The sequence below is a fragment of the Sulfuricurvum kujiense DSM 16994 genome (assembly GCF_000183725.1).
In the GTDB taxonomy this organism is placed as follows: Bacteria; Campylobacterota; Campylobacteria; order Campylobacterales; family Sulfurimonadaceae; genus Sulfuricurvum; species Sulfuricurvum kujiense.
The window spans coordinates 1-115,343 of the sequence record NC_014762.1 but is presented as its reverse complement, the minus strand read 5'-3'; the positions used below and the strand labels follow the sequence as shown (position 1 = coordinate 115,343).

General features: G+C 45.4%; 119 protein-coding genes and 3 tRNA genes (1 of these 122 running past the window's edge). 66 read left to right on the top strand and 56 right to left on the bottom strand.

The window, feature by feature from the left end; all coding sequences use genetic code 11:
- Positions 1-707: the 3' portion of a peptidoglycan metallopeptidase Pgp3 gene (gene pgp3, locus SULKU_RS00600; RefSeq protein ID WP_013458984.1), read on the top strand. It extends 133 nt beyond the left edge of the window; only the last 707 of its 840 coding nucleotides appear in the window; the start codon falls outside the window, past its left edge; it ends in the stop codon at positions 705-707.
- Positions 685-1,380: an outer membrane protein OmpK gene (locus tag SULKU_RS00595; protein ID WP_013458983.1), complete on the top strand. Its 696-nt coding sequence runs from the start codon at positions 685-687 to the stop codon at positions 1,378-1,380. Before pgp3 ends, SULKU_RS00595 begins: the two co-directional genes overlap by 23 nt.
- A gap of 169 nt (positions 1,381-1,549) precedes the next feature.
- On the opposite strand, the gene rlmN is transcribed toward SULKU_RS00595, so the two are convergent.
- The 3 genes from rlmN to hisF are packed head-to-tail and all read right to left on the bottom strand — an operon-like array spanning position 1,550 to position 3,901.
- Complete coding sequence (rlmN, locus tag SULKU_RS00590; protein WP_013458982.1) at positions 1,550-2,614, bottom strand: dual-specificity RNA methyltransferase RlmN; 1,065 nt, start codon at positions 2,612-2,614, stop codon at positions 1,550-1,552.
- Positions 2,607-3,143: a phosphorylase family protein gene (locus SULKU_RS00585; protein WP_013458981.1), complete on the bottom strand. Its 537-nt coding sequence runs from the start codon at positions 3,141-3,143 to the stop codon at positions 2,607-2,609. The genes rlmN and SULKU_RS00585 overlap by 8 nt, the downstream gene beginning before the upstream one ends.
- The gene (gene hisF, locus SULKU_RS00580; protein ID WP_013458980.1) at positions 3,140-3,901 is read right to left on the bottom strand and encodes an imidazole glycerol phosphate synthase subunit HisF; all 762 of its coding nucleotides are present in this window, start codon (positions 3,899-3,901) and stop codon (positions 3,140-3,142) included. Before hisF ends, SULKU_RS00585 begins: the two co-directional genes overlap by 4 nt.
- Positions 3,902-4,057: 156 nt before the next feature.
- Between hisF and rsmA the strand changes: the two genes are divergently transcribed.
- From rsmA to SULKU_RS00560, 4 genes are all read left to right on the top strand, one after another.
- A complete protein-coding gene (gene rsmA / locus SULKU_RS00575; RefSeq protein WP_013458979.1) occupies positions 4,058-4,837 on the top strand; it encodes a 16S rRNA (adenine(1518)-N(6)/adenine(1519)-N(6))-dimethyltransferase RsmA in 780 nt (259 codons plus the stop codon).
- 74 nt (positions 4,838-4,911) lie between these two features.
- Entirely contained in the window at positions 4,912-6,996 is a 2,085-nt protein-coding gene (locus tag SULKU_RS00570; protein WP_013458978.1) for a ribonuclease J, read from the top strand.
- A 177-nt stretch (positions 6,997-7,173) separates the two neighbouring features.
- Positions 7,174-7,800: an FAD-dependent thymidylate synthase gene (gene thyX, locus SULKU_RS00565; RefSeq protein WP_013458977.1), complete on the top strand. Its 627-nt coding sequence runs from the start codon at positions 7,174-7,176 to the stop codon at positions 7,798-7,800.
- On the top strand, positions 7,797-8,039 hold the full coding sequence (locus tag SULKU_RS00560) for a hypothetical protein (RefSeq protein WP_013458976.1): 243 nt from the start codon (positions 7,797-7,799) through the stop codon (positions 8,037-8,039). Before thyX ends, SULKU_RS00560 begins: the two co-directional genes overlap by 4 nt.
- Positions 8,040-8,127: 88 nt before the next feature.
- Here the strand turns inward: SULKU_RS00560 and rplT are convergent, their stop codons facing one another.
- The 7 genes from rplT to glmM form a co-directional block, all read right to left on the bottom strand.
- A complete protein-coding gene (rplT, locus tag SULKU_RS00555) occupies positions 8,128-8,481 on the bottom strand; it encodes a 50S ribosomal protein L20 (RefSeq protein ID WP_013458975.1) in 354 nt (117 codons plus the stop codon).
- A 93-nt stretch (positions 8,482-8,574) separates the two neighbouring features.
- Positions 8,575-8,769, bottom strand: a complete 195-nt coding sequence (gene rpmI, locus SULKU_RS00550; RefSeq protein ID WP_013458974.1) for a 50S ribosomal protein L35 — start codon at positions 8,767-8,769, stop codon at positions 8,575-8,577.
- Positions 8,770-8,962: 193 nt separating this feature from the next.
- Positions 8,963-9,493, bottom strand: a complete 531-nt coding sequence (gene infC, locus SULKU_RS00545; RefSeq protein ID WP_013458973.1) for a translation initiation factor IF-3 — start codon at positions 9,491-9,493, stop codon at positions 8,963-8,965.
- On the bottom strand, positions 9,490-11,298 hold the full coding sequence (thrS, locus tag SULKU_RS00540) for a threonine--tRNA ligase (protein WP_013458972.1): 1,809 nt from the start codon (positions 11,296-11,298) through the stop codon (positions 9,490-9,492). Before thrS ends, infC begins: the two co-directional genes overlap by 4 nt.
- A gap of 96 nt (positions 11,299-11,394) precedes the next feature.
- Positions 11,395-11,470, bottom strand: a tRNA-Val gene (locus SULKU_RS00535).
- A 52-nt stretch (positions 11,471-11,522) separates the two neighbouring features.
- On the bottom strand, positions 11,523-11,966 hold the full coding sequence (gene lspA, locus SULKU_RS00530; RefSeq protein ID WP_013458971.1) for a signal peptidase II: 444 nt from the start codon (positions 11,964-11,966) through the stop codon (positions 11,523-11,525).
- The gene (gene glmM, locus SULKU_RS00525; RefSeq protein ID WP_013458970.1) at positions 11,959-13,299 is read right to left on the bottom strand and encodes a phosphoglucosamine mutase; all 1,341 of its coding nucleotides are present in this window, start codon (positions 13,297-13,299) and stop codon (positions 11,959-11,961) included. The genes lspA and glmM overlap by 8 nt, the downstream gene beginning before the upstream one ends.
- Positions 13,300-13,425: 126 nt before the next feature.
- On the opposite strand from glmM, the gene rpsT reads away from it, so the two are divergent.
- Complete coding sequence (gene rpsT / locus SULKU_RS00520; protein WP_013458969.1) at positions 13,426-13,692, top strand: 30S ribosomal protein S20; 267 nt, start codon at positions 13,426-13,428, stop codon at positions 13,690-13,692.
- 67 nt (positions 13,693-13,759) lie between these two features.
- On the top strand, positions 13,760-14,827 hold the full coding sequence (gene prfA, locus SULKU_RS00515; protein ID WP_013458968.1) for a peptide chain release factor 1: 1,068 nt from the start codon (positions 13,760-13,762) through the stop codon (positions 14,825-14,827).
- Positions 14,828-15,092: 265 nt separating this feature from the next.
- On the opposite strand, the gene dapF is transcribed toward prfA, so the two are convergent.
- From dapF to SULKU_RS00500, 3 genes are read right to left on the bottom strand one after another with little or no spacing between them, the layout of a single operon-like run.
- Positions 15,093-15,842, bottom strand: a complete 750-nt coding sequence (dapF, locus tag SULKU_RS00510; protein WP_013458967.1) for a diaminopimelate epimerase — start codon at positions 15,840-15,842, stop codon at positions 15,093-15,095.
- 30 nt (positions 15,843-15,872) lie between these two features.
- A complete protein-coding gene (gene coaE, locus SULKU_RS00505) occupies positions 15,873-16,478 on the bottom strand; it encodes a dephospho-CoA kinase (RefSeq protein WP_013458966.1) in 606 nt (201 codons plus the stop codon).
- Complete coding sequence (locus tag SULKU_RS00500; RefSeq protein ID WP_013458965.1) at positions 16,478-17,032, bottom strand: class I SAM-dependent methyltransferase; 555 nt, start codon at positions 17,030-17,032, stop codon at positions 16,478-16,480. Before SULKU_RS00500 ends, coaE begins: the two co-directional genes overlap by 1 nt.
- A gap of 161 nt (positions 17,033-17,193) precedes the next feature.
- On the opposite strand from SULKU_RS00500, the gene SULKU_RS00495 reads away from it, so the two are divergent.
- From SULKU_RS00495 to SULKU_RS00485, 3 genes are all read left to right on the top strand, one after another.
- Positions 17,194-17,397, top strand: a complete 204-nt coding sequence (locus SULKU_RS00495) for a hypothetical protein (protein WP_013458964.1) — start codon at positions 17,194-17,196, stop codon at positions 17,395-17,397.
- A gap of 144 nt (positions 17,398-17,541) precedes the next feature.
- A complete protein-coding gene (gene purM, locus SULKU_RS00490; RefSeq protein WP_013458963.1) occupies positions 17,542-18,537 on the top strand; it encodes a phosphoribosylformylglycinamidine cyclo-ligase in 996 nt (331 codons plus the stop codon).
- Between the two features lie 81 nt (positions 18,538-18,618).
- On the top strand, positions 18,619-19,062 hold the full coding sequence (locus SULKU_RS00485) for a heme-binding domain-containing protein (protein ID WP_013458962.1): 444 nt from the start codon (positions 18,619-18,621) through the stop codon (positions 19,060-19,062).
- Positions 19,063-19,088: 26 nt separating this feature from the next.
- Here the strand turns inward: SULKU_RS00485 and SULKU_RS00480 are convergent, their stop codons facing one another.
- A complete protein-coding gene (locus SULKU_RS00480) occupies positions 19,089-20,189 on the bottom strand; it encodes a deoxyguanosinetriphosphate triphosphohydrolase (RefSeq protein WP_013458961.1) in 1,101 nt (366 codons plus the stop codon).
- A gap of 230 nt (positions 20,190-20,419) precedes the next feature.
- On the opposite strand from SULKU_RS00480, the gene SULKU_RS00475 reads away from it, so the two are divergent.
- Positions 20,420-20,507 (top strand) — tRNA-Ser (locus SULKU_RS00475).
- Positions 20,508-20,558: 51 nt separating this feature from the next.
- Here the strand turns inward: SULKU_RS00475 and SULKU_RS00470 are convergent.
- The 4 genes from SULKU_RS00470 to SULKU_RS00455 form a co-directional block, all read right to left on the bottom strand.
- Positions 20,559-21,494: a tyrosine-type recombinase/integrase gene (locus SULKU_RS00470; protein WP_041666700.1), complete on the bottom strand. Its 936-nt coding sequence runs from the start codon at positions 21,492-21,494 to the stop codon at positions 20,559-20,561.
- Positions 21,457-21,894, bottom strand: a complete 438-nt coding sequence (locus tag SULKU_RS00465) for a helix-turn-helix domain-containing protein (RefSeq protein ID WP_013458959.1) — start codon at positions 21,892-21,894, stop codon at positions 21,457-21,459. The genes SULKU_RS00470 and SULKU_RS00465 overlap by 38 nt, the downstream gene beginning before the upstream one ends.
- Positions 21,882-23,294: a hypothetical protein gene (locus tag SULKU_RS00460; RefSeq protein WP_013458958.1), complete on the bottom strand. Its 1,413-nt coding sequence runs from the start codon at positions 23,292-23,294 to the stop codon at positions 21,882-21,884. The genes SULKU_RS00465 and SULKU_RS00460 overlap by 13 nt, the downstream gene beginning before the upstream one ends.
- Before the next feature lie 593 nt (positions 23,295-23,887).
- Entirely contained in the window at positions 23,888-25,417 is a 1,530-nt protein-coding gene (locus SULKU_RS00455) for a diguanylate cyclase domain-containing protein (protein ID WP_013458957.1), read from the bottom strand.
- A gap of 351 nt (positions 25,418-25,768) precedes the next feature.
- Between SULKU_RS00455 and SULKU_RS00450 the strand changes: the two genes are divergently transcribed.
- On the top strand, positions 25,769-26,389 hold the full coding sequence (locus tag SULKU_RS00450; RefSeq protein ID WP_013458956.1) for a phosphatase PAP2 family protein: 621 nt from the start codon (positions 25,769-25,771) through the stop codon (positions 26,387-26,389).
- A 29-nt stretch (positions 26,390-26,418) separates the two neighbouring features.
- Here SULKU_RS00450 and SULKU_RS00445 read toward each other — a convergent pair whose 3' ends face one another.
- Positions 26,419-27,348 (bottom strand): hypothetical protein, encoded by a 930-nt coding sequence (locus SULKU_RS00445; protein WP_013458955.1) that lies wholly within the window; start codon positions 27,346-27,348, stop codon positions 26,419-26,421.
- Positions 27,349-27,456: 108 nt separating this feature from the next.
- A complete protein-coding gene (locus SULKU_RS00440; protein ID WP_013458954.1) occupies positions 27,457-28,707 on the bottom strand; it encodes an MgtC/SapB family protein in 1,251 nt (416 codons plus the stop codon).
- A gap of 172 nt (positions 28,708-28,879) precedes the next feature.
- On the opposite strand from SULKU_RS00440, the gene SULKU_RS00435 reads away from it, so the two are divergent.
- The gene (locus tag SULKU_RS00435) at positions 28,880-29,248 is read left to right on the top strand and encodes a hypothetical protein (RefSeq protein ID WP_151174208.1); all 369 of its coding nucleotides are present in this window, start codon (positions 28,880-28,882) and stop codon (positions 29,246-29,248) included.
- A 3-nt stretch (positions 29,249-29,251) separates the two neighbouring features.
- On the opposite strand, the gene SULKU_RS00430 is transcribed toward SULKU_RS00435, so the two are convergent.
- The 3 genes from SULKU_RS00430 to SULKU_RS00420 form a co-directional block, all read right to left on the bottom strand.
- A complete protein-coding gene (locus SULKU_RS00430; RefSeq protein ID WP_013458952.1) occupies positions 29,252-29,941 on the bottom strand; it encodes an energy transducer TonB in 690 nt (229 codons plus the stop codon).
- Between the two features lie 15 nt (positions 29,942-29,956).
- The gene (locus SULKU_RS00425; protein ID WP_013458951.1) at positions 29,957-30,481 is read right to left on the bottom strand and encodes a hypothetical protein; all 525 of its coding nucleotides are present in this window, start codon (positions 30,479-30,481) and stop codon (positions 29,957-29,959) included.
- An 81-nt stretch (positions 30,482-30,562) separates the two neighbouring features.
- Positions 30,563-30,638, bottom strand: a tRNA-Ala gene (locus SULKU_RS00420).
- 107 nt (positions 30,639-30,745) lie between these two features.
- Between SULKU_RS00420 and SULKU_RS00415 the strand changes: the two genes are divergently transcribed.
- A complete protein-coding gene (locus SULKU_RS00415) occupies positions 30,746-31,369 on the top strand; it encodes a hypothetical protein (RefSeq protein ID WP_013458950.1) in 624 nt (207 codons plus the stop codon).
- Between the two features lie 4 nt (positions 31,370-31,373).
- Here the strand turns inward: SULKU_RS00415 and SULKU_RS00410 are convergent, their stop codons facing one another.
- Positions 31,374-31,799 carry a hypothetical protein gene (locus tag SULKU_RS00410; RefSeq protein ID WP_013458949.1) on the bottom strand — a complete coding sequence of 142 codons (426 nt, stop codon included), beginning with the start codon at positions 31,797-31,799 and terminating at the stop codon, positions 31,374-31,376.
- A gap of 138 nt (positions 31,800-31,937) precedes the next feature.
- Here SULKU_RS00410 and SULKU_RS00405 point away from each other — a divergent pair, with 138 nt between their 5' ends.
- Positions 31,938-32,729: an HDOD domain-containing protein gene (locus SULKU_RS00405; RefSeq protein ID WP_013458948.1), complete on the top strand. Its 792-nt coding sequence runs from the start codon at positions 31,938-31,940 to the stop codon at positions 32,727-32,729.
- A 13-nt stretch (positions 32,730-32,742) separates the two neighbouring features.
- On the opposite strand, the gene SULKU_RS00400 is transcribed toward SULKU_RS00405, so the two are convergent.
- The gene (locus SULKU_RS00400; RefSeq protein WP_013458947.1) at positions 32,743-33,432 is read right to left on the bottom strand and encodes a sulfite exporter TauE/SafE family protein; all 690 of its coding nucleotides are present in this window, start codon (positions 33,430-33,432) and stop codon (positions 32,743-32,745) included.
- A gap of 123 nt (positions 33,433-33,555) precedes the next feature.
- Between SULKU_RS00400 and SULKU_RS00395 the strand changes: the two genes are divergently transcribed.
- Positions 33,556-33,819, top strand: a complete 264-nt coding sequence (locus tag SULKU_RS00395; RefSeq protein WP_013458946.1) for a cation transporter — start codon at positions 33,556-33,558, stop codon at positions 33,817-33,819.
- Between the two features lie 118 nt (positions 33,820-33,937).
- On the opposite strand, the gene SULKU_RS00390 is transcribed toward SULKU_RS00395, so the two are convergent.
- The 3 genes from SULKU_RS00390 to SULKU_RS15245 form a co-directional block, all read right to left on the bottom strand.
- Positions 33,938-34,909, bottom strand: coding sequence for an argininosuccinate synthase domain-containing protein (locus SULKU_RS00390; protein ID WP_013458945.1), 972 nt, complete (start codon positions 34,907-34,909; stop codon positions 33,938-33,940).
- A gap of 148 nt (positions 34,910-35,057) precedes the next feature.
- The gene (gene dnaG / locus SULKU_RS00385) at positions 35,058-36,701 is read right to left on the bottom strand and encodes a DNA primase (protein ID WP_013458944.1); all 1,644 of its coding nucleotides are present in this window, start codon (positions 36,699-36,701) and stop codon (positions 35,058-35,060) included.
- Between the two features lie 28 nt (positions 36,702-36,729).
- Positions 36,730-38,394 (bottom strand): methyl-accepting chemotaxis protein, encoded by a 1,665-nt coding sequence (locus SULKU_RS15245; RefSeq protein ID WP_013458943.1) that lies wholly within the window; start codon positions 38,392-38,394, stop codon positions 36,730-36,732.
- A 119-nt stretch (positions 38,395-38,513) separates the two neighbouring features.
- On the opposite strand from SULKU_RS15245, the gene rpsU reads away from it, so the two are divergent.
- The 3 genes from rpsU (at position 38,514) to SULKU_RS00365 (ending at position 41,065) form a co-directional block, all read left to right on the top strand.
- Positions 38,514-38,726, top strand: coding sequence for a 30S ribosomal protein S21 (rpsU, locus tag SULKU_RS00375; protein ID WP_013458942.1), 213 nt, complete (start codon positions 38,514-38,516; stop codon positions 38,724-38,726).
- A gap of 111 nt (positions 38,727-38,837) precedes the next feature.
- Positions 38,838-40,001 (top strand): formate-dependent phosphoribosylglycinamide formyltransferase, encoded by a 1,164-nt coding sequence (purT, locus tag SULKU_RS00370; protein ID WP_013458941.1) that lies wholly within the window; start codon positions 38,838-38,840, stop codon positions 39,999-40,001.
- Between the two features lie 134 nt (positions 40,002-40,135).
- Entirely contained in the window at positions 40,136-41,065 is a 930-nt protein-coding gene (locus SULKU_RS00365) for a D-2-hydroxyacid dehydrogenase (protein ID WP_013458940.1), read from the top strand.
- On the opposite strand, the gene SULKU_RS00360 is transcribed toward SULKU_RS00365, so the two are convergent.
- Positions 41,043-41,948 (bottom strand): AEC family transporter, encoded by a 906-nt coding sequence (locus SULKU_RS00360; RefSeq protein WP_013458939.1) that lies wholly within the window; start codon positions 41,946-41,948, stop codon positions 41,043-41,045. The two genes, SULKU_RS00365 and SULKU_RS00360, sit on opposite strands and share 23 nt — an antisense overlap.
- A gap of 128 nt (positions 41,949-42,076) precedes the next feature.
- Between SULKU_RS00360 and SULKU_RS00355 the strand changes: the two genes are divergently transcribed.
- The 8 genes from SULKU_RS00355 (at position 42,077) to SULKU_RS00325 (ending at position 48,082) form a co-directional block, all read left to right on the top strand.
- Complete coding sequence (locus SULKU_RS00355) at positions 42,077-42,334, top strand: hypothetical protein (RefSeq protein ID WP_013458938.1); 258 nt, start codon at positions 42,077-42,079, stop codon at positions 42,332-42,334.
- A 165-nt stretch (positions 42,335-42,499) separates the two neighbouring features.
- Entirely contained in the window at positions 42,500-44,101 is a 1,602-nt protein-coding gene (locus SULKU_RS00350; RefSeq protein WP_013458937.1) for an FAD-dependent oxidoreductase, read from the top strand.
- Positions 44,098-44,235 (top strand): hypothetical protein, encoded by a 138-nt coding sequence (locus SULKU_RS14955; RefSeq protein ID WP_172633592.1) that lies wholly within the window; start codon positions 44,098-44,100, stop codon positions 44,233-44,235. Before SULKU_RS00350 ends, SULKU_RS14955 begins: the two co-directional genes overlap by 4 nt.
- Positions 44,235-44,936, top strand: coding sequence for a succinate dehydrogenase/fumarate reductase iron-sulfur subunit (locus SULKU_RS00345; RefSeq protein WP_013458935.1), 702 nt, complete (start codon positions 44,235-44,237; stop codon positions 44,934-44,936). Before SULKU_RS14955 ends, SULKU_RS00345 begins: the two co-directional genes overlap by 1 nt.
- A 54-nt stretch (positions 44,937-44,990) precedes the next feature.
- Positions 44,991-45,488 carry a YajQ family cyclic di-GMP-binding protein gene (locus SULKU_RS00340; RefSeq protein WP_013458934.1) on the top strand — a complete coding sequence of 166 codons (498 nt, stop codon included), beginning with the start codon at positions 44,991-44,993 and terminating at the stop codon, positions 45,486-45,488.
- Positions 45,489-45,497: 9 nt separating this feature from the next.
- Entirely contained in the window at positions 45,498-46,451 is a 954-nt protein-coding gene (locus SULKU_RS00335) for an HD-GYP domain-containing protein (RefSeq protein WP_013458933.1), read from the top strand.
- Positions 46,448-47,071: a hypothetical protein gene (locus SULKU_RS00330; protein ID WP_013458932.1), complete on the top strand. Its 624-nt coding sequence runs from the start codon at positions 46,448-46,450 to the stop codon at positions 47,069-47,071. Before SULKU_RS00335 ends, SULKU_RS00330 begins: the two co-directional genes overlap by 4 nt.
- 60 nt (positions 47,072-47,131) lie before the next feature.
- The gene (locus SULKU_RS00325) at positions 47,132-48,082 is read left to right on the top strand and encodes an HD-GYP domain-containing protein (protein ID WP_041666697.1); all 951 of its coding nucleotides are present in this window, start codon (positions 47,132-47,134) and stop codon (positions 48,080-48,082) included.
- Here the strand turns inward: SULKU_RS00325 and SULKU_RS00320 are convergent.
- Positions 48,068-50,890 (bottom strand): helicase-related protein, encoded by a 2,823-nt coding sequence (locus SULKU_RS00320; protein ID WP_013458930.1) that lies wholly within the window; start codon positions 50,888-50,890, stop codon positions 48,068-48,070. The genes SULKU_RS00325 and SULKU_RS00320 overlap by 15 nt on opposite strands.
- Before the next feature lie 82 nt (positions 50,891-50,972).
- On the opposite strand from SULKU_RS00320, the gene SULKU_RS00315 reads away from it, so the two are divergent.
- The 4 genes from SULKU_RS00315 (at position 50,973) to SULKU_RS00300 (ending at position 53,145) form a co-directional block, all read left to right on the top strand.
- Complete coding sequence (locus tag SULKU_RS00315) at positions 50,973-51,281, top strand: type 1 periplasmic-binding domain-containing protein (RefSeq protein ID WP_013458929.1); 309 nt, start codon at positions 50,973-50,975, stop codon at positions 51,279-51,281.
- Positions 51,257-51,619 (top strand): DUF309 domain-containing protein, encoded by a 363-nt coding sequence (locus tag SULKU_RS00310; protein WP_013458928.1) that lies wholly within the window; start codon positions 51,257-51,259, stop codon positions 51,617-51,619. The genes SULKU_RS00315 and SULKU_RS00310 overlap by 25 nt, the downstream gene beginning before the upstream one ends.
- Before the next feature lie 71 nt (positions 51,620-51,690).
- On the top strand, positions 51,691-52,311 hold the full coding sequence (locus tag SULKU_RS00305; protein ID WP_013458927.1) for an NAD(P)H-dependent oxidoreductase: 621 nt from the start codon (positions 51,691-51,693) through the stop codon (positions 52,309-52,311).
- A gap of 12 nt (positions 52,312-52,323) precedes the next feature.
- Positions 52,324-53,145 (top strand): mechanosensitive ion channel family protein, encoded by an 822-nt coding sequence (locus tag SULKU_RS00300; protein ID WP_013458926.1) that lies wholly within the window; start codon positions 52,324-52,326, stop codon positions 53,143-53,145.
- A 6-nt stretch (positions 53,146-53,151) separates the two neighbouring features.
- On the opposite strand, the gene SULKU_RS00295 is transcribed toward SULKU_RS00300, so the two are convergent.
- The 6 genes from SULKU_RS00295 to SULKU_RS00270 all read right to left on the bottom strand — a co-directional run bounded on the left by SULKU_RS00295 (position 53,152) and on the right by SULKU_RS00270 (position 60,848).
- Positions 53,152-54,300 (bottom strand): MFS transporter, encoded by a 1,149-nt coding sequence (locus tag SULKU_RS00295; protein WP_013458925.1) that lies wholly within the window; start codon positions 54,298-54,300, stop codon positions 53,152-53,154.
- Positions 54,260-54,766, bottom strand: a complete 507-nt coding sequence (locus SULKU_RS14155) for an RDD family protein (protein WP_013458924.1) — start codon at positions 54,764-54,766, stop codon at positions 54,260-54,262. The genes SULKU_RS00295 and SULKU_RS14155 overlap by 41 nt, the downstream gene beginning before the upstream one ends.
- A 309-nt stretch (positions 54,767-55,075) precedes the next feature.
- Positions 55,076-57,352, bottom strand: coding sequence for a flagellar hook protein FlgE (gene flgE, locus SULKU_RS00285; RefSeq protein WP_013458923.1), 2,277 nt, complete (start codon positions 57,350-57,352; stop codon positions 55,076-55,078).
- Between the two features lie 53 nt (positions 57,353-57,405).
- Complete coding sequence (locus tag SULKU_RS00280; protein WP_041666695.1) at positions 57,406-58,746, bottom strand: flagellar hook protein FlgE; 1,341 nt, start codon at positions 58,744-58,746, stop codon at positions 57,406-57,408.
- Between the two features lie 5 nt (positions 58,747-58,751).
- The gene (locus tag SULKU_RS00275; RefSeq protein ID WP_013458921.1) at positions 58,752-59,426 is read right to left on the bottom strand and encodes a flagellar hook capping FlgD N-terminal domain-containing protein; all 675 of its coding nucleotides are present in this window, start codon (positions 59,424-59,426) and stop codon (positions 58,752-58,754) included.
- 15 nt (positions 59,427-59,441) lie between these two features.
- Positions 59,442-60,848, bottom strand: coding sequence for a flagellar hook-length control protein FliK (locus tag SULKU_RS00270; protein WP_013458920.1), 1,407 nt, complete (start codon positions 60,846-60,848; stop codon positions 59,442-59,444).
- A 177-nt stretch (positions 60,849-61,025) separates the two neighbouring features.
- Between SULKU_RS00270 and typA the strand changes: the two genes are divergently transcribed.
- On the top strand, positions 61,026-62,828 hold the full coding sequence (gene typA / locus SULKU_RS00265; RefSeq protein ID WP_013458919.1) for a translational GTPase TypA: 1,803 nt from the start codon (positions 61,026-61,028) through the stop codon (positions 62,826-62,828).
- A gap of 145 nt (positions 62,829-62,973) precedes the next feature.
- Here the strand turns inward: typA and SULKU_RS00260 are convergent, their stop codons facing one another.
- From SULKU_RS00260 to SULKU_RS00235, 6 genes are all read right to left on the bottom strand, one after another.
- Entirely contained in the window at positions 62,974-64,194 is a 1,221-nt protein-coding gene (locus SULKU_RS00260; protein ID WP_013458918.1) for a BaiN/RdsA family NAD(P)/FAD-dependent oxidoreductase, read from the bottom strand.
- 64 nt (positions 64,195-64,258) lie between these two features.
- Positions 64,259-65,707: a cytochrome c oxidase accessory protein CcoG gene (gene ccoG, locus SULKU_RS00255; RefSeq protein ID WP_013458917.1), complete on the bottom strand. Its 1,449-nt coding sequence runs from the start codon at positions 65,705-65,707 to the stop codon at positions 64,259-64,261.
- A complete protein-coding gene (locus SULKU_RS00250; protein WP_013458916.1) occupies positions 65,704-66,366 on the bottom strand; it encodes a hypothetical protein in 663 nt (220 codons plus the stop codon). The genes ccoG and SULKU_RS00250 overlap by 4 nt, the downstream gene beginning before the upstream one ends.
- 89 nt (positions 66,367-66,455) lie before the next feature.
- The gene (locus SULKU_RS00245) at positions 66,456-67,244 is read right to left on the bottom strand and encodes a UDP-N-acetylmuramate dehydrogenase (RefSeq protein ID WP_013458915.1); all 789 of its coding nucleotides are present in this window, start codon (positions 67,242-67,244) and stop codon (positions 66,456-66,458) included.
- A 111-nt stretch (positions 67,245-67,355) separates the two neighbouring features.
- The gene (gene fliQ, locus SULKU_RS00240) at positions 67,356-67,625 is read right to left on the bottom strand and encodes a flagellar biosynthesis protein FliQ (protein ID WP_013458914.1); all 270 of its coding nucleotides are present in this window, start codon (positions 67,623-67,625) and stop codon (positions 67,356-67,358) included.
- A 1-nt stretch (position 67,626) separates the two neighbouring features.
- Entirely contained in the window at positions 67,627-68,481 is an 855-nt protein-coding gene (locus SULKU_RS00235; RefSeq protein ID WP_041666823.1) for a menaquinone biosynthesis family protein, read from the bottom strand.
- 185 nt (positions 68,482-68,666) lie between these two features.
- Here SULKU_RS00235 and recA point away from each other — a divergent pair, with 185 nt between their 5' ends.
- From recA to SULKU_RS00215, 4 genes are read left to right on the top strand one after another with little or no spacing between them, the layout of a single operon-like run.
- Positions 68,667-69,704, top strand: a complete 1,038-nt coding sequence (gene recA / locus SULKU_RS00230) for a recombinase RecA (RefSeq protein WP_041666822.1) — start codon at positions 68,667-68,669, stop codon at positions 69,702-69,704.
- A complete protein-coding gene (gene eno / locus SULKU_RS00225; protein WP_013458911.1) occupies positions 69,701-70,969 on the top strand; it encodes a phosphopyruvate hydratase in 1,269 nt (422 codons plus the stop codon). The genes recA and eno overlap by 4 nt, the downstream gene beginning before the upstream one ends.
- Positions 70,969-71,256, top strand: a complete 288-nt coding sequence (locus SULKU_RS00220; RefSeq protein WP_013458910.1) for a hypothetical protein — start codon at positions 70,969-70,971, stop codon at positions 71,254-71,256. The genes eno and SULKU_RS00220 overlap by 1 nt, the downstream gene beginning before the upstream one ends.
- Before the next feature lie 13 nt (positions 71,257-71,269).
- On the top strand, positions 71,270-71,884 hold the full coding sequence (locus tag SULKU_RS00215; protein WP_013458909.1) for an AMIN domain-containing protein: 615 nt from the start codon (positions 71,270-71,272) through the stop codon (positions 71,882-71,884).
- A 58-nt stretch (positions 71,885-71,942) separates the two neighbouring features.
- Here the strand turns inward: SULKU_RS00215 and tpx are convergent, their stop codons facing one another.
- The 7 genes from tpx to SULKU_RS00180 form a co-directional block, all read right to left on the bottom strand.
- On the bottom strand, positions 71,943-72,446 hold the full coding sequence (tpx, locus tag SULKU_RS00210) for a thiol peroxidase (protein ID WP_013458908.1): 504 nt from the start codon (positions 72,444-72,446) through the stop codon (positions 71,943-71,945).
- 93 nt (positions 72,447-72,539) lie between these two features.
- Entirely contained in the window at positions 72,540-73,517 is a 978-nt protein-coding gene (gene tsaD, locus SULKU_RS00205) for a tRNA (adenosine(37)-N6)-threonylcarbamoyltransferase complex transferase subunit TsaD (RefSeq protein WP_013458907.1), read from the bottom strand.
- Positions 73,514-74,044, bottom strand: coding sequence for an RBBP9/YdeN family alpha/beta hydrolase (locus SULKU_RS00200; RefSeq protein ID WP_013458906.1), 531 nt, complete (start codon positions 74,042-74,044; stop codon positions 73,514-73,516). Before SULKU_RS00200 ends, tsaD begins: the two co-directional genes overlap by 4 nt.
- Complete coding sequence (gene dxr / locus SULKU_RS00195) at positions 74,038-75,114, bottom strand: 1-deoxy-D-xylulose-5-phosphate reductoisomerase (RefSeq protein ID WP_013458905.1); 1,077 nt, start codon at positions 75,112-75,114, stop codon at positions 74,038-74,040. Before dxr ends, SULKU_RS00200 begins: the two co-directional genes overlap by 7 nt.
- Positions 75,111-75,869: a phosphatidate cytidylyltransferase gene (locus SULKU_RS00190; protein WP_013458904.1), complete on the bottom strand. Its 759-nt coding sequence runs from the start codon at positions 75,867-75,869 to the stop codon at positions 75,111-75,113. The genes dxr and SULKU_RS00190 overlap by 4 nt, the downstream gene beginning before the upstream one ends.
- A gap of 93 nt (positions 75,870-75,962) precedes the next feature.
- Complete coding sequence (locus SULKU_RS00185; protein ID WP_013458903.1) at positions 75,963-76,271, bottom strand: hypothetical protein; 309 nt, start codon at positions 76,269-76,271, stop codon at positions 75,963-75,965.
- 11 nt (positions 76,272-76,282) lie between these two features.
- The gene (locus tag SULKU_RS00180; protein WP_013458902.1) at positions 76,283-77,611 is read right to left on the bottom strand and encodes an NFACT family protein; all 1,329 of its coding nucleotides are present in this window, start codon (positions 77,609-77,611) and stop codon (positions 76,283-76,285) included.
- Positions 77,612-77,679: 68 nt separating this feature from the next.
- Here SULKU_RS00180 and SULKU_RS00175 point away from each other — a divergent pair, with 68 nt between their 5' ends.
- The 22 genes from SULKU_RS00175 (at position 77,680) to SULKU_RS00075 (ending at position 98,469) form a co-directional block, all read left to right on the top strand.
- A complete protein-coding gene (locus SULKU_RS00175) occupies positions 77,680-79,257 on the top strand; it encodes a methyl-accepting chemotaxis protein (RefSeq protein ID WP_013458901.1) in 1,578 nt (525 codons plus the stop codon).
- Between the two features lie 55 nt (positions 79,258-79,312).
- A complete protein-coding gene (locus SULKU_RS14950) occupies positions 79,313-79,573 on the top strand; it encodes a hypothetical protein (RefSeq protein WP_013458900.1) in 261 nt (86 codons plus the stop codon).
- Positions 79,516-81,363: a TonB-dependent receptor plug domain-containing protein gene (locus tag SULKU_RS00170; RefSeq protein ID WP_013458899.1), complete on the top strand. Its 1,848-nt coding sequence runs from the start codon at positions 79,516-79,518 to the stop codon at positions 81,361-81,363. Before SULKU_RS14950 ends, SULKU_RS00170 begins: the two co-directional genes overlap by 58 nt.
- Complete coding sequence (locus SULKU_RS00165; RefSeq protein ID WP_013458898.1) at positions 81,363-81,707, top strand: DUF4430 domain-containing protein; 345 nt, start codon at positions 81,363-81,365, stop codon at positions 81,705-81,707. Before SULKU_RS00170 ends, SULKU_RS00165 begins: the two co-directional genes overlap by 1 nt.
- Entirely contained in the window at positions 81,698-82,525 is an 828-nt protein-coding gene (locus tag SULKU_RS00160; protein WP_013458897.1) for an ABC transporter substrate-binding protein, read from the top strand. Before SULKU_RS00165 ends, SULKU_RS00160 begins: the two co-directional genes overlap by 10 nt.
- A complete protein-coding gene (locus SULKU_RS00155; RefSeq protein ID WP_013458896.1) occupies positions 82,509-83,222 on the top strand; it encodes an ATP-binding cassette domain-containing protein in 714 nt (237 codons plus the stop codon). The genes SULKU_RS00160 and SULKU_RS00155 overlap by 17 nt, the downstream gene beginning before the upstream one ends.
- A complete protein-coding gene (locus SULKU_RS00150) occupies positions 83,206-84,165 on the top strand; it encodes a FecCD family ABC transporter permease (protein WP_013458895.1) in 960 nt (319 codons plus the stop codon). The genes SULKU_RS00155 and SULKU_RS00150 overlap by 17 nt, the downstream gene beginning before the upstream one ends.
- Positions 84,162-84,785, top strand: coding sequence for a 5,6-dimethylbenzimidazole synthase (gene bluB / locus SULKU_RS00145; RefSeq protein WP_013458894.1), 624 nt, complete (start codon positions 84,162-84,164; stop codon positions 84,783-84,785). The genes SULKU_RS00150 and bluB overlap by 4 nt, the downstream gene beginning before the upstream one ends.
- Entirely contained in the window at positions 84,782-85,540 is a 759-nt protein-coding gene (locus SULKU_RS00140; RefSeq protein WP_172633591.1) for a phosphotransferase, read from the top strand. The genes bluB and SULKU_RS00140 overlap by 4 nt, the downstream gene beginning before the upstream one ends.
- Positions 85,537-86,598, top strand: coding sequence for a nicotinate mononucleotide-dependent phosphoribosyltransferase CobT (gene cobT / locus SULKU_RS00135; protein WP_013458892.1), 1,062 nt, complete (start codon positions 85,537-85,539; stop codon positions 86,596-86,598). Before SULKU_RS00140 ends, cobT begins: the two co-directional genes overlap by 4 nt.
- Positions 86,595-87,086, top strand: coding sequence for a bifunctional adenosylcobinamide kinase/adenosylcobinamide-phosphate guanylyltransferase (locus tag SULKU_RS00130; RefSeq protein WP_013458891.1), 492 nt, complete (start codon positions 86,595-86,597; stop codon positions 87,084-87,086). Before cobT ends, SULKU_RS00130 begins: the two co-directional genes overlap by 4 nt.
- Positions 87,083-88,090: an aminotransferase class I/II-fold pyridoxal phosphate-dependent enzyme gene (locus tag SULKU_RS00125; RefSeq protein WP_013458890.1), complete on the top strand. Its 1,008-nt coding sequence runs from the start codon at positions 87,083-87,085 to the stop codon at positions 88,088-88,090. Before SULKU_RS00130 ends, SULKU_RS00125 begins: the two co-directional genes overlap by 4 nt.
- Entirely contained in the window at positions 88,075-88,938 is an 864-nt protein-coding gene (cbiB, locus tag SULKU_RS00120) for an adenosylcobinamide-phosphate synthase CbiB (protein ID WP_013458889.1), read from the top strand. The genes SULKU_RS00125 and cbiB overlap by 16 nt, the downstream gene beginning before the upstream one ends.
- Positions 88,935-90,275 carry a cobyric acid synthase gene (locus tag SULKU_RS00115; protein ID WP_013458888.1) on the top strand — a complete coding sequence of 447 codons (1,341 nt, stop codon included), beginning with the start codon at positions 88,935-88,937 and terminating at the stop codon, positions 90,273-90,275. Before cbiB ends, SULKU_RS00115 begins: the two co-directional genes overlap by 4 nt.
- Complete coding sequence (locus SULKU_RS00110; RefSeq protein ID WP_013458887.1) at positions 90,265-90,687, top strand: hypothetical protein; 423 nt, start codon at positions 90,265-90,267, stop codon at positions 90,685-90,687. Before SULKU_RS00115 ends, SULKU_RS00110 begins: the two co-directional genes overlap by 11 nt.
- Positions 90,680-91,426, top strand: coding sequence for an adenosylcobinamide-GDP ribazoletransferase (locus SULKU_RS00105; RefSeq protein ID WP_013458886.1), 747 nt, complete (start codon positions 90,680-90,682; stop codon positions 91,424-91,426). Before SULKU_RS00110 ends, SULKU_RS00105 begins: the two co-directional genes overlap by 8 nt.
- Entirely contained in the window at positions 91,417-91,920 is a 504-nt protein-coding gene (locus tag SULKU_RS00100) for a histidine phosphatase family protein (RefSeq protein WP_013458885.1), read from the top strand. The genes SULKU_RS00105 and SULKU_RS00100 overlap by 10 nt, the downstream gene beginning before the upstream one ends.
- A 24-nt stretch (positions 91,921-91,944) precedes the next feature.
- Positions 91,945-93,639 (top strand): autotransporter assembly complex protein TamA, encoded by a 1,695-nt coding sequence (locus SULKU_RS00095; protein WP_013458884.1) that lies wholly within the window; start codon positions 91,945-91,947, stop codon positions 93,637-93,639.
- On the top strand, positions 93,636-96,464 hold the full coding sequence (locus SULKU_RS00090; RefSeq protein ID WP_013458883.1) for a translocation/assembly module TamB domain-containing protein: 2,829 nt from the start codon (positions 93,636-93,638) through the stop codon (positions 96,462-96,464). The genes SULKU_RS00095 and SULKU_RS00090 overlap by 4 nt, the downstream gene beginning before the upstream one ends.
- 73 nt (positions 96,465-96,537) lie before the next feature.
- On the top strand, positions 96,538-96,972 hold the full coding sequence (locus SULKU_RS00085; RefSeq protein WP_013458882.1) for a hemerythrin domain-containing protein: 435 nt from the start codon (positions 96,538-96,540) through the stop codon (positions 96,970-96,972).
- Complete coding sequence (locus tag SULKU_RS00080) at positions 96,969-97,211, top strand: DUF2249 domain-containing protein (protein WP_013458881.1); 243 nt, start codon at positions 96,969-96,971, stop codon at positions 97,209-97,211. The genes SULKU_RS00085 and SULKU_RS00080 overlap by 4 nt, the downstream gene beginning before the upstream one ends.
- Complete coding sequence (locus SULKU_RS00075) at positions 97,204-98,469, top strand: hypothetical protein (RefSeq protein ID WP_013458880.1); 1,266 nt, start codon at positions 97,204-97,206, stop codon at positions 98,467-98,469. Before SULKU_RS00080 ends, SULKU_RS00075 begins: the two co-directional genes overlap by 8 nt.
- Positions 98,470-98,566: 97 nt before the next feature.
- Here SULKU_RS00075 and SULKU_RS00070 read toward each other — a convergent pair whose 3' ends face one another.
- Both SULKU_RS00070 and pstS read right to left on the bottom strand, forming a co-directional pair.
- Positions 98,567-99,934 carry a hypothetical protein gene (locus SULKU_RS00070; protein ID WP_013458879.1) on the bottom strand — a complete coding sequence of 456 codons (1,368 nt, stop codon included), beginning with the start codon at positions 99,932-99,934 and terminating at the stop codon, positions 98,567-98,569.
- Between the two features lie 340 nt (positions 99,935-100,274).
- Positions 100,275-101,276 carry a phosphate ABC transporter substrate-binding protein PstS gene (gene pstS / locus SULKU_RS00065; RefSeq protein ID WP_013458878.1) on the bottom strand — a complete coding sequence of 334 codons (1,002 nt, stop codon included), beginning with the start codon at positions 101,274-101,276 and terminating at the stop codon, positions 100,275-100,277.
- 145 nt (positions 101,277-101,421) lie between these two features.
- On the opposite strand from pstS, the gene SULKU_RS00060 reads away from it, so the two are divergent.
- The 7 genes from SULKU_RS00060 to pstB all read left to right on the top strand — a co-directional run bounded on the left by SULKU_RS00060 (position 101,422) and on the right by pstB (position 108,295).
- Positions 101,422-102,093: a phosphate signaling complex PhoU family protein gene (locus tag SULKU_RS00060; protein WP_013458877.1), complete on the top strand. Its 672-nt coding sequence runs from the start codon at positions 101,422-101,424 to the stop codon at positions 102,091-102,093.
- Between the two features lie 133 nt (positions 102,094-102,226).
- Positions 102,227-102,901: a response regulator transcription factor gene (locus SULKU_RS00055; protein ID WP_013458876.1), complete on the top strand. Its 675-nt coding sequence runs from the start codon at positions 102,227-102,229 to the stop codon at positions 102,899-102,901.
- The gene (locus SULKU_RS00050) at positions 102,895-104,307 is read left to right on the top strand and encodes a sensor histidine kinase (RefSeq protein WP_013458875.1); all 1,413 of its coding nucleotides are present in this window, start codon (positions 102,895-102,897) and stop codon (positions 104,305-104,307) included. The genes SULKU_RS00055 and SULKU_RS00050 overlap by 7 nt, the downstream gene beginning before the upstream one ends.
- Positions 104,304-105,692 carry a CCA tRNA nucleotidyltransferase gene (locus tag SULKU_RS00045; protein ID WP_013458874.1) on the top strand — a complete coding sequence of 463 codons (1,389 nt, stop codon included), beginning with the start codon at positions 104,304-104,306 and terminating at the stop codon, positions 105,690-105,692. Before SULKU_RS00050 ends, SULKU_RS00045 begins: the two co-directional genes overlap by 4 nt.
- 123 nt (positions 105,693-105,815) lie before the next feature.
- Positions 105,816-106,667, top strand: coding sequence for a phosphate ABC transporter permease subunit PstC (pstC, locus tag SULKU_RS00040; RefSeq protein WP_013458873.1), 852 nt, complete (start codon positions 105,816-105,818; stop codon positions 106,665-106,667).
- Positions 106,664-107,506 (top strand): phosphate ABC transporter permease PstA, encoded by an 843-nt coding sequence (pstA, locus tag SULKU_RS00035; RefSeq protein ID WP_013458872.1) that lies wholly within the window; start codon positions 106,664-106,666, stop codon positions 107,504-107,506. The genes pstC and pstA overlap by 4 nt, the downstream gene beginning before the upstream one ends.
- Positions 107,507-107,509: 3 nt before the next feature.
- The gene (gene pstB, locus SULKU_RS00030; RefSeq protein WP_013458871.1) at positions 107,510-108,295 is read left to right on the top strand and encodes a phosphate ABC transporter ATP-binding protein PstB; all 786 of its coding nucleotides are present in this window, start codon (positions 107,510-107,512) and stop codon (positions 108,293-108,295) included.
- A gap of 43 nt (positions 108,296-108,338) precedes the next feature.
- Here pstB and queF read toward each other — a convergent pair whose 3' ends face one another.
- The 5 genes from queF to dnaA form a co-directional block, all read right to left on the bottom strand.
- The gene (queF, locus tag SULKU_RS00025) at positions 108,339-108,728 is read right to left on the bottom strand and encodes a preQ(1) synthase (RefSeq protein ID WP_013458870.1); all 390 of its coding nucleotides are present in this window, start codon (positions 108,726-108,728) and stop codon (positions 108,339-108,341) included.
- Positions 108,725-110,128 carry an EAL domain-containing protein gene (locus SULKU_RS00020; RefSeq protein WP_013458869.1) on the bottom strand — a complete coding sequence of 468 codons (1,404 nt, stop codon included), beginning with the start codon at positions 110,126-110,128 and terminating at the stop codon, positions 108,725-108,727. The genes queF and SULKU_RS00020 overlap by 4 nt, the downstream gene beginning before the upstream one ends.
- A 6-nt stretch (positions 110,129-110,134) precedes the next feature.
- A complete protein-coding gene (gene gyrB, locus SULKU_RS00015) occupies positions 110,135-112,450 on the bottom strand; it encodes a DNA topoisomerase (ATP-hydrolyzing) subunit B (RefSeq protein WP_013458868.1) in 2,316 nt (771 codons plus the stop codon).
- A gap of 233 nt (positions 112,451-112,683) precedes the next feature.
- Positions 112,684-113,751: a DNA polymerase III subunit beta gene (dnaN, locus tag SULKU_RS00010; RefSeq protein WP_013458867.1), complete on the bottom strand. Its 1,068-nt coding sequence runs from the start codon at positions 113,749-113,751 to the stop codon at positions 112,684-112,686.
- Positions 113,752-113,945: 194 nt separating this feature from the next.
- Positions 113,946-115,274, bottom strand: coding sequence for a chromosomal replication initiator protein DnaA (gene dnaA, locus SULKU_RS00005; protein WP_013458866.1), 1,329 nt, complete (start codon positions 115,272-115,274; stop codon positions 113,946-113,948).
- Positions 115,275-115,343: the final 69 nt, after the last annotated feature.

The following is a 115,343-nucleotide window of genomic DNA, read 5'->3' as shown; positions in this document are numbered from 1 at the left end:
TCCTCCTTCATCCTGCCGATAAAACCAAAGGGATCGCCGTTATACCGATCGATTACTACACCCCTGCGGGAGACATCAACCTCACCTGGATTGCACCGGGAAACGAGAGCTTTTTCTCAATCCATATCCAAGAGGCCGACTATCCTACCGAAACACTCAGTGTCGATCCCGCTTTGGTGACTCCCCCTCCGGAAGCGATGGAGCAGATTGCGGCTGAAAAAGCGCAGGCAGAAGCGATCTACGGGCACTTTACACCGATCCGCTATTGGAACAAAGCGTTCGTTAAGCCCATAGACTCCAATATCACCAGCGAATACGGCTCCGCCCGCACCTACAACGGAAGTCTGAAAAGCTACCATGGAGGGGTCGATTTTCGTGCCCGAACGCCGATCCCCATTGTCGCGGCAAACGACGGGATCGTCGTCTTGGTACAGGAACGCTATTATTCCGGCGGAACAATCATTATCGATCACGGCGAAGGGATATATTCATGCTATTTTCACCTCAGCCGATTCGATGTCAATGTCGGTGATCGTATTGAGCGTGGACAACCGATCGCACTCAGCGGTGAGAGCGGACGGATTACGGGTCCGCATCTTCATTTCGGGATGATGGTTCACGGCATACAGTCTGATCCGCTTGACCTTATTTCCCAATTTAATGCCCTTATTTCAAAGGATACCGATGAAACGCTTACTCTTCGCTAGTCTTATCACCGCTGCCCAGCTCAGCGCATTTTCGGCTACCAATCTCCAATATCTCTACGGCAAATTTGAAGGGCCGACATTTCTCGATACCCAAAGCGGCAACAAACATACGATAACGGCGGAACATTATCGTACCTGGGAGTACGGTGATCTGTTTGCATTTGCCGATTATGTCTATGCCCCGAACGGACTCCGTTTCAGCGGAGATAAAAACGATCTCTACGGCGAGATTTCTCCCCGTATCAGCTTCAATAAAATTGCCGGAATTCCTGTATCGGACGGATTTATTAAAGAATGGTATGCGGCTTTTCAATATAACGGATCGGATACCTATCATGCATGGCTTTACGGATTCGGCACCGATATGAATGTACCGGGGTTCAGTGTTTTCGGACTCAATCTCTATCGAAAAGTCCAAAATATCGGAAATGAGACCTATCAGCTCTCCGCCAACTATTACGCGCCGCTCGGTGAAAAATGGCATTTTGAGGGGTTCACAGATTGGACGACATGTGATTTTTTGAGCCAAAACCAATTGTTGTTCAATCTCAATTCAGTCTTTGGAATTAAAGAGGGGAAGTTGGAAATAGGGACGGAATGGCATTACTACCATGAAAACAGCTATCGAAACGATAATGATGTCTTTCAGGCGATGCTCAAATACAGCTGGTGAAGAGAGCTATTCAGTCTTTCTTCATCGCCACCCAAAGAAAACCGCCGACGCTTCCACTCACAAATATCCCTAAAAATACAACTTGAAGCCAGTCCGATCCGCTCACACAATTTCCTTTCCTCGCTCAGCGTCATCCGAGCAAAATTAATTTGGCGTAAGAATACTCTACTTAAGTTAACGATTTCTCTTTTAACTGCCCGCAGGCCGCACTGATATCCAATCCCTTGGAGTCTCGGATCGTGCACAGCACACCGTGCTTTATCAAATACTCTTGAAATGCAACCATATCCTCACGAGACGGGCGTTGATAATCCGACCCGGGATAGGGATTAAAATAGATCAAATTGACCTTGGCTTTAATACCGTGAAGAAGCTTGACCAGTTTTTTCGCCGAGCCCAAATCATCATTTTTATTTTTAATGACAAGATATTCAAACATCACCCGTTTTCGGGTATCGATCGGAAAACGCTTGACCGCATCGATGATTGAAGCGATATTGTACGCTTTGTTCATCGGGATCAGTTCGGTACGAAGTTCATCATCAACGGCATGGAGGCTGATCGCGATATGAACCCCTAAATCCATCTCTCCGAGCTTATCGATCTTGGTACTCAGCCCGCTCGTCGAGACCGTCTGACGCTTGCCCGAAATAGAAAGCCCCTCTTCGTCTTTGAGTATCGTGATCGCTTTGGCTAAATTGTCCAAATTATCCAACGGCTCCCCCATCCCCATATAGACGATATTGAGACGGCGATGCGCTGCGAGATTGTTATCCATCTTAACGGCCAACACCTGAGCGACAATTTCGCCTGCCGTTAGATCACGGGTAAATCCCCCTTTTGCCGTCAGACAAAACGAACATCCCACTTTGCACCCCACTTGTGTCGAGACACAGACGGTGTATCGCGCTTCATGTTCGATATTTCCCTCTTCATCGATGCTTTCGTCTTTCATTTTGAGCCAAACCGTCTCAACCGTTTTACCGTCACTCAGCTCGAAAAGATATTTAATCGTTCCGTCGGTAGAGCATTCCTTTCGGGCAATTTTAAGCGGCATAATCTCATACGTTTGAGCCAGCTCTTCGCGCATCGTCTTGGGAAGATTTTGCATCGTCTCAAAACTGGTGGCGTATTGATGGTAAATCCATCCCCATATCTGTTTGGCGCGGAACGAGGGTTTCACCATACCGGCGAGTTCAGCTTTGGTATAATCTAGAATGCACAGCTTACCCACGAATCATCCCTTTGTTTACTAAATGTTCTCGCAGCAGCACCTTCGCAAATCCGTGATTGCTGATAAAATCGCGGTGGGCATTCGTATCACAATAGTTGGTTATACAAAAAACACCCCCCGCTGGGATTCCGAAAATCTGGGCTACCCGCATAACACTGAAAAACTCCATGTTTTCAATCCCCATTCCCAAACCTCTCATTTGCTCCATCGCTTTCTCAGATGTTGTAATGTAGTTAGAAGAATTGACTATAACATCTTTAATGGTTTCCGTTTGTGCCGAAACAACGTTATCGATCGGGGTATAGGCGCTTTTATCCAAAAAGCCTAACTCGATGTTAGCCGCCGTTTTGGACTCGATGATCTCATGGATTTTATGTTCTCCGTAGCTTCCGGCACTTCCGACAAAGAGGATGAATTCCGGTTTGTGTACTAGAGCGTGACGGGTCAGATTGATTGCACTGTCAATCAATCCAACCCCGATCGGGGTCGCAAAATCAAACGTCTCGTTATTGCCCGCACACAGTATCATAATCGTACCGGAATCCCGTTAGCCGACAGGTAGCGTTTGAGATCCATAATGTCGATCTCTTTGTAGTGGAAAATACTCGCCGCCAGTGCCGCATCGGCACCGTGTTCAAACGCCTCTTTAATATGTTCCATCGTCCCCGCACCGCCGCTGGCGATAACGGGTACATTGACGGCGCGGCTGATCTGTTCCGTGATCGATAGATCAAATCCCGCTTTGGTACCGTCAGCATCCATCGAGGTAAGCAATATCTCTCCCGCCCCTCGATCTACGACCTCTTTAGCCCATTCCAGTGCATTGATCCCAGTATCGACACGTCCGCCGTTTAGATAGACGTTATATTGATTGCCGGTACGCTTCACATCGATCGCCACGACAATACATTGTGAACCGAATCGCTTTGCCCCCTCATCGATCAGTTCCGGACGTTTTATCGCGGCAGAATTGACACTCACTTTGTCGCATCCGACGGCGAGAAGACGATAAATATCGTCGAGTTTGCGGATTCCTCCCCCTACGGTGAGAGGGATAAATACTTCCTTTGCTACCTGCTCTACGATATGGACGATCGTGTCACGCTCTTCGTGCGAAGCGGTAATATCTAAAAAAGTGAGCTCGTCCGCACCTTCTTCGTTATAGCGTTTTGCCACTTCAACAGGGTCTCCCGCATCTTTGAGGCCGACGAAATTGACCCCTTTTACAACGCGTCCGTCTTTAACATCGAGGCACGGAATGATCCGTTTTGCAAAAAAATTATCCATTCAAACCCTTTGGCGCAATCATAACGGAAGTATAACTTTCATTACCAAAAGTAACGATAAATTCTAAACAATGGTTTTCTTTGATTAAAGAAATACAGATTCACATTTTTTATGATTTAATAGGGGATTAACACTTTATTAGGTACAATAAGGGCAATGCAAAAAGACCGTGCCGCTATTGCCAAGAAAAAGTTTGGCCAAAATTTTTTAAAAGACGAAGCTGTTTTAGCCCAAATCATCCAATCGATGCCCGATACGCCTCACCGTATCGCAGAAATCGGGCCTGGATTAGGTGATTTAACTAAGTATTTAGTTGATGTCAAAAGTGTTACCGCTTTTGAGGTCGATACCGACTTGTGCAAGCATTTGACGCACCAATTTGCCGATGCTATCGCTACCAACGCTCTTACTCTCCGATGCGGAGATGTGCTAGAGCATTGGAAGAGTGAGCTTTTGGATGAACCGTACGATTTAGTGGCGAATTTGCCCTATTACATCGCTACGAATATCATCCTCAAAGCCCTCGCCGATCCGGCGTGCCGAAACTTGCTTGTCATGATACAGCGTGAAGTGGCGGAGAAATTCTCTGCCGCACCCGGAGAGAGAGCTTTTGGAGCGCTCAGTGTAATTGCGCAGAGTGTCGGAGAGGCGGAGATCGTTTTACACGTTCCCCCTACCGCATTCGAGCCTGCTCCCAAAGTCGATTCGTGCGTACTGCTCATTTCTAAACGTACGAACCGTAATGATGAAGGGTTTGAAGACTTTTTACGAACGGCCTTTACACAGCCCCGTAAAACCCTCCACAAAAATCTCTCCTCACGCTATGATGGAACCGTTCTGTCCCAAGCCTTTGAAACGCTTGAGTTGGAACGCTCTATCCGACCTCATCAGCTTGACACCTCTGACTTTCACCGGCTCTACACCCTTATAAAATAATCTTTTAGGGTTTTTTAGAGCATCTAAATATAGACAAAACCATTACGCTATGAAAGCGACAGAAGGAAATTATAATGTCCGAAGAACAACCAGGATCACAAACACAGCCGCAAGGCGAAAATCGTCAACGCCGAAATAACCGTCGACCGTTTCGCAGCCGAAACAACAACCGCCCCGAAGGTGCAGAGGGGAATACGACTGAGCGTCCAAACACAGAGCCGCGGGAAGACAGCCGCCCTCCTCGTCAGGATAACCGCCCTCCCCGCCAGGACAACCGCCCTCCTCGTCAGGACAACAGACCTCCTCGTACAGACCGTCCGGAAGGATCCGATGCAAACGCAACCGATGCCGAACCTGCGCGCTCAGGCCGTGATCGTGGACGCGGCGGCCGTCGCGGAAGTCCTAGCACACCGATTGATAACAATCTTCGCGATTTTGTTGTCAAAAACCAAGATGCCCATAAAAACCGTCTCAATCCCCACTATAAACTCGATCTTAATAATAATGACAAAGTTCGTATCACACCGCTGGGCGGTCTCGGTGAGATCGGCGGAAATATCACGGTCATCGAAACGGAAAACGAAGCGATTATCATTGATATCGGGATGAGCTTTCCGGACGAAGAGATGCACGGAGTCGATATTCTCGTCCCTGACTTCACCTACTTGCGCGAAATCCGCAAAAAAATCGTTGCCGTCATCATTACCCATGCCCATGAAGACCATATCGGAGGGGTACCGTATTTCTTCAAAGAGATGCAATTCCCGATTTACGGAACGCCGTTGCCTCTGGCAATGATCGGAAACAAATTCGACGAACATCATATGCGCGATTTCCGCCGCTACTTCAATCCGATTGTTAAACGGATACCGTACAAAATCGGAAACGATTTCGAAATCGAATGGATGCACATGACCCACTCGATCATTGACTCTTCCTCATTGGCGATCACGACTAAAGCGGGAACTATTATCCATACGGGCGATTTTAAAATCGACCATACTCCGGTAGACGGCTACACGGCTGACTTGCACCGATTGGCTCACTACGGTGAAAAAGGGGTTCTTTGTCTCCTCTCAGACTCCACTAACTCTTATAACAAAGAGTGGACTCCGAGCGAACTGACCGTAGCACCGGGATTTGACCGTATCTTCTCGAAAGCCGAAGGGCGTGTCATCATGTCAACGTTCAGTTCAAACATTCACCGTGTATATCAAGCGATTTTGACCGGTATAAAATACAACCGTAAAGTATGTGTTATCGGACGATCAATGGAGCGGAATCTCGAAGTATGTATGCAATACGATTACATTAAACTTCCTAAAAACATCTTCATCGATGCCGAAGAGGCAAACCGCATGAGCGACAAAGACGTCCTCATCGTCACAACCGGAAGTCAGGGGGAACCGAGTTCGGCCCTCTTCCGTATGGCGATCGGCGAGCACCGCCATATCAAGATCAAGCCGACCGATTTGATCGTCCTCTCCGCACGTGCGATTCCGGGGAATGAAGGATCGATTTCAGGGATGCTCAACTATCTCCAACGAGCAGGCGCTCGTGTAGCCAATGACAGAGATATCCACGTTTCGGGACACGCGAGTATGGAAGAACAAAAGTTGATGCTTCGTCTTACCAATCCTAAATTCTTCCTCCCTGTTCACGGTGAATACAATCACATTATGAAGCATAAAGAGACGGCGGTTACCTGTGGAGTTCCGGAACGTAATATTCTCCTAATGTCTGACGGTGACAGTATCGAAGTGAACACCAAAATGATGCGCAAAGCCAAAACCGTCAAAACAGGTAAAACGTACATCGATAACCAAAATAATCACCAAATCGAAGACGACATCATTATCGATCGTCAAAAAATGGCGAGCGAGGGGATGGTTATGCTGGTCGCTCAGGTCAGTGCCGCAGAATCGCGACTTCTGTCCAAACCTCTTGTTACCAGCTTTGGTATCGTAGCCGATCGCCATGACAAAGCGTTTGCACTAGAGATGGAAGATGTGTTAGAGCACTTCTTGATCAATCTCAAACCGGGGCTAATCGAGAATCCGAAAGCGTTGGAAAACGATCTTCGTCAGGTAGTACGCAAACATATCTACCGCAAAATGAAAAAATATCCGCTTATCGTTCCGCACGTTTTCGTGATGTAAGATAAAGTACAGTCTTTCAAGCATCCTTTAAAGCCACGCGGGATGGCAGAAGTGCCAAAAGTCGCGTGTGCGCTTTGCTTGAAAGATGAGCTTCTTTTGTTTCTTTTCTTTGTGGTAAAGAAAAGAAAATAATACTTTTTGCTATACTCTCCCAAAATTACTTCCAAAGACACACCCATGAAAGTAACCTTACAACACCATACTCCACTTGTAATCTGCTCCGATGCCATCCGTACCTGTTGGCAAAGTTTTGATAAAAGCGATAACGGCGGCGAAAAAGACCGTGAATTGATCGATCGTGTTGGAAATAAATTCAAACACGCTTCAACGCTGGAGCATATTGTCTACAATTTTTACGTTGAGGGGATCAGCCGTGCCTTGCTTCAAGAACTTGCCCGTCACAGAATGGCGAGTCTATCGGTCAAAAGTACCCGCTACACCCTCAAAGAGCTCAAAGACGAAGAACCCTTTAGCATTGATCACAAAGAACGTGCCGCAAAATATCTGGTCATGACCGATGTAGAGATGGTTGATGAGATGAGCATCCGTGCCCTTGAAAATCTTCGTGCCGTATTGGTAGCCGGAATCAGCAACGATCGTGCGAAATACTGCCTTCCTGAGAGCTATAAAACCGAGCTTGCATGGTCGATCAATGCACGAAGCTTGCAAAACTTCATTTCACTGCGCAGCGATAAAGCGGCACTGTGGGAAATCCGTGATTTAGCCCATGCGGTTTATAGTGCACTCCCCGAGGATCACCGCTATCTATTCGAAAATTCACTCAAAGAGGAACATACATCATGAAAAAAAACCTATTTTTCGGCCTAATCGCCGCTGCACTTCTCCTAAGCGGATGCGCTGATAAACAAATTTCGATCAACGGAATGATTTGTCCGGCAGGTAAAACGGAAGACCGGATTATGGCGGATTTTCAAGAATGCCGCTATTACGATTTAAAAGCCGCAGGTGAAGCATCAAAAGCTCCGATTACCGTAGAGTGTCAAAAATGTCTTGAGAGTAAAGGGTATAAAATCGAGCAATAAAATATTATTCCTTCGGGAATAGTAGTAATTTATATTGAGATTTATTGAAGAGAAAAAAGAGGATAAGACCCTTTCGGGTCCTATTTATTTAGAGTGCTGCTTTAGCTTGAGTAGTGAGGGCAGTAAATGCCGCTGCATCGTTCATAGCCATGTCAGCAAGGATTTTGCGATCAAGTTCGATGTTGGCACGTTTAAGGCCGTTCATGAATACTGAATAGCTCATTCCGTTTAGGCGGCATGCCGCATTGATACGGATAATCCACAATTTACGGAATTCACGTTTTTTCTGTTTACGGTCACGGAACGCGTATACGAGTGAGCGCTCGAGTTGCTCTTTCGCTTTACGGAAATGTTTGTGGCGTGCACTGTAGAAACCACGTGCGAGTTTCAATACTTTTTTATGACGTCTGCGTCTTACGACACCAGTTTTTACTCTTGGCATTGTTTTCCTTTCTTGACCCGGTTCATCTCAATTTTAATGACGGGGTGCCGCTTTGCGGACTTGCCCAGCGTTATGCTGGAGGGTTAATAGGTTTTAGCCTACGATCATCTTTTTGATAGCTTTAACGTCTACGTTAGCAACCACTTTTGGTGCATTTTGCTTACGTCGAGTCCCAGCATCTTGTTTTGTCAAAATATGGCTGCGGAATGCGCTACCACGTTTGATTGTGCCGTTTTTCTTCACTTTGAAGCGTTTTACCGCCCCTTTAACCGATTTCATTTTTGGCATCGACTTGATCCTTTCGCAAAAATTCTCTAAACGAGACGCGGATTATACCATAAAAAAGCTTTTGATTTTATATTAAACGTGAAAGGAGCAAAGCCCCTCTTCACGGCAAGGACATATCTGTCCTTTGCAATCCCCTAAAGCTTCCCGCATTCGCGGGAGAAAGGGAAATGAGGAGTTTACCAAGAGAGGAGTTTTATTTTTTATCGTCTTTTTTCGGATGGATCATCATATTGCAATAACGACCTTCCATTTGCGGGGCTTTATACATCGTACCGATATCTTCAACCATCGGCCAAACACGCTGTAAAACCGCAACAGCCGACTCAGGATGTGCCATTTCACGTCCGCGCAAAAATACGCGGAAATGGACGTGTTTTCCCTCTTCGAGGAATTCGCGTGCGTGTTTAACTTTATAGCCGACATCGTTATCCGCAATTTTTACCGAAAGTTTAATCTCTTTGACTTCTACTTTCGTTTGCTTTTTACGCGCCTCTTTTTTCTTTTTCTCTTCTTGGTAATGAAACTTACCGTAGTCCATGATTTTTGCGACAGGAGGTTTTGCATCCGGAGAGATGAGAACCAAATCAAGTCCCATTTCGTTTGCCTTATTCATAGCCTCATTGATAGAGATGATACCTAATGCTTCACCGCCATCAACCACACAGCGTACTTCAGGAACCCTGATGTCTTCGTTCATCAGGACTCGGTCTTGTTTCTTAATCAAAAATGTACCTCATTAATTTTTTGTTTAACCAGAGAGATGAAATCCTCTTCGCTCAGGTTGTATTGCTCGCGCGATCGTCGATCACGCACCGCAATGCTTTTATTAGCGACCTCTTCATCACCGAGAACGATGATCATAGGAACGCGCCCTTTTTCCGCTGTACGGATCCGTTTGTTAAGACTCTCATTTTTATCGAAAATCTCAAAATCGGCACCCATATCGATCAATTTATCGGCTAATTCACGTGCATATGCTTCGTGCGTAGGGGCAATCGGAACGATTGCAACCTGCGTCGGAGCGATGAACATCGGGAATTCCCCAGCGTAATGCTCCGTCAATATACCAACAAATCGCTCAAACGAACCTAAAATCGCTCTATGAATCATAACCGGTTGTATTTTAGCATTCTCTTCGCCGTTGTATTCAAGCTCGAAACGTGCCGGGAGATTGAAATCCAGCTGGATCGTCCCGCACTGCCATTCGCGCCCGATAGCATCGGTAATTTTGATATCGATTTTAGGGCCGTAGAACGCTCCGCCCCCCTCATCTATTTCATAAGAGAGGTTGTTTTTATCCATCGCCGTTTTCAATGCGTTAGTAGAAATCTCCCAAACCGCGTCATCTCCAACTGCTTTTTCAGGTTTCGTCGAAATCATCATTTTATAGTTAAACTCAAATGTTTTCATAATTTTATCAACGAAATCGACGACTTCGATGATCTGCTGCTCGATTTGATCGGCGGTACAGAAGATGTGCGCATCGTCTTGGGTAAATTCACGGACACGGAACAACCCGTGAAGTGCTCCTGTCATCTCATGACGGTGAACGACCCCGTATTCGAAATATTTGAGAGGAAGATCGCGATACGAATGCAGATCATGCTCGTATACTTTAATATGGCCGACACAGTTCATCGGTTTAACCCCGAACTCCAGCTCATCGATATGGGTGAAATACATGTTTTCGCCGTAGTTTTGATAGTGACCCGATACTTTCCATAAGTCTGAGCGAAGCATCTCAGGACCGCGAACCGGCTCATAACCCCGTTTGCGGTGCGCTTTGAAAAGGAGCTGTTCGAGGCGTGAACGCATGCGCGCACCCGCAGGAAGCCAGATCGGGAATCCCGCACCGACCTCTTCGCGGAAAGTGAACAGCTTCATCTCGGCACCGATTTTGCGGTGATCGCGTTTTTCCGCTTCCGCCATTTGATCAAGGTATGCTTTGAGTGACTCTTTATCGGCAAACGCGATACCGTAGATACGGGTCAACATTTCGTTTTTGCTGTCACCGCCGAGATAGGCCCCGGAAATCTTCGTCAGTTTAAAGTAACGCAGCAATCCGACACTCGGCAAATGCGGACCGCGGCAAAGGTCTTCAAATTCACCCTGCTTGTATATGGTTACCGTATCGCTTGGAATGCGATCCATAACCGCCTGCTTGAGGTGATCGTTGGCAAATTTTGCACGCGCTTCATTTTTGGTAATTTCGTAACGCTCGATTTTCTCTTTACCTTTGGCAATATCGAGCATCTTTTTTTCAATGGTTTTTAGATCATCTTCACCGATCGTTTCATTGACTTTAAAATCATAATAGAAACCCTCTTTAACAGTCGGTCCGACAAAAAATTTAGCATCAGTATAAAGAGCTTTGATCGCCTCGGCCATTAAGTGGGCACAGGAGTGGCGAATCACTTCCAGTGCATCGGGAGAGTTATCATAAGCGATCTCTTCACCCGTAATTCCAAGTGCCCCGGCGGTTTGTAAATCAACTATTTGATCGTTGTGCTTGATCGCAATAATATCCATTGGGTATGCCTCATTTGAGAAAATATCGCGGATTATACGGGATTATTGATTGGTTTACGATTAAATGAATAAATTTAGAGGAAAATTAAGGAGAAATGGTGGTCCCAACAGGACTCGAACCTGTGACCACTACCTTGTCGAGGTAGTGCTCTACCAACTGAGCTATAAGACCATCCTAAACTAATGCAAGGACGAAATTATAGCGCACAGAAGTTAAAAGTCACTTAACTTTTACACAACTTCGGACGAAAGTTTAATATCATCAGAGCGATCACGGCAATATCGATCATTACATCGGCGGCGTTAAAAACGGCAAAATTAAATCCGCAATGCCAATACACGTAATCAACCACCCCGCCGTGCATAAAACGATCGGCTACATTTGAAAGCCCTGCGCCCGCCATAATACCTACGGGAAGAAGGTAGCACGTTTTTTTGAGCCAAAGGGTATAGCCGATCACTCCGGCCAATAAAGCAAGCTGTATCCATTTCAATGCCCCTTCCAAAAATGCAAACATTGAAAAGGCAACCCCCTTATTAAAGACCAAAATCAGGTCAATACATGAGGTATAAAGTCTATATCCGTCCAAAAAAATTGATTTTATAGCTTGATCGATGAGAAAAACACTGCTCATCACCAACACTAAAACAATAATCGACCTAACCATTCAAGGCCTTCTCAAAAAAGCTCACAAGATGTTCCATCGATTTTTCCATTACCTTAGCATCTTTACCCTCTAACAAAATACGGAGTTTATTCTCCGTACCCGAATAGCGAATCAAATGACGCATATGTGCACTCTCTATTTTAGCAAGCTCTTCACTGAGCCCCTCAATCTGATCGAGCGGCTTTTTCGTTTTGACTTTGATATTGACCAATTTTTGCGGATAAAGTTTAAACGGACGGAGCACTTTACTTGCTTTTTGCCCCGATGTGAGAAGCAATGCCAAAATTTGAAGTGCGCTTACCAAACCGTCTCCCGTTTTGGCGTAATCATGTAAAATAATGTGACCGCTTTGCTCCCCGCCGAAGTTAATCCCGTTCTCACGCATCACTTCCAACACGTATTTATCCCCTACGTTTGAGCGGAAAAGTTTCAAGCCGTTCTCATTCATCGTATCTTCCAACGCCTGATTACTCATGACGGTTGCTACGATTCCGCCCCCTTTAAGCTGCCCGTTTTTGTTTAAAAAGAGCCCCAATGAGCCTAATATCTGATCGCCGTCAACCTCGTCACCATTTTCATCCACAACAATAAGACGATCTGCATCCCCATCGAGTGCCAAACCGATATCCGCGCGGTACTGTTTCACCGCTTCACGCAAATCTTTGGTGTGCATTGCTCCACACCCCTCATTAATATTAAACCCGTTGGGTTTGTCATGCAGCACGATCACTTCGGCACCTAACTCTTCGAGCACCGTCGGCCCCACTTTGTACCCTGCCCCGTTGGCTGTATCCAAAACAATACGGAGCCCCTGAAGCGTCAATTCACGGCTGAATGAATTTTTCAGTTGAACAATGTATCGGCCGATAACGTCATCGATCCGTTTAGCCGAACCGATGTTTTTTCCCGTCACCTGTCCCTCTTCAAGACGAGCTTTATCGTGGGCAATCGCTTCAATCTGCGCTTCAATCTCTTCGGAAAGCTTGTTCCCGTGTGCATCGAAAAATTTGATTCCGTTGTCTTCAAAAGGGTTATGGCTCGCTGAAATCATAATCCCCGCATCACAGCGCATATTCAACGTCAAAAATGCGATTGCCGGAGTCGGCATCGGACCGATCTGTACGACATCATACCCCACAGCCGTCAGACCGCTTACAATCGCATTTTCGATCATATAGCCGCTTTTACGGGTATCTTTGCCCAGCAAAATCTTTTTGGTTCGTGCATGCTCGCTAAAGTAAATTCCTGCCGCCATCGCGACACGCATCGCCAATTCTGCCGTTAAAAATGAGCCCGCTTCACCGCGAACCCCATCCGTTCCAAAGAGTTTCATTGTTATTTATTTCCTTTTTACCATCATTTTTACTCTTTCGAGAGATAGTCCATAAAATTTAACTTAAATTTAATTATCTTTAAGGTAGTATTCTACCCTAAAAAAAATTCGACAAGGATAAATGCCATGGCAAACCATAAGTCAGCATTGAAACGTATCCGTCAGACGGAAAAGCGTACAGAACGCAACCGATTCTATCGCACACGTATTAAAAACATTGTTAAAGCAGTCCGCGCTGCAGTAGATGCAGGAAATAAAGAAGAAGCACAAGCTGCTCTTGTTATTGCCAACGCTAACCTTCACAAATATGTCAGCAAAGGCATTTTGAAAAAAGAGACTGCTGCTCGTAAAGTTAGCCGTCTTCACCTCGCTGTTAACGCAATCGCAGCATAAGTTTTGCCCCTAGGGCAAAATTCCCTTCTGTATTTTTCCCAAAACGCCTCTCTTTAGGACTATCATCATGTTATCCGACAAACTCACCCCGTTTATCAACCGTTACAACGAACTAACCGAACTTCTCAGTTCTCCCGATATCGGCAATGACATCAAAAGAATGACCGAACTCTCAAAAGAGCAATCTTCCATCCAAGCCATTGTAAATAAAGCGACTGAGTACAAAAAACTCCTCGAAGATATCGAAGAGAACAAATCACTTGCTTTTGATGCGGAACTCGGCGAACTGGCCAAAGAGGAACTTAGAACACTAGAACCGATGGTAGAACCTCTGGAAGAGGAGATTAAAAAACTCCTCATTCCGGCCGATCCGAATGATAAACGAAACATTTATATCGAGCTTAGAGCCGGTACGGGCGGAGACGAAGCGGCCATTTTTGTCGGTGATTTGTTCAATGCCTATGTCCGTTATGCCGATGTCAAGGGATGGAAAATCGAACTGATGAGTTCCAGCCCATCCGATGCGGGAGGATACAAAGAGATCATTGCCCTCATCAAAGGGGAGCAGGTTTACTCACGGCTCAAGTACGAGGCGGGAACGCACCGCGTACAGCGTGTCCCTGCAACCGAGTCTCAGGGACGTGTTCATACTTCCGCGATCACCGTTGCCGTCATGCCTGAAGTCGATGACGTCGAGGTGACTATCAATGAAAATGATCTTAAAATCGATGTTATGCGTTCCTCCGGATCGGGAGGACAAAGCGTCAATACGACCGATTCGGCGGTACGAATCACCCACCTTCCTACCGGCATCGTCGTCACCAATCAGGACGAAAAATCGCAGCATAAAAACAAAGACAAAGCGATGAAAATCCTCAAAGCCCGTATCTACGAGATGCAGATGGAAGAGGCAAAAGTCAAAGAGATGAGTGAACGTAAAGAGCAGGTAGGAACCGGGGATCGATCAGGGCGTATCCGTACCTACAACTATCCGCAAAACCGTATCTCCGACCACCGTATCAACCTCACCCTTTACCGTCTCGATGAGATTATGCAGGGGGGATTGATGGATGATATTATCGAGCCGTTGATTGCTGATGCGCAGGCGCAGATAATGGAGAGAGCGGGCTTATAATTTTTTCTATGTACTTTTCTGTTTAGTCAGAAAAGTACCAAAAGAGCATACCGTAATCCAAGGACGCACGTTCCTCTCGGCACTACTGCCTTCGGAACGGCTCTTTGTATTGGATTACGGGAATTTTATAAAAACAATATTGCCCTCACACCATACCAAGAGCAAGGTCGCGTGCGTCTAACCGCAAACGCGTACCGCCAGCGTTTTGGTGTGAGGGTGATTTTCTTTTGTTTCTTTTCTTATGAAAAAGAAAAGAAAGTAAGTATTAATTTCTCCAAGTGGTTTCAAAAACCCCTTTTACTTCCCCTTTGAAAGTAATCACACCCTCTTCAAATCCCAAATAGAGTGTCTCTCCGCTTTTTGGAAATACTTTCGTATTTTCGTCTACGAGTCTCTCTTGTACCGCTCGATAAAAACTCGCCGCCATCCCCGTTCCGCAGGCCAATGTCTCATCCTCGACACCCCGCTCATACGTTCGCACCCGAAGCGTTCCGTCAAGATTGATGCTCGCGATATTGACATTGGCATTGTAGCGATGGCGAAGGGTTCGCGCCAAATCGATATTGAAATGTTCGATGTCAGCATCAAAGGTGATCAAATGAGGAACTCCCGTATCGATAAGCCACCATTTCATTCCGCTCTCGACAATCTCCTGATTGACGATTACGGGAGGGGTAAGGTCGCTTTGAACCATATCTCCCTCAACGTGCGCTTTAATGACCCCGGCCCCCGTCAAAAATGCCATGGATGACGGAGCCAATCCGAAACGGTGGGCATAGTGGGCACACGCACGGCTTCCGTTTCCGCACATCGAAGCGGTGGAACCGTCGGCATTGTAAAACTCCCACTCAAAATCATGGCTTTCATGCGGCACCAAAACAATCAATCCGTCCGCACCGATGCCGTTTTGGCGATCGCATAAAATACGGGCCAATTGGGAACGATCGGCTTTTTCAAAGGCATGAAAGATGACAAAGTCGTTGCCGCTTGCACAGTATTTAGCGATTTGAAGCATGGGTATCCTTTGGATAAATAATTAAAGTAATTATACCTTAGGAGCGGGGTAGAGTGCTTTAATCGACTCCACAAACTGTTCACACTCACACTGTAAATGTTTGAGATTGGAGGAGTTGTCAATCACCCACGTTGCGCGCTTTTTCTTCTCCTCGATATCCATCTGACTCTCGATTCGGCGAAGCGACTCTTCCTCGGAAAAACCGTTGCGCTTCATAAAACGCTCCAGCTGCAAAGCTTTGGGGGTATAAACGACCACAGAATTTTTGATCGGATACGATGCCGTCTCAAAGAAAAGGGGAATATCGATCAGGTAAGGGTATTTGAGGCGATCTTGTTTTTCGCTCTCCTCTTCGATGGCGGCGCGGATTTTCGGATGAAGAAAATTTTCCAGCTCTTTTTTCGCTTGCGCGTCGGCAAAAACTATTTTACCGAGAGAGGGACGGTCCACTTTGCCGTTTTTGACAAATTCGCTCCCGAACCGCTCACTGACCCATGCGCTGTTTTCATCCAATATCCGATGGGCAATCGTATCGGCATCGATAATACGAAGACCGTTTAGCCCTAATAACGAGGCAACGGTACTTTTCCCCGTCGCTATCCCTCCCGTCAATGCAATAGCATATTCAAACGCCATTAATTACGAATAATCCCGAGGTAATTTTTACGGATGTATTGCGGCATCGCGAATGCGGCAATGTGAATATCGCAGTTATAGTAGTGGTGCCCTTCCAGCAAGTCGCTTCGCTGCAAAATCAGGTCAGCTGTCGGATGGTACTCTTTGGAGCAGAGTAAAAGCGTTGAGCCGTCTTCCAAATGATAAGGCATTATAATTTTGAAATAGTTCCCCAAAATTTGCATCAACTTGGTATTAGCACTCACATCGTCCAAATCAGGGTGTTTTAATACCATCAGAGCGTCATCTTTTAAAATACGGTTTACATGGGCGAATACGGCGCTATCATCGCTCAGCGTATCCAAAAGTAACACATCGCTCTCTTTGTCGGCTCGGTCACGTAATGCGGTGAGAAGATTGTTTGCGTCCAAATACTCGGTGTCTACCTCGCGGTAACGCCCCATTTCTACTTTAATCAAATCGCTTTGATTGCTGATAATCATTACAGAACGGGGATTTTTATGGGTACACATGGCAACATGGGTCATCATTTCTGGATAAATAAATGTTTTCATTAAACGCTCTCTTCACATATATTCGGGAATTTTTCAGCGATTGTAACATGCAGAGATTAAAACGCATTGAATATTATGTTTCGTATGCAAAGATTAAAGAAACAAAGGAAAACATTTGTTATAATTTAGTCAAATTTATATCACAAATAAGGAATACTTCCATGTGTGCAGAAAAAATTCAACGTTTTTTGATGGCTATCGTATTAACGGTCGCACTGTTTCTTTTCGCAAGCAACCAAATCCTGTACGGAATGATCATTCAAACACTCGTTATTGTGATGGTTATCATTTGGGCTATCTTTGATTTCTGCCCTTCATTATGGGTATTCAAAAAAGTTTTTGGCAAATGCCCCCAAAAAGATTAATCCCCTAAATTTCCCCTAACCACTCTTTCGTTATAATTCTCATATTATTGAAAAACGCCCGGGGAAGTAATTCCTCAGGCTACGTTAACATTATGTTTCCTTCAGCAGGAAGCTCACGTTTTATATTTAAAGATGAGGAATTCCATGAGCCAAATCAGCTATAAAGATGCCGGTGTCGATATCGATGCGGGTAACAGTTTTGTCGAAAATATCAAACCACTCGTTAAATCGACGGCTATCCCCGGCGTATTAGGCGGTATCGGTTCGTTTGCGGGAGCGTTTGAACTCCCTAGCGGCTACCGTGAACCCGTAATGCTCGCTGCGACAGACGGTGTCGGAACAAAACTCAAACTCGCTATCGACTCAGGGATCCACAATACAGTCGGAATCGATTTGGTCGCAATGTGCGTCAACGATTTGATCTGTAATTTCGGGACCCCTTCATTTTTCCTCGATTACTATGCAACCGGGAAACTCGACGTCACTGCCGCAACGGCAGTCGTAAGCGGTATCGCGGAAGGGTGCCGCCAGGCGGAATGCGCACTCATCGGCGGAGAGACGGCAGAGATGCCGGGAATGTACCATAGCGATGATTACGATTTGGCAGGGTTTGCCGTCGGTATCGGTGAGAAAAGCGAACTCGACCGCTCTGACAAAGTGCAAGCGGGAGATATTTTGATCGCATTGCCGAGTTCCGGGCTCCATTCAAACGGATTCTCATTGGCGCGCAAAGTTTTGTTTGAGAAAATGGGGATGAAATTCGAGGATGAATTCGAAGGAAAACCCTTGATCGAAACCCTTTTGACCCCTACACGCATCTATGTCAAAACCTTCAAAGCGCTCAAAAACAAAATTCAAGCTCTTGCTCATATTACAGGCGGGGGAATCGTCGAAAATTTCCCTCGCGTCCTTCCGGAAGGACTGCGTGCGGTTATTACCGAATCATCGATCCGTGTCTTGCCGATTTTCGAACTAATCGGCCAACACGTCGAACGAGCTGAAATGTTCCGTGCATTCAATATGGGTGTCGGAATGATCCTCGTCGTGAAAGAAGCCGATGTTGCCGATGTGCTCGCTGCTACTGACGGCTATGTAATCGGTCATCTCGAAGAGGGCAAACGGGAAGCGGTTTTAGTCTAACCGCCCCATTCTCATTTCATTAACACAACTATCCGTATTTTATATTATCATTATCTATTAATTCCCTAATAAGGAGATCGAATGAATTTCAAAACTGTCTCCGTTGCCGTCATCGCAGCGGTTGTCGCCATTCAATTTATCCCTTATGGCAAAGATCATACCAATCCTCCGATTGTCAGCGAGCCACAGTGGGATTCTCCCCGAACCAAAGAGCTTTTTAATCGCGCCTGCGCCGACTGCCACTCCAATGAAACTGCGTATCCTTGGTACAGCAATATCGCACCTGTTTCATGGCTCATAGCACACGATATCGATGAGGGACGTGAACATTTTAATGTCTCGATGTGGGGTGCGCAAAAGAAAAATGAAGGTGAAGATGCCGCTAAAGAGGTACGCGAAGGGGAAATGCCGATATGGTTCTATACCATTCCACATCCTGAAGCTAAACTCAGCAGCAGTGAAAAACAAGAGCTGATCAGCGGTCTTGAAAAAACTTTCGGTAAAGAAGAAGAGGAAGAAAAATAAAGAGGGGATAAAACTCCTCCCTTCTGCTATCCTTCTCTTCCGTATAACTCATTATAGAGTTTCATTGCATAGCGGTCCGACATGCTCGCAATATAATCGCTGATAATACGATGCTTATTGCGTCGCTCGCACTGTTCAAGATAGTAATGCGGCAGCATCTTCGGTTCTTCCATCAAAGCATTAAAAAGTCCTATAATCGCCTGTTTTCCTGAAAACATTTTGCGCATAATCTGTTTGTGCTGGTAAAGCTCTTGAAATAGAATTTTTTTGAGTTTTTTAATTTGTGTTTCCAGCTCCGGTTCAAAACCGATAGGTATCTCTTCTGTGGCTGGAATAGCTGAAGCCAATACGCGGCTGTTATCGACCTTGTCATGTGAATATTCCAATAGTGAATACACAAGATGATTGATAAGATGGGAACTGAAGCGGTAACGGAACATTTCGTCCTCATCTTCATGTATCCCCTCCGCATAAACTTTTTGCAAAATCGTCTGAATCAATTCGCTCGATTTTAGGGTCTCAAAGGTAATAAGCCCCGAGGCGACGCCGTCATCAATATCATGACTGATATAGGCGATCTCATCGGCACGGTCAACAACCATCGCCTCGATACTGGGATGGGTATCAAGAGCAAATACCTCACGGATTGCGTTGGGTAAAAATGTTTTGTTATAGGGATAGGAGTGTTTTATAATCCCTTCCAAGGTTGCATACGTTAGATTCAATCCTAAAAATGCTTTATAACGCTGTTCCAGTTTGGTTACTACCCGGAAACTTTGAAAGTTATGTTCAAATCCGCTGACAAATCCCCGCTCTTTTAAACATTCATCAAGCGTATCCCCTCCGATGTGTCCGAAAGGGGTATGACCCAAATCGTGAGACAGGGCGATACTCTCGGCAAGCGATTCTTCCAGTCCTAGATGCGAAGCAATGGAACGGGCAATTTGGCTGACTTCGATACTGTGGGTGAGACGGGTTCGAAAAAAATCCCCTTGCGAGTTCAAAAAAACCTGTGTTTTGTATTCCAGACGACGAAAACTCCCCGAATGGATGATACGATCACGATCCCTCGCATAAGGGGAGCGGAAATCATCACTAATAGGATGGAAACGTTGATTTGGAAGCACGAGAACCCCTTAAAAATTATCTTTCACTATTATATCGCGACTCTTTACACAAAATTAACACTTCTTTTCTACAATGGTGTTTCGATTCTCCTTCGATAGTTTGACCGAACCCTTTCTCCTTCGTGGTTCGGGCGCTATATATCACCTCCTCTAAAACAACCCTAATGATCATTAAATGGTTTTACTGCCGATACTTAAGCTATCTTTGGTACAATTTCACTCTTTCTCATGGACATCTGGCCGAGTGGTCGAAGGCGCACGCCTGGAACGCGTGTATAGGGCAACCTATCTAGGGTTCAAATCCCTAGGTGTCCGCCATAAATTCCCCTATTTAGCGTACTTTCAGAGACTTGAAAAACTTCAGTGACACTATAGTGCCATACCTGCGACACCGTATATATCTATCGTCTTGTTAAATGGTTTTCTCTCAGCCGATATGTTTCTCGTATAACGTTCAAACAGCATTTGTGGTGTCGTATGTCCCAATATAGAAGCAATTTCATTAACACTGTACTGACCACTCATTAAAAGATTGGTTGCGCACGTATGGCGCATTTCATACATTCGCCGATGATCTAATTTACACTCTTTTAAAATACTTTTCCATTGGTTTGCACCAATGGTTTTGTAATCATAAAAGACTTCTCCATATTGATTGACAAACACATACTCTTTATCGCCACTCAGTTTTTTCTGAGCTTCCAAGAAAGGTACTAAAGTATCAATGATTGGAATGTAACGAATACTGCTTTGTGTTTTCGTTGTTCCCTCAACACCCTCTATCCGAGAAGCACAAACGTATATTTCCCGTTTTTTCAGATTGACGTTTTCCCATTTAAGGGCAACAATCTCACCGACGCGCATTCCCGTCATGAATCCTAACGCAAGATAGTTTTTAAACCATCCCTGCGCCGTGTCCAAGATGAGTTTAACCTCATAAGGCATAAATGGGACAACATGAGGTTTTTTCACCTTTAAACTATCCAGTGCATCTATAGGGTTTTTCCCGATCTCTTCATCATGGAGGGCTTTTTGAAAAATCCCTCGCAGAACAATTTGATATTCCTTGACTGTCTTTGCTGTAAAACGTTTTAAAAGATCATTTCGCCATTTCTCGACATTCGATACTTTTAACTCCCGAATCGGACTATCTCCGAACACTGGAAGTATTGAATGTTTTATGATGGACAAATAGCGTTCATGGGTTCGCGGGACAGTTGTCTGTCGCTTTGAGTCCATGAATAAATCAGCGTAATAGCTCACTGTTTTAAGACGCTCTTTTTTGAGTGTTACCTGCCCCGTCATTATCCCCATTTTTAATTGGGGAATGAGGTCTTTTTCGACCTTTTTGACGTTGCTTGCAGTCCACTCCAGTCCCGTGGATTTCCTGACTCTCGCTCCATTGACGAATAAGTCTATCCACACCCGATTGTTTTTTTTGAATACTGACATTGTTTGACTCCTTAGATTCCTCCCAAAGCCAAGTATCCAGACGCTCTTTTGCAAAAAGTATTTTACCTGCTTTGTCTGAATAATGTACTCCGAGAATAAATGTTTGATCGGCGATTTTATGGCGGATGGTATGGGGTGATAATCGCAAATATTCCCCTGCCTCTTCAACTGTCATGAGTGGGCGAACCGCTCCAATAATGAGGGCTTTGAGTTCGTCGAAATCTTCTTTGGTAATTAGCTCTATACTTGCCATAGCTCTAACTCCTTTTGCCCTGCTCTTCTGCGTTCTTTCTCTTCATTAACGGCTTGGGTATGTTTGACGATCAATGAGATATCTTGATCTTGATAGCTCAACTCCTGATGAAGTGCTTTTATAAGCAAGGATTCGAGTGTTATGAGTTCAGTATCGCTGATATATTCTAATGACTTAGGCAATATAGCAACCGCAGTATGGTTACGGGTGAGCAGGTATTTGCGCTGATCGGTTTGCAGTTCGATAGGGACAAACGGCTTGATAACTTTTTGAGCTTTCTTGGTGAGCCATAATCTCGATTCATGCAGTACGTCGCGTAACTCTTCATAATTGACGATCACCGAGTGTTCAGCATATTTTTGGGTGAGCAATCGGAACTCTTCGATAAAGTCATTAGCGTTCAACTCTTTGGGAGCATAGACAATCCGCTCTAACGGAATCTTTTTTTGATCTATGGCGTTGAACGTGTACGCTTGATCGAGATAATTCCATAATGGATGTGTAGGAGCCTTATAGAGTCTATTGGCTTCTATGTCTTTGAGAGTGATCGTTGCGGTATCGACAAGGCGTATTTGTTCCATCATTTTATGAAAGAGCATTTCGGCATTACCTAAGAGATCATCGAGGGTATTGATCTTGTATTGTTTGAGGAAATCCCTATGACATTCAAATTCAAAGTTCCAAAAAGGTTCTAGTACATTGATGCCTAACGGTTCGAGATAACTTTTTAAAAAATGGGTTTTCATGGAAGTGTGATCGATTTCCAAGGCTTTGTTATAGACACGGAGCCGTGCGGGAGGTTTACCGATATAAAGAGTCTCATATCCCTTTTTCTTTCCGATAATGCGTTCAAACTTACGTTTACGGGTAACGATGTGTTCAGGCTCTATAATGTTTCCCAAATCGTACTGGCAAAAGATATTCAGATCGGCGCGGGTTATGTAGTAGTTAGGCTTGCTGATCTCTTTTAAGATCGTACCGTTGATATAGTCAGCAAGGAATCGTAATCCAAGTGCATAGATTCCAATCCCTTGGAGCTGTACACGGATATCATGCACCCCTTGATTGGTATCGGGGTCTTTGAAGCCGACACGGAAAGCTCCCGCACGATCTGCAAAGAAATAAAACCCTTGATCTTTACCAAGATAGATGAATGCAATATCCGAGATCGTAATCGTTAATGAATCTTTGGGGACATATCCGCCGTTGGACTCTTTTGCCGATTCAACGACCGAGAAGATCGAATAATGGAAGAACTCTTTATAATCGGCATTGGACTCAATAAAGTAATATGCAGAATCGATTCCCGAAGCCGTCGGGAAATTATAAACCTCGATAGAGGCAACACCGTTTAACTCTTCTTGCTCCGTTCCTAATGGAGCATTAATAGAAGTATTCATTTTTTACCCTTTACAGGGTTCCTAAAGCCGCGAGTATTTATCTATTTTTTGTTTCTAAGGGGGTATTACTAAATACCCCCATATCATCCTAACGCCTCGATTGCCTTATCGAATCACAACGGGTTTAAAGCTCGTTGTTTCCCCCACGCATAAGCGTGGTGGTTTTAAAGCTTGCGCCGCCATTCCGCTATGCAGCGGCATAGCCGCAGGAATGCGGAACAAGGCGGCGAGCATTGGAAATTGACAATAGATAATTTAATTCGGTTCTTTTTCTGTGCTTAGTGTATGTATGAGTGCTATGTAGGCGTATGTGCGGCTATTTTTTTACTATATGTCATTCGGCGCTTCCTTTAGACTCAATTTCTTGAGAATCTTCACGCATCTTTTTAGGACTTCTTTATTTTTTATGCCTATTTATTGCCATTCTTGCGTTTCTGTTTGTTATTGCGTTCTTTGACCTTAAATGCAGTTCGTTGGAACCAAAATTTTAATGTACCCTTTTGATCGGGTCAGGAAAAGTTTAGCGGGTTTATAAAGATGTGTCAAGTTTATTATTGTTTAAAAGCTCATTTATATTGAACTGTCTTTATCCTCTAACACTTCCCCACTACAACTCGATTTCTCCCTTGTTCCTTTGCTTCATACATTGCAGCATCTGCATGAATTATTATCGTATCCGCTTTATGATGCTCATCGAATATAACCATCCCTATACTTGCAGAGATAGAATGTTTGATTTCTAGTTCTTCATTTATTGAAATACTAAATGGTTCATTAAGCACCGTGCGGAGTTTTTCAGCAATTTGTTTAGCATCTTCATAAACTTTTGTTGGTTCCATATGTGAAAGTATGACTAAAAACTCATCTCCCCCCATACGGGCAATGGTATCAATAGCACGGACAGTCATTCCAATTCGTTTTGATACTTGAATAAGCAATTCATCACCTATAGCATGTCCGTAGGAATCATTTAATGGTTTGAAGTTATCAAGATCAAGGTAAATAAGTGCTCCGTTTTTTTTATTTCTTCCTAACTCTGCCAATAAAAATTTTAATCGCTCCATCATCCCTCTGCGATTGAAAAGTCCTGTAAGAGGATCATGAGTAGCCAAATCAAATAATTCAGCAGATGTTTGGTTCAATTTTCTATTAATACGATAAACGATGATTAAAAGTATAAAAATAGTCGTACTGCTGATTGTCAATAATATAATCCAAAATTTATATTTATCCCAAACATCGACAAAGGTAAAATGTGGCGCTTTTTCATAAGGAGGAAGGCGCAATACACGTGCAAGTGAATCAATGTTTGCATAATCAGCTGGTATTGTAAACCCTTCAATAACCCCTCTTCCATTACTTTTTGCTTTATAGCTATATAACGCAAGTACAATTTTTTGTACCGTGGGTACAGGCAGATGCATAGATGTTGCTATTGCCCATTCTGGATAAAGCTCGGTCGATATTTTCAATGGAAAATAATGATAATGACGCTCATTAATAATAAAGAGTTTGGATTTATCCAGTTGTTTGTCTATGTTCATTTCTTCAATGATACCCGTACGCACAAATCCTGCGTCCGCTTTACCATTTATTACACTTTTAACAACTTCATTATGGTTAGATTCCTTATGAAGTACGGAATATTTGTTTAGATTTATCCCCAATTTCTCAAACTCATAATTTTGCGTTTGAAATCCACCTAAAAACTTTTTCCCAGGAATGGCGATGACTTTACCTTTTAAATCCTGAAGTGTTCGGATATCGTGACGGTCTGATCTAGTAATAATAACCCCTCCAAGATAAGGCGTCAGAAACTTATCATACTTTTTAACTTCTGTAACCATTGCACCAGTCACGTGTCCTTTGGCGTGGAGTGCTAAAAAGTGGGTAGGGTTGGTCGCAATAATATCGATTTTATCTTGCGATACTTGTTTTTCTAAATCTTGTTGAGAGAGAATTTTTAAAGTTATAGTAGTGTTAAGTTCTTTGGACAAATGGTCTACGACAGGTTGATACTCTTTGATAATTTTAGAAGGACTATGATAAGCAAAAACACCAAAAGTTAATGAATTAGCGCTAAAAAGATTAGTTGCTATAAGAAGAATAAATATTAAATGCATAAAACTCCATTTTTTGTCTGGAATAATTGTACAACTAAAAGATATATAAAAACTATTAAAGACAATGTGAGTACAGATTTCGGTGCCACTATAGTGACATAGGCAGAAGCTAAAATAAGCGAAGATTGTGCAAAAGAGACGTTGGAATCTTCGCGTTTAGTAAGGTTTGTTTATATTTTGTTAGGATTCAAATCCCTAGGTGTCCGCCATACAATCTCTATCAATATTCTTTCTAAAATCATTACCTGCTTTTGTGTATCTGCGTATTACTTTGTTACAGATTGATTACTCCACCTTTAGCCGTTTACTATGTACTATACTATTTTCAGAATTCTAAAAAAAGGATTTTCTGTGTCTGAGAATACATCAATGATTCGAACCTCACTTATTGTATTTTTGTGTGCAGCTTTTTCTTTCTTTTATATAGACCAAGTTTTAGCTCTCTATTTTCATAATTTTCATAATTCTTGGGTCATTGCTATTTTTAACTATATCACCAAACTGGGTGATTCTCTATACAGTTTAGCCCTTTTATCTATTCTTTTTCTCCTTTATCGTCGACAAAAACCCCTTTTTTCTCAAAAAATGTTGTATCTTTTTGCTACCGTAGTTCTAAGCGGCTTAATAGTGGATGTAATTAAAATCATTGTTTCCCGATTGCGTCCAAATATGTTATTCGAGCATGACATGTACGGTTTTGTGTGGTTTAAACTCGGATATGAATTTAACTCTTTGCCCTCTGGGCATTCTGCAACGGCATTTGCTTTATCTATCGGTCTATCATTGCTGTTCCCAAGGTATAAATATCTGTATATTCTTATTGGACTCTTGGTAGTCATGAGCAGAGTTATTCTAACTTGTCATTACCTGAGTGATATTCTCTTGGGAAGTCTCTTCGGTTGGCTTACGGCATTAATTATTTATCGAAAATATTTTACCCGTTCACTGATTCAATGCCCTGCTATGTCATAAAGCAAAAGAACAATAGCCGCCGTGCCCGTTTATACGGCGACATCGATTTCAAATATACCGTATGCTTCGCCGTTTTCTCCCACGGCTACAGAGGCTTTTTTATAGTGTGCGATGGGATCGTCAATGTCCCGTTTTAGGGTAAAATCCACATTTGTCGTCTGGAGGCTGATTGCTCCGATGCCGACTTCCTCAAGGGAAAGAAGACTCTCCGATCCTTCGGTTATTGTCCATACCCGCAGTTGTTTAAAAAAAGAATCGTTGCCGTCTATCCATCCGTTTTTATCTTCATCGTATGCGGAAAGCTCCATAAACCCCTTCCCGCTTTTAGGACCGAACAACTCCGAGCCTGAAGTGATCTTTCCGTCTTGATCCGCATCATAGGCAAGATATCCGGCTCTTCCGGTTAGATACGGGAGGCTCTGTTCTGATTCTCCGTTTAGGTTAAAGGCAAATGCATTGGATGAAAGAGGCTGTGTACCGTCCAAAGAAATAACCAACGGATCGGTGAGTATTTTGCCGTCTTGAATCCGTAAACGGAGCGATTCGGAGAAACTTTGCTCCCATTTGATAGAGAGGGAGAACGTTTTCATACTTCCATCTTCCAAAAGAACTTTTCCCTCTGCCGAAAAATTCATCGAATTGAGCTCTTCCTTATGATACTGATACTCCAGAATCGGCGAATTTTCTCGTGAGACTGACGCCGTGTTGGCAGTATCGGATACATTTGAATTTGAGTGAAAAGCGGTAAGCGAAATTTTCTGTCCTGTCAACGCTTCGAGCAAAAGTGCCATTATCCGTAATTTCGGATCGACCTCAGCCAACGGATCCTCTGCCGTACCCATACCATCTTCAATTTTTTGGAATGTCTGTACAGATGAAGCAAGGGACAATTTTTCTTCTTCACCTCGATAATGTAGAGAGACTGCACCTAGGGAAAGAGAATGAGTTGCGACCTTCATGATAACTCCCTGTTTTTATTGAACAATATCGGCAAAAAAGGGAATCAGGTGTACAGCACAATAATCATCGAACGATTCGTGTACATGTTCTGTGTAACAGAAAAGTCTTTAATACATCAGCAGTGCCGTCAATGCAAATGCGCCGATTGAAATCAGATAATAGGTAATTACCAGCCGAAAAAGCCCGATTTTCCCGAAAAAAAGAACCAATGCCGCTTTAGCAAAGGTATTGCTGATAATGGCGATAAGAATCGCATGGTGTGCCGTAGAGGGGTTTAACCCGTTCTTTGCCAACGAAGAGAGCGAGAGGATAATCGCATCAACATCGGCAATCCCCGAAACCAACGCAACCGCATAGACGCCCATGTCTCCGATATAGCGGTTTGAGAGTGATATAAGAGCCAGCGTAGCACCGAAAACCAACCCCATGACGAGGGCTTCTTTGAGATCAAACGGATTTTTAAATTCAATATTCTGAGATATATTTTCACGCTTTGACGTAAAATAGAGCATAGCGATATAGCCATATCCCGCCAACGTCCCTATAGCGATAGGGATGATAAAAGTCTGTACCAGCGCCGGATTGATGACCCATATCTCGATCCCTGCACGTAAAAGCATCACCGATGAAGCCAGAGCAATCCCCATAGCCAGATTTTTAGCCAAGAAACCGTTTTCATGAACCCGACGGGCCATACTCATGGCGACAGCGGTAGAGGAAACCAATCCGCCGAAAAGGCCGGCAGCACTGATGCCGTGGGTAGACCCTAAAATTCTAATCGCGATATAGCCAAAAAAAGAGATACCCGCAACCAATACCACCATAATCCATATTCGATACAAATTGATCAATCCCATCGGATCAATTGCCCGGTCAGGAAGGATCGGAAGAATAACAAACGTCATGAGCATAAATAAAATCGCGGCACTGAGGTCCTGTTTGGTAATAGTCTTTTCGTATTCCTGGATTTTCTCTTTTAAATTGAGGACAAACAGTACGATCATCGTGATAAACGCGGCAAGCAGAGGAAGGGTAAAATGCAGCATCGCCCCGATCACAAAGGTGACAAGTGCCGTAAATTCGGTTGTTGTCCCTTTTTCGGATGCGGATAAACTATTGACGATATACGCTGCGATAAGCAATAAGCCCGAAAGCCCTGCCGCTATTAAGAAAAAATAAGGGATAAAAGCACTGAACCAGGCGGAAAGATAGCCGAAAAAAGCAATCATAGAGAATGTACGGGCCCCTCCGAAATCTTTTGCTTTATGCAAATAGATGGTATGCATTTCACGTTGCAACCCGATCAAAAATCCCAAAACCAATGAGAGGATACTATTTTGTATAAATAACGAATCCATTTCATACCCCTCTACTCAATTTTTTCTATTATAGCGTTTCGTAGTGCAGAAATGGCTATTTCTTTCTCTTAAACATTTCAAAATCCAACCCTACTTCACCCATATTTAGCTACAATACTTACCATATCAATCCAAGAGAAGCCCAATGATTACAGCAAATTTAGTATTAACAATGATAGGACTGCTATTTCTTCTCATCGGGTTGGTCGCCCTTTATGTTTGGATCGGCAAAAGCAAAACACATGCCGTCTTGACCCCGACAACCATTGAAACATTCGAGTCTCTTAGCGAAATTATTAAAAACAGATCATCAAGTTCCAGAGAGTTGCATCATGCCGTTGATATGATCTTGAAGCGTTTTGGAAGCATTAATGCGCATACGATAAATCAATATCAATATCTGCTTGAGGCACTCTGCGTTCATCCCCATACCGATTCCAAACTCATACTCCGATTTGAAAAAACCCTCCGGACAAACAATCCCGACTATTCCAATGTGATTGAGAAGTCTCTTGCTTCAGGGCTTGCTAAAAGAGGATAAGCCTTACCGAAGCTTATACGCGATCGGGACGCTGATTCGGACAGTTTTTGACGGTTTTGGAAATTCGGAGGCCGAACTGATTATCAGATTTTTAGCGGCTTCATCAAGCAGATCAAATCCGGAACTTTTGGTGATTGAGATTTGACTCACTTCGCGATCTGGTTCGAACGTAAAGGTGACGGTAGCCTCTCCTTCTTGTTTTAACCGCAATGCATTTTTAGGATAGGTGAGCCTTTCCATCAAAATAGAACGAATCCTTCCCAAATTTTCCTCTTCATAACGTTCTTGCTGTTTTTGGGCAGGCGGAACCGCTTTTATTGCCTGGGGCTGAATCGGTTGTTCGGTAACCCTTGCCGGAGGGACGCTCGAAACATTCGGGGCAAGCGGAGCCGTTTGTACCGGTGTATTCATGAACGGTTTGCTTTGCTCGGTAACTGTTTTTTTGGGCTGAGGCACCGGACGGGCCTCCGGCGGTTTAACAGCAGGCAAAGGGACTTTCGGCTGCACTGGCGGCTGCGGTTTTGCGACAGGTTCGGGAAATTTTGGCGCAGGAGTTTGCGTCAGAAGGTTCAGAACCATCTTCTCCTCTGCAGCCGGTGTATTTTTGCGTACGGCGCTGAGAGTTCCGATCATCAGCGCGGCCAGCGAAAGATGGATCCCTACCGAAATAAAAAAAGAGTTGGCGCTTCGCACGTGTTCCAAAGAATATTAGAGTTTCACTTCAACTTTGGCTGATGATCGGAGCGCATCGGTTGTTTTATTCATTTGTGCTTTGAATTTTTCTACTTTGATAAATTGTAAAATCTCTTTTTTCACTTGTTCAAAAGAGAGTTTTTTATCCCCTTGCTTCATTTTGTCGCCGTTGGCATCATAAAAAGCCTTTGCCTCTTTCTCTGTTACGGTTATTTTATTCATTTGCTGTTTCATCCACATATCGACAGCCAAATCATCTTTAATTGCCGCATATTGGGCTTTAAAAGCAGGAGTATTTTGAAGTCCGCTTTTTAAGACTTGATCTTTGACCAACATTTGGTTGATAAGCTGATCGACCACTTGGCGCTTCATTTTCGGGTCAAGTTTTTCAAAACTCATTCCCGGAATTGCTTTGGCCATAAATGCGTTAGCGTCACTCGACGTGATCGCTTTGCCGTTTACGGTCGCAAGAGTTGCGGGCGCTGCCAAAGCAAGTGTAGAACTTAATACAAGTGAAGCAAGTGCATATGAAAGTTTCATAAGGTTCCTTTTGGAAAATGTTAAAGCCATTATAGTGTGTGTTTAATACGAAAAGGTTAATAGTTGAAAGAAAAAAGCAGATGGTGGACCCTAGCGGGATCGAACCGCTGACCTCGTCGCTGCCAGCGACGCGCTCTCCCAGCTGAGCTAAGGGCCCAAAATTATTTGGAGCGCCATTATACGATTAGGGCTCTTAAAAGTCAATGAATATAAAAAAAGGGGATATAAATAAAGTTTTATTCGCATAGTGTCGATATAGACAACATGAAAAAGTTAGCCCTTATTATGATGTTCAGTGTCACCAGCGTAGTGTTGAATGCGGAGGAATATACGATTCAAACGATCAGTACTCTTAAAGAGAGTTCGATCACTCCCGCTTTTGAAAAAAAAGTTGAGAAAACTTCCCTCCATGCAACAAAGAAAAAAGAGGGTGAATGTAATATTGTGACGGTAGGCAGCTATAAAAGCGTCAAAGAGGCACATGTTGATCTTAAAAAAGCCAAAGTAATTGCCAAAGACGCATTTATCCGCCCTATAGCAAGAACAACCCCGAAAGTGTGCGAAACACATACTGCTACCGCAAAAGTGCCTTCAAAGGAGAAAAAAGGAGAAAAAGCAGTATCTTCTGTCCAAGCTATTACAGCTACAAAAGAAGAAGCAATTGCTGCCGTACATGAAGCGGTTACACCATCAACCGTAGCGACAGCCGACGCTCATACGGGTACTATTATGCCGTCACAGACAACCAAAGAAATCCAAACGCCTAACAATAGCCCTGTTTTTGTTTATGATCGTAATCTTGCCCGAAAAAGCGATATCCAAGAAGCGATAGAATACTATAAAAGATCACCCTATTATTCTTTTAAACCGGTTCTAAGCCTCCGCTGATATATCACCAAACTTCACGATTTTCAGCACTGTAGAGACAGTCTAAATCGATATTGAGAAGCTTTTTTGCTTCGGCATGAAGTGCCTCAAACAGTTCCGCAGGATTCTCTCCGTCAACCGGATAGCATACTGCAGCCGAAGGAATGGGGCGATCAAATATCTCTTCAATCATTTTTTTGACGATTCCGCATCCGTAACGGTCCGTATAAGGCATTACAAAAAAATAATAATGTTCCCAATGAACAATTGAATCGGATGTTCGTAAAAGGCTCTGAAGATTTGATTCAACCAATGTTTTCGGAATATTTGAAAAGTCACAATATAAAAGTGTAAAACTCTCCGACCGATTTTCGTCCAACCGATCCGACAGACCGATATTGAGATCAAGCAGCGATGCGAAATTATAAAATGAAAACATTACTCCTGCCATGGTGACTCCTCAAAAAAAATGTTCAATTAGTATAGCGTTAATTTACTCAAACTAATCAACCTTTAAAACGACTCAGGGTACACTCCAATTTAGATGAGACGTAAGATACTCGAAATAAATTTTAGAGGAGTCCATTATATGCTTGAAGAGATAAAAAGCCTTCCGCCTTTACCGATTTCAGTTGTTCGGATTCAAGAAATCTGTATGAGCAACGATACGGATATTGATGAGCTCTCACGTGTGATCGAACATGATCCGATGCTTAGTGCCAATATCCTCAAATCGGTTAATTCGCCGTTGTATGGAATGAGTAAAGAGATTTCTTCTGTCCATCAGGCGGTAATGTTATTTGGAATTTCGATGATTCGGGGTTTTGCGGCAGCAAGCGCTATCAAAAAATCAATTATAATCGATCTGAGTTCCTATTCGGTGACCATTGACGATTTGACAAAAGTTTCTGCTCTTCAAACCGCCTTAGCGCGTGAATGGTATCGAAATGTTGACAAAAGTATGTTGCCGTTGCTCCAAAGCAGCGCTTTTTTAATGGAACTCGGCAAGCTTGTTGCATCGCTTAAAATCATTAGTTCAGGAAATTTGGCCGATTTTATAAGTGATATTGCCGAAGGCAAAAGTGTAGAAGAAACGGAACGAAAATATCTCGAGTCCAGCAGTTATGAAATTGCCGCAATCATGTTTGAACATTGGAATTTTGAGCCGGCCCTTATCGATGCGTTAAGAGAAATAACCGATCCTTCGACTCAAAATCCATATTCACGGGCCTTGAGAGCTATTACCCAAGCCGTCAACTTTCAAGAAATCTTTAGCGAGCAAAGCCTAAGTGCGGCATTAGCGACAATCGAAGAATTCGGTTTAAACAAAGATGCGTTTGAAGAGGCTGTCCTGACAGTGAAAGCGGCTCAAAAAGAGTAATCTCCAAGCGTCGTTAAATCGGTAAATTAAAAAAATAGGCCAATCCGTAATAGACGCTGTAAAGACCGTAAATGAGAATCGCCAATGCGGCGATACGATTCATTGTTTGGCGAAATGCGATCTCCTTAAAAAAGCTTACCGACTGCCCAAGTGCAAGAAGTGTCGGAACGGTCGCAAGTCCGAATGCCGCCATAATCAGCCCGCCGTCGATGATGGATGCTGAGGCAGCTGCTTTGGCAGCGAAGAAAAAGACAAATCCGCACGGGAAAAAGCCGTTCATTACCCCTAATGCGAAAAAGCTTCCGATACTTTTGCTTTTGATAAGTCGTGAAAAGAGAGTTTTGAAAAGAGGATTGCTTGAAAATCCCCGCTCCAATACATGAATGAGTTTGGATAAACCGAACATTCCCAATGCCGTAACAATCATGATGATTCCGGCAAAAATAAACAATGCTCCGTGCATCTCCATACTTAGCGCAAACAGTGATCCGATTGTTCCGAAGATCATTCCAAGCAGGACATAGGAGCTGACTCGCCCAATATTATAGGCACTATGGCGTATAAGCTGTGCACTACGGCTCATCGTCGCATCTATTTTTGTCGAACTGTATGCGACAATAAATCCTCCGCACATTCCGATGCAGTGACCGAAACTTCCTGCAAATGCGATGGAAATAATCAACCACCATTCGATGCCGTGCATAATCAAACCTTCATTCGTAAATATTAATAGTTTAAATGACTTGTGTTACAAGAGTGTTAAGACTTAACAGAAATTTAACAGTTCTATGAAACAATAGCATGAAATTATTTAAAGGATTCGGGAATGAAAAAAGTTCTTCTCACTTTGTGTGCATTAGTAGCGGTTGCTAGTGCCGATCAACTGGTCAATCTTAAAATTGACGGAATGATGTGTCCTGCTTGTGTTAAAAATGTAAAAGGCTCATTGGCGGATGTCAAAGGGGTTAAAGAATCGACTGTTTATCTTAAAGAGGGAAAAGCCGAAGTTAAAGCGGCTGATAGCACTAAAGCCGATAGCCTGTGCGATGCCGTTAAAAAAGCAGGCTACGGCTGTACAGTCACTAAATAATGTAACGCACTTTTCGGGCAATACCCAAAGGGCACACGAGCCCGTAAAGTGGCAGGGACAAATGCCCCTACAACCCCCTAAAGCTACCCATATCTTTCGGATATGGGAGAAAAATTGGTTAGATAAAATACTTCTGCGCATCGTTGCGGCTTAGGTCGCTAACGGCGGTTAGCTCTTCATCTCCAAACATCAACGTTTGCTCCCCCTCGAATCCCGCTTTGCAATAGGCTAACACCAGTTTTGCCGCTAACGTTTTATCATTATCCGTTGCAGTGCGTGATAGCATCGCATGAGGGCCTACAAGTTCGGTACGGATATGGATGAATTTGGAGTTTTCGATTGCCTCTAACACGGCGTTATCCTCCGCATTACGCCCGATGATAAGTTTTGCCCCTTCCGGAAGACGAAGCTGGCGACCGTATTTGAGGGTCGGGATATCTTCAACGCTGAAGGTATCGTGGGCAATAAAATCACGGATTTTATTGGAGAAGTTTTCATCGGTAAGGAGGCATCCCCCGCCCGGTGCTTCATAATCTTTGAGACCGAACTGTTCCGCCAGTTCCATTTGGCGTTCGCGGTTGCGTCCGTTGATATTTTCGAGCTTTTCACGATCCACCCATCCTTCGGTCTCGGGAATAGTCGGCGTTAGTGCTTTGGCACTGAGGGGACGGAGTAGCAGCCCTTCACAGTTGCTGAGATTGAGCACTTTTTGAAGAGATTCGCTGTTTTGGCTCATCGGACGTTGACCCAACACTTCGCCGCTGATTAGAAAGCTAGCCCCCCACTCTTCCATGACGCGTTTGGCCACTTCGAACATTTTGGCATGGCAGTCGATGCAGGGGTTGAAGTTTTTACCGTAGCCGTATTTCGGGGTAAAGAGAACTTCACGGATGTATTCGTCACGGATATCGACGCTTCGAAACTCGGCACCGATCTGTTCACACATGTTTTTCATGTGTGCCAGACGGTCTTTGGTCGAACCGAATCCCGTATTGATGTTGCAGGCGATCACCTCGATTCCCTGATCGATAATGAGTTTGGCCGCGAGTGTCGAATCGAGTCCGCCGCTGAATAAAGCGATTGCTTTCATGAAATTCCTTTTTTATACATCGTGTCAACGCAACATACAAAGAGCAAGGTCGCGCGCAGAAGTGCGAACGCGTACCGTCAGCGATTTGTTGCGGAGACAATTTTCTTTTGCTTACTTTTCTTGTTAAAAAGAAAAGTATGTATTTTGGTTATCCTAATGGTACGAGTTCGCCTCGTTTGAGCCGCTCAATTTTATCCCGATACTGACGAATCAAGTACGATTTTTGATCGAATGATACCGTATTTTGAGTTGTCACTTTTTTGAGTTCACGGTTATAATGGGCGCTCAAGAAAGTAATAAGTTCCGCTCTAAGCCCCTCATCTCCTTCAAACGTTCGAATTCGGTCATCCATCATCAAAGCACTTAATCTGGGATCATCATTCCGTCCCTGCAGAGCCGATTCAAATTCTTGCACATGATACTGCAGCAAAGAGGCATCGATAAAGTCAAGGAGCGTATCGGCAATATGGGGACGTTCCAAAAGCGTTTTTATAAAGCTTAGCTCCCAGATATCGTGGTGAGAAAAATTAATAGGCTGAGGTACTGTATTCTTTTTTTGTCCGATTTGAATAAGTGATGGGGAGATTCCCAGTTTCGAAGCGATAAAAGGGCGGTACTCTTCTTGAAGGAGCGGCGAGAGAGTTTTGAGAAAAGCGATATTTTCATGCAGCGCCGTCTCTTTGGCTTTAGGGTCTTGGAGATCGTAGGCGCTGATCATTTCGGTGATAACAAACTCGATAAAAGGGATCGGACGATGCAGGAGGGCATTGAGCTGCTCGATCTGCCCGCTTTTAATCATATCGGCGGGATCCAATCCCCCCTCAAACAATATGACACCGCCGTCAAAACCGGAAGTGCTGAGAAGTTTTGCCGCTTTGAAAGCTGCGGCACGTCCCGCTTTGTCCCCGTCATACGCCACATATACTTTCGGCTCCCCTTTGCGAAGAAGCGGCAAATGCTCGGCGGTGAGAGCGGTCCCAAGCGTTGCGACGGCGTGGGTGAACCCCGCCTGATGGAGCATAACGACATCGAGATACCCCTCGGTAACGATAATCTCCCGACGGCGGTAAATCGCTTCACGGGCCAGATGATAAGCATAAAGCAAGCGCGACTTATTGAAGATGGCACTTTGGGAGGAGTTGACGTATTTTGCCTGATGTCCCGTTATGGTACGTCCGCCGAATCCGACGATGGCTCCGCTGGTGGAGTGGATAGGGAATGTGATCCGTTCGATAAAACGGGCGAAAAGGCGTCCGTCGTCTCCGCGGCCGATAGCCCCCTGCTCGATCGCTTCGGCGGTCGGAAGTTTGCGCTGTTCCAAGAATCGGAGCGTTTCGGGTGATGTGGGTGCGTATCCGATTCCGAACCGCTCGATACTGGACGCATAAATACCCCGTTCATGCAGATATTCCTGTGCGGTGCGGTTTTGCTCCAACAATTTTTGATACCAGTCGTTGAGGCTTTCCAGAAGCGTTGAGCGTTTTTTTTGCTGAGCGTTATCGGTGTAATGGAGGGTGAAATTGGTGGAAGCGGCCAGTTTTTCGATCGCTTCGGGGTAATTGAGTTTCTCAAACTCCATGACGAATTTGATACTGTCGCCGTGTACGCCGCACCCGAAACAGTGATAGCTTTGGCGGGAGGGGTTGACGACGAAGCTGGGGGACTTCTCATCGTGAAACGGGCATGGAGCTTTAAAGCTGCTTCCGGCACGTTTGAGCTCGATGTACGAGCCGACGATATCGACAATATCAAGCCGGGCTTTGAGAGCCTCGATGGAGTCTTGGGTAATCATAAAGACATTTTAGCAAAACGGGGCTTTATTAATGTGTCTTAAATTGCCCTAACTGCGTATAAAGTGCATTAGCCGACGAGGCGATTTGGGAAACGATATCGGAGAGTTCTCGCATGGAGGTATCGTTAGCCGATGAAATGGTCCCGAGTTTTTCCATTTGAACCAGCATGGAGTTGATGTGGTTTGCAATGGTTTGGGAATTTGTAACGCTTTGTTTTGTCAGCATGTTGGTATTTTCCATCGCACTGACGGTTTCATTTATATCTTTATCCACCCTCTGTGAGATCATAGTGAGGTTTTGCATCGCTTTGGCGTTTAGATGCATCTGTTCGGTTGCGTCGGCAATGCTCTGGACAATAACATTAATCGTAGCATTGATTTCGGTCAAACTTTTTTGCGTCCGTTCGGCCAGTTTTCGCACCTCATCAGAGACGACGGCGAACCCTCTTCCGTGTTCTCCCGCACGTGCCGCTTCGATCGCGGCGTTGAGTGCGAGAAGATTGGTTTGCTCGGCAATATCGCCGATGACGGAGAGGATTTTTTGGACTTGAGAGGCCTCCCCGTTTAGTTGATCGAGTTTGCTGCTGAGTTCTGTTTCAAGCTCTGTACTGTGAGAAATGGTATCCAAAAGGGTGGATAGTTCCTGCCGTCCGTGGTGCAGCAGTCCGACGGCATTGTTCATATTTTCCAGAGTCACCGTGAAATTTTCTACCCCTTCATTGACGATCGTTTGGATTGAGTGGGCCTGATCCGATGTCGTCTGCGTGATGGAATTGCTCTCATGAACACGGCTTTTAATATGGGTATTGATAGTATCAAGTGTTTGCGCAGAGCTTAAATTTGCGGATGCAATCTCTTTCGCATGAGAGATGGAATGCTCAATTTCTCCCACGAAGCGGTTTAAGCAGCTCATCATGCTTCCCGTTTCGTCACGGGTAAATCCGCTAAACGATTTTGTCAGATTAAATAGATCAGTTTTGAGATTGTCGGTCAGATTTTTTACCGGGCGGGTGACCTGTGCTACCAAAAGAGCGATATTGACAGCGGAGATGACGATTCCTATCACGGCGACAATACTGTTTTTAATTAAAAGGGTAGATAAATCGAGCCCCGGTATCGAATAGAGCAAAATCGTATTGAGCAAGACGAGCAAAATAATATTTCCCAAAACGGTTGTAAATATGGCCAGAACCATTTTTCTTCCGAAAGAGACAAAAGGATATTTTTCACTCAGCGGAACGCTAACTACCCACTCTTCGAGACGGATAACGAATAAAATAAAAACCGGGATGATAAATAACAGCAGCAGCGGAAGGACGGCGGCTTCCGCAAGGCCGAACCGCTCAAGGGAAATAAACGATTTCCCGCTTAGAACTACTGCAGGCCCTATCGACGTATAAAGAAGCTGGCCGATTAAAAACCAATACGGGAGTTTGGAAACGATTGCGGCGGCTTCCTCACTCCTGTTCGGATTTTTCATAAGGGTTTCGATCCGTATAAGGGCATGGTTGAATCCGAAAATCATGGCGCTTGTCGCAACCGCCATATAAAGAGCCATAGGAATTGAAAAAAGGATTGAAATCAATTCGTCCACACTAAACAGATGTGAAAATGCCAATAATAAAATCCATACGACAGGAGGTATCATCATACCGATAAAAACCAGCCACATCAATGTTTTTCGGGGATGCATTGAAGACTCCGTAATATTTTTAATACCGAAATAATAGCTTGATTCAGATAAAAAGCTCATTTCGGTGAAAAGTATGGTAGAATTCCAATTCAAAATTTTAATAGAAAGTAGGTGATTGCATGCCTGGTATCATTCTAAGACAAGATGATAATTTTGATGCTGCTTACCGCCGTTTCAAAAAACAAACAGATCGTAATCTGATTGTTACTGAAGCTCGTGCTCGTCGTAACCACGTTACAGAGACCGAAAAGCGTAAACAATTCAAAATCAGCGCTCGCAAGAAGATGTTAAAACGTCTCTATATGATGCGACGTTACGAATCTCGCCTGTAATTTTAAGCGCAATAGCGCTTAAAATTACACCTCTTATTATCCTCCTGTAACAAAACCTTTACGAACCCTATGATAAACTTCGTGTAAATATCTCTGCACAAGGCTGTATTCATGCTCTTTAGCGCACCTCTTAAAAATAATTCCAAAAAAATCATGTTGTTAGGCTCCGGCGAACTCGGTAAAGAAGTGGCAATAGAAGCACAGCGTCTGGGAATCGAGGTCATTGCGGTCGACCGTTACAATCATGCACCTGCTCATCTCGTTGCCAATCGCTCTCATGTGGTGAACATGCAGGATAAAGAAGCGGTATTAAAGCTTATCCGCAAAGAGAAACCCGACTATATTCTCCCTGAGATCGAAGCGATCAGTATCGATGCGTTGTTCGCCGCCGAAGCGGAAGGATTTTGCGTTATCCCGAATGCCGAAGCGGTGAATAAAACAATGAACCGAAAAAATATCCGCCGTTTTGCCGCCGAAGATCTCGGGCTAAAAACAAGCCGTTATCATTTTGTGAGTACCTATGAGGATATGTGCGCTTCGGCGGAAGATGTCGGGTTCCCGTGTGTTATCAAACCGGTGATGAGTTCTTCGGGGCATGGGCAAAGTATCGCTAGAACGCGTGAGGATTTAGCCGCGTCATGGGAGATTGCCAAAGAAGCTCGCGGCGATGCAAGCGAGCTAATCGTTGAAGAGTTTATCCGTTTTGATTACGAAATCACACTTCTGACGGCACGTAACGGAGTGGAGACGGTATTTTGCGAACCGATCGGTCATATCCAAAAAGACGGCGATTACATCTACAGTTGGCAGCCGATGGAGATGTCCAAAAAAGCGCTCAAACGCTCTCAAAAAATAGCGAAAGCGATTACCGACGGATTGGGCGGCAAAGGGCTTTTCGGTGTTGAGCTGTTTGTGGCGGGAGATGAGGTTTATTTCAGCGAAGTGAGCCCGCGTCCGCATGACACAGGGATGGTAACATTGATCACCCAAAGCCAAAGCGAATTTGCACTGCATGTACGCGCAGTGCTTGGATTGCCGCTCGGATTTACCTTTTACGGTGACGGTGCGAGTGCGGCGTTTAAATCGGTAGTCGAGTCGACAGAACCGGTTGTCGATGTGGCCGATGAAGTGTTTGATGATAACAGTTTCGTCCGTGTATTCGGAAAACCTGAAGCACATGTCGGGCGACGGATGGCGGTTGTACTCGTATTTGACAAAGTAAATAAAGCGATGAAAAAAGCGAAAAAATTGATTAAGAAGATTAAAGACGCTTAATGTACTTTTCTGTTTAGCCAGAAAAGTATCAAAAGAGCATACCGTGATCCAAGAACGCTCGTTCCTCTCGGCACTACTGCCTCCGGAACGGCTCTGGGTATTGGATCATGGAAATTTATAGACAAAGTGAATGAATGAAAATAGTAATCCTTGATGCACTAACGTATAGTGATACCTCGTTAGAGGGTTTTGAATCTCTGGGCGATGTGGCTGTTTATCAGACGACATTTTCCGATGAGACGACGGAGCGTGTTTGCGATGCGGAGGTGATCGTGACAAACAAGGTAGTGATTAACGATGCCGTGATGGAAAGTGCTCCGAACCTAAAACTCATCTGTGTGGCGGCGACGGGGACAAATAATATCGATCATGAAGCTGCCAAACGGCGGGGAATAGCAGTTAAAAACGTTGCGGGATATTCGACCGATGCGGTCGTGCAGCATACGTTTTCAATGCTTTTTTATCTGATGGGGCATTCTCGTTATTATGATGAATACGTAAAAAGCGGCGCATGGCAGCGCGAAGCGGTATTTGCCCATATTGGGCCCTCATTTAGCGAACTGCGCGGTAAAACGTGGGGGATTATCGGATTGGGCGAAATAGGGCGCGGCGTGGCGCGTGTAGCTCAGGCATTCGGTGCTAACGTCTGTTATTATTCAACGTCGGGCAAAAACGATAACGGCGAGTATGAAAAAACGACCCTCAGCCGTTTGATCGAGAACAGTGATGTGATTTCGATCCATGCGCCGCTCAATGCCTCGACGGAGAATCTGATTTCCCATTCGGAACTGTTGCAGATGAAAGACGGTGCCGTGCTCCTCAATCTCGGACGCGGCGGTATCGTCGATGAAGATGCCCTGTCGGTTATCATCGATGTGAAACCGATCTTCGTCGGATTGGATGTATTGGCGAAAGAGCCGATGAAAACATCACATCCTCTTTTATCTGTCAAACATCCTGAACGGCTCTATATTACTCCTCATATCGCATGGACATCGCGCGAAGCACGAGAACGTCTTATCGCCTCGACGATCGAAAATATCAAAACATTCGTAAAAGCGTAGGCAATATCAGCGCAATCCCCAAAAATACGACTGACGTTGTAAACACCTCCACCGTAACGGTGCGGGGAGAACAATGATAGAGTGAAGCCAAATTAACATTGGCGACGGCCAGCGGGACAATCAATTCCAAAAACAAAATCCCTTTGACCACCGGCTCCATATCAACATAGTGCAGTACACCAAAAGCGATTAACGGTATCAGGATAAATTTTGTACCGTTTACCCACGCCGTGAGACGGAGATTGATCTCTCCCAATTTGATCCCGTACAGATAGATACCGAACAATACAAGCTGCATCGTCATCGAGGCATACGCTCCCATCATCAGCGTTTTATCGACGGCCGGGCTTGGGACATATCCGACGAGATTGAGGGCAATGGCGATCATGGCAGCCCAAAGAACGGGAAGTTTGAGGATATTGAGCAGCGAATCGCGGACGCTGAATTCTCCGCGCGAATAATAAAACACCCCGATAGTGTAGACGACAAATACGTTGACGAGATTGATAAGGGTAAGAAACGGGACGCTCATCTCACCGAAAAGTGCTATTCCCAGCGGAATGCCGAGATTCCCCGTATTGCCGATCAATGCCGCTACGGTAGCGATGGAACGCTCTTTTGGATTATGAAAAAGCATTTTAGCCAGAGGAATCATTAACAGCAGAGCCAAAAGGGTAATTGCCAGATACAAAGAGGGGGCAAAGAGGAGTTCCGTATCGATCGGACGTTTGAGAAGTCCCCAAAAGGTGAGAAAAATCTGTAAAAAATAGACACTGAGCAAGGTGATGGTGCGGTCGTCGATTTTCTCTTTGAACGCCCATTTGGCACCGAATCCGACAGCAATAAAGAGGTAGATGCCCAGAATGGAAAATAAAGTTTGCATAGTCTTTTTTTGGTGTGTATTGTAGCGAAAAAATGGATGAGAGAATTTTGAATCATTGATGATAATTAAGATTTTTTTATAGTTGTGAGCGTTACAATTTAGTCATATCAATAGGTAGAAGGGGTCTCATGAAAAAGTTTTTTTGTGTTTTGTTATTGGTCGGTTTTATTGGAGCATCTGCAAATGATGCTTTAAAAGCAGAAGTTGCGGCATGGCTTCAGGGCTTAGATGGGGGTGCGCAAAAGGCAAAGTATGACTCTCTTTCTCCTGAGAAACAAGCTGCTTTGGATAAATTTTTTGAAGAGTGCAGAGCAGATGTAGCTAGCGGAAAATCGCCAAAAGGGACGTGCAAACCTCTTTTTTTGGAAAAGCTAAAAGCACTTTAGGGTTCGGATTTTTCCGAACCCAATTCTATAAACAATTCTGTCATACTACTTTACTTAAAAAAAATTTCTTCTTTTTCATTAGATGAACTCCTAAAATCCGTTTTGGTACAATCCTTGCGAATAAAGATTGCATTTGTATTATGAGAGCAATCAAAAAGGTTTTGTATGTCAAAAGTATTGATCGTCGGCAGCGGCGGAGCAGGCTTGGTAAGCGCTCTTTCCGCAACAGAAAGCGGAGCAAAGGTAATTGTCGCTTCGAAAACACTCCCTACCAGATCGCAAACCTCTATGGCACAGGGGGGGATGAATGCGGTATTTGGCTCTGAGGATTCGATTGAAAACCATATCGCCGATACCCTTCGTTCTTCTGCAGGCTTGGGGGAAGAAGGGCGGATCGCATTGATGTGCGAGAAGGCTCCCGAAGCGGTTCGCTGGTGCAACACAATAGGTTTGCCGTTTAGCCGTGATGAAAAAGGGGAGATCGCTCGTCGCACTTTAGGCGGTGCATCGGCTCCGCGGGCTTGTTATGCGCAAGACTATACGGGATTGAAACTCCTCCACACCCTTTATGATCAATGTCTCAAAGCGGGAATCGAATTTAGAAATGACCGCTTTTTATTGAACCTCATCGTAGATCAGGAGACTAACCGGGCGTTAGGGGCAACGTTTTTGCATATCGAAACGGGCGAGGTCGAAGAGATTCGTGCCGACGCCGTTATTCTCGCGACGGGAGGATATGGTGCGTTATACGGCAAACACTCGACTAATTCGGTTCAAGCGACGGGTGATGGGCTGGCGGCGGCTGTACGTGCCGGAGCTCGTTTGGCCGATATGGAATTTATTCAGTTCCATCCTACCGCTCTTAAAAACTCTTCTATTTTGATTTCTGAGAGTGCTCGGGGCGCGGGGGGATATTTGGTGGATTCGGAAGGGGAGCGTTTTACCGATGAACTGGCACCGCGCGATGTCGTAGCACGCGCTATCCATGATGAGATGGCTAAAAGCGGAGCCGTCTATCTCGATATTCGCCATCTCGGGGAGGATTTTATTAATCATGAACTTCCTCAAGAACGAAAGCTGGCACAGATTTATGAGGGGATCGATCCGGTACACGAACTGATCCCGATCAAACCGTCTGCCCATTACAGCATGGGGGGGATCGAGGTCAATGAGAAGTGTATGACAAGCGTAAGCGCTCTGTTTGCCGTCGGCGAATGTGCCAATCATAAAACACACGGAGCGAACCGTTTGGGAGGGAACTCTTTATTGGAACTCGTTGTTTTTGGACGCGAATGTGGCAAGAATGCGGCTGAGTACGGGGCTCTTCACCCCGCTCCTGTTTTGGAAAATATGCAGTTAGCGAAAGATACCAACTTCGTCCGAGGTGTCATGTATTTTACAAACCAGATCGACTTTTACCAAAAGCAGGAAATGCTCGCTAACATCTTCTATAACAACGTCGGACTCGTACGGGATGATATGGGGCTTAAAGCGGTGCTCGGAGCGATCCGGCAGATGCAAAAAGAACTCCCGTTTATGGGACCGCGGGACAAGTCGAAAGTCTGCAATACTAATTTGGTCGAATTTATCGAATTCGGAAACAAAATCGAATTGGCGGAGATTATCGTCGTCAGTGCGATCAGCCGTGTCGAGAGCCGGGGAGCGCATTATCGACTCGACGCGCCGGAACGCAACGACCGGATGTTCGGGGCTCATACAATCACATGGAAAGAGGATGGAGTGCTATGCGCGGATTTTATACAATGAATGAAGATATTTCTGTGTTAGGCGATGATAAAACATGGAATGATGAAAAAGAGAGCGACTGGAACGGCCGATGCGAAGATGTCAGCGAGGAAGACGATGACGAAGAAGATGAAGAAAGAGAGTGGTGTGATTGATGAATATTTCGATAAAGCGTTCAAATAACGATGAAGTTCAAATCTATAACGTCGAGTTAGAAAATACCACGCTTCTTGCGGTTTTGAACTATATTAAAACCAAAATCGATCCAACATTGACCTATTCTCACGGATGCCGCAGCGGCGTATGCGGAAGCTGTGCCGTACGGGTAAACGGACGTGAGCAACTGATGTGCGAGTATAAACCAAAGGACGGAGACGTAATTGAGCCGATACGAAATACCCGTGTCATCCGTGATCTGGTTGTGGATACCGCGTTTGTAGAACGTTTTAACCAGGCAGGAGAAGCATGGATCGGATCTGCGAGAGAAGAGAATATAAGCGTTGAAGAGATGGAGCGGATTGAGACGCAAAGCGACTGTATTCTCTGTACGTCGTGTTTTAGTGCCTGCCCCGTATATGCCGTGAACCCCGACTTCATAGGGCCGTTTGCCCTAACACGGGTATGGCGTTATGTGAACGATCCGCGCGAGGGGGATAGCAGTGCAAAAATCGCAGCCGTCCAAACCAACGGCATCTGGGACTGTACTCTCTGCGGCGAGTGTGTCCCGGTGTGTCCGCAGGGGATCGCTCCGAAACAGGATATTTCGATGCTGCGAACCAAAAGTGCGATGGCGGGATATTCCGATCCGAATATGAGTTTTGGCGGAGGATTGGATTTTGGTTCACCGATGTTTTAGTTTTAAAGTGTGTTATACTAATGTTATAAAATATAATTGTTTTAGGACGTTAGTATGGCATCAGAACACTCTCTTGATATCTCCGCAAAAATTGATCTGCAAGCGTTTAAAGACGCGATCGCCCAAGCCGAAAAAGAGGTAATCGGGCGTTATGATTTCAAAGGGATCACTTATGAAATCAATTACCGTGAAAAAGAAAAACAACTCATCCTCCTCGCTTCCAGCGATAACAAACTCGATGCTCTTAAAGATATAGTGATCGGAAAACTGATCAAACGGGGTCTTTCATCCAAAGCTCTTAATGAACTAAAAACCGAAGACGCCAGCGGCGGAGCCCGCAAAGCGACCTATAAGATTGTCGATACGATCGATGCCAAAGAGGCGAAAAAGATTGTCGCTGAGATCAAAAACCTCAAGACCAAAGCAACAGCGCAGATTGAGGGGGAACATATCCGCGTCAAGTCCAAACAGATCGATGAGCTTCAAAAGATCATGGCCGCTATTAAAGGTATGGAGTGGGAAGCCCCTCTCGTATTTGATAACTTTAGATAAGAGTTTTAAATGAAGCAAAAAAAGTACAAGCGAATCGATAAACGGCTGATTACCGAAGGATCGCAAATCGACTTTAATCTTTTTTTGACCAATGAAACAAAAACTCATATGACCCTTTTTTTACAAAGCGACAGTGCGGTAGACGGAAATGCAAAAGTACGGCTTCGCGAAATCGAAACACTGTATATCTCCGAAGAAGAAGAGGACCGATACAAAGTATTTGTCGATAAGCAGCTCCAAAGTATTGCACGAAACAGGGAAATTTCGACAGAACAAAAAGCTCGATTGGTTTATGAAAAAGCGACCGAAGCGATAGATTCGATGTTTAAAAATCCCGAATCGCTGGAGAATGTTAAAAACGTTCAACCGGTTGTCAACAGCTTTATCGAAATCATACTGAATGACAGCAGTGCCGTTGAATCGTTGATGAAGATTACGGCACATGATTACTATACCCATACCCATTCCATTAACGTCAGTATCTATACGCTTAGTCTCGGTGCATTTTTGGGGATCAGCGGAAAAGAGTTGGAAGTGCTGGGAATGGCGGCAGTTTTGCACGATTTAGGGAAAAGTAAAGTGGATTATGAGATTATCAACAAAAACGGTAAACTCACCGATGAGGAGTTCGCTCAAATGAAACATCATCCGTCGCTCGGTCATGAGATTGCATTGGCTCTGGGTATCACGGATGAACGTATTTTGACCGGTATCCGTCATCATCATGAAAAGATCGAGGGAGGCGGCTATCCCGATAACCTTAAAGGAGATCAGATCAGCCAATTTGCCCGAATAATCGGTACGTGTGATGTTTTTGACGCCCTATCGACCAAGCGCTCGTACAAAGATCCGATGACCTCTTTTGAATCATTGCAATTGATGAAACAACAGATGGTAGGTCATTTGGATATGGATATCGTGAATTCATTTATCAAAATGTTACACAAGCAAGGAAAATCATGAAAAAAATGACAATTGCCGATGCGGCGGAATATTTCAACGTTTCTAAAGAAGCGATCCACAACCGTATACGCCGCGGAAGTTTGGATTGTATTGTGGACAACGGGGTTAAATATGTTGCTGTCGAATCGGCGAAGAGCGGCACTTCAACAACAGTTGCGAGTGATGCACGATATACTCAGTATATTGAGCAGGAGAATGAACGGCTCCGTGAAAAAGTAGATGTTCTTGAGAAAGAGACCAATCGCTTACGGGATCAGCGGGAGCAAATGCTAATTGATGAGCGGATTAAAGTCGAGCAGATATACAAAGAGCGGGATGCCCAGTTACGCAGCGTTTTGCATGTTGTAGCGACAAAATTCCTTGCCCATGCTTCCGTTGATGCCGTTATGGAAGAAGCGAAAGGTGTAGATGCCATTAATGCCGATGTTGTAGAGGGGAATGAAGAAGAGTGGGTTTCGCTCAAATCTTTTTTAAAGCTCAAACGCTACAGCGATAAAGAGAAGAAAAAAATAAAAAACCGGTTTGAAGCATTGAGGGAAAATGACATACGGCTCACTGTACGTGAGGGGAAAATTTTTTTAAACCCTTCCGAATACGATTATTCGGATTTGCTGCGTTAGACAACTATGGACGTCAGAAAAGTACGCATTGTTCGACGGCATGATGAAAGACCAAATATCATGTACGTAGAGATTGAAAAATGGCTTTTGGACATCGGTGACGTACTGGAGTTTGATCTCTTCATGGCAGAGGGAAAACTCACGGAAAAAACCTTATTGTTGTCAAAGCACATCCCTATCAATTCGGATATAAAAATAGAAATTGATAGCCGGCATGCAATCTATGTTCGTCAATCCGATCTTGAGGCATACAATATTTTTGTCGATAAAATCGCGCAGGCGGTTGCACGAAACGAACATATTCCTGTTATAAAAAAAGCAGCCATAATTTATCGTCAGGCATCGGTTATTTTGGACGAAATGTTTGAAAATCCCGAAGAGCTTGAAAATGTCCCTAAAACCAAAAAAGTAGTCAATACATTCGTCAATACGATTTTCAGCGATACGCATGCAATCGAATCGATGATTAAAATTACCGCGTACGATTACTATACCCATACCCATTCGATTAACGTTTGCATCTATTCTCTGAGTCTTGGATCGTATTTGGAACTAAATTCCATAACCCTTCAGGAACTTGGGATGTCAGCCTTGCTTCATGATTTGGGAAAAAGCAGAGTCGATCCGAAAATAACGAACAAAAAAGGGCGGTTGACTGAGGATGAATTTGATGAAATGAAACATCATCCTCTCTATGGCCATACAATCGCTTTAAAAATAGGAATTCGCGATAATCGGATTTTAGACGGGATTCGCCACCATCATGAAAAACTTGACGGGAGCGGCTATCCCGACGGGCTTATGGGAAACAGCATAACGCTTTTTGCCCGTATTATTGCAGTCTGTGATGTATTTGACGCCCTTTCTACACAACGTTCCTATAAAGAGAGGATGAGTTCCTACGATACGCTGCTGTTAATGAAAAAAACGATGCAGCATCATCTGGATATGGTGCTGGTTGACTCATTTATCAAAATGCAGCAGCATAGTGATGCTCTAACGGCGCTTTGAAGAGTACTTTTTCTCTGCAGGATTAGAGCGTGCTTGTTGAGCTTTGGAACGGTTCAGGTTATTAAAACAGCTTTGACAAATCGAAAATTCAGCATTCGGTGCGAGTGGTTTTCCGCAGGTTTTACAGCGGGGGACAAAATGGCTTTGTTGAAGAGAATTTTCGATAAATCGGTTGAGTTCTCCCCGAAATGTCCGCGCTTTCTCCGCATCAACAAAAAATTCTCCCAAACGATATGAAAGCCATAAATAGAGACTGATCTCTTTGATCCGATCTTCCGCTTCTTGAAGCTCTTCCATCGATAGTGCATGAAGTCCCAAACGCTGCGGGGGAATATAGGCGATCGGTTTTTTCTGCTCTAGTGCCCTGACATAGCGTTCAAATGCCGCCATAACCAAAGGCGATGAGGTTGAAAGGGGTGCGGTCGCAAGGGTGTATTTGGTCCGCATATCCAGATCGTAGCGGTCTACGATAGCGGAAGCTTCCTGCATCGATTCGAGATTCGCTGCACGGAACGGCCCTTCGAATTTCATGTTCCGGACAAAGAAATCGACGATATTTGAGAGAGATTTTTCTTCCAAAATATTGGAAACGAGCATGATGTGATCAAAGTTGGCCATCACGTTAAACGGCAATACAATCGGTTCGATCGCTTTGGTAAAAAGGGAACTGATCGTTTTAAGAACATCGGCGGTGAGAGCCCCGACATATCCCTTCTCACTCAGTCCGTAGCGCCCTGCCCTGCCCGAAATCTGCCGCACTTCGGTAGCGGTGAGATTGCGCTGGTTCTGGCCGTCAAATTTGTCCGCTTTGGAAAACAGCAGTGTTTTGATCGGCAAATTCAGCCCCATGCTGATCGCATCGGTGGCGACTAGAATATCAGTCTCACCCTCGCGGAAACGGCGCGCCTCTTCCCGGCGTACTTCAGGGCTAAGATTTCCGTAGATAACACTGGTCCGATACGTTTTTGAAAGCTGCTGTTTCAAACGAAGAGCGTTGGAACGGGTAAACGCGATAACGGCGGTTTTCGGCTCAATCGCGGTGATCGGCGTCGGTGATTTCAAAAGTTCCAATGGATTTTTACGTTCGAATTCGATTATCTCCAGCGGCTCGCCCAGATATTCGGCCAATGCGATAATCGCCTCTTTTGCATTCGGTGATCCCGTCATGATGACGGTTTTGGCAGGGGCACCGATAATAGCATTCGCCCATGCCCATCCGCGGTCCCGGTCATCGATCATCTGAACCTCATCGATAACGCAGCAGTCGACTTCGCTCTCAAAACTGAGCATCTCGATGGTGGAGCTGATGTGGGTTGCGTCTTCATCGAGGAGCTGTTCTTCTCCGGTAATCAACGATGCACTGACCCCCTGTTCTCTAAGGTTCTCATATCCCTCCAGCGCTAACAAACGCAATGGGGCAAGATAGTATCCCGTCCCCGCCTTTTTCAGCTGCTGAAACGCCGTATAGGTTTTACCGCTGTTCGTCGGTCCCGTGTGGAAAATAAGGCGTCGTCGAAGCGAGCGTGCCAGAGGGAAAAGGTTTTTAAAATCGCGAACCGTTCGGGCAAGGAGCGCTTGGCGCTGACGTTTGAGCAGTTCCCCCGCAATTCGCTGATCATAGGCGAACAGTACCCGTCGAGAGGTTTTAGAACTGATATGCGGCGTCAGAGTAAGATAAGGGAGCAATAGTTCATACACGATCTCATAAAGCGATTCGTCATCGATCTCTAAAAGTTTTGAGCGGGTGCGGCACTCTTCGACGAGGTGCTCAAGTTCTTGCAAAAAAATCCGCTCTTCCTGAATACTTTGTTCTTCTACCATCGTTGTAATGGTAAGCTCTTCTTCATTCCAGATTTGTCGGCTCAGCTCATGAATATCCAAATGAAGCGACAGCGTATATTCCAGCGGTTCGATCCGATGCGGCAGATGAAGCTGTTTGTCAATCTCAACAATCAAATCATCGTTAGTAACCGAGGTAAGAGGAGTGTGCAGATGTCGCGCCAAAACATCGCGTAAAATCTCTACACTGAGGGTACCGTAGGTTTGTGTAGAGGGGGGAGCACTTTTAAGCGAAGCGATAATTTGCTCTTTGGTTAGATAGCGGTGATCGGATAAATTAAGCGAGGATAAAAACAGATTGGTTTGTTCCTGTTTTTGAGTTGTTAGTGCCGTTTTTAGTTCGGTAATCTCCGGAACCAATACCTCGATGCTCTCTTCATGGAGCCGTTTTTCATTCAGCGGAGCGGTTTTAAGGATATGAATTTTCGTAAATATTTCGGTATCGATGTGATAAGTGATCGAAGCATAATACTCCAGTGAATCGTCGAAATTGAATTTTCCCTCTAACGCTTTTTCGAGCTGCTCGCGCTTTCGTGTATAGCGGATGTGCTCCAACTTGGAGGCTATTTTCTCGGGGGTAATTTTTCGGGTACGTATATCGATAAACGAAGCATGCAATGCCCGGCGCTCTTCGGGTGTGATGTCAAAACCTTCCAGCATCTCGTTGATTTTTTCTTCCCGCTCGTGCGGTTTCTCTTTGGGTTTCGGATTGGGGTAGATTTTCCCCTCGTGTTTGAAAAAAGAGACGATCATCTCACGATTGTCGCTCTCCCCTTCCGACCATATGCGACGAAACGTTTTGATTAAACCGGTTTTATCGGTCGTTCCGTTAAATACGCCCAGCGTATGGGCCAGGGCAACGAGCACATCGGTCGGAACCCGTTCTATCCCTTCGTCAAATCCTTCATCACCGAAAAAATGGCGGATGGATTGATTGAGTTTGATCATTTTTTTCTTTTTCTTTGCCATAGCGTAAGTGTAGCCTAAAATCCTAAGGCTAAAGCCTTTATAGCTTTGCTAAACTCTCAAAAAAATAGTGTAGGAAAAACCGATGGTCGATTTGAGTGTCGATGAATGGACGCAAGAAGAGTTTCTTCATAACAAACAGGCGTTAGAATCGCAAGGAATAAAAGTGCTGCTGATCGATACGATTCTAAGTCCGATCGATGGGATTGAGACGACCCTGTACGCACCTCCGCTGCTTAAAAACGAGCCGGAAGGGAGCGTCTTCGTTTTCTACTGTGACACGGGAAAATCATCCAAAGAGCGACTGAAAGAGTTTAGAGCGAAGTTTCCGAATCATGTATGTATCAGTCTGAGGGGAGGGAGAGGGTATTGGCGACGGAACCTACGGGTATAACAGAGTCGTGTGAGGCGTTTGTCCTCTCCATCAGTGAAGGGCGTTATTACGATGCGCACGAAGACTTGGAACCCTTGTGGTATCCGAGACGTTTTGAAGATAATAATGAAGTGCGGCTTTGGAAAGGGTTTATTAATGCCGCAGTCAGTTTCGAATTGGCAAAGCGAGGGCGGAAAGAAGCTTCGGCGAAGGCATGGCAAACCTATCTGAAATATTTTTCTCTTTTGGAAAATCTTGTTACCCCCCATAAAGAACTCTACGTTAAAATAGCAAAGCTACTAGAAAAAAAGCACGGCATGCTGTGCGCGAGTGCCGCGCTGAGCCGAACACAGCGTTAGCGTAGCCAAGCGGAACTCACGTGCCCTTTGGGTGTTGTTCTGCTGGCGTTAATATAATAAAAAGGCAAAGAATGTCTGAATTCACCGAAGCGATGGCGTTTCGCCACGCCTGCAAAAAATTTGATATCGAAAAACAGATTCCTCAAGAGGAGTTTGACGCTCTTCTGGAAGTCGCCCGAATGTCTCCCTCATCGTTTGGGATGGAGCCGTGGAGATTGATCGTCGTCCGCAAACCCGCCCTGCGCAAAGCGCTTAAAAGTGCCTGCTGGAACCAAAATCAGATTACAGAGTGTTCTGAATTGGTCGTGTTTACTACGGACAACGATACGGTACGAAGCGGTACCCCTTATGTACGGAAAATGTTTGAGCGACGAGGTCTTCCTCAGGATGCAGTGGACACCTATATGGGTGTTTATAAAAACTATCTTGAACCGATTGAGTGCGATGAGGTCTTGCTGGAAAACTGGACGGCCAAACAGTGTTATATCGCCATGTCCAATATGATGACCTATGCGGCAACTCTCAAAATAGACAGTTGTCCGATTGAGGGGTTTGACAAAGAGTCGGTCGAAGCGATTTTGGATCTTGAGTACGGACACAGTGTCGCCGTGATATGTGCATTCGGATATCGGGTGAATCCGCAAAGCGAGCAAAAACGGCTTGAACTGAAACAGATTGTTCAATACCGCTAAAAGGGGAATCTGATGCTGCAGAAAATGGAATATTATACGGAGCGTGCCCTTGAGTATGCAACCGACTATGGAGTAAAAATTTTAGGCGCACTTGCCATTTTCTTTATCGGAAGATGGATTATACGAAAAATAATTGTATTGATGCGTAAAGCGATGGAGAAGTCCCGTGTGGATGAGACGTTGATATCGTTTTCGGCAAATGCCCTGTATGTAGCGCTGATGATCGCCTTGATTGTTGCGGCGGCAAGCAATATCGGTATTAACACGACCTCATTTGTAGCGGTTTTCGGTGCCGCCGGTCTTGCGATCGGGCTTGCGCTGAAGGATACATTAGCGAATGTCGGTGCAGCCGTTTTGATTATCTTCTTCCGCCCTTTCAAAGTAGGCGATTTTATCGAAGTCTCAGGGGTGATGGGAACGGTCAAGGCCATTAACCTCTTTTCGACGACGTTGACAACGGCAGATAACCGCTCGATCATTATCCCCAACGGAGCCCTTATCGCCGGGAACATTATCAACTATACCGGAAATGAGAAACGCCGGATCGATATGGTCTTCGATATCGATTACAAAGATGACCTGAAATTGGCCAAAGAGGTGATCATGAATGTTCTCATTTCCAACCCGAAAGTTTTGGCAGATCCTGCTCCCGTTGTCGCGGTAGGTGCACTAGCCCAGAATTCGGTACAAATTTTCGCCCGTCCGTGGGTAGCGGTAGAGCATTATTGGGACGGTATGTTTGAGATGACCGAAGCGGTAAAGCTGGAGTTTGATAAAAACGGCATATCGATTCCGTTTCCTCAAATGGTTACGCATGTAAAACAAGAAGACTAGGAAATCTTAAAAACGAAGTTTTTTATCCAATCTAAATGCCAAGGCAGCTCCCAAAGCGCCAATTGCGCCTCCGATGAATAAGAGAGAAGGGGTATACTGATAGAGAGCCCCCGCTCCGATCGCTCCGATAAATCCTCCCAATCCGTATGAAATTCCGAAGAAAAATTGCTGAGAGAGGCGTCTGGCACTGTAAAGTTCAAAAAGCAGCGTAATGGCCGTTGTATGAAAGAGGGCGAAACTAAAGGCATGCAGACTTTGCGATGCAAAAAGCAGCGGTGTCGAATCGGGAAAGAGGGCAACAATTGTCCATCGTAATGCGGTAATCAAAGCGGTTAATTGTAAAAGACGTTCCAAATTTCCCCGCAAAAGCGGCCCTTGGAAATAAAACATCAAAATTTCGGCAATGACCCCAAAGCTCCAAAGCCACACGGTCGTGTCCAATGAAATACCGTGTGCCGTAGTGTAGATTGTAAAAAAATTATAAAACGGACCGAAACTCACCTGCATCAGGAAAAATCCGATCCACAGAGGTATATGGTTACGGATCGAAAAGAGACAAAGTTCATCACCCGATCCGCAATCGCTTGAGGAGTCCGAATGGGGATGTTTTCCGATTATAGCTCCGAATATGAGGGTAATCAGAGCCATTGCGATCAAAAATCCGATACCGATATACGGAGTACTCAAAAAACGAACCAGTACAAGAGAAACGGCAATAAACCCAAGCGAACCGAAAAGACGGATACGGCCGTAGCGTTCCCTTCCGATTTGCTCCAGCGCAATCACCTCGATATAGGGGAGGATCAAGGCGATGCCGATACCAAAAAAGATATTGACGATCAGCAGCGGCCAAAAATGCTCCAGCGCACCGTAAAAACCGGCAGCGCTAAGCCCCATCAAGGCAAGTGCGGTAAAAAAGGTTTTGCGGCTTAGCCTTAGCCCTTTTAAAAATAAAAACGGGATCGCAAACCGAACAAGCGGCGCGGAGGCGAAAATGATTCCGATCTCCATAGGGGAGTAGCCCACCTCGGAGAGAATTTTCGGGACAAAAATAATGTGTACCCCGATCAGGGCAAAATAGAAGAAATAAAAAGAGGCGATTAAAACAGCCACGTTAGGGGACGCGTATAACGGCGGTGCCGCTGATGAGATCATGCAAAGCACGTTTGTCTTTGCGCAACAGCCCGATAAAAAATCCCACTAGGGTAATGAAGGAAAAAAAATAACCGATAAAACGGAGGGAGAGTTTCCAATACGAGGCATTGTCCATGGTCTTGGCATCCACTACACGGATACGGGCGAGCTTTTTCCCGGGCGTTTGACCGCTTTTATGCCAAAACCAAACGTAGGTAATGAGAAAAAGAGCGATTTGCAGCAGCGATGCTATCGGATTAGGCGGATTGGTCTGCGCTTTCGGATCGTGGACTAACACGTCCAATCCGCCGGCGGTGTGCATCTGATCGTAACCGAACATCATCATCGTAATAAGTGATATAGGCAGTCCGATCATAAAAATATCGGTCGCAAATCCTGCAGCACGGGACCAAAAGGGAGCATAGTCGATTTTCGGTTTAACGGGAGTTTTTATTTTGTTTGTTTGTTTTAATGTTCGCCATCTCATAACGAAAGTATAGCTATATTACTGTTTGTTTACCAAGTTGATTCATAATGCTGATATCCCAAACGACAGCAGCAAGTCTTGGGTAACGTTTTCTCATTCATCATTCTCACTCCTTAAGTTTCAAAGTTCCGGCGTTCATCCTTATCGCCGGAATCCTTTTCCTCAAAAAACTTCGAAAATTAATAAAATCTGCCTCAAAGAGGCAATCGTTTGCCTGCACTTCGTTTGGCTTTCCCCTTCGCTTCATGTGCCATAGCGGCTAGCGTAGCCAAAGGGATAAAATCCCTTTGGCGTTCAAGAAAAATGATATTAGCGTTTGATTCCCAGAAGAGTTTCGAGAAGAGTATCGGAAGTGGTAATCGTTTTACCGTTGGCTTGATAGCCACGTTGAATAATAATAAGCTGCGTTAGCGATTTGGACAAGTCGACGTTTGATGCTTCAAGCGACGATGACTGCATAAAACCGCGCCCTGCCGTTGCCGCCGTACCGATAATCGGATCACCCGAGTTTGCCGATTGCAAATAGACGTTTCCGCCATCACTCACCAGCCCCTCGTTATTGGTAAATTTTGCCATCCCCATCTGCGCAAGTCCGAACGAACGCCCGTTAGAGAAAGACCCGACAAGCGTACCGCTTTGGTCGATTCGGATACCGACCAAATCTCCCCCCGGGAAACCGTCTTGACTGATACCGCTGGTGCCGGAGGTGGCGTCAAAGCTCGTAACACCGTCAAAGGCATTCGCCGTTCCCAATTTAATATTAATCGTTTGGTTCGGCGACGAACCGTTATTTGCCGTATAGGTGATATTCGTCGGCGTGTACGAGGAGAGTGCTCCGTCTGGGCCGAAACGTACTTGTCCGTTAAATTCGTTGATCGGAGCAATGGTATTAATTTCACCCGGTTCCGGAACCGAGAGTTTCATGCTCCATGTCGAACCGGAGACCACATCCACCGACGTTTTGCGAAAATCCATTTTCAGGGTATGTTTACTCCCCAGAGAATCGTAGACATCGATACTGGCCGAATGCGTCGCCGCATTCATACTTTGGGAGAGCCGAATTCCCGTGCTCCCTTCGACAACCGTTCCGTTAATCGATTGCATTAATGCGGTAAAACGCTCATTTTTCGTGACATTGGCCGCAGGGTCAGAATATCCGGTTACCTGCAGCTTCAAGTTTTCCTGATTGGCATCGCCATCACTTAGATTGCTGACTTCAAATTGCCCGCGATCGTTAATAATAATTTTAATACCCGTGGCAAAATTAACCCCCGCAGGTGCAACGGTTCCAGCAGGATCGGATCCGGAAACATACTGCGCATGGGTCTCCATCAGCAATCGCAGTTGCTCTGTCGTCGTAAAGTTGCTATCCGCAGGCGGCACAGAGGTAGTCGGTACCGCATAGGAATTGATGAGAGGCGTCGCATCCGCGGCATTGGTCGTATACGTATATTTATAGGCTGTAATAACCGATTGATTCGTGAATCCTAAAGCAAGTGCACCGGCATTTGATCCGGTGATAACGATATTTTTTGTGGCACTCCCGTCACTATCACGGGAGTTGTCGTTGGTTAATACGAGATTACTGCCGACTACCGTCGCCGAAACCCCCGTATTTGCCGTTTGAGCATTGATCGCTTGCTGAACAGTCGCGGCATCATCTGCTAAAGTTACCCCGCTCGTTGTACCGCTGATAGTAGTCCCGTTTAACGTAAAGGTAAAAGCACCTGCAGCTGAGACCATAGGAATGGTAGTGACGGAGTCTTTATAGCTGACCCAGACCCCCTGATTGGGCTGCATAGTGAGAGACTGCCCTTGCTCGTTAAACATAACATTCATATTTTCGGCGCTATTGGTATTGGCATTGCGTGTCGTGTAGGCGCTGTACCAAAGAGCCTGTGTCGCTGCATTAGGCGGTGCCGGCAATGCCCCCCCTACAGCGGGAACAAATCCGGCGGCCTGCCATACAGCGTAGTTTGACGCATATTCCAGATTATAAGAATCCATCGAATTCGTCGCATTAAACGTCTCTACCGTTTCCCCAGAATCGAGATTGGCTTTGAGGACGACATCGGCCGTAGCGTTCGCAGGTGTCGTTAATCCGGGCGGGATGTTAATATTTGAGATAGGCGCGGTAGAATCGACTTTACCGGTCGCCTCGTCACGAACCCATCCTTGGACGACAAATCCGTTATTGTCTACAAAATTTCCGGCCGCATCAAATTTGAAATCCCCTGAACGGCTGTACTTATAGGTGCTCCCCGCATCGGAACTGACGATAAAGAAACCGTCCCCTTGAATGGCGACGTCCGTATTTTTATCGGTATTTTGAATCGAACCCTGCGTCATAATCCGCGTAACGGAACTGATCGTTGTTCCTAACCCGACCTGTACGGCGTTTTTCCCTCCGATGTCTCCCTGAGGAGCGGTTGCGATTTGACTGGTTTGCGCCAACAAATCGGAAAAATTTGCACGAGAATATTTATATCCGATCGTGTTAACATTAGCGATATTGTTGGATTCAACGTCCATCGCTATCTGATGGGCTTGAAGCCCGGTTACACCTGCGAAGAGTGATCGTAACATAGTATGTCCTTTTTATGACAAAGTCAAATTAGTAAGCAAAAAATATTCCAAAATTATTTTCTCATCGAGAGTGCTTTTTGGATCATTTCATCCACCGTTGTCACCGTTTTGGCATTCGCCTGATAAGCGCGCTGCATAACGATCATATCGGTAAGCCCAACTTCCATGCGAACATTCGAGTTTTCCAGATGACCGCTGCTTATCGTTGTTCCGGTTACCGCTTCTCCGTTCGCATCGGTCCAAAACATCGGATTGCCGCTGTTATCGCTTTGGGAAAAGAGAGTGCTTCCCGAGCGGGTTAACCCTTGGTCATTCTGAAAATGATACACTGCAATTCGGCCGATGGTACTTTGTTTTCCGTTAGAAAAATCGGCAACGATAATCCCGTCCGAATTGATACTGTATTTATTGAGAGTCCCTCCGGAAATACCGTCAGATTGCGATGAAGCCGATATGGTAGGTCCTGCGCTGGAGATCACACCGCCGAATGCGCTGCCAAGATCAACACTCACAGGTGCTCCGTCATTATTAATCGTCGGCAGGCTAAACGATTCCAAACCACCCCCTTCGTTAAATACAGCCGTTCCGTACTGGGTATCGTAAAGCACAGTTCCGTCATTGGAAGAAGCGGTAGCGACAACATCCCAACTGACTCCCTGATCCGGCTGAACCGCACTTTGGGTGAAAACAAGCTTGATACGGTTTTGATCATTAGAGGGGCTGATGGCATTGGCACTCATGGTGCGTTCGGCGACATCCGTACCGAGATTACCGTAAAATTTTGTGCTAGTCGTAGGCTCTGTCGGATATGCCAATCGTGTAGGCAGCTCAATCGGCCCCTGTTCATTTGCATCGGTAAGAGGAACCGTATTTAATGAAGCGGTGATTTTAAAGGCTCCGGTATCAGTGACATCCGATTTTGCCGAGTAATTGTATTGTGAATCATAGGCGAAATTATTTAGCATCGTCCCCGTCACATACATCCCCTCCGTCGTAGTAAGACGGCCGACGGAAGAGTTGGCGGCTCCATCGGTTTTTTGGTATTCGTCCAGAACGAAATTTCCCGCACGGGTAAAATAACGATCTTGGCCAGAAACTACCCCGAACCATCCGTTTCCGTTGATAGCTAAATCATTAAATCTGTCCGTGTTGAGCAGCGATCCGTTTTGCGTATTCATTGTTGTCGCTTGCAACCTTGTCCCCGCACCGATTTCATCATAAGTCGGGGCAGAACCGGAACTGACAAGCTTTTCACTAAATAAAGAGGCGAATTCGGTAGACGAGCCGCGAAAACCGACCGTATTGGTATTTGCTAAATTATCTGCAATGACATCCAACCCGTACTGGTTGGCTTGGATACCTGAAATTCCCGTATAATATCCCTGTGTCATCATCAGCCTCAGTTCGTAATTTCTTTAATCGTACTGAAATCGACATAACTGGATCCGAGCTTCGCATAGGTAGTACCGCCCTCAAATTTAATCGATTCGATCGGATAACGTCCGACGCGCGCGGTAGCACTCGTCCCGTCGGTTTTGGTATACGTTGACTCAACATAGTAAATCCCCTCCTCCAAAAGCGTTCCGCCGTTATCTTTTCCATCCCATTTGTATTGGGCTGTCCCGGCTGCAGTTTCAGCAATTTCGATGCTTCGAAGAACCTTGCCGGCGCTATCGAGAATGTTCACTTTTCCGCTTGCTACCTTCTCCGGAAAGTATATTTCAAACGTTGCACTCGTATCTTTTTCTTTGACAATCGCGTTGCTCCCCGTATCGGCCATTTTACCGATTGCGGATATGCCGGAATACTGCATTGATGAAGTGAGTGAAGCCGCTAGCGTTTCAAGGGCTTTGTTCGTGTTTTCTGTCGATTCAAGCGTAGCCAGCTGTGACGTTTGGGACAAAATTTTCTCACTATCCATCGGAGATGTTGGATCTTGATATTTGAGTTCCAATAGCAGCAGTTTGAGAAAATCATCTTTTCCCAAAGAACTTTTATCTTCGTTTGTAGCAGCTGTCGTCGCACCTGTATATGCGGCATCTGTTGTGTACGCTCCATAAGCATTAATAGCCATAATAGTCTCCTTGGTTTACGCGTAATGCGGGATAATAATTTCAAGAGCAGAAATCTGCTCTTCATTGAGGTTCAGTTCCTCAAACGACTCATACGCACGGAAACGCTGCTGTTGCCCTTGCTGCTGTTGTTGCCCTGCTTGCTGATTTTGACTATCGCCTCCGGACATAAAGTTCATGGTTGCGTTCTGAATCCCCTGAGACGCAAGCTGCGCTTTGAGTTCGGTGGCGTTATGTGCCAAGAAAGCGACACTGTTGGCATTATTGGACTGAATATTGACGTGGACATTGTTGCCCCGTTGCACAAGGGTCACTTCAACTTCTCCCAGTTTTTCGGGATTAAGTTTCATCGTAAGGCGGGTAAAAGGGGGTTTGTACTCTTGAACGGCTTCTTTGAGGTCACTTGCAAAATGGCGCATACTTTGCTGTGCCTCTTTTGCTTTTACTTCCAAAGAGTCGGCTTTAGGGACATGCAAAGATTTAGAAGATTCCCCTTCCACTTTTATAGATTCTGATTTTATCTCTTTTGCATCATTACTCTCTTTTAAAAGGGCAATCAGTGCATCGGTTTTATTCGTCGCTGCTGTTGGCGTCGAAGCAATTTTTATCGGATCAACTTTTTCAGAAACGGAAGTCGAAGCTGTTTTCTCCTCCTTCTTATCCATGGCTTGAAGAAGCGTGGTTAACGGCTGTGTTTCAGCTTTATCAGATTTTTCTTGCACAGATGTTTCTGTTGAAAGCGGCTTGGTATTTTTTTGCTCTTTGTTTTTTAATTCACTTAAAAGTTGTGTAATCGCTTCTATCGGAGCACTCTCTTCCATGACGGTTGCGGGAAGTGCGGCAATCGCTTTAGCTTCAAAGAGAGGTTTTGAAAGCAGTTCATTCGAGAAAGAAGCTTTTTCTTCAGGCTCGTTTACAATGGTCGCAAGAGAGATACTTTGCGGTTCAAGCCCAAGTTTTTCAGCCAATTTAACCAGAGCGCCTAATGTTTTCGGCAACGATTTCGGGTCAGCCTGATATTCCGGGCTTTTCGCACTGATCTCATTTTTTAGATAATCTTTAGCCCGATTAATCAGAGTGCGCATTTGATCATTTGTCATATTTTCGAGCAGTTCGGTTGAAACAAGTGTTGCTTCTTTCCCCTCTTTTCCGCTCAAAAGTGTTTGCAACTCTTTCATCTGGGAAGCTTTTAATTCTGTGGTGCTTGTCGGAATCGCTGCCGATTTATTTTTGGGGTCAATAACGGCTTTAAAATCGTTTGTTTTAACAATTTTATTTTCATCGCCTTTGCCTTGAATACCGATAGAAGCCAAAAGTTTTGAAAAAAGATCATTTGATTTTGCTGCGGAAGAGTTTTTCGTATTTCCACCCAGCAAATCAACGAGTGATCCCTGTGATTTATTTTCTTTGCTTTGAACGATCATAATCGATCCTTAGTGAGCGTACGTATCCGCTCGATTATTAAAGTAGTTAAGCAAAGCAAAAAATATTCCACTAATGATAGTAACGGAACAGTAATAATATGATTTTGCCTTAACATATCCTTAACCTTATATAAGATATAATTCGCGAAAATTATTGCCTACCTACAAGGATATTCAGTGCAAAAAATTCGTAACATTGCCGTCATCGCCCACGTTGACCATGGTAAAACGACCCTAGTTGACGGATTGCTCAAACAATCCGGAACGTTCGGAACACACGAACAAGTAAACGAAAGAGCGATGGACTCTAATGCCCTTGAAAAAGAGCGCGGGATCACGATTCTTTCTAAAAATACTGCGATCCGCTACGGCGATCACAAAATTAACATTATCGATACTCCGGGCCATGCCGACTTCGGCGGTGAGGTTGAGCGTGTTTTGAAAATGGTTGACGGTGCATTGATCCTCGTTGATGCTTATGAGGGTGTTATGCCTCAAACCAAATTCGTTGTTAAAAAAATGCTCGGACTTGGAATCAAACCGATCGTCGTTATTAACAAAATCGATAAACCATCTGCTGACCCTGAGCGAGTAGTCGATGAAGTATTCGACCTTTTCGTTGCAATGGACGCGACGGAAGATCAACTCGATTTCCCGATCATTTACGCTGCAGCGCGTGACGGTATCGCAAAAATGGACATGGCTGATCCTGACGGTGATTTTACATGTATGTTTAACACCATTTTGGAAAAAGTGCCTGAACCGACCGGTGATGCTGCCAATCCGACACAGTTGCAAGTTTTCACACTTGACTACGATAACTACGTCGGTAAAATCGGTATTGCCCGTATCTTCAACGGTAAGATTGCAAAAGGGGACAATATCCTCCTTGCAAAAGCCGACGGAGAGATGGTCAAAGGGAAAATTTCTAAATTGATCGGATTCTTGGGACTTAACCGTATGGAGATCCAGGAAGCGGAAGCGGGCGATATCGTTGCCGTTGCCGGTATCGAAACCGTAGACGTCGGAGATACTATCTGTGATCCGCAAAACCCTATGCCTCTTGATCCTATGCACATCGAAGAGCCTACATTGACCGTTGTATTCTCGGTAAATGACTCTCCGCTTGCAGGACAAGAAGGTAAACACGTTACGGCAAATAAAATCCGTGAGCGTCTTGATGCAGAGATGAACACCAACGTTGCAATGCGTTACGAGACGGTCGGAGAAGGTAAATTTATCGTTTCCGGTCGTGGTGAGCTTCAAATCACTATCTTAGCTGAAAACATGCGTCGTGAAGGGTTTGAGTTCGGTATCGGACGTCCTGAAGTTATCGTTAAAGAGATCGAAGGGGTCAAATGTGAACCGTTCGAGCACCTTGTTGTTGACCTTCCGGCAGATTTCGCAGGTACGATCATCGAGCGTCTTGGCCGCCGTAAAGCGGAAATGAAAGCGATGGTACCGATGGGTGAGGGCTTTACCCGCGTTGAGTTCGAAATTCCGGCACGCGGTCTTATCGGTTTCCGTGGGCAATTCTTGACCGATACCAAAGGTGAAGGGGTTATGAACCACTCATTCTTGGAATTCCGTCCGTATACCGGGAATGTTGAGAGCCGCCAATACGGTGCGTTGATCTCGACGGAAGACGGTGTTGCCCTTGCGTACTCATTGTTCAACTTGCAAGACCGCGGTGTCCTTTTCACAGCGCCTCAAACCAAAGTATACAAAGGGATGATTATCGGTGAGCACAGCCGTTCAAACGACCTTGACGTTAACCCTATCAAAGGGAAAGCGCAATCAAACGTCCGTTCATCCGGTGCGGATGAAGCGATCAAGCTTGTTCCGCCGCGTGATATGAACCTTGAGCGTGCGTTGGAGTGGATCGAAGATGATGAGCTTCTCGAAGTTACACCTCTTAACATCCGTATCCGCAAACGCTGGTTGGATCCGACTGACCGTAAACGTTACGGGAAAAAATAATCACTCTCGTGTACTTTTCTGTTTAGTCAGAAAAGTACCAAAAGATCATACCGCAATCCAAGAACGCTCGTTCCTCTCGGCACTACTGCCTTCGGAACGGCTCTTTGTATTGGATTACGGGGACTTAATAAAATAATAGTTGAAATTATTTTGCCATCTCTTTTCCCGCAATCATTCCGCTAGCCCACGCAAAGTTAAAATTATAGCCTCCGCGCTTCCCTACGATATCGAGTACTTCTCCCGCAAAATAGAGACCCTCTACCAGTTTTGATTCCATTGTTTTATTATTGATTTGGGCTGTTGATACGCCGCCGCCGCTCACTTCGGCATGTTTGAACCCGTGAGTACCGTTCACCTCAAATTTCCATTCGCCGATCAGGTGGGAGAGTTTTTTAATCTCTTTTGGATTGAGCGCAGATACGGGTGCGGAGAGTGCTATACCCGCATCATCGAGAAGATAGGTCGCAATTTTGGCAGGCATAAGGCCGCAGAGTGCCGTATGGACATCATGCTTAGGTACGGATGCAAACAGCTTCTCGACGATATTTATGAGACTTTGACGATCATAACGGGGGAGGAGATTGAGGGAAATACTGACACGTTGTTTGTTGAGGAGGGCATAGGAAGCTTTCTGGCTGATATCGAGGATAGCAAGTCCAGAAATACCGTACGCAGCGAAGAGGATGTCCCCTTGGATTTTTTCTTTGGATTTACCGTCGATGATGAGGGTTACTTCGGCCGTTGTTTTGACCCCTGCCATTTTATGGTGATGTTTTGAATTTAAATGAAGCTGCACCAATGAGGGGTAAGTCGGGACAATTTCGTGCCCAAACTTTTCGGCAAATCGATAGCCATCAGCCGACGCACCCAGCTGGGGTGCCGCTTCGGAGCCTGTAGCAATCAGTACCGCATCAAAATATTTTTTATCTGTAGGTGTTTCAACGATAAATTGGGCATCTTTTTTCGATATGTCACTCACCGAATTGTCGGTACGGATATGGACGCCCGCATCACTTGCCGCACTTTTGAGTGCGATCAATACTGATTTTGCCTCATTGGAGAGAGGATAGCATCGTCCGTCTTCTTTAATATCAAGAACCAACCCCATTGACAGGCAAAGTTTTTCAAAATAAGTAAAATTGAGCTGTTTGAGTGCATAGGTGACAAAATGAGGGTCAGTCCCTGCAAAATCGTCAGCTGAAGATGTCGTGTTGATGATATTGCACCGTCCGTTGCCGGAGGCTAAAATCTTTTTACCGACACCGTTATTTTGCTCATAGAGTGTGACGTTTGCACCGGCGCGTGCCGCAAAAAGCCCCGCCATCAGTCCGCTCGCACCGCCGCCGATAATTGCTACTGTTTTCATGGAGGGTATTGTACTATAAATGGCTGATTAGAAAGGAAAAGAGGAAACGATGGCCAGAAGAGGATTAATCCTCTTCTTCTTTTAATAAATCGGCACGTGGGAAAGTAAAGGTCGATTGACGTGTAACCGCCACTTTATCTTTTGCATCAACCGCGTAAGCGTTAATGGTGATAGGAATCACTGTATCTTTACGTTCGTCATTCACGAGGATCTCGTCTGTGTAAAGGACAACGACTTTTTTCTTAACGACGCCCGGTTTAACCGTAAAGGCTTCTTCCGGTTCTTCGATCTTGATTTTGCCTTCCATCCCAGCAGGGGCGACAACGTCAAAATAGTAATCGTGGTCTTCATTCAATGTGTTTTGCAGTAAGAACGTATATGCATTCTCAACTTTGACTTTTCCGTCATCGTTATGGATGGAGTACAAACGGTTCTCTTTGTTGATATTAAGAAGCATATACTCTTTTTTGCTTCCCATCATTGCCAAAATAATACTGACGACGACCAATACGGTGATGTACCCTAAAATTTTTGGACGGAAATACTGGGTTTTTCCTTTCATAAACAGGGTCTCTTTTTCACTTGACCATTCGACTAGGCTTGGTTTGCCGAGTTTACCCATGACTTCGGTACACGCATCGACACATTCTAGACAGTTGATACACTCCAGCTGCAGCCCTTTGCGGATATCAATGTGGGTAGGACATACGGTCACACAGCTTTCGCAGGTAGTACATTCCGCTTTTGGATTGACACTTAACAGATCGTTTTGTTTTGTGAAGATTTTTTCTTTATGCTCATTATAGATGTCGCCGCCGCGGTTTGGATTATAGATCGCCATAACGGTATCATCATCGTACAAAACCGATTGGATACGTGAATAAGGGCAAACATAGACACAAAAATTCTCTTTCAGGAAGATGACGTCATAAACTAAAAAAGCGACGATACCCAAGATAGAACCGATCAGAACCGTATGCTCGGCAGGGTTTTGGATATAAGCTAAGAAGTCTTCCGGCGGTACGAAATACCACATTAAATCCGATGCCGCGATAAATGCCAAACCGGTCCACAGCAAAATTGCGACAAGGCGTTTGAGTTTATTTTCCGGTTTTGAATAATCCGGCTCTTGTTGTTTATTTTTAATCCGTTTACGAAGCCCTAAGAGTTTCGTTTCGATCAAATCACGGTAAACGACGCGGAAAATGGTTTGGGGACATATCCATCCGCAAAAAACCCGTCCACCCAATACGGTAATACCGAATATCCCGATGAACAAAATCATTAATAAAAACGGCATCAAATAAAGTTCTTGCATATCAAATTGAACAAACATCAAATGGAGTTTGAGTTTGTCAAAACTCAGCAAGAAAAGGTGGTTGCCGTTAATGGTAATCCATGGGATTACCAGAGATATAATGGTTACCAAACCGTAAAACCAGTACCGTTTGATACGCCAAGGTGTCCATCCGGACAAATACTCTTTCCCTGTCGGGGTTGTTTCATTGCTCATATATTTTCCCTTTTTTGTGATTCATCAATCGGGCACCGAATCGTCCCGATCACCGTTGCTTCCGCATCCTCATCGTTTCCGATACCGATGACACCGTTTACGACCTCTTTTAGCTCACGTGATTCAATATAATCTTTCAGCGAGCTTCGGCTCACGTCCAGCACCCGTGCAATTTCACTTACACTACGCCGTTTCTTCAATAAGTCGATAATCTGTTCCAAGTGAATATCGAATTTTGATGACGATTTTGATCCTCGCGGACGTCCAATCCCTTTTTTCGCATCGTCTTGCAATATCTGGCGGAGTTGATCAATAAGACCTAAAACGACCATTGTATCACTTTTGCGGTCGATTATCACGCCCGGTTTGACAAAATGGAGGGTATTATTGTTTTTGAGGAGACAACTAAACATTTGGACTACATCTTCGATACAACTGCTTAATGTCCATGTATCGTAAATGATTAACGTATCCCCATCCAGAGAACGGAAGAAACGGACGACTTCATGACGTTCACTCAGCCGCTTATTCTGGGAAGTCTGATCCACCATCTCTTCATTGATGGCTATCCCCTTCTGATCGGCATAACCGTTGATCAATTTAAGCTGCTCATAAACACCGTCAAAATCTTTATCCGGTCGGATATAACTTACCGTCATTGTACGCTTAAATCCTTTGCTATTTTTAGTTTCATCGTCATTTTATCAAACTGTGACGACTAAAGTCAATAGAAAAGATTATTTTATCGTCATATTTTTTGATCAATCAGTACTATTTCGCATTGAAGATCGATGTCAAACTGCTCTTTTATCCGCTTTTGTGCCTCATGTATGAGGGTCAGCGCATCGCTGTAGGTTCCACCTCCCGTGTTGACGAGAAAATTGGCATGCACTTCGCTAAATGCCATGGAGCCCTGGCGTACCCCTTTTAACCCGACCGCTTCGATCAGTCGCCCGGCATAATCCCCCGGAGGATTTTTAAAACAGCTTCCCGCGCTCGGGTCATTGGGCTGATTGGAACGCATCTGAGAAAACATCTCATACCGTTCGTTTGAGTAGCCTGGGTGCACTTCGAATACTGCTTCAAAAACGACTTCATGAATGGAGGTTTTTCGGTAGCCGAATTCGATTTCGTTTTTTTGCTTCCAGCCGCTCATCGTGCGGATGGCGATCAGATGGTTAAAGATTTCATACTCTTTCAGTCCCGCATTCATCTTCAGCATTCCGCCGAGTGTTCCGGGGAGTTTGGAGAGGTATTCGAAATGGGCGATGTCGTTCTTTTTGCAGAAAGAGACGACCCGTCCTCCGGGGGTTGCCGCACCGATATGGAGCCCGTCGTCTTCAAGGCGGATAAAATCGTACTCTTTGGAGAGGATCATCAGCGGCGGCGGAGTGGGAGAGATGAGGACGTTGTTAGCGGAACCGACGATCATATGCCCCTCGGGGACAACATCGTTTTCGATGAGCGCTACCTCGACGATGGGGCCGATTCGAATGGAGCTGAATTTGGAAAAATCGATAGTTTTGGTGTTTAGCAAAGTTATTTACCTCAGAAAACAAGGATAGCACGCAAGCGTGCGTGGGCTCGCTGCCGAAGCGAACCCAGTGTTAACGTAGCCATCAGGACGAGTTCTGATGGCGTATTAACATTACTGCATAAAGGTAGGGATCAGATTAAACATGCGGATCGTAAAATCCTGCATCTCATTCATCATCCACGGCATCGTGAGGATAATGACGACAACAATCCCGATGATTTTCGGGATAAAGCTGAGGGTCATCTCATTGATTTGGGTAGTCGCTTGAAAAATACTCACCGCAAGACCCAAAAACATCCCGACTAATAATGCCGGCAGGGACAAAATGAGGGCGATTTTAAACGTTTCGATCCCTAAGCCGATCAATTCCGATTGAACCATATTATGAGTACCTCAATTCGTTGTATTCGAGCGGGAGCATAAAGTCCCTCGGATCGATTTTGGCGTCAAAGAACCCGTGTTTGTATCCTAGATCAAATAAAAGTTCGATCGCTTTGTATTGGGTTTCATTAAGTGTAATAGATTCGTCATTGGCGTAAAGTTCGAGATATTTTTCCAGTGTCGGCGCATCGATACGGACAAGATTGCGTTCCATCAGCATTTTGGAGAGGGTCTCTTTGTGATCACGAGCGATTTGTACCGCTTTGGTCAAAACAGATTCATATTCGATAGCGGAGGTCAGCGGCAATGAGCGGCGGATCGCCATACCGCCGAGCGGCAGAGGCAGATCACCGCCTGAGAGTTCACACCATACATCCCACAGTTCCCGTTCGACTTCAAGCGACTCATCGTATCCTAAAATAGATTCATGGATAAGGACTCCGGCATCGACGACTCCGTCCAAAACCGCCTGCTCTATCTCCAAAAAATTCATATAGATTATTTTCGCATCGGGATAGACAATCCGAAACAGTAATGCATTCGTCGTATATTTTCCGCTGAGAGCAACTTTGAACCGCTTTTTAAGAACGGTCTCTTTTTTTCGGATAAGTTTTGGGCCGTACCCCTGACCGAAACTTACCGCCGTACGCAAAAGGGCATAATCGCTGCGGATATGGGGATAGAGCCCGAAACTGATAGCCGTAATGTCATACGTTCCTTTAAGGGCTTCTGTATTGAGCGTTTCAATATCTAAGGCAATATTTTCAAAAACAGTATTCTCTTTTCCGACCCACCCGAATTTAATGGCGTAATACATAAAAATATCGTCGGCATCGGGGGAGTGGGCTATCACCATTTTTTTCACTGAAAATCCTATTCAAAACTGCAAATCAATTAAATTTTAACCAAATAACGCTAAAATATCTCTATTCCAGAATGCGAATTATTAATATTTCAATTTGTCATATTTTTAGAATATATTTCAATTTGTCATATTATGACGTAATTTTAAACATATTAGTCTCAGGAGAGCACAGCATGATGGATCCACAAAAACTTAAATCGCTTGAACTTGCGATGAAGCAAATCGATAAAACGTTCGGAAAAGGGACGTTGATGCGCTTAGGGGATAAAGAGATTGAACCCATAAATTCAATCAGTACCGGATCGATCGGTTTGGATTTGGCGCTTGGAATCGGCGGGGTGCCGGAAGGGCGTGTTATCGAAATCTACGGGCCTGAGAGTTCGGGAAAAACGACGCTTAGTCTTCAAATCACAGCCGAATGCCAAAAAAACGGCGGCGTATGTGCTTTTATCGACGCGGAACACGCACTCGATATCGGATACGCTAAAAATCTAGGGGTTGATGTCGAAAACCTCTTGGTTTCTCAACCCGATTACGGCGAGCAGGCACTCGATATCGTTGAAACGATCGTCCGCAGCGGAGCGGTGGATCTGATCGTTATCGACTCGGTTGCCGCGTTGACGCCGAAAGTGGAGATCGAAGGGGAGATGAATGACCAGCAAGTGGGCGTTCAGGCGCGTTTGATGTCAAAAGCGCTGCGTAAACTCACCGGTATCATGCATAAAATGAATTGTACGATTATTTTCATCAACCAAATCCGTATGAAAATCGGTACAATGGGATACGGCTCACCGGAGACGACAACCGGGGGGAATGCACTAAAATTCTATGCATCGGTTCGTATCGATGTCCGTAAAATTGCAACTCTCAAACAAGGGGAGAGCCAAATCGGGAACCGCGTAAAAGCAAAAGTGATTAAAAATAAAGTGGCCCCGCCGTTTCGTCAAGCAGAATTTGATATCATGTTCGGTGAAGGTATCTCGAAAGAGGGGGAGCTTGTCGATTACGGTGTCAAACTCGATATCATTGACAAAAGCGGCGCATGGTTTAGTTTCGAGGACGTAAAACTCGGACAAGGTCGTGAAAACGTCAAACAAAAGTTCAAAGACGAGCCGGAATTGGCTCGCAAAGTCGAAGAAAAAATTAAATCGGCTATGGGTGTTTCCGGCATCATAGCTATGGATGAATCTGATATAAGTGAGGTAGATGAATGATTTTTATTGATGAAGTAAGCGCGATCGAGGTTATGGATTCTCGCGGCAATCCAACCGTAAAAGCAACAGTGCAGTTAAGTGACGGAACACGTGAAAGCGCAGTCGTTCCAAGCGGTGCCAGTACCGGTAAACGTGAAGCCCTCGAATTGCGCGACGGTGATGCGCGTTATATGGGGAAAGGGGTTCTTAAAGCGGTTGAGAACGTCAATAGCCAGATCGCCGATGCCATTATGGGATTAAGCCCGTTTAATCAGGCAATGGTTGATGCGGCAATGAAAGAGCTGGACGGAACGGAAAATTACGGCAACCTTGGTGCGAATGCTGTTTTAGGCGTTTCGATGGCGGTTGCCCGTGCGGCGGCTAAAAGTCTCGGAATCCCGCTTTATCGCTACCTCGGCGGTGCCAATGCGATGGTCTTGCCGGTTCCGATGCTAAACATTATCAACGGCGGCAGCCACGCCGATAACAGCGTTGATTTTCAAGAGTACATGATTATGCCGATCGGTTTTGACGATTTTTCGGAAGGGCTTCGTGCATCGTCTGAAGTGTATCACAATTTAAAAACCATCCTAAAAAATCGCGGAGCCAATACGGCACTTGGAGATGAGGGCGGTTTTGCACCGGATTTAAGTTCTAATGAAGAGCCGATTCAAGTTATCATGGAAGCGATTGCCAAAGCAGGATACAAAGCGGGTGAACAAATCGCTATCGCCCTCGACGTTGCGGCATCTGAGCTTGTTACCGAAGGCGGATACCGCCTAGATTCAGAGAATCGAACCGTTACCTCTGCGCAATTGGTTGATTACTATGTTGACCTATGCTCAAAATACCCGATTGTATCCATCGAAGACGGCTTGAGTGAAGACGACTGGGACGGATGGAAGCTGTTAACTGAGAAATTGGGCAATAAAGTGCAGCTTGTGGGTGATGACCTATTCGTAACCAATGCCAGCATTTTGGCTGAAGGGATTGAAAAAGGGATCGCTAACGCAATTTTGATCAAACCGAATCAAATCGGATCGGTTTCTGAAACGATGCTGACGGTTCGTCTTGCACAACGTAACGGGTATAAATGTGTCATGTCTCACCGTTCAGGGGAGAGTGAAGATGCGTTTATCGCCGATTTTGCCGTTGCCCTAAACTGCGGTGAAATTAAAACCGGTTCAACCGCACGCGGTGAGCGTACGGCAAAATACAACCGTTTGCTTGAAATCGAAACCGAAGTGATGTACGGTGAATATTTAGGGAGCTCTCTCTTTAACTAATGCACCAAGAAAGCCAACAACACCTGTTTCACGAGGAGAAGGAGAGTCTGACTGAGCGTTATTTCGGTCTACAGACGTATAAATTCTTTCTCGCCGCAGGTGTTGTGCTTAGCGTAGGCATCTACATGGGATTTATCTTTTTCGGAGACAATTCTTTGAGTGTTCTGCTTGATCTCGAAGAGTATCAAGACTATCTCAGCGGAGATATTGAGCGGCTAAAAGCCGAAAATGCCGCTTTGCAAAAACAGTATTTTGAGCTTAAAGAGCTTGATGCTGATTCACAATAGCAACAGGGGATTTATGAAAAAATATTCACTCTTTCTCTCGCTTTTATTACTCTCCCACCTAATCGCACGTGAAAATCCTTTTTTTGCCAGTGATGAAGCCAAAAAACAAAAGGTAACATCTAATATATCCGATGCACGTCCTCAAATGGGAACGTTGAGTTATACCTTCCCGGATCAGGCACGCGTATTAAAAGAAATTACCTTTACGGTCCAAAATCTGGACGGCAGTATTGAAGAAAAAAAGCTTCAGATTGACCAGAGTATTGATTGGCACAGGGCCCTTATCATTTCTCAGGGCGGATCTTCACCCCATTTGACGGCTAAAAACAGTTCTTCTGCGGCTAATTTCGGCTTTATTCAATTATATTCCAAGGGAAAATCGCTTACGATTAAATCTTCTGATCCGCTAATCCGCCATTTTGCGTTAAGCAACCCGAACAGCATAGTCCTCGATTTTAAACACGAGGCCTCTTTTAAGAGCGATCAAAAGACATTGAATGCCGCTCCCTATCTGAATGTATCGGTAGGAAATCACGGCAAATTTGCCCGAGCAACGATTACACTAGACGGACACTATGCTTATACGTTGAGTAAAGAAAACGGTTTAATTACTATAATTTGTAAGTGATAAGAGAAAAGTTTTTGATTTGAAAGAAGAGGCTCTCTCCAAAGGGAGAGAAAAGTAATTATTTTACGGCAGCCAATGCAGCTTCGTATTCAGGCTCAGCAGTGATTTCAGGTACGATTTCTTTGTAGATAACAGTTCCTTCTTCGTTTACCGCAAAAATAGCACGGCATGTTACACCTGCAAGTGCACCGTCAGCGATCAATACGCCGTATGCGTTTGCGAAATCTTTGTTACGGAAATCTGATGCTACAACAAGGTTTTCAATCCCCTCTGTTGAACAAAAGCGTCCTGCAGCAAACGGAAGGTCCATAGAGACAACTGTCAAATCAACACCTTCGATTTCAGATGCACGTTTGTTGAAGTTACGTGTTTCAGTTGCACATACAGCCGTATCAAGTGACGGAACAACAACGATAAGTTGTTTTTTACCTGATGCACCGCCGACTACTTTGTCAGCTAGACCATTTGAATTGACAACCGTTACAGCAGGCGCTTTATCACCTACGTTTACTGTGTTTCCTGCAAGATTTACGACGTTACCTTTTAGCATTGTTGTTGCCATTTAAAGCTCCTGTTTTTGTTTGGTACGAAAATTGTACTTAAATCGGATAATTTGACTCTGAATTATAGAAGAGATGTTTCTAGTTAAGGTATATTAAAGCTTACAGCGGGGATTTATGGCAATTTTTTTGTAATCGACTACAAAATTGTTTCGAAATGACTCAACTGCCGCGCGTCCAATCATTGCGGCATTGTCAGAACAATATTTGAGTTCGGAGAGAAGCAGTTCGGCTTTGTAGGGATGCAATACGTCCTTCACTCTTTCTCTCAGGTAAAGATTGGCACTGGCGCCGCCGACGATGGCGAAACGGACAGGCGGACGGGATTTAAAATACTTTTTGAGCTTTTGGATCAGATGATCCGTAGCCGTTTTTTGAAAAGCCGCCGCAATATCCGGATAAGCGGATTCATCGTTGGCTTCAACGGCCAGACGAACCTGATTTTTAAGCCCTGAATAACTAAAGGCAATCAAAGGTGACTGCCAGAGGGGAACCGTGAAAGCAAAGCGGCTGCTATCGCCGCTTAGTGAGAGCTTTTCAATTAACGGGCCGCCGGGGTAGCCCAACGACATCATTTTAGCTACTTTATCAAAACTCTCCCCGTAGCTGTCATCCATCGTCGTAGCGACGGTCTCCATCTCGGTATAGGACTTTACCTCTATAAGTTGGGTATGTCCGCCGGATACCAGCAAAACCGTTATCGGCAATACAGCCTCTTTTTCGATAAAAAGAGAGTAGATATGACCCTTGAGATGATTAATAGGCAAAATGGGGATATTAAGGGCTATACTGAGCGCTTTGGCCATTGTTACACCCTCGATCAGCGTTACACCCAAGCCCGGTTCATTGGTAACTGCAATCGCTTTTAATTGCGAAAACCACGGCTCACACTCGGCCAATATGGCCGGAAGTGCCTGGGCATGAAGTCGGCTGGCAAGTTCGGGGACAACGCCGCCGTATTTTGAGTGTTCTAGCTCTTGAGATATCTTCTTATGGTAGATGAGTTTTTTCGTCGCTATTTCGGTGATAGCGATTGAACTGTCGTCGCAACTGCTTTCTATACTCAAGATCATTGCAGTACCCACTCTTTGACCCACGGCCATTCTCCGTATCCGGAGGCAGTATTGATATGTCCGCCGTTTTCAATCACTTTCATTTCCACACCAAGCGCTTTTTGAAGCTCAGCAGCCTCTTGTGTACTCATATAAGGATCATCGGTCGAGGTAACCAATAAAACCTCTTCGGCAAAAAGAGCCTTTGGCGCTTCAAGCGGGAAAAAGGTTTTTAGGGTTTCGATCTCGCAGGTCAGATGCGGAGGAGCGACCAGCAAGAGGCGTTTTACGGGGGATATCTCCCCCTCATTGCACAGATGGAACCATGCGATATTGGCCAAAGAGTGACAGATTACGATATCGGGGCGGAAATCATTTAAAAGGGATTTTATCTGTTTCATCCATCGGTTTTTACTGGGAAAATGGGGATTGTCTAAAAGAGGAAAAGAGACGGTGCCGTAGTCTTTGGCGATTTCACCCGCAAGCCATGCCTGCCAATGGGGATCATCACTTCCTCCCCAGCCGTGAAGTATAAGAACTTTCAGCACGACAAACCTTTGACGTAACGGCGAATTTCCTCATCCAGGGAGAAAACGGCTTCGATAGACTCAGGCATGCCGCTAAATCGGTTATACGCATTGAGAATCATAGTGGAAATATCGACAAAACGGATCTCTCCGGAGATAAACCTCTCAATAGCCGCTTCGTTTGCCGCATTGACGATGACGCCGCGGGCGGGATTTTTCAACAGGTCATTTTTGATTTCCCAAATCGGATAGCGTGCCGCATCGATAGGGCGAAATTCCAGCGAACCGATTTGAGCTAAATCGATTCGATTAACAATAGGGGTTTCAACTTTTCCCATCAGCGCATACGCAATGGGAAGACGCATATCGGCGTGGGCAAAATGGGCGGTCGTTGAGCCGTCCGTATAATCGATAAGGGCATGGATCAGAGACTTTGTCTCGATGAGGGCATCGTATTCCCCCTCTCCGAAGAGCCAACGAGCTTCCAAAAGCTCAAAGAGCTTGTTGACCATCGAGGCGCTGTCGATGGTAATCTTCTGCCCCATAGACCAGTTGGGGTGGTTCAGGGCATCTTGAAGCGTCGCGGAGGAGAGTTTTTCCAACGGCCAGTCGCGGAACGCTCCTCCGCTGGCGGTGATCATCATACGGCTGATAGAGCGCCCGGTCTGATTCAAATACCACAATCCGAAATGTTCCGAATCGATGGGGACGATATTGGAAGTGTTTACAAACGCACCGCCGACAACGAGGGATTCTTTGTTGGCAAGAGCAACCCGTTTCCCGCATTCTAGCGCTTTGAGCGTCGGAGCGAAACCGGCAAATCCGACCAGGGCATTGACAACGTGCCCTGATGAGGATTCCTCAATCGCGTCGAGTATCGCGCTCTCGCCAAAGCGGACATTACTGTGGTTTACAAGATGGGTGTCTTCTTGGCGCATCACAACGACACGTTTAGGATTATGACGTTTAATCTGATCGTTGAGAAGAGTTATATTACGCCCGGCGACAAGAGTATCGACCGACAGATTAAACTGATCCGCAATCTTTAGAGCATTGACTCCGATCGAACCGGTGGACCCCAGAAGGATCAAACAATACCCCGCAACAGGACAAGCATAATGATAGAAGCGAACAGATAACCGTCAATCCGATCTAAGACGCCGCCGTGGCCCGGCAAAATAGAACCGCTGTCTTTGACTCCGGCTTTACGCTTGAGATAGCTCTCAAATAAATCACCGAAAACTGCACCGATGGCGGCTGCCATAGAGATAATAATCGCCTGAGGAATACCGACAATCGTAACTCCGATGAAAAATCCGGCTGCCGTCGCAACCGCAATACCGCCGTAAACACCTTCCCGGGTTTTGCTGGGACTGGAAACACTAAACGGAGTTTTTCCGATACTGCGCCCTACTACATACGCTCCGATATCGGTAGATGCGACAACTACGAGGAGCCATAACATTGCACCCATTCCGTAATCTTGGTACATACTGAGCATAAAAAGCATTCCGGCAGTCGGATAGATAAACGGAAGAAAATTTTTAGGGGGGATGTTTTGGGTGTAGGCTACCGCTGCGGCAAAAATCAGCCCGGCAATGACAAACAGATCCTCCCCGTACGGGTACAATGCCGCCGCCAGCCATAAAATGGCGGCATATGCGTACAAAGAGCTGTTGTTTATTCCGAACAAACGGGTGGCTTCATGAAAGGCCAACAGATAAATAATACCCATCACGGTCCACATAAGCCAAAAGTTATTGATAAGTCCGACGACTAAGACACCGATAACAAGAAAGACTGCCGTAACAATACGCTCTTGTGTTGAATTTTTTGCAGTTTGCATAGTTTGATTAACCAATGGTTTTAATATTTTATAATTATAACATTTATTTTGTTATAGACCGACCCAAAAATAAGGGGAAACAAGCTTTGAAATCTAAACTTTAATATCTAAAAGATGCAAAGGTTTCAAAGGTTTTTCATTTTCCTCATTTTTTTCGTTGTGCTCGGAACGTCTCTCTTCTTGTTCCGCCTGTTCTTTGGTATGTTCTCGGTCAGGATCAACCCCCTGATTCTCTTCGGTAGGACGAACCTCTTCGATCTCCTTTTTTGCCTCCTGGGAAGCGGATGCGGCGGCAAGAGCTTGCAATTCGAATCGGTTTAAGACAGCATTTTTCTCACTCGCGACACTTGCCATTTGCTGATTGACGTAAATTGCACCGCCGATCGGACCGATATCTGCCATAATCTCCTCCCTTACCCTTTTTCGATATTCAGTGTTTTATAATCCGTATAGAGGACATTCGCACCTTCCCCCATTTTCACTTCTCTTCTGGGGGTATAATCGACCAAATAGCGCCCTTTTTCAAATACGGAAAAATCGACGCAAAGTTTCGCGGCCGCTTCGAGGAGTTTTTCGGGAAGCTGCTGTTTGTCGGTCGAGATAATCACGTGGGCGGACGGACGATCTTTGAGATGCATCCAAATATCGCGCGCTTTGGCATTGCGCAGAAGCTCAATATTTCCTTTCTCGCTTTTGCCCAAAGAGACCTTGACCCCCTCAATCCAAAATTCGGCGATCGAATCGGACGATTTGACTTTTGATCCCATGGCTTTCGGGGGGAACAGCAACGTTATCTCTTCGGGAGACGTTGCCTCCTCTACCGTTTGGATAAAAAGTTCCAGATGGCGGATTTTGGCTTCGAGATTGCTTCGTTCCTGATGAAGCCCCTGTGCTTTTTGTTTCGCTTTTTTGGAGCGCTTGAAAAAACTCTCCGCGCATCCTGCCGCCGTTGTACATCCTGAAGGAAGTTCCAATTCCACCGGAGTCCCGTCAAAATTAATCAATTCGGCCTTTTTCCCATACGGTTTGACAACATCCAGATTGGCCAGAATCAAATGTCCGGCATTTTGAGACGCTTGCGCATCCTGTATCAACACCCCTTCTTCCTCCAACGCGTCCAAATGTTTGTGCAATTGGCCTAAACGCTTTTGCAAAAGGGCTTTCTTTTCATGTTTAAGCTGATTGAGTTTATCGCTGTTACGTCGACGAAACTCTTCGATCAAATAGTCACGGACATTCTCGAGAGGGTATTCTTTCGGTTCAAACGGGGGAGAAGGTATTTCGCCTAGTTTTTGCCCGACACGAACACTGCGGGCAGAAACATCCTCATCGATATGACGCAGCGCTTCTAAAACAATCCCCTCTTTGTCCAAAAGTATGACATTGGTGTGTTTTCCGGTAAATTCGAGCTGTAAAATGGTGGTTTCCGATTTATACGAACCGCTGGTCGTCGTCGTGATTCGGATGATTTTATCATTGTTGTGAAGAGTAATCGATTGGATCGTTGAGCGGTTGAGCCGCTTTGCAATCAAAATATCAAACGGTGCCTGATACATTTTCCCCCGATTGGGAATCTCACCGATCGTGATAGCCGAATTTCCCCGCTGCATCTCAAAATTCCAGCTGTTTTCACGATTAAAAACCAATTTTAATGTAGTATCGTTAACCCTGTAAGCGGCCACAACGTAAGAAAATTCCTGCTGCATATACGCAACAATTTGTTTTAAATAAGAAAATCTCATAGTTTTACCTTCGCTTTAGAAAAAGAGAATTACAATGATGCAATACTGCAATTAGGATTTAAAAATTAATGAATATCTTCAATACTATCAAATCTAAGTTTATCGTCAATCTTGTGGCAGCCGTGGGCGCAATCCTTGTAAGTGTCATTGTAGCATACTTCATCGCCGTAGGATCGATCAAAGAAATCATGATCAGCGATCTCAATACTGTCGCCGATGTGCTGGAAAAGAATGTTAACTACATTGCCAATATCGAGCCCAAAGCGTATGAAGAAACAGAGTTTAAAGAGGAGATCAAAAAGATCAAAATCGGTAAAAGCGGCTATGTCTATTTTATCAATGCCGAAGGTGTGATGACGATTCATCCGAAACCGGAAGATGAAGGAAAAAACAAATCGGGGCATGATTATGTGGATCATATCCGGGCCGATAAAGCGGGAGGTATTTATGAGTATGTTTCCGCTACGACGGGACAGGATAAAATTGCCGCCTACCGATATATTCCCGCATGGGATATGTGGGTAATCCCGGGAATCAATAAAGCCGATTATTTCGAGGAACTTCGGGCGGGCTTTTTTAAATGGTTTTTACTGTTGGGTACTATCCTGACCGCCATGTTGATCGCGATCAATTATGTTTCCGGTACCAGTATTCTTCACCCGATCGAAGAGCTTGATAAAGTATCGAGTGACCTTGCTCACGGAAACGGCGATTTGACCAAACGTCTGCCGATTCTGAACAAGAACGATGAAATCGGGATAGCAAGCCTTTATCTCAATCAGTTTATCACTAAAATCCAAAGTACGATCAACGATACCAAACAAATCACCTCGTCGGCCGTCGACTCCACCAGTACGCTCAACAGTGCGGCGGCGAATCTTTCTGCCCAATCGGAAAAAACCAATACGATCGCACAAAATACCAATAAGACGGCTTCCGAGATTGAAGTAACGTTGGAGCAAAGCGTCAATATGGCAAAGGCCACCCTAGAGAACAGCCGTTTAACCGAAACGGAACTCAGCCATGTTCGTGATATTGCGACCGCCATAACCAGCGAAGTGCATAAAACAACGCAGATGAGCAGTGAGCTCGGAGAACGTTTCGCACAGCTCTCCAGCGATGCGGCAAGCGTCAGCGGAGTACTCAGCATTATTTCCGATATTGCCGATCAGACCAATCTTCTCGCACTCAATGCGGCTATCGAAGCGGCACGTGCAGGTGAACACGGGCGCGGCTTTGCCGTCGTCGCCGATGAGGTGCGCAAACTCGCCGAACGGACGCAAAAAAGCCTGACAGAGATCAACTCGACGATCTCTATCGTCATCCAGTCTATTTCCGATTCATCGGACATGATGCATTCAAACAGCCAAAATATCAGCCGGCTTGCGGAGCGGAGTGAAGAGATCGATCTAAAAATCGATGCGGCATCCAGTGCGCTGCGTTCAAACGTCGACGCCAGCCATCAGAGTGTTCAGCAATCGGAGAATATGGCACAAAAAATTCATGAAATCATTCATAAAGTTTCTGAAATGTCCAGCCTCTCCCAAAGCAATCAGGAAGAGATCAAGCAGATCTCCAATATTGCCGTCGAACTCTACAACGCCGCGACAAACTTGAATACCCAATTAGGCCAGTTCAAGTCCTAAAAAGTCTCCTTTATCGTTTTCGCTATAATTTCCAAAAAGATTTGGGAGGATAGCGATGCGTTCACCGCGCGGATTCGGAAAAACATACTTTTCCCTTGTCGCTATCCAAGCATATGCTTCTGAAGTCCGGCTTCTTCAGATTATCCATCAAATCATCTGGATTTGCCCGACCCATCCTATCCATACCTACTCGACCGTTTCACCCCCTAAAAGTGTCCTCCTTTTATCCATCATTACGACTATTACTCAAGGACACTTATGTACAAACAAACCATTTCCTTCGTTGCCGCGGCAACACTGGCTGCCTCTTCTTTAGGGGCTGACGAACTCTCATTCCATCCGATTGTCGTAACGGCGACCAAAACGGAACAATCTCTTAACACGATCACCTCCAATGTTGAAATTATCACTGCCGAAGAGATTGAAGAACAACATTACACCTCTCTAGCTGAAGCGCTAAACTCACTTTCCGGAATAAGCATCACCTCGAACGGTGGAGTCGGAACAACACAGGAAGTTTTTGTGCGCGGTATGGATACCAATAAAGTATTGGTTTTGATTAACGGTATCCGCTATCAGGATCCCTCGAGTACAAGCGGAGCCAATTTCGCCCACCTTCTTATAAGCGACATCGAGCAGATCGAACTTATAAAAGGGGCTCAAAGCGGAGTATGGGGAGCGGATGCGAGCGCCGGAGTGATTAACATTATCACCAAAAGTGCGGAAGCGGGAACCCATACCGGTGCGAATGTGGAATACGGAAGTTTTGCCACCACAAAGTGGGGGGGATTTCTTTCTCATAAAACGGATAAATATGATTTTAAAATTTCGTTTGACCGTCTAATGAGCAGCAGTTTTACCGCCCAGGCACCCAAAGGGGACAATATTGACCGATACGAAAAAGATCCCTATGCCAATACAACCCTCAACCTTAATGCCCATTACAATCCGACGTCCGAGGATACATTCGGTATCAGCTATACCGACATTAACGCATTGGGCAGTTATGACAGCTATCACTCTCCAAACAGTGTAGAACACAGTGATGTGAGAACCCGACTTTACGGGGTAACCTATGACAAAGCCTATCATAATCATACCCTTTCGACCAAAGCGAATCTTTCAAAATTTAGACGTGATGAGCTGGATACCGGCTACGGCGTAAAAGTATTTAACGGGCAAACCCGTGAGGCTGAGCTGCGCGACCACTTTCGCTACGGCGAGAATGATTTTATCGTCGCCGGTCTCTCCAAAAAATGGGATCAAATCGATTTCATCCAAGCCGATTCAACTACGGGAGCAAAATCGGTTTCATCGAAAGCGGTGTTCGTGACCAACTCCAATACCTTCGGCGATTTGATTCTAACGGAGAGTTTACGACGGGACGACTACAGCAGCTTCCATGCTAAAACAACCGGTAAAATGGGGGCAAAATATACCCTTTCGGAGGATATGTATGTCGGCGGAAATTACGGAACGTCCTATACGGCGCCTAATCTCATCCAGATGTTTAATCCGTGGGGTGCGTCTAATGATACTCTCAGCCCCGAAAACACGAAAAGCTACGATCTCACGCTCGGGTATAAAAGTATCACGCTCACCTATTTCGAAAATCGGGTAAAAGATTTGATCGAGTGGTATGATCCGACCCCTCTGAACTGGTTCAATAATGACCCCTATTACAAAAATCTAAACGGAATCAGTACCTTTAAAGGGTACGAAGTCACTTTTCGGCACACTCTTTTGGATGCGTTCGTACTGAATGCCGACTATACCCATCTTGCACGCTTTGTCGATAAAGACGGGAAAGATTTAAAACGCCGCCCCAAACGCGAAGCTAAAGTCTCTGTCAACTATTATGGGATCGAAGATTTGAGTATGGGAATAAACGCCCACTATGTAGGGACACGCTACGATCAGGCGGATCAGCAAGGGGAACAAACCGGACGTTATACCCTTTTTAATTTTGTACTTAACTACAATCTGACCGATTCTATCCAACTCTACGGTAAAATTGATAATCTTACCGACAAATACTATCAAAGTGTAGACGGATACGCATCGTCGCCGCGAGGATACTATGCAGGGATGAAGGTCATTTTTTGATGAAACTCATTGTACTATCTGTTTTTTTAGCACTGCATTGTTGGGGGGAGAATCTTACGGTTACCCTCCATTACGGCGATGCAAAACCCGATAAAGTCATCGAAACGGCCTATTCGCGGGGAATGAGCGCATTGGACGTTCTTAAACGGATCAGTCGTGTAGAGACGAGCAAAACGGGACAGTACCGTTTCGTCCGTTCCATCGACGGTGTTCGATCGCAGATCGGCAAATTCGGATGGTTTTATCTCATTGACGGAGAATCGGTTAATACAACGGCGGAGAATTTCATTTTGAACGATGCTAAAACCATGACATGGATTTACAAGGTAGAAGCATGCTATTGAAACTCTGGGCTCTATTGATCGTGGGTATGAACCTTTACGGTACTGAGCGGATCATCGCACTCAGCCCCGCCATCAACGAAACTCTGTATGCCCTGGGTGCGGGAGATCAGATCATTGCCAATACGGAGTATTGCAATTATCCCGTTGAGGCCAAAAATAAACCCAAGGTGGGGGGATATTTCTCACCATCTCTGGAAAAGATTCTCTCCCTCAACCCCACGATGGTGATCCTGCAGGAAAACAATGCTCCTCTGGCGGCAAAAATTCAAAAGATGGGGATCAAAACACTCATCATTAAAATCGATACCTACCCCTCGATTCGCCGATCGATCTTTACCATCGGCGCCGTCGTTCACAAAGAAAAGAGGGCTGAAGCCATCGTGAGCGAACTCGATCAAAAACTCCGTGCCCTGCGGGGGATTATACGCAATCAAAAGATTTTGATGGTGTTCGGACACAATACCGATCTCTCCAAAAGCATCTATGTCTCGGGGCAGAACCTCTATTTTGACGATCTCATCCGTTCCAGCGGTAATACTAATGCGCTTCAAAGCCGTCGAAAGGGGCAGCCGGTTCTTAATCTCGAAAACATTATCGCGCTCAACCCTGATGTCATCATACTGCTAGCCCCGAATACCAAAGAGAGAGGGTTAACGAAAGAGGCTTTGATAGCACCGTGGCGTTCTCTTCCGATTAATGCGGCCAAACGGGAAAAAATTTATGTCGAAGATCAGCCCTATTCGAGTAACCCGAGCCAGCGTCTCGGCCTTTTTTTAGATGATATGAGGGGGTATTTGATTGATGCTGCACGTCGCTGATCTCACCTGCCAAATTTTGAAAAATGTCAGTTTCGCCCTCGAAGAGGGGAAAAATTTGACAATTTTAGGAAATAACGGAAGCGGGAAAACGACGCTGGCCAGAGCACTCTGTCATCTAATCCCTTCCGAAAGTGTTTTTTGGGAGGGGAAAAAGATAGGTGATATTGCACATCACCTGCGTTCACAGACGATTAACTACGTTCCGACATCGCTTGAAATTTATGATGAATATTTGAGCGTAACCGATTATCTGGACCTCAATTTTTTCGAATCTTCCAACCCTCAAATGAGGGAAGAGATTCTTGGAGTGATGGAGATAGAACACCTCAGAGACTCCCCCTGCCAGAGGCTCAGCAGCGGCGAGTCCTCGCTTCTCTTGATAGCCGGCGCAATTTTGCACCGTGCTGCGTACACAATTCTCGATGAGCCGACCGCCAATCTCGATCAGGCAAAAAAGGTCAAAATTTACCGCCTCCTCAAAAGCGGCTCCTATTTTCAAAACAAGATCATCATTACCCATGATCTGAATTTGGCTTACAAGCTTGGATATGACATTTTGTATCTGGAAGAGGGGGAAGTCCGGTTTTTCGGATCGTGCAGTGATTTTTTCGATCCGACCCAGCTTGAGGGCTGTTTCGGAAGCGCAGTTCAAAATATCGGCGGAAACTTTGTGGTGAATTATGATGAAGTACGTTAGTTTTGTTTTAGCATTGGCCGTTCTTGTCATTGCCCCATTTTTTGGAGAAATCGCAGTGGATGTCCAAGAGATTTTCAATCCCGAATCTTCGTCGTCGATGCTTTTTTGGGAGATTCGCTTTCCCCGCGTGATTGTCGCATTTTGCAGCGGTGCGATCCTCTCTCTGGCGGGGCTTGTGTTTCAGAGTATTTTTCGCAATCCCCTCACAACCCCTTTTACTCTCGGCGTTGCCAGCGGTGCGACGTTGGGGACGGCATTGGCGATTGTTTTTTTAGGCGGTCTTCTTTTTTGGCAGTATGCATTGAGCTTTATCGGAGCGTTATTGACCGTCATCGTCCTCTTTTTACTCTCGCGTTCACTCAAATCGGCACAGACGCTTTCGCTTCTGCTGGTGGGGATCGCGTTGTCTTTTTTCTACTCCGCCGCTTTGATGGTTCTTTATTATTTGAGCGATTTTGAACAGAGCTATTCGATCGTCCGTTTTACGATGGGGAGTTTGAACATCGTCGGATTCGATACCGCCTACCCGATTGTGATCGCATCGCTTTTGTTTCTCTTTGCGATCCATTGGCAGCGTCAACCGCTGAGGCTTCTGTTGACGTCGCTTGACTTTGCATTTTTAAAAGGGCTCCACGTAACACGGTTGGTTATGACTCTTCTTCTTATCACCTCTATGGCCGTGGCGGTATGTGTCAGCGTCGTTGGGCCTATCGGGTTTGTAGGATTGATCGTTCCCCATATCATCAAACTTCTTTATCGGAGCAGCAGCGACACACTGATTTTCCCGACATTTTTTTACGGCGGGATTTTTTTAGTAGCGTGTGATCTGATCGCCCGCAATCTCGGGGCTGCTTCGGACATTCCCATCGGAGTTGTTACGTCATTTTTAGGCGGGCCGTTCTTTATCTATCTGATACTCCATCGGCATAAAGGTTCGCGATGAAATATACCCTCCGCGATGCCGAGTTGCTCCAAACGATCTTCTCTTCACGCCGCGACGTACGGGGGAACCGTTTTGTTGATGCCCCCATCGACGATGAGGTACTGAGGAAGATTCTGGAAGCGGCAATCTCCGCCCCCTCGGTCGGTTTTTCACAGCCGTGGAAGTTCGTTATCGTTCAGGATCATGCCAAGCGCGAAGAAATCTATGAGGAGTTTGTTCGAGAAAACACCAAAGCGTCCAAGCTGTTCGAGGGGAATCTCCTCTATGATACCCTCAAACTGGAGGGGATCAAGGAATCGGCCATCAATATCGCCGTTTTGTATAAAAAACCGACCAAAACGGTGTTAGGGCAGACGACCCAGAAAAAGATGGGGGAGTACAGCGTCGTCTGCGCGATCCAGAACCTCTGGCTGATGGCGCGGGCTTATAACATCGGTGTGGGGTGGGTGAGTATTCTCCGAGCCAAAAAGGTGAAAAAGATTTTGGGAATCGGCAATGAGTACAAACTGATCGGCTATCTCACCCTCGGACATGTGAACGAGTTTCTGGACGAACCCGAACTGCTAAAGCTGGGGTGGGAGAATAAAAAGACGATAGACGAGGTTGTGGAATGGGTGTGAAGAGGGTTATTACCCTATCCGATCTACCCGCGTCGCTGGGGGTACAAACCCTCGCTTCCAGCACGGACGGGGTAATGGACAGTGTCTATTTTCTGGACGATGATCGGGTCGTAAAAATCTTCGAAACGGCGAGCGAAGAGGCGGTAGCCGAGGAGCTGAAACTTCTCATCCACTGCGGATCGCTCCATGTCTCCAGAGCGGAGGGGGGAGTGTTTCGGGTGCAGAACAAACCCGCCCTCATCTACCGCCGCTGTCGCGGGGAGAGTCTGAAGGATGCCGGAATCGATGAGATACGGCAGATCGGAGCGTTTTTGCGGGATTTTCATCATCTCACGGCGGGACGTCGAAGCACGAATGAGCGGTTGTTCGAAAAATCACGCTTAGCGCGGATGATCCGGGAGACGCATACGGATATTTTCGATACGCTGTTGAAAAAAAATGATCTCACGCTGCGCGATGAGGGGATCATTCACGGCGATCTCTTTTTGGACAATGCCCTATTTTTGGAGGGGAGACTCTCCTGCGTCATCGATTTTACCCAGGCATGCAACGGCGATTTTCTCTTCGATCTCGCCGTCACCGATCTCTCGTGGTGCGACAGCGATGAAAAAACCGAGGCTCTGCTGAAGAGCTACGGCGCTACGCTCACACTGGACGAGTTTCGTCCCTACCGCGAGTATGCGACGCTGTTTTATTGCGTCAACCGCTACCTAAACGGCGGCAATTATCAAGAACTATTGGAGAAATTAGTATGATCAAAACGATTACCGGAAACAAAGATTTCATCGAGAGTCTGCGGGGGAAACGGGCCAGTTTTCTTCTGTGCATGAGCAACACCAAGACGGCAAACATCGAGGGGATTACCCAGGCGGGAATCCCCGGAATGCTCCACCTCACCCCGACGCTCGATGCGGAGTTTATCGCGATCGGAGAGGTGCGCAGTCTCGGCTCCATCGCCGAAACCCCCAAAGGGGTCCCCACCCCCGCCCTCCTCACCCGCGCCGTCCATCTCCTCCATCCGTTCCGTGAAATAGAGATGCTGGAACTGGGGCTGGAGATTTCCCCGAAACTGGAGCATTTCAAGCTTCACTCATTCGGCATTGCCCCCAGCGATTCGATTTCTGATGGGGCGAACATCCCCGCCGAAGAGGTGTTTGAAAAAGGGATTCAGTTCGCCCAGAATCTCACCATCCAAAGCGATTACATCATTTTAGGCGAATCGGTTCCCGCCGGAACGACGACAGCGCTCGCCACGGCGCTGGCTTTGGGGTACGATGCGCAGGATAAATTCAGCAGCAGTTTCAAAAACGCCCCAAGCGGCATCAAACAAAGCGTCGTCGATCAAGCCCTCTCCCGCATCGGCGAGAATGACGATCTCTTTAGTATCCTCTCTAAAGTGGGGGACAACATGCTGATATTCAACGCCGGATTGATCCTCGGTCTCCAAAACCGCGATATCAGAATCGTCCTCGCAGGGGGGACGCAGATGGCGTGTGCTCTTCTCGTCGTCAACCGCATTTTGCAGATGATGGAGGGGGAACTGGACACCTCTCGCATCGCCCTTTGCACGACCAAATGGGTCGCCGAAGATACGCAGAGCGATATCAAAGCCCTCTTGGAGATGAACGATTTCGCCCTCAACGCCTATTACGCCGATTTCGATTTCTCCCTCACCGATCATCCCGCCCTCAAACTCTATGACGAGGGGGAGGCGAAAGAGGGGGTCGGTGCCGGAGGCGCGCTAATGTACGGCTTGCTCAACGGTCTGAGTAAAGAGGCGATCACCCGCAAAGTGGAGAGCTTTTTAGGATGAAAATACTCTACTTCGGCGGACAAAAATCGGGGAAAAGCTCTCTGGCGGAGGCGAAGACACTCGCCATCGCGACCGACAAACCCTACTATCTCGCCACCTACGATCACACCTTCGGCGATGAAGAGATGGGGGCGCGGATCGACAAACACCGCATTTCTCGCGGAGAAGAGTTTATCACCCTCGAAGAGAGCCGTGACCTCTCACGGGTGATCGAACCGCATCACACCTATCTCGTCGACTGCATCTCGATGTGGATTCTCAACCGACTCGACGAGAATGAAGAGGTACTGGTCGCGGAGATCGAAGCGCTGGGAGCGATAGATGCTAACATTGTGTTTGTCCTCAATGACGTCACCTCGGGGGTGATTCCAAGCGATCCGATCAGCCGCCGCTACGTCGATCTCAGCGGTATTATCGGTCAGAGACTGGCGCGGTTGTGCGACGAAGTGGTTGAGGTGAAACTGGGGCTGGAGAGACGGCTCAAATGACGACCTACGGACACGGCGGGGATGTGAATAGCTTTGCGGCACACTGTGGCTGTGAGGTGAGCGAGGTGTGTGATCTCTCTTCCAATATCAACTTCATCACCCCCTCCGTCGATTTTAGCGGTGTCCTCCTCAACGCCTACCCGAGCTATGGGGAGCTAACGGAGGCGTTAGCCCGCCATTATCGTGTGAAGTGTGATGAGATGGAACTCTTTAACGGAGGAAGCTCGGCGATTTTCTCTCTAATGCGCTTTTTCGATCATCCGACCTGCACGATCTACTCTCCCGCTTATCTGGAGTACAAAAAGGCCGCCACTCTCTATGGGAAAAAGATTGCCCTCATCGACCGATTTGAATCGATGGATGCGGAAGTCGAGGAGAACTCCCTCGTCGTCTTCGTCAACCCCTCCACCCCTGACGGACAGTATTATGGGATCGAAACGCTGATGAAGCGGTGGATGGCCAGAGACTGCACGATCCTCATCGACGAATCGTTTCTGGAGTTTTGCGGGGGCGAATCGGCAACCCGCTACCTTCAAACGTATGACAAACTCTACGTTTTAAAATCGCAGACGAAGTTTTACGGATGCGCGGGTGTAAGGGTCGGAATTGTCCTCTCGTCGTGTGAGAATATCGCCGCCCTTAAAACCAAAGAGCCGCTGTGGAAAATCTCGGCGCTTGATGGCCATTTTCTCATCACCGCTTTGGCGGATGAACCGTTTCGAGTGCGATCCCATGCCCTCAATGCCGAAGCAAAAACGTATCTGAAAACGATCCTCGACAACTCTCCTCTGTTTGAGGAGGTGTTTGAGAGCGATGCGAACTTTTTCCTCGTCCGACTTGCTTCAATCTCAGCGAAGGCGTTTCAGGAAAAACTTCTTCCGTACCGCATTATGGTGCGTGATTGTTCTAACTTTGACTTTTTGGATGAGCGAACGGTGCGGATCGCGGTCAAAGAGTTGGAGGCGTTGAAGCGGTTTGAGGGGGCTCTATGTTCTTTGGAGTAGCTCTAATAGCTTACATCACCGACCGCCTCTTTGGTGAGTTCCCCTTTATCCGCCACCCCATTGTCCTCATGGGCGATTTCATCACTGCGTTTCAAAAGAGGTTCTATCGTGACAGTATCCTGCGCGGATTTTGGCTCGTGTTTTGGCTGTTAGCCGCAGTGTTAGCCATCGTCACTCCGATCACCTTGATCGGCAACCCGTGGATATTGGGGATCATCGCCTCGACGGGGATCGCGGGGAAGATGCTCTACGAGAGTGTGAACAACGTCCTGAGTGACCCTTCTAGCATCCGCTACCTTGTGAGCCGCGACACCCAAAACCTGAGCGAGAGCGAGATCAACAAGGCCGCGATCGAGACCTACGCCGAAAATCTGAGCGATGGGGTGATCGCCCCGCTATTTTATCTGTTAGTGTTTGGTTTGGTGGGACTGTTTCTCTATAAAGCGGTCAATACCCTCGATTCGATGGTGGGATACCGCAACGAGCGCTACGAGAAATTCGGCAAGGTGAGCGCCCGTTTGGACGATCTCCTCAATTACCTCCCCTCCCGTATTACGGCGGTGATCATCCTCACCTTTTTCGGCAAGCTCAGCGCCCTCAAAAAGACATGGCATTACGGCGCACAGCATGAAAGCCCCAATGCGGGATATCCGATCGCGGCGATGGCACTCTCGCTCTATGTGTCGCTCGGGGGGCCGACGTCGTATTTCGGCACGATCAAAAACAAGCCCTATTTCGGCGAGGGGAAGCGGGAGATCACCGACGGCGATGTCCGAAGCGCATTGGCTCTTCAGTGGAAACTCGATACCCTTGTGATACTACTTTTGGCGGCGGGGGTTTACGCATGAGATCGATCTCTATTTTCGGCACCTCCTCCGATGCGGGAAAATCAACCCTCACCTTTGTGATCGGCAGACTTTTGCAGGAGCGGGGGATCAACGTCGGGGTGTTCAAAGCCCAAAACGTCTCCAACAACTCCCGCGTCTGCGACGACGGGTCTGAAATCGCCGTCGCCCAGTATTTTCAGGCGGAGGTGTTGGGGATTCCGACGAGCTACCATCTCAATCCGGTACTGTTGAAATCGGGGCACGGCAACAGCGCCTCATTGATCGTGAAAGGGCGCGTCGTGGAGGATAAAGAGGTGCGGGAGTACTACCGCGACCTCGATCAGTTAAAGCCCGCCGTAAACGAGTGTTTTGAGTATCTGAGTGAGCGGTATGAGTGCCTCGTTTGCGAGGGGGCGGGGAGCCCCGTCGAGCTGAACCTGATGGACAAAGACCTCTCCAATATCTATATCGCGCAAAAGTACAATACGAAGATTATCCTCGTCGCCGATATCGAAAGGGGGGGCGTATTCGCCTCGATCTGGGGGGTCTACAACCTCCTCCCCGAAGCTTTACGAAAGAACGTCATCGGCGTCATCATCAACAAATTCCGCGGCGATCGGAGCCTGTTTGATGAGGGGGTGACGATTATCGAGGAGCGGTTCGGCATACCCGTACTCGGCGTCCTCCCCTATCTCCCCCTCAACCTCGGATTCGAAGACTCCCAGAGCCTCAAAAACTTCATCCAAAACAAACCCCACCCCGCACAAAAGATCGGGATCATCGCCTATCCGACGATGAGCAACTACAACGATTTCGAACCCCTCATCGCCGATGAGAGTATCTTCGTCGAGTTCATCACCTCCAACGTGGCGCTGGAGAGTTTCGATTGCGTTATCCTCCCCGGGAGCAAACGGGTCATCGAGGATCTGCGGTGGCTCAAAAAGACGGGGCTGTTCGATGCGATCCAAAAAAGAGAGAAAGAGATACTCGGCATCTGCGGCGGATATCAGATGATGTTCACTGAAATCATCGACGAGGAGTGTGTCGAGACCCCAGAACCGAGTCGCGAAGAAGCTCTCGGGTTTATCGACGACGCCATCGTGTTTCAAAAAGAGAAAGTGCTCACAAAGGGGGAATATTCGATCTTCGGGAAAACGGTTCGGGGATTCGAGATTCATCACGGGGTGAGTGGCAAATATCCGCTGTGGTATGAGAAGGGTCACATCAAAGGGACGTTTGTTCACGGACTGTTCGAGGACGAAGCGTTTGAGGAGTACAAGCAAAAAACGGTGGGTGATTTCATCGCGACGATGAGAGACGAAATCGATATGGAGAGGATTTTGGAACATGTCCTATAAACAATGGTTCGACGCCCATGCGGCCAAACACGCCGCAATCATGGAGAAGCTCACCCGCCTCAGTGACGACGAGGTGATCGAGTATTTCCGGTTCGAGAACATGGTCAAAAACGAGCCGGATTTCTGCCCCCTTTATGCGGAGAATAAAAAGTGCCACGACACAGAGGAGCTCAACTGCTACCTCTGCGCCTGTCCCAATTTTCGGTTTAGCGATGCGGGGTTCGCGGTCGAAGAGAGAAAAATCCTCTTCAGCACCTGCTCTATCGAAAGCCCCGACGGCGACCGCTATGTGAGCGAGTCGGCTATCCACCAAAACTGCGCCGGGTGTATCGTCCCCCACCGCGAGAGCTATATCAAAAAAGTGTTCGATCGCGACTGGCTCAAAATCATGAAAGAGGTGCCGAGTGAATAAAATCATCTTGGGGGTAAAATTTGCCCTGAGCTACTTTACCCTGCTCCCCATCCGCTTCAACGCGGACGATGACCTCTCCCATCCGCGCGTCCTCAAATCGATGCTCCTGAGCCTCCCGTTTGTCGGAGTTCTTTTGGCATCTCTTTCAATAGGGGTATTTAGTGTATTAGAGTCGCTTGGGTGGCTTGGGGCGATTATCGCCGCCGTGATTTACATGGTGCTCTACGGGTTTATCCACACCGAAGCGGTGATCGACGTCGCCGATGCGGTGCACGCCGCCCACAGCGGAAAAGATCCCTATGAAATCATCAAAGATCCCACCGTCGGGGCAATGGGGGTCTTATATGGCGTGAGTTTTACCCTCCTCAAAATCGCCGCCCTCTCGACACTCCTGATGCATCATCTGTTTCTCCCCTTTATCGCGATAGCCCTTATCAGCCGTCTTTCGCTTCTGGTATTGATCCGCACGTACGAATTTCGCTCGTCGTTTGTGACGCGGCTGCATGAAAATCTCCGCGTTGTCCCTCTGATACTGCTGATACTTTTGTGCGGCGCTCTAGGCTTTTATCTCCTCTCGGTGAATTTTTTACCCCTCTTCGTCGCAGGGGTACTCACTGCGTTACTTCTCTCATTTCTAACCAAAAGATCGCTCGGCTTTATCAACGGCGATGTGCTGGGGATGTCGCTGGAGGGCTCGGAACTGGTATTGATCATTACGGCACTGCTAACATGTCGCTAACACTGTTACGCCATGCGGCTCTATCGACAGAATTTCACGGGCGGTATATCGGACACACCGATCTTCCCATCGATACTGAGCTGTTTGCCCCGATTATCCTACCGCAGATGTACGATGCGGTCTACTCCTCCGATCTGAGCCGCTGTACCCAAACGCTCAAACAGCTGGGATATGGAGATTTTCAAACCGATGAACGCTTGCGGGAAGTACGTTTTAAAGAACAATTCGAGGGAAAAAATTTTACAGAGATTGAGGGGATGGAAGTATATAATCCCCGTTTTTTAGAATCGCAAGAGCAATGGCACGATTTTGTATGTGACGAGTCGAGTACCGAATTTCGGGGACGACTAACCTCATTTTTGGACGAACTTCCCTTTGAGAAAAATATTTTGGTCTGCGCCCACGGGGGGACAATAGCCGAAATCCTCTCTCTTTTAAACGCTCCTATTAAGAGACTCGCTTACCTAGAGTATACAATTGTTACGGTAAAATAGAGTCAACTATATTAAGGGGGGTGGATGCGGTACGGTATCGTTATAGCGTTGTTCTGTACTGCATTGATGAGTACCCCCCTTCCAATCACGTTCAGCGGCAATGAGAAAATTTCTTCCGATAAACTTTTCGGCGTTTTAGGATTGCGTAAACCCTACGGCATCGAGGTGTGGGAAGATCAGCCCTCCATCGAGCCGATCGCAATCTCTCAAAGCGTTTCGGCGTTGAGCAGTTTTTATAAATCAAAAGGATTTTATCACGCCCGCGTGACGTCGGAGACGAATGAGAACGGCGTTCTCTTCAAAATTCAGGAGAATGATCCAATCCTCGTCGGCACTGTCCAGATCAACAGTCCGTTGGATATAAAATCGGCTGTTTCGCTTCATACCGATGAGCTGTTTGATCAGGAGGAATTTTCCGAGTCAAAATCGTTGATAAAAAAACGCTACGGTGAAGCGGGCTATTGCAATGCGCAGTTCAATACCAAAGCCTGGGTCGACATCGAAACAAACCGTGCCTATCTACTGTTCGAAGCTACGCCGGGGGAGGCGTGTACGTTCGGGAAAGTCAGTGTCGAATCGACTTCCAATATCGACGGAAATCTCACCGCTTCGATGTTACGGTTTAACGAGGGAGACCCGTACAGTGTCGAAGCGATCAAACTCAGCTATGAAGCATTGTATGCCCAAGAGGGGATCAGCCGCGTTATCATCAACGACAATGAGCGTAACGGTAGTGTTGTTCCGATCTCTCTCAATATTGAAGAAGCGGAACGTCCGATCCGTTTTACCGCCGGTTTCGGATACAGCAGCGACCAGGGATTTGCGGCACAAACAGGACTCAAACACCGCAATTTTTTCGGTGATCTTAAAACTCTCGGATTGGATTTTCGCTATTCGCAGATCAAGCAGGAAGCTGCCGGATCGTTCGGACTTCCGCTTCAAAACCGGGGGCTTTTGGGGGTAGATGTCGGATATAAAAATGAGATATTTGACGGGTATAAGACGGAGAGTACCTACCAAAAACTGACGGCGAAGTACCAAGACACCCCCGCATCGGCGATGATGGGATTTTTATTCGATCAGGTAAAAACATATGACAGTAAAGACATAGCAACGTTTCCCGACAATAAACTCTCCCTCATTTCGCCGATCGGGGAGCTTAACTACGATACGCGGGATAAGCCGCTTGAACCGACCAAAGGGTATTGGCTCAATGCCAACTTTATGGGTTCGCTCTACACGCCGCAGTTATCGGACGCCAGTTATTTCAAAACCCTCCTCTCCGCCGCCTACATCACGAGTATCGACGAGCATGTTTTCGGTGCCAAACTCAAATGGGGGACGTTACACGTATACGACGGGGCGGTTCCCTCATCGTACCGATTTTATGCCGGGGGGATGAACTCCAACCGTGCCTACACCTATCGTGACTTGGGTCCTAAAAACTTCGACGGCGATCCGATCGGGTTTTCTTCTTTGACCGAAGGAGCGTTTGAATACCGCTTCCCCATCTATCAGGAGTTTCGCGGAGTGCTGTTTACCGACGTGACGTTCGCCTCCCAAAATACTGTTCCCGATTATGCCAAAGACGGTTATCTTGGGGTAGGGGCAGGATTTCGTTATGTCACTCCGATCGGTCCGGTTGCGATCGATTTCGGATTTGACCCGGAAGATACATCCCAATACGCCATCCATTTTCGAATCGGAGAGTTGTTTTGAAGCGGTTTTGGTCTCTTCCGTGGCGCAAGTGGTTCAAACACCTGTTCGTAACGGCCCATTTTCTCCTCTACAGTTCACTATTAGCTGCTTCGGCACTTCTCTACATCGCTTTTCGTCCTGACGGACTCGAAATCGTCAATACCTATTTTTTAAAGCCGCTCGGTATCCGTTATACCCATGCGGAGGGGTCGCTTCTGGATGGATTTACCCTTCATAACCTCCGCACCGATAACGCGAGAGCTAAAACGTTTGTTCTAAAATACAACCTTGTCAAAATATTGGAAGGGGAGCATACGATCGATTCGGTTCAAATCGACGGATTACGGCTACAGCTTGATGATTTTAAAAGCGACGGCACTTCAATCTGGCCGTTTCCGACATTTAAACTGCGCGACGTTACGGTTACCAATCTGCAATTGATCAGCTCCTATTCCGTAGAACTCGATCTGCATGGGAAAAACGGAACGTATGACGGGGATGTGATTAATTTTTCTTCGTTGAACGCAACTTTTAAATCCCGTTATGCCAGCGGAGCGATCAGCGGAACCGTACATCAAAATTCGATCAGGGGTATGGCAGATATCTATCCGAATTCAGCTGAGCTAGCTCCTTACAGCGGACGTTTTACAACATTGCCGAGAAGTTTGCGTATCGAGATAAAAGAACTCTCAAATGAAAAAGCGATTTTACGCACGACAATCGCTGCGTTGCAATCCAAACAAGACCCTGCCGTGCAAGCCAAAGCAATTTCCCTCGATTTCCGATATATCTATGAAAACGACTATTTGGATATTGATGCCCTGTATACCCTGATACGCGGCAGTGACTCTATGAAGACAAAACACCATCTTCGGTATGCGTTGGAAGGGAAAACGACAACCGAGTTTGACGGCATTATCACCTCAAATCATCCCCTCCCCTCCAATACACTGCACGGAGCGTTCAGTGACGATACCAACGGTCTTTCGGGCACGCTTACCCTCGATGGAAGTACCCTTGCTCTCGCTTCAAAAGATTATGAACGTTTCAGCTGGAAGCTCAGAAGTACCCATAAAAACCTCCGATTTATCCCCTCATTGCCGGGCGCACTCCGCTCAGGCTCATTTGAGCTTAACGGTGAGGGATCGTATCTGCTCAGTAGTGATTCGTTAAAAGGGACGGTCGATGCGTCGCATGAGGATGCCCTCTTTAGAGGAATTTTTTCTTCCCGAAACGGCTATCGCGTATTGGACGGAAATCTCACCCTCCCCGGAGATGCGCCGCTGTGGAAAAACTGGGCGCATAAGCCTCCGGAACATTTGAGCATTTCGTTGAACAATGAGGCCAATGCCACACGGTTGAATCTTTCAGGAGATGCTCTGAGCTTTTCAGCTGTCATGCAGAGGGAGAAACTCAAAGGTTCCGGCAACTATCTGGGGACTTTTTTTAATGTAAGCGGCTTATTGGCACCGACCCAAACCCGTATCGATATCGATACTTTCACCCCCTCCGTGTTTGCCACCGCCTCGGAGCTTCGTCCCATCGAATTGCACAAGGGGGAATATTACGATGCGGAAATGCGAACCAAAACCCGTATTACGCTTTCCGATACCCTCAGTATCCAAAGCGATATCGAGATACCGTGGTATGCCGCCGTACTTGACTCGCAGCGCGCCTACGGAGGGACGGACGGCAGGGTTAGATTGGCGTATCGTGACGGGAATATAACGGTCGAAAATTACCGACTGGAAATTGCCAACCATCCGATTACTACCGATAAAACGTCGCATCTGCATATCAACTCCGCGGGGGGAGTCACTATCGATGAGTTCTGGATATTTGATACGCTGTTTCTAAGCGGAACGGTGAATTCGGATCTGAGCGCTGCCCTGCGGCTGCACTCGGATCGTTTCAGCTATCAAGGACCCGAGAGGTTGGCTCATGCCTCTGCCGATATGACCTTTGTGCGTGATGCACAGGCAAATCAAACTCTGAGCGGGGTAGTGAATATTTTGGACGCGACCATCACCTATTTGCCGTTTCAGGAGTTCAAAGTAATGGACGATGATATCATCATTGTCCAAGACGTTCGCCCTCCGAGCAGTGCAAAACTCTCCATGAATCTTCGTGTTACGGCTGCACAACCGATCCGTTTCAAAACCAAAGAACTCGATTTGCGTCTTGATCCCGATCTAACCCTTTGGAAAGAGCCGACGGGTCCGGTACAGATTTTAGGAATGATCACGATTCCCTCCGGAACGGCAGTGAGTGCGGGCAAATCGTTTGATATCAAGCATTCCGAAATCTATTTCGGCGGTGATGTTCCCCTTAACCCGTATCTCAACATTACGATCGGGCATGAGGTCGATTACAACAAAATACTTATCTACGTCACCCATACCCTCGATTCGCCGATTTTCCTCTTCAGCTCCGATCCGGTGATGAGTCAAAACGACATTATGAGCTATCTTCTCTTCGGCGGACCGGCCAATACGGTTTCAGGCGGAGACAGCTCCACATCAACCGTTCGGGCCGATGCGACCAATTTTATGCTGGGAGCCGGACTTAAAGGGTTGATCAACGGAGCGACGAAACTTCAGATCGATACGATGAACATTCTTACCACCGCCGAGGGGGGGATGGGATTTGAAGTGGGCGCGCGTCTCAATAAAGACTTGAGAGTCCTTTACAAAAATGATACCGTCTCCAGCGTTTTAATCCAATATTCGCTTAACCGGTGGCTGCGGCTGGATGCCGATATTCATGAACTGGGACAGGGGATCAATGCGATTTACATCAAAGACTTCCGTGACTTTCTCCCTCATAACAAACCGGCTAAAAAATAAATCTTGATTTCGATCAAGTCTTATCGTTCTTGATCCTTTTATACTGTCACCATTAAAGTATAAAAGGAATTTCATGATTTTAGAATTTATGCGTGACGATCACCGTGCGTGCGATCATTATTACACAGAAGCCGAAAATGCCCTAAGCGAAAAAAAAGTCGATGATGCGGTCAGATTATTCGACGAATTTTACCGAGCCACCAATCATCACTTCGATATGGAAGAACGCGAACTTTTTATTACCTTCGAAAAACGGACCGGGATGACGGGGGGACCGACGCAGATGATGCGCTATGAGCATCAGCAGCTGCGAAGTCTTTTGGAATCGATGAAAAGTGCGTTGAATGAAAAGCGCTATAATGATTTTTTCGGTATCGGCGAATCCATGATGATTATGCTTCAGCAGCACAATATGAAAGAGGAACAGATGCTCTATCCGATGATCGACCGCGCATTGGGAAGCGATTCTGAGCATATGATTCAAATCCTAAAGGATATGGGGCAATGATCCTCCTCGATATCCGCGAATATGACCATCCCGTCCCGCTGGAGATGGCGGTCAATGCCTTTAAAAAGCTTTCGGGCGACGAAATCGTTCACATGATTCACAGACGTGAACCGATCCCCCTTTTTGAGATCATTGTTAAAAACGACGGCCGATATTTGAGTGTCATGGAGCGAGAAGATCTGTGGCATATCTATTTTACCCGCAGTTCTGCGGTGAAACTGGAGCATGAGCATGTATAACGGACTCTCCCTCGACCAGGCTCCCCCTATTTCAGCGGTGATGCGCTTTTTTCTCACCGTTCCGTTATTCGGAATTCTCCTGTCCCTGAGCATTTTCTTTCATCCTGAAGCTGTTTTAACTCCCGCCCATCCAATCTCTCTTGCAGTGATTCATATGATGTTTTTGGGGGTTATAACCATGGCGATGATCGGAGCGCTGTTTCAGATGCAGAGTGTTTTGGGTGGGCGTCCTATCCCCGCTGCAAGCGGAAATGCTTTAATCATTCATGTTTTTTTAACGGTAGGCATACTCTCTTTATCCGGGGCTTTTGCCTTTAATGCCTCTGTTATGTTTATCGTCGCCGCCGTGTTTTTAGCCTCATCTATCCTCTACACCGCCAATCTCATCCTCCCGCTCCTTTTCGGAGGAGTAACCCATGATACGCTTCGAGGGATGCGGCTCGCCCTTATCTCCCTTTCGCTAACAGCCCTTTTCGGTATTGTTATGGCATCATCGTATGCCAATAGCTCTTTTAGCACCATGCATGATGCTATTCGCACATCCCACTATTCTCTGGGACTCATCGGATGGATCGGCACCCTTATCGTTGCGGTAGCTTTTCAGGTTATCGAAATGTTTTACGTCACGATACCTTACAACGGCTGGTGCAAGCGTAACGCATTCAGAATTATTGCCGCTTCGCTGTTTCTGAAAGTCGTCTGGCTCTTTTTTGCATTTCCGTATGTCTGGATATTTGATCTGACGCTCGGGGCATTATTTACTGGATTTATTATCACCACGCTAAAGAGGCTTCAGCTGCGCAAACGCCGTGTTAGTGACGTGAGTATTTTGTTTTGGACTACGGGGATTGCTTTGCTGTACATTGCTATTATGGCATACGGTGTCTATGAATGGGGGAATTATAAGCCCCTGCTTAGCATCTCCCTTATCGCATTCATTCTTTTTTCACTCTCGATCATTTTAGGGATGATGGGGAAAATCGTCCCGTTTCTGGTGTGGTTTCATCTGAGTTCAAACGGGATTATGGATGCCCCTATTATGTCGAATATTATTCCGCAATCACGTGCCAAAACTCTTTTTTCCCTTTTCCTGCTCACAACTTTTTCGCTTCTTGGCGGAATCTTTGTATTGGAACTGTTTGTCGTCGGCGCCATTGCGGCTTCGGCAATGTTCGCTCTTTTATTGTTTAATCTCATCAATGCCCTTAGAGTGTATCGATTCAGTATGATACACGGCCTTCGTTTTGAGCAGATATAAATTATGCTAACTTTTAATCGGGGTTTTTAAAAAAGGTGAAGAGTACCATTCCCGCAGATGCGGGAAATGAAGGAGAGAATCTGTCGTTAAGCGGTTATTACCATTTAACTTCGGTCGTCAACATATAAACGTCTTTAGATTCGCCGGTATCTGAAGATTTCGCGGCAACCTTTTTATCTTTTTCATCAGCGAATTTAGCTGAAGCGATAAAACTTACGTTTTTATTGTATTTGTATGCCAAACCGGCAATGATTTTATCACCTTCGATATCATTGACATCGACTCCGTTTAATTCGCTTTCAATGCTGTAATTGTCATAACGTCCGATAACAGTCCAATCTTGGAAAGGGCGGTATTCGGCATTGACCGACCAACCTTTGTAATCTTTCGTATCAAATCCTGTAGCAATATTTTGTGTACGTTTGTCATCTTTTGCCGTAAAATACTGTGCCGCGATCAGGAATTCCGGTTGGTTATAAACCGCATGGATTCCGTAAATAGAGCGGTCGTATTCATTCGGGCTGTCCACACCTTGCAAATCGACGTCATCGTCTTTATGGTTTTTAGAGATCAAACCGTATGTAGAGATATTGGCATACGTATCTTTAGTACGGTCGTTTTTACCCACTTTTGTACCGCTGCCGAGGATGTGTCCCGTCAAACGCCATTCAAGTGAAAGTTTTGAATCGTTTTCTTGGTTAGCAGCCGCTTTGTCGGCATGGTAACCTTCACCGTTGAAAATACCGATTTCAGAGCTGAAAGCATCTGTTTGGGTTTTGAAATTCACACCCAAGTCAGCAGAGTTAACAAGGTCAACACCAGTTTCCGTAGCAGTCCCTTTTTCTTCCAATACTACTTTATTGAAAGAACGGTAATGCCATGCATTGTGCTCTTCGTAATCGATCCACGGACGGTGCGCAATACCGATCTCAACACCGGTATACGGAAGTACTTTGTCAAGATACAAATAAGCATATTTCGCATAGATATTTGCATAGCTTGTTGAAGATGCAAGTTCTTTTGTCGTATCCATTGTTACGCGGAAATAATCTTTATCATTGAAATAGGCTTTTACTTGCACATAGTTACGGCGCAATTCAAATCCGGTCGATGTCCCTGCATATTTACTAGTATGTGATCCATCCGCATCTGAAACTGTTGTAGACGGGCTTGCCGATGTCAAACCGAAATAGTGAGTACCGCTGAACTCAAGTGTTTTAGCTTTAGATTTTACGTTTACGTATTTAGACATTTTGTCTTGGTATTCAGAACCTTTTGATTCCAAATCGCGCATTTGCATGTCAACTTCTTTTGCGCTGACGAAATCGCCCATTTCAACACGCCCTTCACCAGGAGTTGTGTAAACCTGTCCTGTTTTCGGATCACTGTAAAGAGTCAATGCATCGGCTGATGCAACACCGCTAATCACTACCGCAGCAAGGGCAGATAATGCAACTTTTTTCATAAGAATCACTCCTGTTTTTTAATGGTGTCATTGTAGAAAAAATAGATTACGCCAATGTTACATTGCAAAATGATTACGATAAGGAAAATGAATGAAAAACACTCATCTGAACGCATACGCAAGGACAGATGAGTAAAACTTAAGGTATTGAAGAAGGAGAATGAAACGTGGGTCTAAAAAGACACCTTTAAAGACACCGATATGTTCTTAAAGCTATCGAAATCAGAAACGATTTTAGAGAAATTTTTTGATTTGGGCTTCCCCTCGAAGGAGAAGGGCCCTTTGGGTAAAACCCGGCGCTAACACGGCTAAAGGAAGAATAACTCCCTTTGCGTTAAAGTTATTTAGTTTCTGCCCAATATTCGCGGACAAGATTGGTTGTTTCAACCGGCAATGGGATATAACCCAATTTTTCAGCCGCTTTGTCGCCGTTTTTGAACGCATAGTCAAAGAATTTGATAACTTGGTCATTCATTTCCGCTTTCTCTTTCGGTAAAAGGATGTACGTTGCCGCTACGATCGGATATGCAGTATCGCCTTTTTGAGATACCAATGATCCGTAGAAGCCTTCTGATTTTTTCCAAGAAGCTTGTTTAACCGCTGCCATAAAGTTTGCTTTAGTAGCAGTTACCCATTTTCCGCTTGCTGTTTGCAAAGTTGCGGCTGAAAGGTTGTTTTTCTCTTTATACGCATTTTCGATATACCCGATTGAGTACGGAGTTTGTTTGATAAGGTTTGTTACACCCTCATTCCCTTTTCCGCCGACACCGGTTGCCCAGCCGATCGCTTTACCGATACCGAATTTGCTTTTCCAGTTTTGTGACGAATCACTCAAGAAATCGGTAAAAACATAGGTAGTTCCTGATCCGTCTGAACGGTGAGCAACGATAATTTTTTCTGCCGGAAGCTTGATACCCGCATTGTCCGCAGTGATAGCAGGATCGTTCCACATTGTAATTTTACCGGCGAAAATGTCAGCAACAACAGAGTTTTTAAGTTTCAATTTTTCGTCCGCTACACCCGGAAGGTTATGTGCTACAACGATAGAACCGATAACCGCAGGAAACTGAGTCAATTTTGCTTTGTCAAGTTCTTTTTGTGTCAAAGGAGCATCTGTTGCACCGAAATCTACGATACGCTCAGAGATTTGCTTGATACCGCCGCCTGATCCGATTGCTTGATAGTTAACACGTGTTTTAGTCGCTTTTTGATAGTTATACGCCCAATCGTAATATACCGGAGCCGGGAATGTAGCACCTGCACCGTTGATTTTGTCTGCTGCGATCATAGAAGTTGCCGCTACGCCAGCGATAACCAAACCTTTAATGACATTTGTTAGCATGATGGAATCCTTTTGGAATTTTTGATGGACGTATTGTAGAGGCCTCCGGTAACGAAACGATTACAAAAGTCCATTTATGTTTGTAATCTCACGGTTATAAATCATTGTTATAATCGCGCACCATCATTTAATCAAAGGCACGCTAATGCTACCACGCTATGAAAACAAACTCAATGAAATTCGGGGAATGATCTCCGTAATGCTCTCTCAGATTATTCAATCAAGCGAAGAGACGCTCAAAGCATTTGAAACCGACAATGCAGAACTGTACGAGATCTCACGTACCTATATTAAAAATATTCAAGTGGATGCCAACAAAATTGATAACGAAATTATTAAAACATTCGCCCTTTTCGGTCCAGAAGCCGATGAGTTACGATTGCTTGTCGCATATTTGAAAATGACCAATGAAATTGACCGTATCGGCGACGGACTCAAAAAATACAGCAAACGTTTGCATGACCACTGTATGGGAGGATGCGACATGAGCGTTTTGACCAATGCGATCGTTCAGTTGCATAAAACAACGATCAATGCGTTACAATACATTTCAGAATGTTTAAATAACATCGACTCATGCGACGCGGACGATACCTATCGTAAAGTGATGGTCGAAGAGTCCAAAAATGACGATCTATTTTCTTTAATGGAGAAAGAGCTTCTAAACCTGATCATCGACGCGAATGAACTTGCCGTCGAATATGTTAGAGTGTTAGGAACATTACGCAAATTAGAGCGAATCGGTGATCGTACGGTCAATATAGCTTCGTTGATGCTCTATGCACAAAAGGGCGGCGAGTTAAACTTGCACAATTAGACTTCTTGCATAACCTTTTTATGCGAGCCGCTTCTGCCTCGAATGAGGCAAGCTTTAGTGCCTTAGCGGCTAGCGTAGCCAAAGGGATTTTATTCCTTTGGCGTTTTACACTAATAAAAAAAAGGAATCAGCCGTGAATGCGTTGATACTGATTGTCGAAGACGAACAGGATATTTTGGAACTTATGGAATATCACCTCACGAAAGAGGGGTTTGAAACCATAGGATTTCTCAATACCAAACACGTTAACAATGCCCTTGAAGAAGAAAATGTGGATTTGATCCTTATGGATCGGAATCTTCCGGGTGCAGAAGGAAGCGAGTTTGTCGAGTCATTGCGAAAACGGGGAATGCAGACGCCGGTTATTTTCGTGAGTGCAAAGAACAAAGACGAAGATATCGAACAGGGATTTGAACGGGGTGGGGACGATTACATCGCCAAACCTTTCAGTATGAAAGAGTTGATCCTGCGGGTTAAAGCGGTATTGCGCCGTACTAAAAAGCTTTCGAATGAAGGGAATCTGTCCTACCGTGATATCTCGCTCAATCTGGCTGCTAGAACGGTATTTATCGAAAGCAATCCGATAGAACTCACCAAACTCGAATTCGATCTCCTGCATGCTCTTATCGTGAATGAAAATGTCGTTCTTGAGCGTGATTATCTTCTCGAAAACGTATGGGGCGGTGACGAAGTGTATCAAGACCGCACCGTCAACGTTGCGATTAACCGCCTCAAAGAAAAAATCGATCCCGATAAGTCCAAAGAATATATCAAAACGGTACGGGGAGTCGGTTACACACTGTGCTAAGGATCCATCAGCTTTTCTTTCTTAATGTTTTAGGCCTTTTTGTCGCCGCATTGTTCGTTGCTTCGCTAATCAGCTATTTTACCCTTAAATCCATGATCATAAATGACAGTGAAGAGCGGCTGATTGAAAATATCAATCTTTTAGAGCCTCTGCTGACTTCAACCAACGATTTTGACCGTTTTGTTGCCCAAGCCGCCGGAAAAACCTTTCTACGGGTTACCGTTATCGACGAAAACGGAAATGTCATGGCTGAAAGCGATGCCGATAAAACGACGATGGAAAACCATATCGGACGGGTAGAAGTAATGCATGCCATGACGGAGCCTTACGGAACGGCTATCCGATATTCAAAAACAGTTAAAACCGATTTCATCTATGTCGCCCATAAAATTGTTACACCCGAACGGACATTTTACATCCGCCTTGCTATGAGTCTCGAAGGGGTAATGAAACACTTTTACGTCTTATGGATTCAGCTTGTCGGAGGTTTCGGCATACTGGTCGTTATCGCCCTGCTAATCGCTTACAACATCTCCAAAAAAGCACGTTACGATATCCTCCAAATTACCCGTTATTTGGATGAAGTTTCTGCCAAAAACTACCGGGCGGTTCTCAAACCGGAATACTTTCGCGAGTTTTTGCAAATTTCGATTCTTCTCAAAAATCTGGTTAAAAAACTTCATAACCGTGACAAACAAAAGCGTAAGCACACCGCCAAACTGCGCCTCATCAACAAACAGCAAAACGATATCCTCTCCGCAATCAGCCATGAATTCAAAAACCCCATCGCCGCCATTATGGGATATGCCGAAACACTCCATGATGATTTGAATATCGATCCCAAAATTCGTGAAAAGTTTTTGGATAAAATCCTCTCCAATACCCAACGCGTTACTTTGATGCTGGACCGTCTGGCACTTTCCGTAAAACTAGAAAACAACGACCTCTCCATTAAACCTTCGTCATTCAATATTTCCGACATATGTCATGATTCGATCTCTATTCTGCAAGCCAAATATCCGGCACGCTCCATTACTTACCACGGTACGGCAAAAACCGTTTTTGCCGATAAAACGATGATTGAACTAATCATTACCAATCTCATCGACAATGCACTCAAATATTCGGATGAAGAGGTAACGGTGACACTAACGGATAATACCCTGAGCGTTAGCGACAAAGGGATCGGAATCGCTCAATCAGAACTTGATAAAATTACTTCAAAATTTTACCGCGTCCAAAAAAACCGCTGGGACAACTCCATGGGGCTTGGACTCTCCATCGTCAGCTATATTTTAAAACTGCATGATTCCGAACTTCGGATAGAGAGTATACTCGGAATCGGATCTACCTTTAGCTTTTCCCTCGCAAATCTCGTCGAAAAAAAGGGCCCTTCCAAAAAATGATCCCTTTATTTCCTCCCTTGGTACGACTGGTTGAACATCTTTCACATCACGGGATCAAACCTATTTTTGTCGGCGGATTTGTCCGCGACTTCTTCACGGGGCACACGACATCCGATCTTGATATCGAGCTTTACGGAGTAACTTCCCTGGAAACGCTCGAAGCCCTCCTTCGCCCTTTCGGAAAATTGGGGCTATACGGAAAAAGCTTCGGCGTTCTAAAACTCAATTACGAAGGGTACTCCATCGACTTTTCCCCTCCGCGTACCGAATCCAAATCAGGATTCGGACACAAGGGATTTGAGCTGGAATGGTTTAGCGATCTCGATTTTTCCGCAGCGGCACGCCGACGTGATTTTACGATTAACGCCATCGGTTACGACCCGCTTACCCAAACCCTTCTCGACCCGTTCGGTGGAGTTGAAGATTTAAAAGCCAAACGGCTCAGATGCGTTGATCCCGAAACGTTTATAGACGACCCTCTGCGAGTACTGCGGGCCGTACAGTTTACCGCCCGTTTTGAGCTAACATGCGATAAAAACTTGTTAGCGCTGTGCCGCCAAATGATTGCAAACGGAGCGCTTAATGAACTTCCGAAAGAACGTATTTTTGAAGAGTTTAAAAAGCTTCTCCTCCAAAGTAACCGCCCCTCAATCGGGATGGCATTATTACGTGATATGGGAGCCCTTGGTTTTTTTACCCCTCTTGACAGGCTAGAAGAAACTCCCCAGGAAAAAGATTCCCATCCCGAAGGTTCCGTTTGGGTCCATACCCTGATGGCGCTGGATTCGATGGCATCTCTGCGTTGCGGAGAGTGGAGAGATGATATCATATTGATGTTAGCCGTGTTATTGCACGATATCGGCAAGCCCGATACGACTCTTTACGCCGATGGTATTCTCAATGCCCCGAAACATGCCGAAATCGGAGCTGAAATGGCCCAAGACTGGCTGGAACGGGTAACCGAAGACAAAACACTCATCAGCCGTATTTTACCCCTTATCCGTTATCACGGATGGCCGCGAAAACTGTATCGCTCAAATGCCCTCGACAGCGACATTCTCCGTCTGAGTACATACGTCTGTATCCGTGATCTGATTTTGGTTGCAAAAGCCGATTTTTTCGGAAGAGCCTTCGTCGGAAATATCCCTGAACATTTTGAAGCGGGCGAGTGGCTCTATGAGAGAGCTTCAGCATTAGGTGTTTTAGTTGAACCGCCCGTTCCACTATTGATGGGACGCGATCTGATCGCGTTGGGAATGCCTCCTTCCGAAGCCTTTAAATCGATCCTGAATGATGCCTACGACGCCCAACTTAATCAACTGTTTTTCACCCGGGATCAAGCACTGGAATGGCTTAATATCTACCTCGAAAGAGGCAAGCTTTAACGTCATAGCCTCATGCGTAGACAAAGGGATTTTATTCCTTTGTCGTAATAAAAGAGGTTTTGGTAACAGTGTTGTAATGATCATGTAATAAAATTGCCAAATTATTTTAAGGTAAGGCAAGGCATGATTGATAAAATCTTCTTAAACATGACCCGCACCAGCGCACTGCTGATTTTATTCATCGTCGCATGGATATTTGTGGTCCTCTTTAATCACTCCACCGAAGCGATGCAGACCTTCGGCTTTGATTTCATCACCAAAGACGAATGGGCGCCGAATCTCGATAAATTCGGTGCCTATGCGGCTATATTCGGCTCGGTCGCTTCTACTTTTTTGGCAATGCTTTTGGCTATCCCGGTTGCGATCGGCGTCGCCATCTTTCTGAGCGAAATCGCCCATGACAAAATCAAAGGATTCTTCGGCGTAAGCGTTGAGCTCCTTGCCGCTATCCCCTCGGTCATTTACGGGATGTGGGGATTGTTTTTCTTCGTCCCTATCTTACGCGATATTTTCGGCGGAATGGGGATTGGTCTGCTTGCAGCGGGAATTGTTTTGGCCATTATGATTCTTCCGTTTATGGCTGCCGTTACCCGCGATGCGATGAATACGACACCCGATATTCTCAAAGAATCCGCTTATGCACTCGGCGGGACACAATGGGATGTCATTAAAGACGTCATCATCCCTTACGCAAAAGCAGGTATTATCGGTTCTCTTATCCTGGCACTCGGCCGAGCGATCGGTGAGACAATGGCGGTTACGTTCGTTATGGGGAATGTCCATCACACCCCGAGCTCAATTATGGATCCGACGACTTCGATTCCGGTTACCCTTGCCAATGAGTTTACCGAAGCCGACAGTTCCCTTTATTTCTCTAGCCTATTCGGATTAGCATTGACATTGCTCATTATGAGCTTTGTCGTTATTGCCATCGCAAAATTTTATTTTTTGCGTAAAGTGAGGAAAGGACAATGACATCTACACAAAAACGGATCATTATCAACCGTATAGCGTTAACTTTCTCGACACTAAGTGCTATTATTGCCCTTGCCTTTTTGTTCTGGATTCTCGGAGTTTTGGTTATGAAAGGGGTTAATGCCCTGAACTGGAATATCTTTATTTATGAAGGTTCGCCTCCGGGATATGCTGAAAGCGGTCTCAGACACGCTCTGATCGGACAGCTTATCCTTGTCGGTTTGGCAACCCTTATCGGTGTTCCGCTCGGTATCATGGCGGGAACCTATTTGAGCGAATACGGCAAAAATTCAAAATTGGCCCACACTATCCGTGACATCTCCGATATCATGATGTCGGCCCCCTCAATCGTTATCGGGGCGTTTGTCTATGCCGTCGTCGTTATGCCTATGGGCCATTTCAGCGCTTGGGCCGGAGCTATCGCTCTGGCCATTATTATGATTCCGGTTATTTTGCGCACGACCGATGATATGCTTCAACTTGTACCCGGGACCCTTCGTGAAGCGGCATTTGCCCTCGGAGCACCAAAGTATAAAGTGATAATCGATGTCGTATATCGCGGAGCTAAAGCGGGTATTTTGACCGGTGTACTCCTCGGTATCGCCCGTGTCGGCGGTGAAACGGCACCGTTGCTGTTTACCTCGTTTAACGACAACTTTTTCACAACCGATTTGAATGAAGCGATGCCTTCTCTGACGGTAACAATGTTTAACTATGCGATCAGTCCTTATGATGACTGGCAGCAACTCGGATGGGCAGCTGCCTTTATCCTCTCGATGTTTATATTAGGTCTCAATATTATGGGACGACTTATTTTATTAATGGGAAAAAGGAAATAATCCATGGCAAGCATTATCGATATCAAAGAAGAGTGTGCACTTCATGTGCGTAATTTTGAATTTACCTATAAAGGTGCGTCATCACCTAGCCTGAAAAAAGTTTCGATGCCGATTGCCAAAAATGCCGTTACAGCACTTATCGGACCGTCCGGCTGTGGTAAAACGACTCTATTGCGCGCTTTTAACCGAATGCATGATCTTTATCCCGGCAATACCTACAACGGAGAAATCGAATTTGAAGGGCGCAATATTTTGAATCCGAAAGAAGATCTTATCTTTTTGCGGACTAAAATCGGGATGATTTTCCAAAAACCGACCGCATTTCCGATGTCTATTTTTGACAATGTCGCTTACGGAATGCGTTTGCAAGGTATTAAAAACAAAACGGAGCTTGAAGGACGTGTCGAAAAAGCGCTTCAGGACGCCGCATTATGGAAAGAGGTCAGCGACCGCCTCAAAAACGATGCAAACGGCCTCTCAGGAGGACAACAGCAGCGTTTATGTATCGCCCGCGCCATCGCGGTTGAGCCGGAAGTTTTGTTATTCGACGAACCGACCTCGGCACTTGATCCTATTTCGACACAGGGGATCGAAAAACTTGTTATTGAGTTGAAAGAACGCGTTTCGATCATCATCGTTACCCACAATATGCAGCAGGCGGCACGTGTCAGCGACTATACAGGATTTATGTATCTGGGAGAATTGATTGAATTAGGACACACCGAAGAGCTGTTTGTCACCCCGAAAGAGAAACTTACCCAAGAATATATCACCGGTAAATTCGGTTGATATAAAGGGTTTTTCCCTTTATATGCATTCTTCTTCTTTCGAATTACTTCTCTTTTACCATCTTTTCACTATCGATTTCCACGACCGTATGAACATTTCCGCGCGGATAATAGTCTGCAACCACTTTTAAGCGCTTAGGAGCGATTTTCTGTTCAAAGACGCTGTAAATCTCGTTTGCACTGTTTTCGTGCGAAATATGGCGGTTTCTGAACGAATTAATGTACAGTTTGATAGCTTTGAGTTCAGCAACCCATTTATCCGGAGTATATTCGACATAAATCGTTGCAAAATCGGGATATCCGCTGCGCGGACAAAGACAGGTAAATTCGGGTAACGTTACTTTTATGACATAATCGCGCTCATGCTGGTTAGGCCAAATCTCAAAATCTTTTTCTACATCGAAATTTTCGACTATCTGCTCGCCGTATTTCATATATTTGTTTCCTTTTTAGTAATGTCGTCCAGTGTTAAAATTTTACCCAGATAATTTCCCTGCCGATAATTAATTTTAAGCGATTGGCAAAGCTGGTCGCTATTTGAGTCTTCAATCATCGACATCCATGTTTTCGCACCGCACAGATGGGCACTGAGATTCAGCCCCTGAATAATATTCTGATACCCCGCTTTTTTTATGTTTCGGCTGTAAAGAGAATCGAAACGGACAATATCTATCTCAAGCTCTTTGAGATATAAAAGGGTTGTCTGATAGCCGCCCAAACGATCCAGAGCGATTTTATATCCGGCTTTGCGATAATGGGCTATTTGCTGTGAAAAACGTTCTAGCTGATGACAATACTCCCTCTCTTCAAACAACAATGTTATTTTATTCCGCGCTTTCGGATAACGTTCGAATAAAGTGAGAGCATGCTCGAAAAAATGGGGATTCCGCAATGTAACGGGAGAGATAGTTAACACTATATTTTGATTTTTCTCATTGCATAATGCCCCTATTTTTTCAAGTACGTCACTCTCCAGAAAACGCATCTTATTGAGTCGGTTGAGTACGGGAATATAACGGCTTTGATGAATCAGCCTCCCCTCGGAATCAATTAATTTCACCGACGTGTCAAACATGTCATCATCGCAGCATACCGGCCAAAATCCGATCGAAATGCGTTTATGTTCCAATGCCTCAAGTATTTCATGTTCGAGTTCGTTGATTGAATAAAATTCCTCTTTTTCTGCTGTTAACCGATCGTTATGAAGTTCATACAAACGGCTTGTCAAAAGTTCCATATTATTCGAGAGGCGCGAATCTACCATTACGATCCCGACTCTTATTTCAATCTCATTATCGATGTGATTTTCGTATTTGGACAAAAACAGCTCGATCAATACTCTATACTGCTCTTTTTCTCCCGGCAAAAAGGCTAAAAAGTCACCCCCTTTATAACGCCCTATCGGAAGTTTGTCATACCCTTTGTCTCGGAAAAACCGATCCAGCTTTTTTACGGTATTTTGGAGCGCTTTATCCCCGTTTTTAATACCGTAGCGCTCATTGATAGACCATAAATTCTCAACGCTGATCATCATGACGGTTTGCGTATTTTTGAGGAGCGCTTTTGAGCCTAATTTAAAAAAATATTCTGAGGTAAATGCATAAGTCGTCGGATCGGTAATCGTCTCATGGGCACTTTGATAAATGAGGTAAAAAATAAAATAGATCATGATCCCGAGCAGCGATATGGACAACACGATTAAAGAAGCGAGAGAAGTATAGGTTTGGGAGAAAAGGGCAAAAAGGGTAACCGAACTCAAAAAAAAGATAGGCAATCCCATCCGCAATGCCAAGGCAAAGCGGTGCTCTCTCTCTTTTTGTTCGGTGTAGGTCATTAAAAATTAGATATCCAGATGCTTAACATCTTTGGCGTGTGTTTCGATGTAATTACGTCTCGGTTCAACATCATCACCCATAAAGAGATTAAACGATTCGCCTGCGGTTTCCGCATCTTCGATCGTGATACGGAGCAATACGCGGTTCTCCGGTGTCATCGTTGTTTCCCAAAGCTGTTCAGGATTCATCTCACCGAGACCTTTGTAACGCTGGATGTAAGAACCCTTTTTCGCATAATCGGTAATTTGGGTGAGTAATTCGAGCAAATCACCTTCCAGAGGAAGATTCCAATCCTGAATTTTTTGGAAAATATAGTTTGCTTCGGCAAAATGCGGAGAAGCAAAAAGCTCATCATTGATGTGAAGCTCTTCCAATCCCTCTTTGGTTTGTACAAATAGATGCATATCTTCATCGCTCACGCTTTTACTAAGGATATTATTCCCCTGAGCTGTCAAGAAAGCTTCAACTTTGGTATACATCTCTGTAAGCGGCAATGAGATCAAATCCGGATTTTCAATGAAATAACGGATAAGTTCCACAAGAGCATAACGGCGTTCCAATGCATCAAGGGTACTGCGATAGTGATCAACCATTTTGAAAAATGAGACGAGATCATTTACACCGACATTCAGATTTTCCGCTTCTAACGCTTCAATACCGTTCTCGATCAAGAAAGCGTTCATAACACGGTCATCTTTAAAATAGATCTCTTTTTTCCCTTTTTTGTATCGATACAACGGCGGTTGTGCCAAATAGAGGTATCCATTTTCGACAATTTTCGGAAGATATCGGAAAAAGAAGGTCAATAACAGCGTTTGGATATGGCTTCCGTCGACGTCGGCATCGGTCATGATGATGATTTTATGGTAGCGAAGTTTCTCTTCATTGAACTCTTCACCGATTCCGCAGCCCAAAGCGGTGATCATATTGGTGATCTCTTCGGATTTTAGAATTTTGTCCAATCGCGCTTTTTCAACGTTCAAAATTTTACCTTTGAGCGGCAAAATCGCTTGGAAGACACGATCACGTCCCTGTTTCGCCGAACCGCCCGCTGAGTCCCCTTCCACCAGATACAATTCGCTGATTGCCGGATCTTTGCTTTGGCAGTCAGCCAATTTACCCGGTAATGTTCCGACCGTCATTGCATCTTTGCGGCGGGTCAATTCACGCGCTTTTTTCGCCGCTTCACGTCCTCGTGCCGCCATTAACGCTTTTTGGACGATTGCTTTGGCTTGAAGCGGATTCTCTTCAAAATATTTGGTCAGTTTTTCATACGTGACTTTTTGAACCAACGGTCGAACATAGGTATTTCCGAGTTTCCCTTTTGTTTGTCCTTCAAACTGAGGCTCCGGTACCCGTACGGAAACAACACAGATAAGCCCTTCGGATACATCTTCGCCGGTCAGAGGGACATCTTTTTCTTTGGCATTACCGTTTTGTTTGTTGTAGTTTGAGATAACACGGGTAAGACCCGCACGGAAACCCGCTTCGTGAGTTCCGCCGTTAGGTGTATTGATGTTATTAACGAACGTAAACGTTTTGTCGTCATAACTGTCGTTATACATAATTGCGATATCCATCTCGATATCTTCGATTTTTTCACTGAACGCAAACGGTGAAGCCACAACCGTTTTTTTGTTCACATCGGTAACGAATTGGCTGATACCCCCTTCGAAATGGTAAGTATTGCTCGCGCCGTTACGTTCGTCTTTGAAAATAATGGTGATTCGAGGATTCAGGTAAGCGAGTTCACGGAAACGTTTAGCCAAATAGTCATAATCAAAAATAATCGTTTCGGTAAAGATCGAAGGATCCGGGAAAAACTCAATGGTTGTTCCACGTTTACGTGTTGTGCCTGTTATGGCCAAAGGCTCTTGAGGAATACCGCATTTAAAGTTTTGCTCAAACGATTGACCTTCACGGTGGATTGTCATTTTGAGATCACTACTGAGGGCATTAACAACCGATACCCCTACCCCGTGCAAACCGCCCGAGACTTTATAAGTATCTTTGTCGAATTTTCCCCCTGCGTGCAATACGGTCAAAACAACCGTTGCCGCAGAAATTCCCTCTGTCGGATGCATGTCGGTCGGAATACCCCGACCGTTATCGCTTACTATTGCGGTACCGTTTTTGGTCAATGTTACCGTGATCGTATCACAATGTCCCGCCATCGCTTCATCGATTGAGTTGTCAACGACTTCGTAGATCAAGTGATGAAGTCCGCGATGACCGGTATCACCGATATACATACCCGGTCGTTTTCGAACGGCTTCAAGACCTTTTAGGACTTTAATGTTACTAGCACCGTAATTTTCCATAGTTGCTCCAGCTTTTAAGCGTGTTAAATGGCTTTATTTTACCGTAGTTAAACTAAAAAATAGGTTTTATAGAAAGTTTGTGAAAATAGAAGCGAGTGCGGTTTACTGTATACGAGCTCTCTGCTGAAGACGAAGTGCCCTTTGGGTGGAACTCAGCGTTAGCGTAGCCAAAACAAGGATACCGCTCGCATAGCGATGTTTCCTTGAAAGGGATGAATTCCTTTGCGTTAAATTTAGATAACGATCGGCATAACGATGGTTTTAAAATTTTGATCTTTTAAAACAAACGGTTGATTTGATTCATTGGCTTCGAGAGTGAATTCTGTAGCATTGACTTGGGATAAAAAATCCAAAATATAGCGGCTGTTGATAGCCAAAATAAACGGAGATTCAAATCCGTTTTCTATTTCAACGGTCGTTTTTGCTTCGATGTTATCATCGCTCAAACTTTCAAACAGTATTGAATCGCTTTGGAATGTTAATTTCAAATCATTGGAAATAGTCGTAATCTGTTTGATAGCGGTGACAATAACGCTTTTCGGCAGAACAATCGTCCGTTGGGCTTCTTTAGGGATGATTCGGCTGTAATCGGGAAATTTTCCGTTAATCAGTTTGGTATAAAAAAGAGAATCTTCCGATTTGATAACGAGATGGGTATTGTCGTAAAAGATTTCAATGTTGTCGGCAAAAAGTTTTTGAATTTCAATAATCGCTTTTTTAGGGACAATGATTGAAAGTTCATGGTCGTTTTGGCTGTCAATATGAACGAGTGCAAGACGACGTGTATCGGTAGAAACAAAATTGATTTGATTATTTTTAATATCGATCAATGCACCGTTAAGTTCGAATTTCGGGTTATTGGTATCGGCAGCAGGGGTGATTTTTTTCAATGATTCAATTAAGAGATGAGAATTAATCGCGATATTAGGTTTTCCGTCTGTAGTCGGGAAAGCAGGAAATTCTGAGCTTTTATAGGTAGGGAGTTTGAAGTTTGAGCGTTTTTGTCTAATATGAAGGGTATCTTTATCCAGAGTCAGCTCAATTTCTTCATCTTTTAAAATGCGGATAATATCGAGAAGTTTTTTTCCGTTTGCTGTTAATGAGCCGGGTTCTTCAACATTAACGGAATTTGTCTGAATGATGAGTCCGATTTCATAATCGGTCGCTTTGGCATAGAGAGTTCTTCCGTCTGTCGAAAGGAGAATATGGGATGTGATTTGCGATGTATCTTTTTTTTCTAAAAAAGGTTGTAGATGCAGAAGGATATTTTCCAAAACCGACTTGTCAACGGTAATTTTCATAAAAGACTCCTTTTATTATATATAAGCATTAATTGTAGTAGTTAGTAATAAGGGGGTGTGAATGGGTGAAAACACCCTCAAAACACCCATCTCTCCTGCTTTTGCGATGTGATGAACCTATTTTCTTTCATTCACATCTATTCACTTGTGTACGAATTATATCTTTTTTAAATAGCCTTTACAAACACAAAACGTTATTCCGGAGTGGCAACAGAAACTTTATTGGAAAGTTCTTCTATTTTAACGCGGAAATCTTCGTCGTTTTTCATCAGTTCCTGAATTTTTTTCATGGTATGGCTGACGGCCGTATGATCTTTCATTCCGAAATACTGAGCCAATTGAGGCATAGAATTCGGAGTAAGGGTACGGGAGAGATAAATAGCGATTCGGCGTGCATATACGATATTGCTATTACGGCTTTTGGAGCGTATTTCACTCGGTTTGATATTAAGCTCTTTGGCAACGGTATCCATAATGAGATCGGTGGTGATATTGCTCCGTTTTTCAGCCATCTGCTCTTTAAGGACATTACGCGCAAATTCGATCGTGATATCGACACCCATCAATTGTGAATAGGCATTGAGTTTTGAGAGGATTCCTTCGATTTCGCGGGTATTGTTTTCAATAATGGTTGCAACATAATTAATAACTTCGCGATCGAGTTTAACACGGTTGATTTCACATTTTTTCTTGATGATCTCGATTTTGGTTTCGAGTTCAGGAGGCTGGATATCGGCTACGAGACCCGATTCAAAACGGCTTTTCAAGCGCTCTTCTAGACCTCCGATTTTTTTAGGAGGTTTATCGGAAGTAATAATGATCTGCTTGTTTTCGTTTCGAAGGGCATCAAACGTATGGAAAAACTCTTCCTGTATTTGGTTTTTATTACTTAAAAACTGGATATCGTCGATAAGGAGTAAATCACATTTGCGGTATTTATCTTTAAAACGATCCATGGTCCGGTTGCTGAGATGGCGGGTAAAATCGTTTAGAAACTGCTCTACGGAAGTATAAATAACCGTTTTTCCTTGGGATAGCATTACATTTCCGACCGATTGCATCAAATGGGTTTTTCCCAGTCCTACACCGCCGTAGATAAAGAGGGGATTGTAAACGACCCCCGGTTTTTCACTCACGTTTTTGGCTGCGATAAAGGCAAAATTATTGGAATCGCCCACAACAAAGTTTTGAAAAGTAAACGAGGGGTTAAGCAGTGATCCGCCCGGGCGTTCGATATTAGGTACGGCTACGGTATTTTGTACCGAAGATTGAACGGAAGTAGATTGTATTAAAATCGATACAGTAGGTTTTACATTGGTTTTAATTTCAAAAAGATGAGCGATTTTATCGGCAAATTTTGTCCGTACCCAGTTGGCTATAAGGGTATTAGGAGCACGAAAAACCGCTATATTGCTTTTGGATTCGGCTTCGTCATACGTTAGCTGTTTAATATAGCGTTGGTAATCGATCTCATTGATCTCCCCTTTGAGAGCATTTAAAACCTGTTTACCGATTGAATTCATCTTTACCCTTACCCTGTGAATAGTATTTGTGAATAATACCGATTTTTCCCTATAATTAGGATCAAATTA

Bases quoted from the DNA above. Each gene is read 5' to 3' on its own strand.
- lspA (WP_013458971.1), bottom strand. From the start codon at position 11,966: ATGGTTAGGTCGATTATTGTTTTAGTGTTGGTGATGAGCAGTGTTTTT.
- SULKU_RS00320 (WP_013458930.1), bottom strand. From the start codon at position 50,890: ATGGCAAAGAAAAAGAAAAAAATGATCAAACTCAATCAATCCATCCGC.
- SULKU_RS00165 (WP_013458898.1), top strand. From the start codon at position 81,363: ATGAAACTCATTGTACTATCTGTTTTTTTAGCACTGCATTGTTGGGGG.
- queF (WP_013458870.1), bottom strand. From the start codon at position 108,728: ATGAAATACGGCGAGCAGATAGTCGAAAATTTCGATGTAGAAAAAGAT.
- rpsT (WP_013458969.1), top strand. From the start codon at position 13,426: ATGGCAAACCATAAGTCAGCATTGAAACGTATCCGTCAGACGGAAAAG.
- SULKU_RS00185 (WP_013458903.1), bottom strand. From the start codon at position 76,271: ATGGCAGATATCGGTCCGATCGGCGGTGCAATTTACGTCAATCAGCAA.
- SULKU_RS00390 (WP_013458945.1), bottom strand. From the start codon at position 34,909: ATGAAAGCAATCGCTTTATTCAGCGGCGGACTCGATTCGACACTCGCG.
- SULKU_RS00400 (WP_013458947.1), bottom strand. From the start codon at position 33,432: ATGCACGGCATCGAATGGTGGTTGATTATTTCCATCGCATTTGCAGGA.
- hisF (WP_013458980.1), bottom strand. From the start codon at position 3,901: ATGGATAATTTTTTTGCAAAACGGATCATTCCGTGCCTCGATGTTAAA.
- SULKU_RS00495 (WP_013458964.1), top strand. From the start codon at position 17,194: ATGTGTGCAGAAAAAATTCAACGTTTTTTGATGGCTATCGTATTAACG.
- thrS (WP_013458972.1), bottom strand. From the start codon at position 11,298: ATGGATATTATTGCGATCAAGCACAACGATCAAATAGTTGATTTACAA.
- glmM (WP_013458970.1), bottom strand. From the start codon at position 13,299: ATGAAACTCTTTGGAACGGATGGGGTTCGCGGTGAAGCGGGCTCATTT.
- SULKU_RS00330 (WP_013458932.1), top strand. From the start codon at position 46,448: ATGAAAAAAATGACAATTGCCGATGCGGCGGAATATTTCAACGTTTCT.
- ccoG (WP_013458917.1), bottom strand. From the start codon at position 65,707: ATGAGCAATGAAACAACCCCGACAGGGAAAGAGTATTTGTCCGGATGG.
- SULKU_RS00440 (WP_013458954.1), bottom strand. From the start codon at position 28,707: ATGGATTCGTTATTTATACAAAATAGTATCCTCTCATTGGTTTTGGGA.
- SULKU_RS00180 (WP_013458902.1), bottom strand. From the start codon at position 77,611: ATGAGATTTTCTTATTTAAAACAAATTGTTGCGTATATGCAGCAGGAA.
- dnaN (WP_013458867.1), bottom strand. From the start codon at position 113,751: ATGAAAATTACCGTTGACAAGTCGGTTTTGGAAAATATCCTTCTGCAT.
- thyX (WP_013458977.1), top strand. From the start codon at position 7,174: ATGAAAGTAACCTTACAACACCATACTCCACTTGTAATCTGCTCCGAT.
- SULKU_RS00175 (WP_013458901.1), top strand. From the start codon at position 77,680: ATGAATATCTTCAATACTATCAAATCTAAGTTTATCGTCAATCTTGTG.
- SULKU_RS00170 (WP_013458899.1), top strand. From the start codon at position 79,516: ATGTACAAACAAACCATTTCCTTCGTTGCCGCGGCAACACTGGCTGCC.
- coaE (WP_013458966.1), bottom strand. From the start codon at position 16,478: ATGGCGTTTGAATATGCTATTGCATTGACGGGAGGGATAGCGACGGGG.
- SULKU_RS00260 (WP_013458918.1), bottom strand. From the start codon at position 64,194: ATGAAAACAGTAGCAATTATCGGCGGCGGTGCGAGCGGACTGATGGCG.
- rsmA (WP_013458979.1), top strand. From the start codon at position 4,058: ATGCAAAAAGACCGTGCCGCTATTGCCAAGAAAAAGTTTGGCCAAAAT.
- rplT (WP_013458975.1), bottom strand. From the start codon at position 8,481: ATGCCAAGAGTAAAAACTGGTGTCGTAAGACGCAGACGTCATAAAAAA.
- SULKU_RS00295 (WP_013458925.1), bottom strand. From the start codon at position 54,300: ATGATCTCATCAGCGGCACCGCCGTTATACGCGTCCCCTAACGTGGCT.
- gyrB (WP_013458868.1), bottom strand. From the start codon at position 112,450: ATGGAAAATTACGGTGCTAGTAACATTAAAGTCCTAAAAGGTCTTGAA.
- SULKU_RS00405 (WP_013458948.1), top strand. From the start codon at position 31,938: ATGCTTGAAGAGATAAAAAGCCTTCCGCCTTTACCGATTTCAGTTGTT.
- SULKU_RS00100 (WP_013458885.1), top strand. From the start codon at position 91,417: ATGTCGCTAACACTGTTACGCCATGCGGCTCTATCGACAGAATTTCAC.
- SULKU_RS00415 (WP_013458950.1), top strand. From the start codon at position 30,746: ATGAAAAAGTTAGCCCTTATTATGATGTTCAGTGTCACCAGCGTAGTG.
- SULKU_RS00340 (WP_013458934.1), top strand. From the start codon at position 44,991: ATGGCATCAGAACACTCTCTTGATATCTCCGCAAAAATTGATCTGCAA.
- SULKU_RS00325 (WP_041666697.1), top strand. From the start codon at position 47,132: ATGTACGTAGAGATTGAAAAATGGCTTTTGGACATCGGTGACGTACTG.
- SULKU_RS00585 (WP_013458981.1), bottom strand. From the start codon at position 3,143: ATGATACTGTGTGCGGGCAATAACGAGACGTTTGATTTTGCGACCCCG.
- rpmI (WP_013458974.1), bottom strand. From the start codon at position 8,769: ATGCCAAAAATGAAATCGGTTAAAGGGGCGGTAAAACGCTTCAAAGTG.
- SULKU_RS00150 (WP_013458895.1), top strand. From the start codon at position 83,206: ATGATGAAGTACGTTAGTTTTGTTTTAGCATTGGCCGTTCTTGTCATT.
- purT (WP_013458941.1), top strand. From the start codon at position 38,838: ATGCTCTTTAGCGCACCTCTTAAAAATAATTCCAAAAAAATCATGTTG.
- SULKU_RS00155 (WP_013458896.1), top strand. From the start codon at position 82,509: ATGCTGCACGTCGCTGATCTCACCTGCCAAATTTTGAAAAATGTCAGT.
- SULKU_RS00570 (WP_013458978.1), top strand. From the start codon at position 4,912: ATGTCCGAAGAACAACCAGGATCACAAACACAGCCGCAAGGCGAAAAT.
- cbiB (WP_013458889.1), top strand. From the start codon at position 88,075: ATGTTCTTTGGAGTAGCTCTAATAGCTTACATCACCGACCGCCTCTTT.
- SULKU_RS00130 (WP_013458891.1), top strand. From the start codon at position 86,595: ATGAAAATACTCTACTTCGGCGGACAAAAATCGGGGAAAAGCTCTCTG.
- SULKU_RS00080 (WP_013458881.1), top strand. From the start codon at position 96,969: ATGATCCTCCTCGATATCCGCGAATATGACCATCCCGTCCCGCTGGAG.
- SULKU_RS00110 (WP_013458887.1), top strand. From the start codon at position 90,265: ATGTCCTATAAACAATGGTTCGACGCCCATGCGGCCAAACACGCCGCA.
- SULKU_RS00190 (WP_013458904.1), bottom strand. From the start codon at position 75,869: ATGCAAACTGCAAAAAATTCAACACAAGAGCGTATTGTTACGGCAGTC.
- SULKU_RS00070 (WP_013458879.1), bottom strand. From the start codon at position 99,934: ATGAAAAAAGTTGCATTATCTGCCCTTGCTGCGGTAGTGATTAGCGGT.
- SULKU_RS00315 (WP_013458929.1), top strand. From the start codon at position 50,973: ATGGTCGATTTGAGTGTCGATGAATGGACGCAAGAAGAGTTTCTTCAT.
- SULKU_RS00275 (WP_013458921.1), bottom strand. From the start codon at position 59,426: ATGGCTATTAATGCTTATGGAGCGTACACAACAGATGCCGCATATACA.
- SULKU_RS15245 (WP_013458943.1), bottom strand. From the start codon at position 38,394: ATGCATCCCCGAAAAACATTGATGTGGCTGGTTTTTATCGGTATGATG.
- SULKU_RS00365 (WP_013458940.1), top strand. From the start codon at position 40,136: ATGAAAATAGTAATCCTTGATGCACTAACGTATAGTGATACCTCGTTA.
- SULKU_RS00500 (WP_013458965.1), bottom strand. From the start codon at position 17,032: ATGAAAACATTTATTTATCCAGAAATGATGACCCATGTTGCCATGTGT.
- SULKU_RS00250 (WP_013458916.1), bottom strand. From the start codon at position 66,366: ATGACGGTAAGTTATATCCGACCGGATAAAGATTTTGACGGTGTTTAT.
- rpsU (WP_013458942.1), top strand. From the start codon at position 38,514: ATGCCTGGTATCATTCTAAGACAAGATGATAATTTTGATGCTGCTTAC.
- SULKU_RS00485 (WP_013458962.1), top strand. From the start codon at position 18,619: ATGAATTTCAAAACTGTCTCCGTTGCCGTCATCGCAGCGGTTGTCGCC.
- SULKU_RS00160 (WP_013458897.1), top strand. From the start codon at position 81,698: ATGCTATTGAAACTCTGGGCTCTATTGATCGTGGGTATGAACCTTTAC.
- SULKU_RS00345 (WP_013458935.1), top strand. From the start codon at position 44,235: ATGAATATTTCGATAAAGCGTTCAAATAACGATGAAGTTCAAATCTAT.
- SULKU_RS00335 (WP_013458933.1), top strand. From the start codon at position 45,498: ATGAAGCAAAAAAAGTACAAGCGAATCGATAAACGGCTGATTACCGAA.
- SULKU_RS00465 (WP_013458959.1), bottom strand. From the start codon at position 21,894: ATGGCAAGTATAGAGCTAATTACCAAAGAAGATTTCGACGAACTCAAA.
- SULKU_RS00460 (WP_013458958.1), bottom strand. From the start codon at position 23,294: ATGAATACTTCTATTAATGCTCCATTAGGAACGGAGCAAGAAGAGTTA.
- SULKU_RS00300 (WP_013458926.1), top strand. From the start codon at position 52,324: ATGCTGCAGAAAATGGAATATTATACGGAGCGTGCCCTTGAGTATGCA.
- SULKU_RS14950 (WP_013458900.1), top strand. From the start codon at position 79,313: ATGCGTTCACCGCGCGGATTCGGAAAAACATACTTTTCCCTTGTCGCT.
- dnaG (WP_013458944.1), bottom strand. From the start codon at position 36,701: ATGATTACCCAAGACTCCATCGAGGCTCTCAAAGCCCGGCTTGATATT.
- SULKU_RS00095 (WP_013458884.1), top strand. From the start codon at position 91,945: ATGCGGTACGGTATCGTTATAGCGTTGTTCTGTACTGCATTGATGAGT.
- SULKU_RS00305 (WP_013458927.1), top strand. From the start codon at position 51,691: ATGTCTGAATTCACCGAAGCGATGGCGTTTCGCCACGCCTGCAAAAAA.
- SULKU_RS00560 (WP_013458976.1), top strand. From the start codon at position 7,797: ATGAAAAAAAACCTATTTTTCGGCCTAATCGCCGCTGCACTTCTCCTA.
- pstS (WP_013458878.1), bottom strand. From the start codon at position 101,276: ATGCTAACAAATGTCATTAAAGGTTTGGTTATCGCTGGCGTAGCGGCA.
- SULKU_RS00125 (WP_013458890.1), top strand. From the start codon at position 87,083: ATGACGACCTACGGACACGGCGGGGATGTGAATAGCTTTGCGGCACAC.
- SULKU_RS14155 (WP_013458924.1), bottom strand. From the start codon at position 54,766: ATGAGATGGCGAACATTAAAACAAACAAACAAAATAAAAACTCCCGTT.
- SULKU_RS00045 (WP_013458874.1), top strand. From the start codon at position 104,304: ATGATCCCTTTATTTCCTCCCTTGGTACGACTGGTTGAACATCTTTCA.
- SULKU_RS00410 (WP_013458949.1), bottom strand. From the start codon at position 31,799: ATGGCAGGAGTAATGTTTTCATTTTATAATTTCGCATCGCTGCTTGAT.
- SULKU_RS00115 (WP_013458888.1), top strand. From the start codon at position 88,935: ATGAGATCGATCTCTATTTTCGGCACCTCCTCCGATGCGGGAAAATCA.
- SULKU_RS00455 (WP_013458957.1), bottom strand. From the start codon at position 25,417: ATGCATTTAATATTTATTCTTCTTATAGCAACTAATCTTTTTAGCGCT.
- flgE (WP_013458923.1), bottom strand. From the start codon at position 57,352: ATGTTACGATCACTCTTCGCAGGTGTAACCGGGCTTCAAGCCCATCAG.
- SULKU_RS00360 (WP_013458939.1), bottom strand. From the start codon at position 41,948: ATGCAAACTTTATTTTCCATTCTGGGCATCTACCTCTTTATTGCTGTC.
- tpx (WP_013458908.1), bottom strand. From the start codon at position 72,446: ATGGCAACAACAATGCTAAAAGGTAACGTCGTAAATCTTGCAGGAAAC.
- SULKU_RS00595 (WP_013458983.1), top strand. From the start codon at position 685: ATGAAACGCTTACTCTTCGCTAGTCTTATCACCGCTGCCCAGCTCAGC.
- SULKU_RS00215 (WP_013458909.1), top strand. From the start codon at position 71,270: ATGAAAAAATATTCACTCTTTCTCTCGCTTTTATTACTCTCCCACCTA.
- recA (WP_041666822.1), top strand. From the start codon at position 68,667: ATGGATCCACAAAAACTTAAATCGCTTGAACTTGCGATGAAGCAAATC.
- pstB (WP_013458871.1), top strand. From the start codon at position 107,510: ATGGCAAGCATTATCGATATCAAAGAAGAGTGTGCACTTCATGTGCGT.
- SULKU_RS00280 (WP_041666695.1), bottom strand. From the start codon at position 58,746: ATGATGACACAGGGATATTATACGGGAATTTCAGGTATCCAAGCCAAC.
- cobT (WP_013458892.1), top strand. From the start codon at position 85,537: ATGATCAAAACGATTACCGGAAACAAAGATTTCATCGAGAGTCTGCGG.
- SULKU_RS00425 (WP_013458951.1), bottom strand. From the start codon at position 30,481: ATGAAACTTTCATATGCACTTGCTTCACTTGTATTAAGTTCTACACTT.
- pstC (WP_013458873.1), top strand. From the start codon at position 105,816: ATGATTGATAAAATCTTCTTAAACATGACCCGCACCAGCGCACTGCTG.
- dnaA (WP_013458866.1), bottom strand. From the start codon at position 115,274: ATGAATTCAATCGGTAAACAGGTTTTAAATGCTCTCAAAGGGGAGATC.
- tsaD (WP_013458907.1), bottom strand. From the start codon at position 73,517: ATGATCTTGAGTATAGAAAGCAGTTGCGACGACAGTTCAATCGCTATC.
- SULKU_RS00075 (WP_013458880.1), top strand. From the start codon at position 97,204: ATGTATAACGGACTCTCCCTCGACCAGGCTCCCCCTATTTCAGCGGTG.
- bluB (WP_013458894.1), top strand. From the start codon at position 84,162: ATGAAATATACCCTCCGCGATGCCGAGTTGCTCCAAACGATCTTCTCT.
- SULKU_RS00445 (WP_013458955.1), bottom strand. From the start codon at position 27,348: ATGAAGGTCGCAACTCATTCTCTTTCCCTAGGTGCAGTCTCTCTACAT.
- eno (WP_013458911.1), top strand. From the start codon at position 69,701: ATGATTTTTATTGATGAAGTAAGCGCGATCGAGGTTATGGATTCTCGC.
- SULKU_RS00270 (WP_013458920.1), bottom strand. From the start codon at position 60,848: ATGATCGTTCAAAGCAAAGAAAATAAATCACAGGGATCACTCGTTGAT.
- SULKU_RS00220 (WP_013458910.1), top strand. From the start codon at position 70,969: ATGCACCAAGAAAGCCAACAACACCTGTTTCACGAGGAGAAGGAGAGT.
- purM (WP_013458963.1), top strand. From the start codon at position 17,542: ATGAGCCAAATCAGCTATAAAGATGCCGGTGTCGATATCGATGCGGGT.
- dapF (WP_013458967.1), bottom strand. From the start codon at position 15,842: ATGCTTCAAATCGCTAAATACTGTGCAAGCGGCAACGACTTTGTCATC.
- SULKU_RS00435 (WP_151174208.1), top strand. From the start codon at position 28,880: ATGATAGGACTGCTATTTCTTCTCATCGGGTTGGTCGCCCTTTATGTT.
- SULKU_RS00235 (WP_041666823.1), bottom strand. From the start codon at position 68,481: ATGGTGATAGCCCACTCCCCCGATGCCGACGATATTTTTATGTATTAC.
- SULKU_RS00060 (WP_013458877.1), top strand. From the start codon at position 101,422: ATGCTACCACGCTATGAAAACAAACTCAATGAAATTCGGGGAATGATC.
- SULKU_RS00355 (WP_013458938.1), top strand. From the start codon at position 42,077: ATGAAAAAGTTTTTTTGTGTTTTGTTATTGGTCGGTTTTATTGGAGCA.
- fliQ (WP_013458914.1), bottom strand. From the start codon at position 67,625: ATGGTTCAATCGGAATTGATCGGCTTAGGGATCGAAACGTTTAAAATC.
- prfA (WP_013458968.1), top strand. From the start codon at position 13,760: ATGTTATCCGACAAACTCACCCCGTTTATCAACCGTTACAACGAACTA.
- SULKU_RS00395 (WP_013458946.1), top strand. From the start codon at position 33,556: ATGAAAAAAGTTCTTCTCACTTTGTGTGCATTAGTAGCGGTTGCTAGT.
- SULKU_RS00020 (WP_013458869.1), bottom strand. From the start codon at position 110,128: ATGACCTACACCGAACAAAAAGAGAGAGAGCACCGCTTTGCCTTGGCA.
- SULKU_RS00085 (WP_013458882.1), top strand. From the start codon at position 96,538: ATGATTTTAGAATTTATGCGTGACGATCACCGTGCGTGCGATCATTAT.
- SULKU_RS00350 (WP_013458937.1), top strand. From the start codon at position 42,500: ATGTCAAAAGTATTGATCGTCGGCAGCGGCGGAGCAGGCTTGGTAAGC.
- SULKU_RS00470 (WP_041666700.1), bottom strand. From the start codon at position 21,494: ATGACGGGGCAGGTAACACTCAAAAAAGAGCGTCTTAAAACAGTGAGC.
- SULKU_RS14955 (WP_172633592.1), top strand. From the start codon at position 44,098: ATGAATGAAGATATTTCTGTGTTAGGCGATGATAAAACATGGAATGAT.
- pstA (WP_013458872.1), top strand. From the start codon at position 106,664: ATGACATCTACACAAAAACGGATCATTATCAACCGTATAGCGTTAACT.